Genomic DNA, 107,793 nt, shown 5'->3' with positions numbered 1-107,793 from the left:
CATTGCAATCACCAACTACGAGCGAGGAAACGAACCGGGCTGTGAGATGCTATGAGTTGGATTCTATGACACGCTCTCGTGATGGTGCTCTCCATGGTCGGAGGGTCCGTCGCGTTTGCGGGGAGTGCCGCAGCAAATGCAAGTGGAATTACTATCGCAAATCAACCAGATAACGTTGAAATCGGCCAAACGTCCGCTAGTCAAACAACGACGGTAGACGTGACGGTCAGTTCTAATGGTGGTACAGCGGATGTTGAAATCACAGGCGACACCGGTACAGTCACTGACGCATCCGTCGCTGTCAGTGGTACTGATGTCAGCAAAAGCACGGAAGCCTCCGTAAGTGATGGTGTGATTTCCTTCGCCATTAGCGACGATGGCGATGACACCCAGGCAAACACCGCGACGGTTGACGTGACCCTGACTCACGACACCTCGGACGAAACATCCGAGTCTACTGGTCTGAATTATACAATTGGCGATACCGACAGTGGTACGTCCGCTACGACCGACAATTTCGCTCTCGTCGATACGACAGCGCCATCTGTCTCAAACGTTCAGATTAGCGATAAGACGGACACCAACGGAATTGTGACTGATGGCGATTCGGTGACGATTACGGCGGACGTCTCCGACGCCGGGACGATCGATACTGTCTCGGCTGACGCGAGTGGGTTCGGTGCAGGTACCGTCAACCTCGTTGATGATGGCTCTGGCGACGACGCTCAGAGTGGCGACGGTATCTACACGAAGACAATTACCGTTGATGGTGCAAGCACTACCGACGATGCACAATCTGTTTCGGTCAGTGCGACTGACGTAGCCAATAATGGTGGCTCTCAGGATGTCCAGTCTACTGGAACGATAACTGTCGACACGAACTCGCTGTCCGTTTCGATCGACAGCCCGAGCAACAACGCTGAAGTTCAATCCCAGAACACGATCTCGGGGGAGGCTTCGGACGATAACTCGGTCTCATCGGTCGATCTGACGATCACTGACGGGAATAGTAACACGTGGAACGGTAGTTCGTTCACGAGCGTTGCCACGCAGGTCGCAGCCTCGTACGATTCTGGAACGTGGTCGTACACCAGCAGTATCTCGAGCCAGGGAACCTACACGGTGACCGCAACGGCTACTGATGACGCGGGCAATACTGACAGCTCAAGCGCTACTTACACGATCGATACGACGGCGCCGACAGTTGACACGGTGACCATCTCGGAGAATGATGGCATCGTGACGAACGATGATACCGTTACCGTCACTGCGGATGTCACCGATGACAACACGGTCGACACTGTGACGGCTGACGCGAGTAGCTTCGGTGCAGGTACTGTCGATCTCAGCCACGATTCCGGCACGACATACACGGGTACGTTCACGGTCGGATCCAGCGGCACGGCAACGGATGGTGACCAATCCGTTACTGTTAGTGCAACTGACGCAGCCAGTAATGGTGGCACTCAGGGAATCCCGTCCGATGGATCGCTGATTGTCGACACAGTCGAGCCCGTTGTCTCGAACGTCGACGTGACGGAACTCAACGCCGACGATATCGTGACTAACGGAGACACGGTCAACGTGTCTGCGACGGTCACAGACGGGAATGGCGTCGATTCTGTCGCTGTTGATGCGTCTGCCCTCGGTGGCGGTCAGAACCTCGAACTCACGCAGCAGGGTTCGACCGACGTCTACAGCGCGACTTTCGACGTCTCCAATACAGACAGCGGTCAGGATACATCCGTCTCGCTGACGGTGACTGCTGCTGACACTGCCGGAAACGAGAACACAGGCTCCGATACCGTCCAGCTCGACACAGCTGCTCCGAACATCGATACGTTCAGCGCAAACTTCGATGGCGACAAGACGGTCACGGTAACCCTTTCGGCCAACGAGGCACTTGACGCCAACTCGATTGCGGTCAACCTCAATAACTCGTCTGACCAGACGGTTGCGACGCTGAACTCGGGCGACTTCAGCGCGACGGAGAACGCCGACGAGTACAGCGCGAGCTACACCTTCAACCAGAAGTTCGAAGAGTCGTTCAGCGCCAATCTCTCGGCTGCGAATGATGTGGCCGGCAACGCGGTTGCCGAGCCCGGACTCAACAACGACACGGTCGACGTCGACACGTCGGCGCTTGACCTGACGATCGACTCGCCAACCTCGCAGCTCAATCTGATGAGTGACAGCGAGTTCGATCTCCAGTACAGCTACAGCGACACGAACCCCGACAACGTCACGGTCGGTCTCTCGACCAACGAGGACGGTTCGAACCCGACCTACACGTACGACATTGACGACAGTCAGTACGCGAACGACAACGCCAACAAGACGCTGACCATCGACCTGAGCGAGAACGAGGAAAGCGATACGTCCGACCTCGCTGAGGGTAAGTACTACGTGACCGTTGAGGCTGAGGACTCAAATACGGGCACGGCGAGCACGGCGAGCGCGGAGACGCTGATCGTCGTCGACGACACCGAGCCGACCATCGAGAACTTCGAGGTCGACGATGACTCGTCCACTGAGACGAACTTCTCGGCGGACATCTCTGACACCACGTCCGGTGTCAACGAGTCGTCGATCGTTGTCGACGTGACGCAGGACGACGCGACCCAGACGCTCTCCGGCGGCGACGCCGGCGTCGAATTCGCGGACGGTACGCTCACCGTCGACACGCAGAACAGCAGCCTGAACCTGTCCGAAGATCCAGTCACGGTGAACTACACCGCGGAGGACTACTCGGGTAACGTCGCGGAGAACGACGACAACACCTTCACCATCAACACCGCGCCGCCGGCGATCGACATCGTCGACGCCGAGGCCGGTGAGGACGAGGTGACCGTCAAGTTCACCGAGAACGTGACGGCGAACGACGAAAACATCTCGAAGGACGACTTCGCGTACACGGACGTCAGCGACGGCGATGCGACGGAGATCGACTCCGTCTCCGCGACGACTGACGATGACGGGTACACCGACGAGGTCACGCTGACGCTCGACGAGAAGGTCGGCGTCGCCGATCTCGGTGCCGACGAAGTGAACGTCCGCGAGGGTTCACTCTCGGACAACAACGACAACAACGTGAAATCCACCGCGGCGACGACTGTCGCCCTTGAAGACCCCGACGCTCCGGGAGTCCCGAATCTTGAAGTCGGCAATGTGACTGCTCAGAACGAGGGCGAATACAATGTCACCGTCATGGCCGATACGGCCGCGACGGCGAACATCACCGTCAAGAACAGCTCGGGCGACGTCTTCGTGGAGAAGACGAACGTCGATCTGGACGCGAGTTCTTCCGTGACGGAAGCGTTCAATCTGACCGACATCGAGAACGGTGACGTCACCATCGAGGCGACCGTCAACGACCTCGGTATCGACCGGACCAGCGAGGAAGATGTCGAAACGGTCCAGAAGGACAACGTGTCCGCGACGATCGAGTCCGTCCAGACCGACGCCGGAACGGACGAGCTCGTAGTCACGTTCAGCGAGGACGTGAAGAACGTGGACGGCAACCTTGATGCGGAGAACCTGTCGGATTACAGTGTCTCCGGAAACGACGCGACCTACACGCTCACCGTCGATGAGCCGATCGCACCGAGCGACATCGACAGCGAGAGCGTCACCGTCTCCGCGAACACGGAAATCACGGACATCGTCGGCACGCAGGCCGATACGTCCGCGGTCTCGCTCGAAGACGGCGAGACTCCGTCCGTGGTCGCCGCCGACTCCTCGAACGGCTCCGACACGGTGGAGCTCGACTTCAGCGAGAGCGTTTACAACGGAAACGACGAGGGACTGTCCGCTGACAACGTCTCCTACATGAACAACAGCGGCGTGAGTCACTCCATCGAGAGCGTCGAGCACACTGCAGGTGCCGTCACGGCGACGGTCACGCTCGACTCGGCACTGACGCCGGACGACATGAACAGTGACGAGATCGAAGTCACCGCCAACGACTCGGTCGATAAGCAGACGACCACGTCGGAAGTGATCGAAGAGACAGTCGATATCGACGACTTCGAGGTCTCGAACGCGACCGACGCGTCCGAGAGGAAGATCCAAGTCAGCTTCACGGCCGACGAGGAGCTCGGGACTTTCGACGTGTCGCTCAGCAGCACCGACGATCTGCGTGAGTCCGACGAGGACGACGCCATCGCAGATGGTATCGACCTGGACGACTTCGAGGTCGAAGAACAGGACGGCGTGTACACCTACACGTACGAACACACTGTCCCGCGCGACGGGGAGTTCAGTGCTGATCTCACGTCCGCAACGGCTATTGGTGGGACATCCGCAGACGAGACTCCGGACGACACAACGGTCGTTGACACGCAGGACCCGAACGTCGTTGACGCGGAAATCGTCGATGCCGGACTAGTCGAAGACGAAACAAGTGGTACCGCAATTGCAGTCCAGTTCGACGAACCGGTCTCCGCCAGTGATGGCTTCGAGGATCCCGGCGTTACCCTCGATGGAGATCAGCTGACTGTGCGCGATGTCTATACTGATGGCTCCGACCAGGGTGATGTGTACTTCATCGTCGAAGGCCACACGCCGACTGGTGACGCACCGTCGCTCTCGGTGACTGGTGACTCCATTGAAGAGCGTCACGGCCTAGACGTGAACGATTACGTCGACGCGTCTTCGTCCACGACGCTTGACACGCACGAGTTCTACCTCGCAAACGGGTCGAACTTCGTGTCTGTCCCGGCCGAATTCGGTTCGCTCGACATCGCGGACTCCGAATTCTCGGACATGAGCGTGATGACCTACGAGGACGGCGAGTGGGTCAGCTACGCGCCCGACAAGACCGACAACCAGGACATCGAGTCCATGGAGGGCGGTCAGGGGTACGTCGTGAACGCCGACTCCGACGCGACCGTCGACGTGACGGTTCGCAACGAGGAGTCCGGTGACAGTGCCCAGAACGCCACACCTGGTCAACAGCAGCTCCAGGAAGGCTGGAACCTCGTCGGTCACTGGCAGGAAGGCACTCAGCCCGCCGCTGACGATCCGGGTGGTGCCCTCGACTCTGTCGGTGGCGACAGCACTGCGACGAACGTCTACGGACAGGAAGAGGACGCTGCCGGCGAGTTCGACTACACCACTGTGACCGAGTTCGAACCGGGTGAGGCCTACTGGGTCTTCCTCGAGGACGACGAAGTCTACACGGCGTCGAACTACGCAGCATAGCGACCGCAGCCACACACCTCTCCGAATTTATTTGGGGGTAAACACACCAAAATGACAACATCAACGACACAGATATCACGTGGCCTGCGGCTGCTCACAGTCGCGATGGTAGCCGTGCTTCTCGTGAGCTCGGGTGCCGGTATCGCCGCTGCACAGGTTCCGAGTCCTCCGCACGAGATCTACGGGGACGTCACCGATCAGAATGGAGATCCAGCGGATGGATTAACGGTGACCGTCACCGACGAGGACGGAAACGCCTACACCGCGACGACTGACGCCGACGGGTACTACGAGATACAGTTCCCGGCCGAAGACGGCGACGCGGGCGAAACGCTCACCGTCGAGGTGCAAGACTCGTCAGAGACGACGACGTTTGAATCCGCCCAAACCGAACGGATCGACTTTTCGGTAACGGTCGATACCGGCGATGACGGCGGTGACGGTTCCGACGGTTCCGACGGTTCCGACGAAGATGACGGTTCAGACGGCTCTGACGACGACGGTTCCGACGGTTCAGACGGCTCCGATGGCGGTGACGGCGGTGACGGCGGAGACGGCGGCACCGGCGGAGGCGGCGGCGCAGACGGCACCGACGGCGACGACGATGATGGTACCGACGGCACCGACGGCGACGACGGCGATGACGGTACCGACGGTGACGACGGAACTGACGGCACCGACGGCGACGACGGCACCGATGGTGACGACGGTGGCGACGGTGACGACGGAACTGACGGCACCGACGGCGGCGACGGCTCAGACGACGGGATTCCCGGCTTCGGAACGCTCGTCGCGCTCGTTGCCATCGTCGCGGCCGCGCTGCTCGCGACTCGCGCCGACGACTGAATAGCGACGTTCGACCACGACTTCCCCGTTTTTTCGACCGCGCCCACTTCCGAGCGACAGCGACGGATCGGAAGCGATCGCGACGCGTCACGGCGCCGTCGCTCGAGGTATTGCTCGCGACAACACGGGCCGGGAGGGTTCCACGCGAGCGACGCGAGCGCGGGTCAGTCGCGCCCGTGACCGAACGAAGTGCGGGAACGGACGCGACGTGATTCGAACCAGAGCCAGAGGTTCCTGCTCGCTTCGCTGCGCGGGCTGCCTCTGGCAGGGTTCGAATCCCTCCCGACCGGTTCCCTCACCGCGTCGCTGTCGCTCGGCGGTTCAGTGCACGGGCCGGGAGGGATTCGAACCCCCGACCGTCCGGTTAAAAGCCGGACGCTCTCCCTAACTGAGCTACCGGCCCAGGCACGAATCCGTACGGCGAGACCACGGATAAACGTTTAGAAACCGCGTGCGGCGGGGGGATCGCCCGCCGATCCGAAACGGTTTTTGAGCCCCCGCCGTCCCCGCGAGCATGGACTTCGACATGCGCGCGTTCGCCGCCGACCTCTGTCGGTTCCCCTCGACGGCCGGCGCGGAGGCGGCCGCCGCCGACTTCGTCGAGGGCGAGCTCGACGCGCTCGGCTTCGAGACGTACGCGTGGGACGCCGACCCGGCCCTCCTCGCCGACCACCCCTCCTTCCCGGACGATCTCGACGAGGCGGACGTGGCGGGCCGCCGGAGCGTCGCGGGCGTGCTCGCGCTCGGCGGGGCCAGCGACGACGAGGGTGACGCGACCGACGCCGCCGACGACACGAGCGACGCCGGCGACGCCCCCACGGTGGTCCTGAACGGCCACATCGACGTGGTACCGGCCGAGCCCGCCGAGTGGTCGAGCGACCCGTTCGAGCCGGTGTGGGGCGAGGCGGGTGACGAGAGCGAGGGTGACGCCGGCGAGACCCTCACCGCCCGCGGCGCCGCGGACATGAAGTCGGGGGTCGCGGCGTGCGTCGGCGCGGCGCTCGACGTGCGGGAGGCGGTCGCCGCCGGCGCGGTCGACCTCCCGGACGCGGGGCTCCGGGTCGTCGTCGAGGCGGTCGCCGGCGAGGAGGACGGCGGGTACGGGGCCGCGACCGCGGCGCTCGCGAACCCCTACCCCTTCGAGCGCGACGCCGCGATCGTCGCGGAGCCGACCGAGCTGCGCCCCGTGGTCGCCTGCGAGGGATCGCTGATGGCGCGGCTGGAGCTGACCGGGCGGAGCGCCCACGCTGCCACGCGCTGGCGCGGCGAGGACGTGCTCCCGCGGTTCGAGGCGATCCGGGAGGCGTTCACGGAGCTGGAGACGGAGCGCGGCGAGGCGGTCGTCCATCCCCTGTACGGCGAGTTCCCGGTCCCGTGGCCCGTCGTCTGCGGAACGGTCGACGCCGGCTCGTGGGCGTCGACGGTGCCGGCGACGCTCTCCGCCGAGTTCCGGATCGGGGTCGCTCCGGGCGAGACGGTCGACGAGGTAGAGGAGGCGTTCCGCGCGCGGCTCGACGAGGTGGTCGACGACGACCCGTGGCTCCGCGACCACCCGCCGCGGTTCGAGCGGTTCTCGGTGCAGTTCGAACCCGCCGAGGTCGCCGTCGACGAGCCGATCGTCGAGGCGGCTCGCGCGGGGCTCGTCGAGGCCGGCCTGCCGGACGCGGAGCCGACCGGCGCGACCTACGGCGCCGACTCACGGCACTACGTCGCGGCGGGGATCCCGACGGTTCTGCTCGGTCCCGGGACAATCACCGAGGCGCATTACCCGGACGAGACGATCGCGTGGAAGGAGGTCGAGCGCGGGCGGGAGGCGATCGCGGCCGCGGTCGGACGGTTCGCGGCGGACTACGCCGCGGCCGGCTCGGAGGACTACTCGGGGTCCGACTCGGAGAAGTAGTCGCCGAGCGCCTCCGCGACGAGATCGCCGGGTTCGATGTTCCGGTTCGAGGCGCGGCGCCTGAGCTCCACGTAGGCGTCGAGCGGGAGCCGGACCCCGACGTGGCCGAGCTCGACGCCCGCCTCGCGGACCGCCGTCTCGACGTCGCTCCCGTCGTTGACGGCGGAGGCGATGGAGCGCACCTCCCGGACCGTGAGGCCGCCGTCGATGGTCGCCCACGCCAGCAGATAGCGGTCGGTGCCGCCGAGACGCGCGACGTGTTTCGCCGCGCTCGGCGCGATCCGCCCGCTCGCGACCTGCCTGCGGATCGCCTGCGGGAGGTCGTGGACGCGCGCCCACTTGCGGATGAACGCCACCGAGACGTCGTCGCCGGCGCGCTCGGCGGCCGCCTTGTACGAGCCGACGCCGCGGACGAGCGCGGCGCAGGCGGCCGCCCCCCGGAGCATCAGCACGTGGTCGTCGTCGCCGACGTCGCCGGCCGCGAAGCGGGCGACGGTCGCTGCCGCCTCGGCGACGCTGTCGGGGTCGTCGGGGTCGAACCCCACCGCCTCGGCGGCGCGCTCGCCAGTCACCGCCGGGTCGGACCGGACGACGGGCTCGCCGACGGGAGAGCGTCTGTCCGCGGGTGACTCCTCGTTCATACCTACCTCTTCGGGTGCGCGCACATAAGCGGCCGGCACCGGGGCAGGTTTCGCTGACGACGGCGACGGCCGAGACGCCCGGAGCGTCGGCGAGGCGAGGCGCCGAACCGGTGCGTTCGGCCGACGAGGAGGGGTTTTTATCGGGCGAGCGAGACCTCACGGCATGGACGAACGCGTACGCGAGCACGCGGAAGTGCTCGTCGACTGGAGCGCGCGGGTCGAGGCCGGCGACGACGTCGTCGTGAGCGTCGCCGAGGACGCCCACGACCTGGGCGTCGCGGTCGCCGAGGCGCTCGGCGAGCGGGGCGCGAACGTCACGACGCTGTACGGGTCGGCCGAGGTCTCGCGGGCGTATTTAAAAGGGAGCGAACGGGGCGACCGCGAGTTCGACGACCCGGCCGTCGAGCGCGCGCTGTTCGAGGCCGCGGACGCCTACCTCCGGATCGGCGGCGGGCGGAACACCACCGCGACCGCGGACGTGTCGAGCGAGACGCGACAGGCGTACGCGACGGCCCGACAGGGCGTGCGCGAGGCGCGGATGGACACCGACTGGGTGTCGACGGTTCACCCCACGCGCTCGCTCGCCCAGCAGGCCGGGATGGCCTACGAGGAGTACCGGGAGTTCGTCTACGACGCCGTCCTCCGCGACTGGGAGGCGCTCGCCGACGAGATGGCGGCGATGAAAGAGGCCCTCGACGCCGGCGACGAGGTCCGGATCGTCACCGAGCGCGACGACGCCCCCGACACCGACGTCTCGATGTCGATCGCGGGGCGGACCGCGGTCAACTCCGCCGCCTCCGTGGCGTACGACTCCCACAACCTCCCGAGCGGCGAGGTGTTCACCGCCCCCTACGACACGGAGGGCGAGGCCTTTTTCGACGTGCCGATGACGATCGACGCGACCCGCGTCCGGGACGTGCACCTCGTCTTCGAGGGCGGCGAAGTCGTCGGCTTCTCGGCGGGCGCCGGCGAGGACGCGCTCGCGAGCGTGCTCGACACGGACGCTGGCGCCCGGAAGCTCGGCGAACTCGGCATCGGGATGAACCGCGGCATCGATCGCTTCACCGACTCGATCCTCTTCGACGAGAAGATGGGCGACACGGTCCACCTCGCGGTGGGCCGCGCCTACGACGCCTGCCCCCCCGAGGGCGAGTCCGGCAACGACAGCGCGGTCCACGTCGACATGATCAGCGACGTGAGCGAGGACTCGCGGCTGGAGATCGACGGCGAGGTCGTCCAGCGCAACGGGACGTTCCGGTGGGAAGACGGGTTCGAGGGCTGATCGAGAGGGTTCGGCTACGGCGGGACGATATTTGGCTTTGTTGAAGCCCAGTAGTTGATAGTTTTACACCCTCAATTGGACAGTACAGGGGACTTACAGACTAGAGTTGTCTCATTCATATTTTATTTCTGTCAGGAACTTCCTACGAGATCCAGAAGATGAGTTCAGCGAGCAGATGTCGCTCCATTCATGCTCTCAGTAGTGAAACAGCGGGGAGGTAGCTGTGCGACGATACTTCAGTATCGGCCCCGATCAGATATCGCCGGTGACGATATCCGAGAGACGCTGGCGGTCAAAAAGTTGTTCACCGGTTGGAATTTCACCGAATCCCGGATACGACCCAAACTCTTCCGGATAAAGCTGCTTGGCCGCCATCTCTGTCTGGAACATGTTGATGATCGGTCCTTGATATGGTGTGCCGCCGACGTACAGATTGTCGTTCTGGACGGCTGAGAGTTGGCTTCCGATGGGATCGTCGTTCAGCAACTCGCGCTGTTGCTGGATGAGGTTCTCCCCCTTGAATTCTTGGAAAGTAATTCCGAAATGAAAAATGATCGCGTCGGGGTCGTACTCTAAGAGTCCTTCGTAATCGACGAAGATGCCTGAATTCCCGCCATAGGCGCCTTCGAATGCATCAACGACCTTCAGGTCACGATACTGTTTCTTCCCCCACGCATTGTCAAGTTCCGATGTTGGGTCATAAATGAACCAGCCAGCCTCATTACTTGGGTTGTGTCGCCCGTTGATCAGGGCGAAAGATTGTCGATCATCCTTTTCAGGGACGCGTGACCGAATATCGCTCATAAAGGATTCATATATATCAAGCAACATTTCTTTGCGCCGATGTTCCGCAAAAAGATTCCCATAGCTACGTATGTACTCTTCAACTGAGATGTACGGGTATGACTCCCCTGCCGGCCAAGTTGTCCAGCCATCAGCTCGTTTCCGGCGGCTCTCGTTACCGAACCAAGGGGCAACGTTTTCGTGAATTCTCTCGGCTTCATTTCTCTCCAACCCGTATGTGGACATGAACAGGTTCGGATCAACGGCCATCAAATCCGGATCGAGGTCGTATACTGTTTCTACGTTTGTCCCCAAGTCCTCTGTCGTCACCCGAGTCAAAGACTCCTTGTCCGGCACCGTCACACCGTCTAGGAAGTCGTAGAAGCCTGTATACCAGAAATTCGGATCGACCATCCCTGTAGCTCCATCGGCCTGTCCAAGCGCAGTTAAGACATCGGCTGTGAAGCCAAGGCCACCGATCCAGGAGGAGGGCTTCTCGTTGAGGGAGATCTCACCAACGGGTGGCATCGACGCCGTATAATCTTGGTCAGGAGCTGTACTGCCGTTAGTGGTTGTCGATTGCGACGACTGATTTGATTCGGAGCCGCCGAGACACCCGGCGAGAAGCCCAGCACCGGCGATGGCCCCGCAATGTTTCAAACACTTACGACGTGTTGGCTTGCTATCAGAACTGGGTTGATTCCCCATATTTTTAGGCTCACCTAAGAACAGAAAAGGATTATTATTTAGGTAGGCCTAAAAATAGACGGTGTTAACCGCTATACGGCTTCTAAAGCTACGAAAAACATCATTTGGTTCTAGCCGCAGAGGGATTTTGAAGAGTGCCGATCGGCTGCCACGAGTGTGCAGCTGACGATTAACTGACTCAAGTAAGTGTGTGCTAAGCAGATCGTATTGGCCGATTCACTGCCCGCTTTCCAGCGTAGGGTCACTAACCGATTCGCGCCATGTATCTCGCACGACTGTTGGAGTACCTCTCTGAGTTGGTAAATCCCTTGGCGCTTAATACGCAGTTCTCATTGACCGGCTGTTTTGCGCAAGAATATATCTGAAGAATAGAATTTCAACAGAGCCCGATATTTAAATGAACGCGGTTATACGGTGGCGCGCGCCTGCGAGCGGCCGCCGGGGGCGGCCGCGAGGAGCGCCGCGCGAGGGAGTCGCTGGCGGCGAAAGCCGCCAGCGACAGGGCGAGAGCGGAGCTCTCGCTTGCAACCGGACGCAGTCCGGTGGCGAGGCTGGGGAGGCGTGAGGCTGTGCGGTGCTGTGCGGGGTGGGACTCAAAGGGGCAGCCGCGAGGCGGGCGCAGGTGACGTAAGCACTGGAAGGAGCGAGCGTAGCGAGCGACTGAAGCGCGCAACGAACGTGCGCCCGCCTCGCGGCTGGGGCTTTGGAGGAGTTCACCGTCGATCCGGTATCAGCGACTTATAAACGCCCGACGGCACCCCCAAGATCGACTCCCTATTTCCGTAGCGCGTCGAGGTGGAACTCGAAGGCGGCGACGGGCACCTCCAAGTCGTGTTCGACGAGCACGGCGGGGTGAACCTCGCCGACCACGCCGACCGTCTCGCCGTCGATCACGACCGCGGCGGTCCGGCCGTCGATGAAGGAGGGGTGCTCGGTACGCGGGGTCTCCAGGTCCGCGCCGAAGTCGTCGCAGACCGCCTGCAGCCGGCCCTTCGCGGCCTCGTAGGAGGCGTCGCGCCGGGCGACCGCGCCGGCGACGTGGCGGCGCTCGGCGACGTTCGTGTTCTCCGAGTCGTCGCGCTCGGCCGCGAAGCCGACCTCGGCGACGTCCTGCGGGTACGCGTTGTGGGTGTTCCGTTCGAGCAGCATGAGCAGCGACGGGACCGACCACGTGCGGAGCTGGGTGTACTCCTCGCTGTACGGCTCCGTGATCTCGACGGGGTCGCCGCCGCCGAAGGCGTCGCTTCCGGCCTCCAGGTTCATCCGGTCGTAGTTCTCGGTCCCGCTCGTCATGTGAAAGTTGAGCAGGTCCTCGAACCCGAGCCCGACGAGGCTCGTCCGGACCGCGTCCTCAAGCCGGGAGCGCTCGTGGCGGCCGCCGACCGTCCCCACGTCGGGGTAGCGCGGCTCCAAGTTGTCGAAGCCGTAAGCCCGCCCCACGTCGTCGACCAGGTCGAGGGGATGGAGCACGTCGACGCGGTACGGCGGAATCGAAACCTCGTAGGTCACGTCCTCGTCGAGCGTGTAGGAGGCGTCGAGGCCGGCGCGCTCGAAGCAGTCGACGACCTCCTCGGGCTCGAAGTCGACGCCGAGCAGCGTCTCGATCCGGTCGTGGCCGACCGCCTTCTCGTCGGTGTCGAAGTTCGGGCGGACCAGCTCCGCGCCGTACTCGCCCGGGTGCGTAGCGCCGTCGGCGTAGTTCACCTCGACCGCCTCGATCGTCGCACCGCGGGCCGACAGGGCGTAACAGATGATGTTGCACATCCGGTCGATCGTCCACTGGTCGGTGCCGGTGAGCTCGACGAACAGCTCGCGGGAGCCCGTCGTCACCTCCGTCCGCTTCCCGTTGATGACGGGGGGGAACGAGAACAGGCCGAGCTCGTCGTAGATCGCGGGGTACCGGTCGAGGTCGTCGACGAGATCGGCGTACGTCTGTCCGGTGGCGTGTTCGGCGAGCACCTCGTTCGGCGTCAGCTCGTCGTTCGCGTCCAGCGGGACGAACGCGTCGCCGTCGGGGTCGACGCCGCGGTAGGTGATCGACGGCTCCGCGCCCTCCTGGAGCGGCGCGCCCTTGACCATCGCCAGGTCGTGGATGCCGATCGCGCCCTTCGCGCGGCCCCGTCCCATCGTGGCATGCAGCTTCTCCTGCAGCTGGATCAGCGAGTCGAGCGCGCCCTCGTCGAGGTCGACGCCGCGGACCACGGCGCCCGTCACGTACGGGCGCTCGTCGGGGACCGACTCGTCGACCTCGATCGTCCACTCGGGGTCGTTCGTCTCGGGGACGTAGACGCCGCGGTCGTCGCCGTAGTGGTAGCGCAGCGAGCGCGCGACCCCCTCGACGGAGAGCCGGTCGAGCCGGTCGGGAGCGAACTCGAACTGGAGGAGGCCGTCGTCGGTCTCCCCCTCGAACTCCAGGCCGAGCCCGAACAGGTCCTGCTTGAACTCGTCGTCGCTCGTGTCGGTGCGGCCGGTGAGCCCGCGCAGCTCGTCGGTGTCGATGTCGACGACGGGCATCAGTAGCTCACCTCCGCGTCCCGCAGGAACTCGATGTCGGCCAAGGTCCCGTGGAGGTCGCGGATGTCCTCCGCGCCGGTGGTCAGCATGGCGAGCCGTTCGAGGGCGAGCCCCCACGCCATCACGTCGCAGTCGACGCCGAGCGGGCCGGTGACCTCCTCGCGGAAGACCCCCGAGTTACCGATCTCGATCTCCTCGCCCGTCTCTGGGTGTTCCCCGAACAGCTCGAAGGACGGCTCCGTGTACGGGTTGTAGTGGGGCTTAAACCGAATATCCGTAATGCCGAACTGCCGGTAGAACTCCTCGAAGGTGCCCATCAGGTCCCGCACCGAGAGGTCCTCGGCCATCACCCACCCCTCGATCTGGAAGAACTCGAGGAGGTGGGTCGGGTCCAGCGTGTCGTTGCGGTACACCTTCTCGACCGAGAAGTAGCGCTGGGGCGGCTCCAGCTCGGCGCCCGCGACCCCGGAGAGGTACCTCATCGAGAGCGAGGTGGTGTGGCCTCGCAGGGCGACCTCGCGGGCGAAGTCCTGCGACCACGGCGAGTGGTAGCCGTCGCCGTCCTCGCCCCACCCGTCGCGGTGGGCCGACTCGACGCGGCGGATCAGCTCGTCGGGGATCTCCTCCATCGGGTCCACGTCGAGCGCGAACCGGTCCCAGTGGGTCCGCGCCGGGTGGTCCTGCGGCATGAACAAGCAGTCGTTGATCCAGAAGTCGCTGTCGGCGTGGGGTCCCTCCATCTCCTGAAAGCCCATGCCGACCAGCACGTCCTTCACGCGGTCGGCGGTCCGGCGAAGCACGTGTTTCCGACCGCCCTGCGCCGCGGGCGCGTCGGCCTCGACGTTGTACTCGGAGAACTCCACGTCGCGCCACTCGCCGCTGGCGAGCAGCTCCGGCGTGAGCTCCGAGACGGTCTCGGTCGCCTCCACGCCCGTCATGAGCGCGTCGACGCCGTCGTCGGTGAGCGTCACCGACCGAGTCACCGACTCGCCGCGGTCGACGAGCCCGCGGGAGTCGAGCTGGCCGATGACCGCGTCGGCGGCGTCCGGAGTCTCGCCGTCGGCGAGCGCCGCGAGCGCGGCCGCCTCGGAGTCGGTGTCGGGGTCGGCGTCGGAGTCGACGGTCAGCTCGCCCGAGTCGATCGACCCGAACCCCTTGCGCGCGAAGTTCGACAGGGCAATGTCGACCTCGGGGCCGTCCAGGTCGGCCTCGCCGATGACCCGCCCCATCGATACCGCGGACTCGTCGGCGCCGAGCGCGAGCCCGGCGCGGTAGAGGCGCGTCTCGGGGAGCCCGTCGTCGACGTACCGCCGCCCCTCGTCGGTGAGACCGAGGGTTTCGGCGGCGGTCTCGACGACGGACAGGAGTCCCTCGTCGCGGAGATCGAAGGCGGCGCCGGTGACCGTCTCGGGCTTCAGACCGGTCTCCGCCGCGATCTCGTCTATCGTCCGTTCGTCCGTCGCGCTCGCGGCCTCGAGGACCGCGAGCTGTCGTTCCGGGAGTCGCATTCGAGTTGTGTGTATAGGCGTCTGGCTGGTTGGTAACGGTTCCGGCACGTCGCCGCCGATCCGCCCGGTTTCACCGTCCCGCCGCGGGACGGATCCGCCGCGCGCGACTCACGCGAAGAAGAACCCGAACGCGTCGCCGTCGACCCCACTGGCGATACCCGATCCGGCGCGTTCGAGTGCCATGGTGTCAGATGTCTATCGATCGGACATAGGCGTTTCGCTCGCCGCTGAAAATTTCAATATCGATAGGCGTGAGTTGGGATTTATATATGTGTCCGGCGCCAGAGCGAGTATGAGCAGCGAAACGCCGAACCCTCCGGGCGACGGATCGGTCTCGGAGACGGTCCGGATCGAACACGGCGACGGCAGTCCGTCACCGAGCCACGCCGTCGTCGAGGCCGTCGCCGGCGTCGCCGGCGTCGACCCAATCGACCTCGGCGACGAGGCGGGGATCGTCCTCTACGATCACGTCGACTTAGAGGCGCTGGACACGCTCGTGGCCAGCCAGTCCGGAGCCGACGTAGCTCTCACGTTCTCAGTCGTCGACTACGAAGTCAGCGTCGACGCGACGGCGGTCGTCGCCGAGCCCGTACGGTAAGCGTTCGACCCGGCTCTCACCGAGAGTGGACTACGACGCCGCCTCCGACCCCGCTCGCTCCCGCAGCGCCGCGATCCGATCGCCGAGCGGCGGCTGCACCTCGAACCACGTCGACCAGTCGCCGGTCTCCGGCTCGACGCCCCGGATCGCCGCCGCGCGCTCGAACGCGTCGGCGACGCGGCCCGCGCCGACCGCGTCCGCGGCGCGGTCGTCGGCCGCGTACTGCACCCGCCGCCCGACCCAGAACGCCGCGAGGCCGACGGCGACGAGCGACGCGAACCCCGCGTCGAACGGGACGGTCGCGGTGACGATCGCCGCCAACACGCCGACCACCGCCGCGATCGCGACGGCCCGGAACTCGCCGTAGTACGTCTCGACGCGGCCGGCCTCGGCCGCGAGCAGGCCGAGCGCGACGTCGTCGTCCACGTCGTCGAGCACGGCTTCCGAGAGGAACAACAGCCGCCGACGGGGCGGGCCGCGGACCGCGACCTCGATGCGGCCGACACCCTCGCCCGCTTCGCCCTCGCCCGCTTCGCCCCCGCCGGCTTCGCCCTCACCGCGCCGCTCGATCGCGATCCGGTCCACGTCGAGTCCGGCCGTCTCGCGGAGGTAGTCGAGGCGGCCGCGCTCGCTGTCGGTCGGCTCCCGCAGATCGCGAAACCGGTCAGCCGCGTACAGGGGACCGATCTCGACGGCGAGAAACGCTAGGACGGCGACGCCGACGAGCAGGGCGACCGTGATCATCGTCCGCGGGTCCGTCCCGGAGCGGTAAAAAGGCGCGACTTCGCGGCCCTCAGAAATTTCGGTCCTGGCAACGGGGCACCCGCCGAGCCAGTTCGCGGACCGCTTCCGCCGCGGCGCTGTCGGGCGCGGCGTCGACGACCGGTCGCTCCTCGGCGACCGAGCGGCCGACTCGCGGATCGGCGGGAACGACCGACGCGGGCGCGCCGAGCGCGTCGGCGATCGCGTCGGTCGGCGGCTCCTCGGTCACCCGGTTGACCGCGCAGCCGACGAGCCCGGCGTCGAGCTCGCGGGCGAGCGCCCGGGTCCGGATCGCGTCGGCCAGCGCGAACGCCCGCGGCGACACGACGAGCAGGCAGGCGTCCGCGACCGCGAGCGGCACGCCGGCGTCCGCGCGCCGCCCCGCCGGACAGTCGAGCACGACGGTGCCGCGCTCGCGCTCGATCGCCGCCACCGCGGCTTCGAGTCGCCGGAGGTCGGCCGCTCGCGCGCCGGCGAGTGTCCGGCCGCAGGGGACGATGTCGACCGGACCGGCGCGCAGCGCCTCGATCGGGCCGGCCTCACCGGCGAGCACGTCGTGGAGGTCCGGTCCGCGGCCGCCGGGGAGGTCCGCCATCCCGAGGTCGGCGTCGACGACGACCGCGTCGAGCGCGGCGGCGACGTTGTACGCGAGCGTCGTCTTCCCGACGCCGCCCTTGCCGCCGGCGACCGCGAGGATCACGCCAACCGCTCCAGCGCCTCGACCGGCGCGTCGGTCGCCTCCGCACGCGTCGCGAGCGCCGACGCGCGCTCGCTCAGGTCCCGGAGCCGCGCCGCGTCCGCGGCGACTCGCTCGTCGAGCCCGGAGAGCCCCTCGACGCCGTCGGCCTCCGCGACGGCCTCAGTCGCGGTCGCCAGGTCGGCGTCGGTCAGCCGCTCCGCCTTATCGATCCGTTCCTCGACCGCATCCAGTTGCTCGTCGACCGGGTCGAACCATCTCGTCGTTTCCCCCGACGGCGACAGGGGGGCGTCGGAATCGGCGGCCGGTTCGTCGATGTCGGCCGCGTCAGTACCGGTGCCGGCCGCGCGGTCCGAGTCGCTCGAATCGCCTTTCGGATCCGCCTCGCCGAGTTCGGTCTCTCCGCCCGCGACCACGTCCCTCGGCGGCCGGTGGTCGCCGAGCCGCCGGAGGGCGGCAGCCGTCGCCGAGGCGGCCCTTCCGCCGCCCTCACTGGGCACCACACCGCCCGACTCTGCCGTCGAGTCGACCGCCGCTACCTCGGCGACCTCGACCGGCGGATCGGCCGGCGGAGCGCGGGCCGCGAAGCCGAGCGCCCGCCGTTCGCCGGGGTCGAGACGCAGTGTCACGCCAGTCTCGTCCCATCCCTCCTCCGGGACGCCGCCCCGCCGGGGCGGGAGCACGGGGGCGTCGAGCCGGCTCTCGATCCGGACGCGACGTGGGACGGCGTCATCGTTGCGCACGCGACACCGCACCAGCGACACGTCCCCTTCCCGGTCGAGGTCCCACGCGAGGTCCATAGGCGGGATGCCGCGGTATCCCACTTAAACAGGGGGCGAGGTGGGATGGGGTGAGGTGGGATGGGATGGGGTGGGGTGGAATGGGGTGGTGTGAGGTGGGAAATTGAGGTGGGGTGGATGAGGTGAGGCGGGGTAGGTGAAGGAGCGAGCGCGCCGGGAGAACCGCTTATTGTCCGCGAGGGTCTGCCCCCCGTATGAACGAGCCGGCGGTGTTCGATCGCGTGGTGACCGCGCTCGACGAGCGCAACTACGAGCCGCTGGTCCACGTTCCCGAGGCGCACAGCGACGCGTACGCGGACGTGCTCGACCGCTGTCGCCGCCACGAGATCGCGATCCGCGGGCGGTACCCCGACGTGCTCGGCTTCACCGACGCGAACCGCGTGTTCGCGATCGAGGTGAAGGGGTCGACGAACCTCCTGCGGGGCATCGGACAGGCGCTGACCTACCAGCAGGGCGCGCACGTGTCGTACCTCGCCGGCCACGGCGACGCCGTGCGGCCGCACGCCGACCTGCTCCGCTCGAAGGGGGTCGGCGTCATCGGCGTCGAGGAGGACGGCACGGCCGCGTGGCGCTCGCCGCCGAGCGCGGAGTCGACCGCGGAGGTCGCGGACATCGAGGGACAGCTCTCCCTGCGGCTCCGCGGGAACGAGTTCGGCGGCGACATCACGACGCTGAGCCTCGCACAGCCCGTGAACTACTTCGCGCCGGTCGTCGCCCTCGACCGGTACGGCCCCCTCGCGCGCGACGAGGTCGTCGACGCGATCGCCGACGAGTACGGGTTCGGCGCCGGCGACGAGACCGTCGCGAGCGCGCGCACCCTCGGACTGGTCTCGACCGGATCGCCCCACGGGCTGACCGAACAGGGGAAGCTGGCCGCGACGGTGCTCCGCGGCTACGGGATCGAGGACCTCGACGACCTGCGGCTGACGAAGGAGGACGTGGGGCGAGACACCGTCGCCGAGGTCCACCCGCCGCTCGCGGTCCTCCTCCGGAACTCGTTCGTCAGGCACCCCGAGTTCGGGCTGCTGCTCGACGCGCTCCGGAAGGAGGGGCCGCGCGTGCACTTCCTCGCTCTCGTCGAGCGGCTGGTCCGCGAGTACCCGAACGTCTTCCTGAGCGCGTTCTGCACGACCCGCGGCGCGGCCCGCACCCGGGAGCTGATCGAGCGCGGCGAGACCGCCCGACTCTACCGAGACCGAGGCGTCTGGACCGACGTGATCCGCACCAACGTCCTGTTCAACTTCGTCCAGCAGCTGAAACACGTCGGGGTCCTCGCGCCCGAGACGCGCAGCCACAGCGGGGCGATCGCCGAGTACGATCCCGACGCGAAGCCGTGGATCGTCGCGGACGTGGAGTGAGCGGGTCCCGATCAGCGCCCAACGGTTTCGGGAGAAAACACGGCTAAAAAATGGAATTTGCGACAGAATCGGACCTACGTAGTCGCGAACGAGTCGACGCCCGACCACACACCGTGGTACCGCTCCCACAACAGCACTGCCGGGGGCAGTGCCACAATCGTAAATATGAACGAATACAGCACACTCAGCGCCATCAACAGCCCGAAGTCTCCGAGAACGGGAGTGATCGCGAGTGCAAGCGCACCGGTGCCGAGCGACGTGGTAAGCATGCTTCCGAGCAGGGCACCGCCCGTCCCAGAGAACGTGATTATGATCGACTCGTACGCATCCGCATTGTCATTAAATTCGTCGACGAACCGGTGCGTGGCATGGACGGAGTAGGCGATTCCAAGCCCGATCGAGATCGAGAGAATCGTTGCAGTCAACGCGTTCAGTGACAGCCCGAGCGCTCGCATCGTCCCGAGCAAGAACGCGATGGCAATGAGGATGGGGAAGAGATTCACAATCCCCAGCAGTGGCTTCCCTTCCAAGATCCCGTATGAGATGACGAGGAACAGCCCCGTCAGCCCCATTGCTAGAATCAACCCTTGAATAGCCGAGTTGAAGATGATATCTGTCACGGCGTCGAACACCACGAGCTGCCCGGTTGCTGTGGCTTCAAGCCGAAAGTCCTCCGTGAATTCTCGTGCGTCAGCAGCCGCGTCGCCTTGTGAGGCGCTCGCGTCAATCGCGTACTCGACTTTTGCGTTTCGTCGATCAGGCGTGAGGTACTGTTCAGCGCGATCGCCAGCCGGCGAGGCAAACAGCACGTCATATATCCGTTCGAGGTTGCGATCCGGGACTCCGTCACCGTTCACGTCGCTGCGGGCAACAAGCCGGGCGAACTCGGGATCGCGGTCAGCCTGTGATCGGATCACGGTCACAATACTCGTCGGTCGAGCACTTCCACCGTCACCGACAGCAAGCGCTCCCGGTGGGTTGTCGTTCGGCGCCGCAAGCGCCGCTAACGCGTGATCCTCGTGGAAATTCCCTTCGACATATATCGTCACTGATTGGTCTTGGTTCGTTGAGAAGCGATCTTCCAAGAGGGTGATCGTTTCCGTAACGGTGTACTCGCTGGGAGCGAACGGCTCCGGCAACCCAGTCACGTACTCGGGTAGCTCTTCGGGCGGCAGGAAGTCTTCCGTCTCGAAGGAAGTATCAACACCGCTACCATAGGCTGTCGCCATCCCGCCACTGACGAGCAGAACAACGATGAACGCGATCGGCGCGTATTGGCTGACCTGTGCTGGGAACGTCAGGAGCCGCCCGAGCGTGGAGTCACTCGAGGAGATCGGCGACGAATTGAACTCGGGAACGCCGTACGCGTCGCGGAGTTTGTCGACTTCGAGTTTCGCCGCTGGCAGGAACAACCCGAAGATCAAAAATGTGAAAATGATCCCGATTGCCGAAGCGATACCCAGGTCCCGAATCGGCCCGAGATCTGAGATCACGTTGGCGCCGAATCCGAACACCGTCGTCACGGTGACGATGACGAAGGCGATCATCAGCTGGTTGTTCGCCTCTCGCATCGCCTCAACGGCCTCGTAGCCTTTGACGGTCTCCTCTCGGTAGCGGTTGATGATGTGGATCCCGAAATCCACGCCGACTGCGAGCAACAATACGGGGACAGAGATCATCTGCTGGCTGAATGGGATCCCAGAGAAGCCAAGGAACCCGAACGTCCAGATAACGGTCATCAACAGCGAGAGCAGCCCCAATGAGAGATCGATCGGGTCCCGATACGCGACCACCAAGAACAGCAACAACAGTATCACAACGACCGGCATCACGATGGTCAGCGAGTCGCCGATCACGTTCGCTGTTTCAGCGTTTGTGATGCCGGTTCCAAACGCCCGAATATCTCCAGGATAGTCGTTCGTAATCGTTTGAATTGACGTTTGAATCTCTTGGAGGTTCGAGTCGGAGAATCCCGGGGGAACGTCGTGTGACACGACCGTGATCGACGCCGATGCGCTGGCGCTCGTCGGGTTGAAATCGGTCGACAGCGACCGGCTAAATCGTGGGTCTTCGTCGAGCGTGCGGACGGTTTGTCGAATCTGCGTCGAACTGGCGCCTTCTATCGCACGTCGTTGCTCAGGTATCGTCGTCGCCGATGGGTCGATCGTCCTTGCAACGACCGTGGCCGGGCCGTTTGCTGACGCTACCCGAAGGTCATCACGACGTGAGATGTCTTCTAACAATCGAAGCTCGCGGACGAGCGCCTCTTTCGTCAGCACGTTTCCGCCGGTGTGGATCAGTTGCGTCGACTCGCTGCCGGGTTCAAACGGATCGTCGAACTCCTGATTCACCGCGTCGAGCGCTTCCTGCTCGTCAAGGCCTTCTGTGAACGCGTCGGTGGCTCCGGTGTCGGTGCTAACGAGTCCCATCCCGCCGGCGAACACCACGGTAAGCACGAGGAACGCGACGATGACCTGCCGTGGCCTGTCGACAATGACGTTATTCAGCCGGCGTATCCCGGCCTCAATGCGCTCACCGACCGACATCAGCTACTGCCGCCTCCGATAGATGACGAGCGCGCCGGTTCCAACCACGAGCAGCGCGACAACGATGACGGGGATGGGAAGCCCACCACCCTCGCTTTCCGTCACATCGATCGGAACACGGTAGGTGTCTGACAGCTGGCTGTCACCGTCGGCGTCGTCGTACCGGAAGTCAAGCGAGACAGGATACGTACTCCCGGGTGTTGCAGAGCCGGTGGTGGTCAGCTCAAACGTCATCGAGGTCGTCTCACCCGGTCCGAGCGACTGCACGTACCCGGTGTCGGTGTCTCCCGTTTCGAGGGGATCATCAGCGAATAGTCGTGCTTCGACGTCGCTTGCAGGATCCTCAAGGTTGTTCGTGACTTCGACTTCCACCGTTCGCGTGCCGCCCGCGTCGATCGTCCGATTTTCGACGGCGACGCTAAAGCGGTCGCGTTCCGGGGCGACGTCAGTGTCGACAGCCAGATCCTCGTATCCGCGCGTTTCACCGTCATCGTTGCGGTACTGGACCGCTAGATCGATCGACCGAAGCCCCGCTTCGGCTTCGCCTCCGATAGAGATTGGCAGCGTGAAATCGGTTGACTCGCCCGCCGCAAGCGCGCCGACCGCTGTCGATCGCTCGATCGGGATGACGTTCGCGGAGTCACCCGCATACTGGACGACAACATTGTCTGCTGCAACCGGACCATCATTTGTGACCGTCCCTGAAAGTTCACCATCCTCCCCGACGCGTAACGTCGACTCAACGTCTCGTACGGCGAACGTCTGCTCACCGAGTGGCGCCACACCGGCTGAGAGCCCTCCGTCAACGTGTGAGATGCCGTCCGAGTTCTCAAACGTGACCTGCCCAGAGATGGCGTACTGTCGGTCGGGCGCAGTCGGTGTGAATGAGGCGGCGTACGGGACCGTTACCGTCTCGCCGGCCGCGATCGAGTCGACTCTGGCCGCGTCCGAGGCCCCCTGCCCGAGCGCCAGCCCAGCGCTTGACGACTCTAATGCGACCGTCGCATCGTATGCCCCCGTCGCACCGACGTTTTTGATCGTGGTCTCGAGTGTGCCCTGATCGCCGATCTGCGAATCGGTCGTCACGTTGACAATCCGGAAGCGAGCGTCTTCGGTAACCTCCACTTCGACGTCGGCGGTAACGGTGTCGTCGTCGTCGTAGGTGACGTCTCCGGCCTGTTGACGCGTGTACGAGTACTCCAGTTCGACGTCTATCTCGTAATTCCCCGGCTCGGTGCCGTTGGGTACGCTCACGGGAATCGTCACTTCTCGGGGGGCAGTGTCAGCCACAGAACCAATCGCAAGGGTTCCTGTTTCAACCGTGAGTGGGTTGTCATCGGATTCCGCCGTTAGGCGGACGTTCCGTGCAGTCGTCACGACCTCTCGCGTCTGTGGGGTGCCGAGAGACATCTCACCGTCATTGATGACTTGCAGCGACACTTCGTTTGTTCGTCCGGGCGTGACTTCCGGCCGTGGGATTGTCACGGACAGGTCTGGTGAGCCACGGGTGACGCCCGCAGTCTGGGCCTGGGAGACCGTCTCCCCGGCAAGGTTTGCTGCCGACGCGTCGTCAGCCGTTGAGCTCGCGGACGCCATGCCGGCGACGACGCCAACGGTTCCGCTCGTGAGCATCAACACCGCGACGAACACAGCAAGAAGCGGAGACCGCCTCACACCGATCCCCTCCCGAAGCGACTTTCACGTGTGGTGACGCGCTCGCGTCTCATTGCTCTACCGTCGGCGTCCGTGTGGCGCGTCGATCCCGTTTGGTGAAACACAGCACATCTCTTCGTACCGATGTCTGCTCCATACTAATTCACACGGTCACGAATCAATAAACACTTTGTTTTTGAATTTTTAATACGTGATCGATGGATCACTCCCGATTTACAGTCAGCAGCCAGATTCCGTCCATATGAGTCGATTCACCGACCGGGACCGCGAGCGAATCCGGTCTCAATTGGTCGCCGCCGGCCGAGAGTTATTCACGCAGTATGGGTTCGAGCGCACACGGATCAGCGATCTCACCGCGGAGGTCGGGATCGGCACGAGCACGTTCTACCAGTTTTTCGATTCCAAAGAGGCGCTGTACGTCGAGGTGCTTCTCGCAGAACGTGAGTCGTTAGAAGAGCAGATCGCCGCCGCAGTCACCGACGTCGAGACACCGCGTGAGGAGGTGCGAGTCCTGTTAAAAACCACCCTCAGGGAGGTGCGGGCAAACCCACTCATCTCATCGCTGATCGTTAATGGGGAATTACGTGCGCTACAGGATCGAATCGCCGACGCCGAGGCTAATGACGAGCCGATTGCGACCGACGCCCGCGACTCAGAGCTGCCGTTCGCTGCGCGCTGGGCGGAACTCGAGGCGTTCCGGTATGATGATCCCGAGTTAATTGATCAGTTATTCATCTCGCTCGTCTTTACTGCCCGTTCGCGAAACGCCCCGATTGGCGCCGACACCGACGCCGCCTACGAGCGGGTCGAAAACGCGCTGATCGAGACGGTCGTCGACGGGCTCTTCGAAGGCGAGTAATCGCCGATAGACTATATCCAAGCCGTCCGCTGGTTCACCGTGAATCGACAGACGGCGGCGACCGCCGTCACGGAGCGTGACGAAATCACCCCTCGAAATGAACCCGAAATACTGCCGACCTCGACGCTGTCGGGTGGTTTGCTCTGTATCCACGGGCAGAAGGATTGTGACGGGCGCGACGGGATTTGAACCCGCGGCATCTTGGTCCGGAACCAAGTGCTCTGTCCGCTGAGCTACGCGCCCTCACGACCGGATATCCGCGGCGAGCGTTTAACGCTTCTGACTGCGGACGTCCGGATCGGTGGATGGCGAGGGATCGACGGAGCCCGGATCGTCTCCTTCTCCCTGACGACCCGCCACCTCTAGGATCGGACTCCACTCGAAACGGTCCCCCCTCCCGATCTGGACGACCCCGCCATCGGTACGCGCCTATTCGGCACACTCGACCTGCGCGACCGGGGGTTCGCGATGCGCGTGAGCGACGGGTTCGCCGACGCGTGGGAGCCGGCCGACGCGGTCGAGGAGCTCTGACCGACACCGCGAAAATTCGATGACGGGGAAATCGCCTGCAGTCGCCGGATATCTTCCATAATTATCCCTCGTGATATTTTTAGGGCGCAGCTTTATCCGATCGCGTCCGAAGGGGAGACCGAATCAGCGTGACCCTTCGCCCGACCGACCGCCCGTCGACCGCCCGCCACGACGCCCGCGCCGACGACGACCGCCGGGAGTCGATCGACGGAGCCGGCGATGGCTCCGGTCGCGGGCCGACGGGCGAGGGCGGCGGGTCTCGGACTGGCCGGCCGGTCGGCGCGGTCGAATCGGCCGACTCCGCCGCGTCGACCGCCCCGTCCGTCCCGGGCGCAGACCGGTTCGTCGCGGCCGTCGCAGTCGACGGCGAGGTGCTGTTCGCCGGCCCCTCGGTGCCCGCGGTGCTCGGGGTCGAGCGGGCGGCCCTCGTCGGCGAGGACCTGTTGGAGCGCGTCCACCCGAACGACCGCGATCCCGTCTCCGACGCGCTCTCCGCGATCGCGACCGACCGCGTCGTCACCCACCGGCTCCGCCACGCAAACGGCGGGTTCGTCTGGGTCGAGTCCGTCGTCGACGAGGAGCTGGCCCCCGAGTTCGGCGGCCGCGTCGTCACCGCGCGCCGCGTCGACTCGGGGGCGGCCTTCCCGGAGCGGTTCCGAGAGTTCCTAGAGTACGGGACGGACCTGGTCACCGTCGTCGACGACGACGGTCGGGTCCGGTACGAGAGCCCGTCCGTCGAGGAGGTGCTCGGCTACGAACAGGGGTCGACCGTGGGGCGATCGCCGCTCGGCTACGTCCATCCCGACGACCGCGAGCGCGTGACCGAGCGGTTCTACCGCGCTCTCAACGAGCCCGACGCGACGCCCACATTGGAGTACCGCTACCGTACCGCCGACGGCGACTGGGTCTGGCTGGAGTCCCGGACCCGGTCGCTTCCGGCCGACGCCTCGGTCGGGCACCTGCTCATCAACTCGCGGGACGTGAGCGAGCGGAAGGCGCGCGAGCGCCGCCTCACCGACCGCAACGAGCGGCTCGACCGCTTCGCCAGCATCGTCTCTCACGACCTCCGGAACCCGCTGTCCGTGATCCGCGGGTCGATGGAGATGGCCCGATTGAAAGGCGACACCGAGCCCCTCGAGCGCGGGGAGCGCGCTGTCGACCGGATCGACCAGCTGGTCTCGGAGCTGCTGACGCTCGCCCGGCAGGGCTCCGGGATCGACGAGCCGACCGAGTTCCCGCTCGGCGGCGTCGCCCGCGAGGCGTGGGACACCGCCGGGAGCGCGGAGGCGAGGCTCGTCGTGGGCTCGGACGCCCGAGTGCGCGGTGACCGCGGCCGCCTGCGACAGGTGTTCGAGAATCTGTTCCGGAACGCGACGGAACACGCCACGCCCGACGGCTCGGACGGTTCTCGGTCGACCGACGGCGGCGAGAACGCTCCCCTCACCGTCGTCGTGACCGCGACCGGCAGGGGGTTCCTCGTCGCCGACGACGGGCCGGGGATCGACCCGGCGCACCGCGAGGCGGTGTTCGACCCCGGCTTCACGACCCGCGAGGACGGAACCGGATACGGGCTCGACATCGTCCGCGAGGTCGTCGAGTCGCACGGGTGGGCGATCGACCTCCGGGGGGTGGGTTCGAACCCGCCATCCCCGGACGACGTGTCGGTCCCCGACGGGGCGTGCTTCGTGATCCGGGGTCCCGGACCCGACGCGGTCGAGGCGGGTGAGCCGTGGATCGACGGGTGACCGGGGTTGGCGCGGCGACGTAACGTCAGGGGCGCCGCGCCGTCCCGTCGCGTTTATTTCTCCCGCCTGCTAATCCGGCCCGTGACCCCCGTCGACGCGACCGTCCGGCCGGTCGAGCGCGCCGACCTGCTCGCAGTGGTGCGGATCGAGCGCGCCTGCTTCTCGGACCCGTGGCCGTACGACGCCTTCGAGCGGCTGCTCGACGAGCCCGCGTTCCTCGTCGCGGAGCGGGAGGGGGCGGTCGTCGGCTACGTCGTCGCGGACGCCACCCCGAACCACGGGCGCGACATCGGCCACGTGAAGGACCTCGCGGTCCACCCCGAAGCGCGCGAGGAGGGAATCGGTCGGACTCTGCTCCGATCCGCGCTCGCGCGGCTCCGCACCGTCGGCGTCGCCGTCGTCCGGCTCGAGGTCCGCGAGAGCAACGCGGCCGCGCGCTCGCTGTACGCGGACGAAGGGTTCGATCCGATCCGTCGCGTCTCGAACTACTACCGAGACGGCGAGGACGCGCTCGTGCTCGTCGTCGACCTCGCGGAGTGGGCCGGGAGGGAGTGAGGGCTCCGCGCCTCACGCGGACTTCCGCGTTTGACAAGCCTTAGTGCCCCGGAGGCCAACTCCGTGGTATGAGTTCGGTTCCCGAGCGAGCGGAGATCGACGAGGCGTACAAGTGGGACCTCCAGAGCATCTACGCCGACGACGAGGAGTGGGAGGACGCCTACGAGGCGGTCGCGGACCGGATCGAAGAGCTGGCGGCGTACGAGGGGCGCGTCGCCGACGACGCCGCGACCCTCCTCGAACTGCTGGAGCTGCGCGAGGAGATCTTCCGTGACCTCCAGCAGGTGACGACGTACGCCCGGCTCCGGAGCGCCGAGGACACCCGGAACCAGGAGTATCAGGCGATGTCCGCGAAGGCGTCCTCGCTCGGCTCCGAGGCGTCGAGCGCGGTCTCCTACCTCGAACCGGAGCTCCAGTCGCTCACCGAGGCGGAGGTGGAGTCCTTTATCGACGCCGAGCCCGGCCTCGCCGAGTACGAGCACTACCTCGACGACGTGTTGCGGATGAAGGAACACACGCGCTCCGCCGAGGTCGAGGAGGTGCTCGCCGACCTCTCCGAGGTCACCGACGCGCCGAGCGAGATCTACTCGATGCTGACGAACGCCGACATGACCTACGGCGTCGTCGAGGACCCCGACGGCGAGGAGGTGGAGATCACGCAGGCGAACTTCACGAAGCTCCAGAAGAACCCGGACCGCGAGTTCCGCGAGCGCGTCCACGAGACGTTCTACGACGAGTGGGCGAGCGTCCGCAACACGGTCGGCACGTCTCTCGAAAAGGCCGTCCGAGAGCACGCGACGAGCGCCGAGATCCGCGGCTACGACTCGGCGCGGCAGGCCGCGCTGGACGGCTCGAACGTCCCGGTCGAGGTGTACGACACCCTCGTCGACAGCGTCGACGACAACCTCGACGTGCTCCACCGACACGCGGATCTGAAGGCGGAGGCGCTCGGCGTCGACCGGCTGGAGAGCCACGACCTGTACATGTCGCTGACGGGCGATCAGGGGCCAGACGTTGAGTACGAGCAGGCCCGCGAGTGGGTGATCGAGGCGGTCGCGCCGCTCGGCGAGGCGTATCAGGAGCGGATGGCCGAGGGGCTCGACTCGCGGTGGGTCGACGTGTACGAGAACCGCGGGAAGCGCTCGGGCGCGTTCTCCTCGGGCACGTACGACACCCAGCCGTTCATCCTGATGAACTACCAGGACGACATCGCCTCGATGTTCACGCTGGCGCACGAGCTCGGTCACTCGATGCACTCCGAGCTCGCGGGCGACGCCCAGCCGTGGCACGACGCGAGCTACGAGATCTTCGTCGCCGAGATCGCCTCCACCGTCAACGAGACGCTGCTCACCCACCACCTGCTCGACACGGTCGAGGACGCCGAGCTTCGCACTCACGTGCTCGACGAGTACCTCGAACGCTTCCGCTCGACCCTGTTCCGCCAGACGATGTTCGCGGCGTTCGAACAGCGGATCCACGAGCGCGTCGAGGCGGACGACGCGCTCACGCCCGACGCGTTCGACGAGATATACGCCGACCTCAAGGGCGACTACTACGCGCCCGCCGAGCTGACCGGCGGCATCGAGCGCGAGTGGGAGCGGATTCCGCACTTCTACTACAACTTCTACGTCTACCAGTACGCGACCGGCATCTCCGCGGCGGCCGCGATCGTCGAGCGCGTCTTGGAGGAGGGCGACGAGGCCGCCGCCGACTACCGCGAGATGCTGAAGGCCGGCGGCGCCGACTACCCCCTCGACGTCGTCGAACTCGCGGGGATAGACATGGCCTCGCCCGACCCGATCGAGTCCGCCGTCGGGATCTACGACGAGTACCTCGACGAGGTCGCGGCGCTGCTGGATCTGGAGTAACCGGGGAGAGGGGCGGGGTGACACCGGCCCGGAACTGCGAGTTGATGACACCGGCCCGGGGCTGCGAGTTGACTGCGTTGTCGAGGCCGTGAAGAGGTCCCGTCTGAGTCGGATGGGGCCGGACGATCCGACCGGCGTACGCGCCCTCGCCGCGACGCTCCGACGCAACCCTTACGCGTCGTGACCCGCTAAACCGGGTATATGACCGACGAACGCGACGACGACCGCCACGAGTTCTCCGCCGGGCAGGGCGTCGACGCCGACTACGAGGAGTTCACCCTCGACCCCGAGGAGATCGACGCCGACCCGAACACGGTCGACCCCGTCGACTCCCGCGTGCTCACCGATATCCTCGACCGCCGAAACGTCGAGAGCGACGCCATCGACGTCGAGCGGCTGATCGACGTGGGGCTGTCGTACATGGGGATCAACCGCCACGAGGAGGCGACGGAGACGTTCGAGCGCGCCGCGCACTTCGCCGAGGAGGACTCGCTCGAGGCCCAGGAGGCGTGGGTGAACAAGGGCGCGGCCCACGCCGAACTCGAGGAGTTCGATCAGGCGATCGGGGCCTACGAGGAGGCGCTGCGGATCGACGACGACTCCGAGCACGCCGCGACCGCCGAGACCAACCTCGCGTACGCGCTCTGGGAGTCGGGTCGCAGCGAGCAGGCGCTCGAACACGCCGAGCGCGCCGTCGAGACCGACCCGCGCTTCGCGGAAGCGTGGTACAACCGCGGGTTCCTGCTGGTCGAGCGCGGGCTCGCCGAGGACGCCGTCAGCTGCTTCGACAACGCGATCCGGCTCGGCTACCGGAGCGCGGGCGTGTTAGAGGAGAAGGCCCGCGCGTTAGAGGAGGCCGGCGAACACGAGCAGGCCGAGGAGGTCGCCGACCGCGCCGAGGAGATCCGCCGCGAGGCCGAAGAGAAGATGGTCGAAGAGCAGACCGGACAGGCGCCCGGTCCCGGCGGCCAGGGCCGTCAGGGCGGTCAACCCGGAGCCGGCGGCCAGCCCGGTGCCGGCGGTCGCGGCGGCCGCGGCGGCCGAGGCGGGCAGGGCGGCGCGCGCGAGGAGCCGGAGCGAGAGCTCCAGGGCGAGGGGCCAGAGGGCTTTTAAATGCTCCTCCGCGAGCGCGAGACCGCCGAGGGGCGGCTCGTCTCCGTCTGCGACGCCGACTGCCTCGGTGAGACGTACGACAACGAGCGCGCGACGATCACCGTCAGCGAGGAGTTCTACGGCGGCGACGACGCGGTCGAGGCGACCGCCGAGGAGGTCGTCGCGGGGCTCCGGCGCGCGCAGGTCGCGAACATCGTCGGCACCGAGGCCGTCGGCGTCGCCGTCGAGGCCGGACTCGTCGACGAGAGCGCCGTCTTGGAGTTCGAGGAGACCCGACACGCGCAACTGCTCTGGCTGTGACCGACCGGCGATGACACGATGAAGCGACTCACGCGAGCCGAGTTGGCCGAGCGCGTGGGGCCGCGGCCGCCCTCGGACGCGTTCTGGAGCCGCGTGATCGCGGCCGAACGCGGCACGATCAGCGCCGGACCCGAGGTCGTCGGCGACACGGACCGCCGCGAGCGGGAGAATCGGCGGCGACGCGGCGAGTCCGGTGACGACGGCCTCCTGTCGACGGGCGACATGATCGACGTGGGAGAGGAGTCGTTCGTCGTCGTCGCGGTCGAGGAAACGCCGGCGGGCGGGCGGCGGTATCAGATCGAACTGGTCGAGCCGCGGCAGGGCGAATAAAGATAGACTGGACGCCCGCGCTACAGGTCGGCGACGTCTTCGATCGCGTCGGTCAGTTCCTTGACGCTCTCGACGGTGTGCTCGCCCATGTGGCCGATCCGGAACGTCTCCTCGCCGAGCCGCGAGCCGTAGCCGTTCGAGAACGCCATGTCGTACTCCTCGCTCACGTCCTCGATGGTCGCGGCGACGTCGATCCCCCGCGTGTTCTCGATGCAGGCGACCGTCTGCGACTCGTACCCCTCCTCGGGGAACATCGCGAAGTGCTCGTCGGCCCAGTCGTGGACGTACTCCATCATCTCGCGGTGGCGCCGGTCGCGGGCGCGGTGGCCCTCGTCGAGCATGTGTTTCATCTGCTTGCGGTACGCCAACATGATCGGAATGGCGGGCGTCGAGTGGGTCTGGCCCTTCCGGTCGTAGTAGTCGATGGTGCGCCGGAAGCCGCCGTACCACGAGGAGTCCCCCTTCTCGACCTCGCGGTCGTAGGCGTCGTCGCTGACGACGCAGACGGCGAGCCCCGGGGGCATCGCGAACGCCTTCTGGGTTGACGCGAAGATCACGTCGATGTCGTGTTCGTCGATGTCGACGCGGTCGCCGCCGAGCGCGGAGACGGCGTCGACGACGAAGTAGGTGTCCGGGTACTCACTGATTACGTCGCCGATCTCCTCGACGGGGTTGCGGACGCCGGTCGACGACTCGTTCATCACGGTCGCGACCACGTCGTAGTGCTTGTCGGTCGATTCGAGGTGGGCGCGGATGTCCTCGGGCTTGACGGCCTCGCCCCACTCGTACTCCAGTCGGTCGACGTCCTTCCCGAGCCGCTCGGCGACGTTGGCGTGGCGCTCGCTGAAGCTCCCGCAGGTCGGCACGAGGATGTTCTCGTCGACGAGGTTGAGCGTCGACGCCTCCCAGAACTCGGTGCCGGAGGCGGTGAGGATGACCACGTCGTTGTCGGTGCCGAGGAACTCCTTCGTGTCCTCGACGATGGTCGTGTACAGGTCGGTCATCCGGTCCATCCGATGGCCGAACGTCGACTCGGTCATCGCCTCGATAACGTCGTCGCGGACCTCGGTCGGGCCGGGGATGTACAGCGTCTTGTCGTCGTAGTCGTCGCGGTATTCGCGTTTTTTCGTCACGGGATCCACCTGATGGTTGCTACGGGGACGTGCGAGGGTATGTTCCTTATGATACGTTCAAAAGACGGAGACGGTCAGAACAGCCAGCGTTCGACCGCCCGCCGGAGCCGCCCCGGCCGGCTCGCGCCGTAGACGACTAGCGTCCCGTGTTCCGTTCCGGCGGTCACCGGGTCAGAGCCGCGGTCGAACAGCCGATCGGTGAGATCGCGCTGGACCCCGCTGACCACGAGCACGTCTGAGTCGCGGGCCGCGAGGTCGATCGCGTCGTCCGTGTCCGACTCGACGACGCGGGCATCGACCGGCGCCGCACACAGCCCCGCCAGTTCGGAGAGGTAGTCGTCGGTGGTGTTTCGGCGGCTCTCGGCCGGGTCCGCTCCGACGGGGAGGTAGAACGTGACGGTCGCGCCGACCGCCGTGGAGAGCGCGTCCGCGATCGCGACCTTCGCGGGGTCGAACGGCCCCTCGTCGGTGATTACGCCGACGCGCTCGACGGCGTCGCGGTCCAGGTTCGAGACCTCGATCACGTCGCAGGGGGCGTGGTCCTCGATCCAGCCGACGTCGCTGCCCAGCAGCGTGTCGGACCCGGTCGAGCGCTCGATGAGCAGGGTGTCGACGCCGACCTCCGCCGCGTAGTTGACGACGGCGTGTCGGGTGTCGTGGCTGACGACCTCGCCGTACCGGATCGGGATCTCCGAGTCGGTCGCGCGATCGGCCATCCGGGCCTCGAACGCCTCGTCGGCCTCGGTGAGCGTCGACGCCGACTGCGGGAGCGGCGTCTGGTCGGGGGTCTCGTCGAACTGCGCGACGCGGACGCCGCCCTCTCGGGTGCGCGCGAGGTCGGTGGCGAGATCGATCAGCGAGCGCTCGACGGCGGGCGAGGTCCGGTCGGTGACCGCAACGAGGACCTCGTCGCCGCCGGCGTCCACCTCCGCCTCGGTCTGTTCGACCACGTCTCGGCCGACGCTCCGGCGGAGGGCGTCGGTCATCGCGCCCTCTCGAGGGACGCCGCCGCGGCGGTAGACGAACAGGTAGTACCACGCCATCGACCCGAGGGTGATGACGACGGCGCCGACCAGCGGGACGAACCCGATGTACCGGAGGAGCACGAACCCGCCGACGATCCCGACGAGCTGTGGAACGGGGTACAGCGGGGACCTGAAGCTCGGGTCGTACGCCTCGATCGACCCCTGTCGGAAGGCGATCAGCGCGACGTTGATCAGGATGAAGACGAGGATCTTGAACGCGCTGGCGAGCTTGGCGATGTCGTCGATGGGGACGAACGCGATCAGGACGAGCAGCACCCCACCCGTGATCGTGATCGCGTTGACCGGCGTCTCGAACCGGTCGCTGACGGTCTCGAAGACGTCGGGCGCGAGCCCGTCGCGACTCATCGCGAACGGGTACCGCGACGACGAGAGGATGCCCGCGTTGGCGGTGCTGATCAGCGCGAGCAGCGCCGCGACGACGACGGCGGCGACGCCGAGCGTGGGCAGCGCGTTGGCGGCGGCGACCTGCATCGGCGTCTCGGTGTTCGTGAGCGCCGCCCGGTCCGCGACGCCGACCATCACGGTCACGATGGCGACGTAGATCCCGGCGGTGATGACGAGCGACCCGAGGATCCCCAGCGGGAGATTCCGGTCGGGGTTCTCGACCTCCTCGGCGACGCTGGCGATCTTCGTGACGCCGGCGTACGAGACGAACACGAACCCGGTCGCCCCGAGGATCCCCTCGATCCCGCCGTCGAAGAAGCCCTCGAACCGAGCGCCCTCGACGCTCGGCGCGCCGACGACGATGAACCACACCATCACCGCCAGCATGACCGCGACGATGGCGATCTGCATCCGTCCGGTCTGTTTCGCGCCGACGACGTTCAACACGATCAGCAGGGTCGCAACCGTCAACGCGACCGGGGTCACCGGCAGATCGAACAGCAACACGAGGTACGGCGCGCCGCCGACCAGCGCCAGCGCCCCCTTGAACGTCAACGAGAACCACGTCCCGACGCCGGCGATGGTCCCGAACAGCGGCCCCATCGCGCGCTCGATGTAGAGGTACGTCCCGCCGGCCTCGGGCATCGCCGTCGCCATCTCCGACTTGCTCAGCGCCGCCGGCAACACCAACACGCCCGCGAGGAAGTACGCGAACACGACCGCCGGCCCGGCCATCTCCATCGCCAGCCCCGGGAGGATGAAGATCCCGCTACCGACCATCGCGCCGATGCTGATGGCCGTCACCGCGGGCAGCCCGAGGTCGCGCTCCAGTTGCTTGCCCATTAGCGAACGGGGGATCCGGCGGGCCGATTCCGTCCGAGCGGTACCACGGCGGAGAGGGGATCGACGGGATCTTGTGAGTCGATCACGTGTCGGACACCTGTCGGTACTGGGCGATAAACGACGCGATCGAATCGCACCCCACGGCGAGGTTGCTTACTTCCAGTGCCAGAAGTGGTTCCCGTCCTCCTCGACGGGGTCGGTGCGCTCGCGGAGGGCGCCGACGTCGTCCGCGGTGGGCTCGTGGTCGTCCGGGAGCGCCTCCATGCACTCGAAACAGAGGAAGAACTCGGCGCCGTCCGTCAGTTCGAGCGTCATCCCCTGCGTCGACTCGAACGCGAAGTTCCACAGATCGCCGATCCCGCCGGCGATCCTGACGGACCGCTCGCAGACGAAACAGGACTCCGAAGCCATACGCGAGGTAGCGGCTCGGGGCGGTAATGCGTGTCGCCCTCGATCGATGTCGTGACCGTGTATCGGTGGTGCTCGTCTTCAAAGCCTCAGCCGCTCGCTTATAAATCGTTCCCATAACTCTGCGGTGAACTCCTCCAATGTCCCAGCCGGGAGGGCGGCCCTTTGAGTCCCACCCGCACAGCACTGCAACCGCAGCCTCACGCCTCGTTCATTTATAAAGCGTCGCGCTCACTCCTCGTCGATCCCGATCACGTGCGCGTCCTCCGGGTCGAAGCCGACGACGACCTCGCCGGAGAGCGGATCGCGCGTCCGGACCACGAGGTCGCGCCCGCCCCAGTCGAGGGTCACCCGGGTCGTCTCGCCGAGGAACTCCGCGCTCTCGACGGTCGCCGCGAGTCGGCTCTCCCCCTCGCCGATCCGCAGGTACTCGGGCCGGACACAGAAGGTGAGGCGGTCGTCGGGCGCGACGCCGGTGTCGTTCGCTTCGCCGACCGCGACCCGAAGCGTCTCGCCGCCGACGTCGACGCCGGCTGTTCGGGGGGCGTCGTCGCTCTCGCCGTCGCCCTCCACGTCGACCAATCGCCCCGCGAAGACGTTGTTGTCGCCGACGAACTCCGCGACGAACCGGCTCGACGGCTCCCGGTACACCGTCCGCGGGGGCGCGATCTGCTCGGGCGTCCCGTCGCGCATCACCGCGACGCGGTCGGAGATCGCGAGCGCCTCCTCCTGATCGTGGGTGACGTAAACGGTGGTGATCCCGAGTTCCGACTGGATGCGCCGGACCTGCATCCGAAGGCGCTCGCGGAGCCGCGCGTCGAGCGCGCTCATCGGCTCGTCCAGCAAGAGGAGGTCGGGTCCGGGCGCGAGCGCGCGAGCCATCGCGACGCGCTGCTGTTGCCCGCCCGAGAGGCTCTCGGGGTCGCGGTCGGCGGCGTCGGGGAGGTCGACCAGTTCGAGCAGTTCCGCGACGCGCTCGTCGCGCGAAAGGCCCTCCGGCGGGTCGGCGAAGTTGAGGCCGTAGCCGACGTTCTCCCCGACGGTCATGTGCGGGAACAGCGCGTAGTTCTGGAAGACGACGCCCACGTCGCGGTCCTCCGGAGGAACTCCCGCGACCGACTCGCCGCCGAAGCGGACCGTCCCGGCGGTCGGCTCCTCGAAGCCCGCGATCAGTCGGAGCGTCGTCGTCTTTCCGCAGCCGGAGGGGCCGACGAGCGTGAAGAACTCGCCCTCGCGCACTCGGAGGCTCACGTCGTCGACGGCGGCGGTGTCGCCGTAGCGCTTCGTCACGCCGTCGAGTTCGACGGCCGGGGGGTCGTCGGTCGCGTCGGCGGCGACGCCCTCGGGCTCCGGCTCAGAGCCCACGCGTCTCACCTCCGAGCCGCTCGATGACGACGAAGCTGAGCCCGGTGACGACGAGGAGGACGACGCCCATTGCGGTCGCCGGTCCGAGCCGGCGCCCGATGAACCGTTCGATGGCGACCGGCATCGTGTACGCGTCGGCGCCCGTCGCGAGCACCACCGTCGCCGTGAACTCGCCGATCGAGATGGCGAACGCGAACGCCGCGCCGGCGACGACGCCGGGCCACACGAGGGGGAGCTCCACGTCCCGGATCACTCGTACCCGCGACGCGCCGAGCGCCCGCGCCGACTCGATCAGCGAGCGGTCGAGCCCCTCCAGCCCGGGCGCGACCGTCCGGACGACGAAGGGGTAGCCCGCGACCGCGTGCGCGACGACGATGGCGACCGCGCCGGTCGCCGCGAACCGCCACCCCGCGATCTCCACGCCGAAGACGAGCCCGCGGAGGAGCCCGAGGCCGACGATGATCCCGGAGACGGCGAGGGGAGCCATCGCGGCCGCGTCGACCAGCTTCCGCCCGCGGTACCGGCGGGTCGTCAGCACCGCGACGACGACCCCCATCGGGAGCGCGAGCAGGGTCGCGGCGCTCGCGAACGCCAGCGAGTTGCGGATCGCGGGCCACGGGCGCACCTGGAACGCCGCCCCCGTCTGCTGGCGGTCGATCAGGAACCGGTAGTGGTCGAGCGTGAGCGCGCCGTCTCCGCCGGTGACGCTCGCGAGGACCATGGAGGCGATGGGCGCGACAAAGACGACTCCCGCGACGACAACGTAGGCGGCGAGGCCGAGCCGGGGGAGCACCTCGCGGAGGGACGGGATGTCCGGGACGAGTGACTTGCGCGGGAGGGGCCTCACGCCTCGCGAACTGACCGCGTTCCGCGCCTCGTACCGCAGGTACGCGAGCAGGACGCCGAGCGAGATGACCAGCTCGACGATCGCCAGCGCGGCCGCCTCGGCGTAGCTCAGGTCGCGGACGAGCCGGTAGACGAACACCTCGACGGTCGCCAGCTCGAACCCGCCGAGCGCGAGCACGATGGGGAAGGTGCCGAACGTGAACACGAAGGTGAGCGCCGCGCCGGTCAGCACGGCGGGGTACACCTGCGGCGCGACCACGTCGAAGAAGGCCCTGACCGGCCCCGCGCCGAGGCTCCGGGCGGTCTCGACCGCGCTCGCGTCGACCGACTCCCACGCCGCGGTCGTCACCCGGGCGACGAGCGGCGCGTTGTAGAAGGCGTGGGCGATCACGATCGCCTCCAGCGTGAACATGAGGTCGACGGGCGGGAGGCCGAGCCCGGCGAGGACCCCGTTGAGGGTCCCGTTGGTGCCGAACGTGGCGACGAAGCCGACGGCGACCATGATCGACGGGAGCACGAACGGGACAATCGTCAGCGACCGCAGGGTGCGCCGCCCCGGGAACTCGAAGCGCGCGAGGAGGTAGGCGGCCGGGAGCCCCAAGGCGACGCTGGCGACCGTCGACAGCGCGGCCTGGTACGCGGTGAACCCGACGATCCCGAGCCGGCGGTCGGGGGCGAGGAGCGCGCGGGCGACCGCGAGCGGCGACTCGCCCGCGAACAGCCGAGCGAACTCACCGAAGTAGAACGGGTCTCGGAGCACCTCCGCGAACACGGCGAGGGTGGGAACGCCGTCGACGACGACCGCCTCGATCAGGACCGTCCCGACCGGGTAGTAGAACGCGGCGACGAGCACGGCGCTCGTGACGACCGCGAGCGCGGTCAGCAGGCGGCCGCGGAGGCGCCGAGCGACCTGCTCACGGAGAGTGCGACGACTCCCGGCGCCGCGGCTGGCGTCGGACACGCCGCCGTCAGTTCCCGGCGTACTGCCGCTCCCAGTCCTCGACCCAGTCACCGACCGAGCCTTGGAGCTCGTCGTACGTGAACGTCACCGGTTCGGAGGGCTCCTGGGCCAGTTCGGCGTAGTCCGCTGGGAGCTCGGCCGTGTCGGTCGCGGGGAAGGCGACGTTGCGCTCGGCGATCACGCCCTGCACGTCCGGCTCCAGCATGAACGACATGAACTCGCGGGCGAGCTCGGGCTCGTCGGCGTCGGCGAAGACGGCCATCCCCTCCGGGTTGGCGTACGCCTGATCGTTCAGGAACCGGATCTGGTGTTTCTCCAGGTCCTGTCCCTCCATGTCCGCGAACACCTGGTCGGTCGAGTAGGAGACGACCATCGGCGCCTCGCCCTCGCTCCAGGCGCTGTAGGCGTCGTCCCACGAGCCGAGCACGCGCACGTCGTTGTCCTGTAGCTCCGCCCAGTAGTCGAGGTAGTCGTAGTCGGGGTCGCCGTCCCCGCCCTCCACCGCGCCGTCCGGCCCGTCGCCGAACCGGTGGACCGTGTGGAGCAGGAACGACCGCCCCGTCGACGAGGCGCCGGGGTTCTGCGCGATGAGAGCGCCCGCGTGCTCGTCGTCGAGCAGCCCCTCGAACGTCTCCGGCGCCTCGATCGCGGTGCCGTCGTACACGAGGCTCACGTAGCCGGTGTCGAAGGGGACCGCGCGGTCGAACGGGTCGAACAGGAGCCCGTCGCGCACGTCGTCGAACCCCGCCACGTCGCCGCGCTCGGCGAACAGGTCGTCGTCGAGCGTCTCGTCGACGCGCACGAGGTCCTCGGTGGTGAGCCCGACGTAGAGGTCGGCGTCGATCGACACCCCCGAACTGGCGCGCTCGACGTAGTAGTTCACCTCGTTGTCCGGGGTCGCCCACTCCAGCTCGGCGTCGACGCGCGACTCGAACTCCTCTTTGAGCCACTCGCCCGGACTCACCGACGGCGCGTCGATGAAGCTGCTGTAGGTCGCGACCGTCAGGGTGGGCGTCTCCCCGTCGTCGCCGTCTTCGCTATCGTCGCCGTCGTCGCCGTCTTCGCCGTTCTCTCCGTCCGTTCCGTCCCCATCGCTCTCGTTCGAGCCGTCGCTCCCGTCCCCGCCGTCCGTCGGCTCGGCGCTACATCCCGCGAGCGCGACGGCCCCCGCCGCGCCGCCGAGCGCGAGGAACCGCCGCCGGGTGGAACGCCCGGCCGCGCCGCCCGCGCGGCCGCGAGCGTACCCCTGCCGGTCGTCGGGGGCGTCGCGCCGGTCCGTCTCGGTCGCGTCGTCGTCAGTCATTACTTGGTTGTTGTACCCAGTGGTTACATAAGCGATCCGTGTCACCGACGGGGAGAGCGGCGGGTGTGGGAGCGGCGGGGAAACAGCGAGAACCGAAACGACCGATCGGAGGGCGTATCAGCCGCGATAGCGCCGGCGACACCGATTTACCGCGCCACAACATTCACAGCATCATGAACGACAAGCCGAGCGGAGGGGAAACAGCGGGGTCGATGGGGGACGGGACCGGCGTCACGCGGCGGCGCCTGCTCGCCGGCGGCGCGGCCGTCGCCGTCGCGGGACTGGCGGGCTGTCTGGGCACCCGCGACGGGCCGGTGCCGGAGCCGACGGTGACGAGCGACCGGATCGACGACGGGTGGCGGCTCCTCGACGAGTCGGAGAGCACGGTGTTCGAGCAGTCGTACGGCCCGGTGACGGTGACCGCGCTCGAACACACGCTGATCTACGAGTACGTCTCGGTCGCCGAGGCGCTGTCGGAGACGTTCGGCGCGAGCGGGTCGCCGGTCGTCTTCTTCGCCACCCGGATCGACGTCCGGCCGGCGATCGACAGCCTCCCGGCGGACGTCGGGCGGGACCGGCTGATGTCCGAGGTCGAGACGGCCGCTGTCGACGCGTTCCGGTCGCAGCTGAACGCGAGCGGGATCGAGAACGTCGAGATCGTCGATCAGGGGACGAGCACGGTGGAGACCGGTCACACCGCGACGACGTGGAAGCTGGCGGGCGAGTTCGCCTTCGAGGGCGAGGCCCCGCTTCCGGACGGGTCGACGACGAGCCTCAGCGAGACCGTCGAGATCGAATCGCGGCTGGGCGTCTGGCACGACGGCACCGACGTGCTCGTCGCCGGCGGAGCGTACCCGGCGGAGCCGCTCACGCGGGTGATCGACGACTCTCTCCCGAGCGTGATAGACGCCGAGACCTTCCTCGAAGAGACGGCCGACGAGGAGACGAGAGCGGCGCTCGCGACCGAACCCGCCGCCTTCGACGAGGAGATCTCGGCGCTGCTCGTCTCGGTGGAGTGAGCGGTCGTAGCGGCTGCGGCCCGGGCAGCGCCGCGGTTCGCGGTTCCCGGCGTTGTCCGAACCGACCGGTTTAATCGGCGCCCGCGGCTCTGCTTCGGTATGAGTCAGTTTCCTTCCTTCGAGGTGATCCCCGCCGTCGACGTGCAGGACGGCGAGGTCGTCCAGCTGGTCGGCGGCGAGCGCGGCACGGGCAAGCGCTACGGCGACCCCGTCGAGGCCGCCGAGCGCTGGATCGAGGCGGGCGCCGAGACGCTCCACCTCGTCGACCTCGACGGGGCGTTCGAGGGCGAGCGCGTCAACGCCGACGCGATCGAGGCGGTCATCGAGAGCGTACCGGACGAGGTCGGGCTCCAGCTCGGCGGCGGCATCCGGGCCGCCGAGGGCGCGCGCGACCTCCTCGATCTGGGGCTCGACCGCGTGATCTTGGGCACCGCGGCGGTCGAGACGCCCGAGATCGTCACCGAGATCGACGAGACGCATCCCGGCAGCGTCGTGGTCAGCCTCGACGCGAAGGACGGCGAGGTCGTCGTGAGCGGGTGGACCGAGGGGACCGGTCTCGACCCCGCCGAGGCGGCCGCGCGCTACGAGGAGCTGGGTGCGGGCGCGATCCTCTTCACCAACGTCGACGTGGAGGGGCAGTTAGAGGGGATCGACCGCGGGGCGGTCGAGAGCGTGGTCGACGCGGTCGACATCCCCGTGATCGCCTCCGGCGGCGTGGCGGCGATCGACGACGTGGTGGACCTGAAGGAGGCAGGCGCGACCGCGGTCGTCGTGGGGACCGCGCTGTACGAAGGGCGGTTCACGCTGCGGGAGGCGCAGGCGGCCGCAGACGGGGCCTGACCGTCGAACTCCGGAGAGGCGACGCTCCTCCCGGCGTCGACTACTCCTCCGGGCGCTCGCGCTGAACGACTAACACCGGGCCGAGGAAGCGCTCGGCCACCAGTTCCGACGGCATCCCGAAGACGAACGTGGTGACCGACGGATCGGTTTCGCCCATCACGACCGCGTCGTGCGACTCGGCTCGACCCGCGATGGCGTCGATCGAGGCGTCAGCGTCCTCCACGAGCGTCTCGATCCTGTCGAGATCGATCCCGCGCTCGACGAGGTCGGTTTTGACCCCGTTCAGGAACGACTCCCCGTCGTCGAGGGACTCGCCCTCGTCGAGGACGTGATACAGTGTCACATCGACGCCCGCGTCGGCGAACAGCCCGGCGACGAGCCGGACGTTTCGCCCGACGCCGATCGTGCCGCGGAGCGCGACGAGCACCGAGTCGACGCGCTCAGTGCTGTTCGGGACAAGGACCGCGAGACAGTCGTACTCGTAGATGAGCCGGTCGATCGTGGTCTCTTTGTCGTGAGTGAACACGAGCCGCGTCTCGACGTCGGAACCGGCCTCGGCGAGACGGTCGGCGAACTCACCGAGTTTCGACATCGCCGTCTCGCCGAACTGCTCGCGCGCCTGTTCGGCCGCGGTCTGCTCGGGTATCACGTGATATCCGAGCAGCACGACGCGGGCGTTCGCGAGGAGCTCCGGAGTGCCGGGCGGGGGCGACTCCCCTTCCAACACCTCCAGCGGGACCAACACCGAGGGTCGGTCGGTCTCGGCCCCTTCTCCGGTCGCGGCACCTTCTCCGACTTCGGGCTGTTCCCCTCCGTCTTCCGCGGGTGTCTCGGTCATCAGAAGTCACCTTTGAGTTCGACGTCGGTCGCGTAGTACCGGTACCAGCCGTAGGCCGCGATCATGACGGCGGCGCCGACACCGATCGACGCCGACTGCATGAACGCGATGAGCGCGAAGCTCGCGAGCCCGCCGACGCCGGCGACCGCGAACCCGGCCGGACAGCGGAACGACGGGTCGTACCAGGCCGGGTCCTCTCGGCGGAGCTTGATCAGTGCGACGCAGATCAGCCCGTACATCACGAGGTGGAGGAACGAGGCGACCTCCGCGAGTAGCGCCACCTGTCCGGTCGCGGCCAACACGACGATCGGACCGCCGGCGAGCCCGAGGGCGACGTGCGGGGTGCCGTACGCGAGGTTGAGTCGGCTCGCGGTCTCGGGGATGACCCCGTCGCGGCTCACCGCGTACACCGCGCGGGAGGCGCTGAGGATCGACGCGTTCGCGCTGGAGAACGTCGCCAACAGCCCGGCGACGACGATCGCCAGCGCCCCCGGGAGCCCGACGAACGACCGGGCGACCTCGACCATCGCGGTCTCTCCGAACTCGCCGAGGCGAGCGCTCCCGAACGCGCTCGTCGCGACGAAGATCGTGACGACGTAGAAGACGCCGACGAGGAGCACGGAGCCGACCATCGCCAGCGGCAGGTTCCGGCTCGGCTCCGTGATGTCCCCCGCGACGGTCGCGACCTGCGCGAATCCGAGGTAGGAGGTGAAGACGAGCGCCGCCGTCTGGAGCACCGGCAGCGCCCCGCCGGGCGGGAAGAAGCGCTCCGGCACGCGCTCGGCGCCGAACACGCCGAGCGCGTCGAGCGAGCCGTAGCTTAAAAAGAGCGTGAGGATGACTAAGAGGAGGATCACGATCCCGTTCTGGAGCGCCGCGGTGTTCTCGGTCCCGAACAGGCTGAGGGCCGTGAGCCCGACGCCGAACGCGACGCCGAGGGGAACCGCCGGGTCGATCGGGAGCGCGATCCCCGCTTCGAGGAACACCTGTCCGGCGTAGCTGCCGAGTCCGACGAGGTAGAACGCGGCGGCGAACACGAGCCCGAGCCAGAGCCCGAGCCCGACGACCGCGCCGGCGGCGCTGCCGAGCCCGCGCGAGATGAAGAAGTACCCGCCGCCGCTGCGCGGCATCGCCGTGGCGAGCTCCGACGCCGGCAGCGCGACGAGCAGGGCGATCACCGCCCCGATCGCGAACGAGAGCGACGCCGCCGGGCCGGCGTTCTCGGCCGCAAGCCCCGGGAACACGAAGATCCCCGCGCCGATCATCGTTCCCACGCCGATCGCGAGGCCGCCGACGAGGCCGATCGTCCGTTCGAGCTCCCCTTCCCCGGTGTCGGCGTCGACGACGGCGGCGAGCGCGTCGGGGACATCGCCGCCGGCCGGTGAGACGGCGGCGCCGGACTCCGTCGCTGTCGGCGGGCCGGGCGAGTCGGGGGATTCGGAGTCGGTCATTCCGTGTGCGAACGACTCCCGGACGCGGCAAATATCCACCGCCGGCCGGGGGCGTCGCCCGACACACCCACAACCGCCTTAAGAATCCGCCGCGACGGGCCGGTATGAGCGACCACGAGCGCGCGGCCGCCGTCTCGCGGGAGACCGGCGAGACGACGATCGACCTCACCCTCGCCGTCGACGGCGACGGCGACAGCGAGGTCGACACCGGGATCGGCTTCTTCGACCACATGCTGACGTCGTTCGCCAAGCACGGCCTCTTCGACCTGACGGTCGACTGCGACGGCGACCTCGAGATCGACGACCACCACACGGTCGAGGACGTGGCGATCTGTCTCGGGCAGGCGTTCGACGAGGCGCTCGGCGACAAGCGCGGCATCCGGCGATACGCCGACCGGCGCGTCCCCCTCGACGAGGCGGTCGCCGGCGTCGTCGTCGACGTGGCGGGCCGGCCGTACTACGAGTTCGAGGGCGAGTTCTCCCAGGAGTCGGTCGGGGAGTTCACGAGCGTCATGGCCGACCACTTCGCGCTCTCGCTCGCACACAACGCCGGCCTGACGCTCCACGCCGCGGTCGAAACGGGCGACAACGCTCACCACGAGGTGGAGGCCCTGTTCAAGGCGCTCGCGCGGGCGCTCGACGACGCGACGCGGCTCGACGGGCGCCGCAGCGACACGCCGAGTACGAAGGGCGAGCTGTAGGCGGGGAGGCGGCCGCCGAGCCGCCCGCAACGGCGTTCCGACGGTTTAAATCGGGTCGGGACCCACCCTCCACCAATGCAACCGAGTTCGCTCTCCGGGCTCCCCGCGGGCGTCGGCGAGGCGCTCGAAGCGGAGGGCGTCGCGGAGCTGTATCCCCCCCAAGAGGCCGCCGTCGAGGCCGGCGTCGCCGACGGCGAGAGCCTCGTGGCCGCGGTCCCGACCGCCTCCGGAAAGACCCTGATCGCCGAGCTCGCCATGCTCTCCGCGGTCGAGCGCGGCGGGAAGGCCCTCTACATCGTCCCGCTGCGCGCGCTCGCCAGCGAGAAGAAGACCGAGTTCGAGCGCTGGGAGGAGTTCGGCGTCACGGTCGGCGTCTCCACCGGCAACTACGAGTCGGACGGCGAGTGGCTGGCGACCCGCGACATCATCGTCGCCACCTCGGAGAAGGTCGACTCGCTCATCCGCAACGGCGCGCCGTGGATCGACGACCTCACCTGCGTCGTGAGCGACGAGGTCCACCTCGTCGACGACCCGAACCGCGGCCCGACCCTCGAGGTGACCCTCGCGAAGCTCCGGCGGGTGAACCCCGGGCTCCAGACGGTCGCGCTCTCGGCGACCGTCGGCAACGCCGACGTGATCGCCGACTGGCTCGACGCCGAGCTGGTCGAGTCCGACTGGCGCCCCATCGACCTCCGGATGGGCGTCCACTTCGGCAACGCGATCGACTTCGCGGACGGGAGCAAGCGGGAGGTCCCCGTCGAGCGCGGCGAGGACCAGACCGCCCGGCTCGTCGCCGACGCGCTCGACACCGAGGAGGACGGGCAGGGCGGCTCCTCGCTCGTCTTCGTCAACTCCCGACGCAACGCCGAGTCGTCGGCGCGGAAGCTCACCGACGTGACCGGCCCCCGGCTCACCGACGAGGAGTGCGATAAACTCCGCGAGCTCGCCGAGGAGATCCGGTCCGGCTCCGACACCGACACCGCCTCTGACCTCGCGGACGCGGTCGAGCGGGGGTCGGCCTTCCACCACGCGGGGCTCCGGAGCGAGGACCGAGCCCGCGTCGAGGACGCGTTCCGCGACCGGCTGATCAAGTGCATCTCCGCGACGCCCACGCTGGCCGCCGGCGTCAACACCCCCGCCCGCCGGGTGATCGTCCGCGACTGGCGCCGGTACGACGGGGAGTTCGGCGGGATGAAGCCCCTCGACGTGCTGGAGGTCCACCAGATGTGCGGGCGCGCGGGGCGCCCCGGACTCGACCCGTACGGCGAGGCGGTGTTGCTCGCGAACGACGCGGACACGAAAGAGGAGCTGTTCGAGCGGTACCTCTGGGCCGACCCCGAGCCGGTCCGCTCGAAGCTCGCGGCGGAACCCGCGCTCCGAACCCACGTGCTCGCCACCGTCGCCTCCGGCTTCGCCTCCACGCGCGACGGGCTGCTCTCCTTCCTCGACAACACCCTCTACGCGACCCAGACCGACGACGAGGGGCGGCTCGCGGCCGTCACCGACACCGTCCTCGACTACCTCGCCGTCAACGGCTTCATCGAGCGCGACCGCGACGGCGGGAGCGAGGGCCTGACCGCGACCGGCATCGGTCACACCGTCTCGCGGCTCTACCTCGACCCGATGAGCGCGGCCGAGATGATCGACGGGCTCCGGTCGGTCGCTCGGGACGCCGACGGCGCGGCCGCGCGCGCCGAGGGAGAAGACGGCGAGTTCGTCAGGACCGGTGACGACGGCAACGAGCCCGGGTTCGGGACGTACACGCGGCCCGGCGATGACGAGTCGACGGCAGGCGACGACGGGGAGAGAACGGAGGCGTCCGACGACGCCGAGGCCTCGGCCCCCGAAGTCACCCCCCTCGGCCTCTACCACCTCGTCAGCCGCACCCCCGACATGTACGAGCTCTACCTGAAGTCGGGAGACCGCGAGGAGTACACCGAGCTCTGCTACGAGCGCGAGGCGGAGTTCCTCGGCGACGTGCCCTCCGAGTACGAGGACGTGCGCTTCGAGGACTGGCTCGCCTCGCTGAAGACGGCCCGCCTGCTGGAGGACTGGGCCAACGAGGTCGACGAGGACCGCATCACGGAGCGGTACGGCGTCGGCCCCGGCGACATCCGCGGGAAGGTCGACACCGCCGAGTGGCTGCTGCGCGCGGCCGAGACCCTCGCGCGCGACGTGGAGGGCGTCGACGGCGACGTCGTCGTCGCGGTCCGCGAGGCTCGGAAGCGCATCGAGTACGGCGTCCGCGAGGAGCTGCTCGATCTGGCCGGCGTCCGCAACGTCGGCCGAAAGCGCGCCCGGCGGTTGTTCGAGGCCGGGATCGAGACCCGCGCCGACCTCCGGGAGGCCGACAAGGCGGTCGTCCTCGGCGCGCTCCGCGGCCGCGAGCGCACCGCCGAGCGGATCCTCGAACATGCCGGCCGCGAGGACCCCTCGATGGACGACGTGCGACCGGACAAGTCGGCCTCCGCGGCCGCGACCGCCGGCTCCGCGAGCGACGAGGACGGCGAGGGACAGGCGAGCCTGGGTGATTTCCGATGAGCGACGGCGACGCCGGAGCCGACGGCGGGCTCCTCTCCCCGCCGACTCCGCCTCACCGTCTGGTCGCGGGCACCGCCGCCATCGACGACCTCGACGCGTTCCTCGCGTCGCTCGACGAGATCGCGGCGGAGACGGGCGCGGTCGTACAGGCGTTCGACGCGGAGCTGGTCGTCTCGGCCGCGCACCTCCGGGAGGCGACCCGCCTCGCCGCCCGCGCGATCGCCCGCGGCGAGGCCGTCGCCCGCGATCCGGGCGTCGAGGTCATGCTGTACGCGGCCGGCAGACGTCAGATCGACCGCGCGTTCACGCTCGGCGTCGAGGAGGGAGAACAGCGCGCGGTCGTCCTCGTCGCGGACTTCGGAGCGGTTCCGAGCGCGGATCGGCCCGACGCGGACCTCGACGCGGCCGTCGCGTCGGTGAGGGATCTGCTCGTGTCGCCGGCGGGACCCGTCGATGACGGCGAGTTCGATCCCGCGTTCGACGCGGAACGAGTCCGGGAGTTCTACGACATCGGCGAGCGCGAAATCGCGGCGACCGCCGGTGACCTCCCCGACATCGTCCGCGAACGCGTCGCGCTTCTCGACGTCGAGAAGTAGGAGCCGAACCCCTTTACTTCGATTGGAAAACGCAGTACGTGGCGGCGGTTTCGTTCCAGTAGAAATTTCGACTCCAACCGAAACGGAGGGCGAGAGTGGGACGCGGCTCCGACGGCGGGCGGATCGGCGAATCGGACGAAAATCGACCGGAGCGAACCGCGAGAATAGTCCATCCTGGATTCGAACCAGGGTCGTTGCCCCCAGAAGGCAACAGGATTGGCCACTACCCCAATGGACTGTGCGCACTCACCGATAGCCAGTGGGTCTTTGTAAGCGTTGCGCGTCGCCGGCCCTCTGGTACGCGTTCACAGTCGATCGGAAGCGAATCGGGGGGAGTGTGAGGAGGCGGGGGAGCGGCCCCGTGCGAATCCGATCGCCGAACGTGCGCATATCGATGCGCTTTAGCCGGTCGGATAGCCACGAACCTGTATGTACGTCGGACGATTCGTCGTCGTCGCTCCCGGTATCGGCGCCTACCGCGTCTCCTCGCGCTCGTTCCCGAACCGTCGCGTCACCGATCGGGACGGGACGCTCACGGTCGGACCCACCCCGGACGCTCCCGACACGGACAACCCGTACGTCTCGTACAACTGCGCGCGCGCGGTCCGGACGCCGACCGACGAGCCGCTGGCCGTCGTCGGCAACGGCTCGCACGTCGACCCGATCGCGGAGAAGCTCGAACTGGGGTACCCCGCCCGCGACGCGCTGGCAACGCCTCTGCTCGCGCTCGACTTCGAGAAGGACGACTACGACACGCCCCGGATCGCCGGCGTCGTCGGCGCCGAGACCGCGACGATCGGGGTCGTCCGCCGCGACGGGCTCGCGGTCGAGGCCGTCGACGAGCCCACCATCGTCGCCACCTACGAGACGGACAGCCCCGAGTCGTACGAGTTCGCGGCGGCGGACGCCGAGACGCCCGACGCCGCGGCGGCCGCGACCGAGGTCCTCGGCGCCGACTTCGAACACCCGGTGTGCGCCGCGGGCGCGACCGTCGACGCCGACGGCGCGACGCTGGCGTTCGACAACGACGCGGAGTGACGGAACCCCGGGCTTCCGACGGCGTTCCGGCTCCCGACGCGTTTCGAGCTCGTCAGTTGACACGCGGAGAGGGCAGGCGAGAGGAACGGACCGAGGAGCGACGCTTACTCCAGGTCGTCCGGGTCGAACGAGTCGATCGCGGCGTGGACGCCCTCCACCCACTCGTCTAGGGCGTCGTGGAGGCGCTCTTTCGCCTCCGGGACCGGGATCGCGGTGTACTGGTAGACGTAGCCGCCCGAGTCGAGCAAGCGGCGGCGGCGCTCGACGAGCCCCTTCTCCCGCAGCGTCGACAGCGACCGGTTCACGTTCGACCGGTCCCGATCGAGGGTCTCGGCGAGCTCGGCGACGGTGCTCCCCGGATGATCGAGCAGCGTCAGGTACGTGCGGCTCTCGTGGTCCCGGACGCCGAACACGCAGGAGAGCACGTGCTCGAAGGAGGGAGACACGTCGCCGACGAGGTCCTCGATCTCGCGATCGCTCATAGGTGCCGTTCGGCGGCGCTCGGGTTAAAAGTCGCCATCCGCCCCGCGTGATGGCGGTGTCGAGATGTCGGTCGGCGGCGATCAGTCGTCGCCCGCGGCGTATCCCATCCGACGGATACACCCGCGCATCCCCGACTCGTCGCTGTGGCGGTGGAGGTTCGTCGGCGTGTCGCAGTGGTAGGTCTCGCCGTCGTACCGGAGCACGACCTCGTGGTCGCCGCCGGCGACTTCGACGTCGACGAGGATCCGCTGTCCGTCGTTGAGGGCGTCGATTATCTCGTCGACCGACAGCTCGCCGGCCGCCACCCGGAGTACCTCGGTCATTGGCGTTCGTTCGCGGCTCCGCGAGTTAAGTTCGGGGTGTTCGAGCCGACGGTTCGGGGTGTTCGAGCCGACGGTTCGGGGTGTTCGAGCCGACGGTTCGGGGTGTTCGAGCCGACGGAACGGGATCAGGGTCAGGTCATCGTCGAGTCCGGACCGCCCTCCTCCTCCGGTGGCTCGACTCCCTCGGCGGCGGCCACGTCCTCGGTCCGCTTCTCGGCCTCGACGTGCCAGCGGTCGATCTCGGACTCGTACTCCGCGAGGATGTCGCTCACCTCGTCTTTCAGCTCGTCGTCGTTGACGTTCACCTCGAAGACGAACGTCTCGCCGCCCTCGCCGCGGCCGACCTCCTGGATGTTGGCGCTGACGAGCTCGTTGTCGAAGTAGTACGGCGCCATCTGGGTCATCACCTTCCGGTACACCGTGTCCTCGACCTTCCGGAGCGCCTTGCGGCTCGCCGAGTCGGCCGCGCGGGCGACGTGACCGATCGACTCGCCCCAGCTCTCCATCGCGCTCTCGGTGTCGTTCTCCTCGACCTTCTCGTAGGACTCTGTGAGCTTCTCTCCGGCCGTCTGAAGGTCCTCACCGGGCGATTTCCCGGCCTGTTCGCCCTCGCCCTCGCCGACGGACGCCTGTTCGGCAGTCTTCTCTGACACGTCCTCGTCGATACGCTCGTGGGACTTCGGACGCCAGTCGTCGAACTCGTAGAACGCGTCGCCGTCGGCGCCCGTCTCCCGGAGCGCCAAGGCGATCCGCTCGCCGTGTTCGACGACATCGCCCCAGTCCCCGCGCACCTTGAAGCCGGAGATGCTCTCTTCCATCGCTTGCCCCCGCTATGACACGAACGCGTATAAGTCTCCCCGACGCGGCGTGAACCGCTACTTCCCGTACGAGAGCCGGCGGCCGAACGCGTCGATCCGGTCTTTCAGATCGCTGAGGAACCCCGCCGGCGACACCCGTCGAATCGACGACTCGTCGACCTCGATGCGCTCGCCGGCGAACGGATCGCGCTCGGCGCGCTCCTCCGGGTCCCGGTCCCCGCTCACCGCGCCCACGACGGTCGACATCGAACACCGACCGCACGCCTCCGCTTTGATCTCCTGGTCGTGGGCGTCCTGCGCCCGCGCCGTTTGAGTTCGGGCCTCCGGGTCAGTCATGTGTGTTCGTGCCGCGTGTAGGCGTTCCACGGTGTTAAAACCGCCTCTCACCTCCGGTACCGCCTCGCGTCCGGTCTCGGTCCCCTCGGACGGACCCCGACGACCTTTTACTCGCTCCGTGGAACGAGTTCACATGGGATATCGCGTCGTCGACACGGAGTCGGTCGAGCCGGAGCCCGACCGCCCCTGCGAGTGCCGGAAGCTCGCTGGCCCCGGGGGGCTCGAAGCGGCGGCGATCAACCGCTTCCGCGCGGAGCCGGGCGAGCAGCTCCCGCTGGCGTACCACTACCACGAGACCCAACAGGAGGCGTTCTACGTGCTCGACGGGACCCTCGCGGTGGAGACGCCGGACGGGACCTACGAGGTGCCCGCGGACGACCTGTTCGTCGTCGATCCGGAGAGCCCCCAGCGGGCGTACAACCCCGCGGACGCCGACCGACCGGTGACCGTGCTCGCGATCGGGGCGCCGCCGGCCGACGACGACGCGGTCGCGTACGATCCGACCGATGAGTGACGCTGCCGGCAGCGACGACCGCCGCGACCCCGAGGAGCTCCCGGCCGAGATCCGCGAGGCGGTCCCCGACTACGACGACGAGTACCTCGACCGCGTCTCCGACCGGCTGATGTACAGCTACGACCTCGACCGCGACGTCGTCGCCGACGGCGAACGCTTCGATCTCACCGCCGAGATGCGGGTGCGGAACCAGAAGCAGTTCCTCCATCCGGCGTTGAGCTACGCGGACCACGACCTGATGGAGTACGTCTTCGCTCGTCGCGTGTCGACGCCGAGCGTCGGCGAACTGGAGCGACTGGTCGAGTTCGCCCACGACGTCGCCGAGAAGCGGATCGACGGCCACGAAGAACACTACGGCACCGACATCACCGTCGCGCTCGTCGCCGACCGAATCCCGGACGACGTCGCCGCGTTCGTCGACGGGTTCCGCGACCGGACCCTCCTGAAGTTCGGGTACTACGGCCACTACGAGGTGAACCTCGTCGCGGTCGCGCCCGACCGCGAGGAGATCGTCGCCAGCGAGAACGCCGACACCGCCGCGGCCTTCCGCCTGTGGGAGCGGGTCGACCCGCCGAACGAGGGGTTCTTCTCGCGGTTCGCCAAGCGGTTCTGGCGCTGATCGCCGCGTTTTGACCGCGCTCGCGCGAAAAATCTCGTGGAGACCGCCCGGACGAGAGCGACGCTCAGTCGTCGCTCGGTTCGGCCGCCGGTTCGCTCCCGCCCCGCACGGTCGTGATGTTGTCGTAGCCGATCCGCACCAGCGACAGCGCGAGATAGATGAGTACGAACGCGAGCGCCATCTGGACGACGGCGGAGATCTGTCCGGCGAGCGCGGTGACGTTCCCCAGAATGAGCTTCTGGTAGAGGTTGTCCCACAGCGCCACCCACGACAGCCCGAGCACGGTGATCGTCACCATGATCGTCATCGGGACGCCGGTCGAGACGAGCTGTTTGGACTCGTCCCAGTTGGCGAGCCAGACGGTGCCGGCCAGCAGCGCCAGCGCCGCGAGTAGCTGGTTCGCGCCGCCGAACAGCGCCCACAGCGTCACCCACTCGCCGGAGATGACCAGCAGGTACGCGACGAGCGACTGGACGACGGGGTTCGTGTACCGGCCCTTCGCGACGCTGCCGAGGTCGGTCGAGAGGCCCGTGGTCGTCCCGCTGCCGCGAGTCCCGACGATCTCTTCCATCATGTACCGACCGAGCCGCGCGGCGGTGTCGGTCGAGGTGAGCAGGAAGCTCACGAGCACGAGCGCCATGAACGGGGCGCCGTACGCCTGCGGGATCCCGAGACTGGTGAGGATGATCCCGCCGCCGGTCGCGAAGTTTGGCAGCGCGCCGCCGATGCCGCCGCCCGCGGCCGCCGTGGTCGCGCCGGCCACCGCGAGCGTCGAGATCGCGACCGCCGCGAGGAGTCCCTCACCGAGCATACCGCCGTAGCCGATGAGGCGGGCGTCGCTCTCCTTGTTCAGCTGTTTGGCCGTCGTCCCCGACGACACGAGCGAGTGGAAGCCGCTGATGGTCCCGCAGGCGATCGTCACGAACAGGATGGGGAACAGCGGCGTGATCCCCCGCGTGTCGATGGCCAGGTCGCTCCCGAAGAAGCCCATGTAGGCCCCGATGGAGGGGTCGATGGTCAACGGCTGGGCGGAGGTACCGAGGAGGGTGCCGACGATGATCGCCACCAGCGCCCCGCCGACGCCCGAGTACAGCAGGAACGACGACAGGTAGTCGCGCGGCTGGAGCAGCACCCACACCGGGAGCGCGCTCGCGAGCGTCGCGTAGATGAGGATCACCGGCACCCACGCCGCGACGTTCGGCTGGAGGATGGCGTCGGTGCTCATCACCGCGCCGGGCAGCCAGGCCCCGTTCCCGAGGAACTCGAAGAGCACGATCGTCCCCGTCGGGTACGTCCCGGCCTCGACCGCCGGGAACAGCGCGAGCGGGTACTGAATACCGAGCCAGACGCCCGCGAACACGCCGGCGACGAACACGACCGTCCCGGGAAGGAACGGCCCGTCGAGCTGGTAGAGGTAGACGCCGAACGCGAACGCGAGCGCGATGTACACCAGGCTCGCGGTCGCGGCGGACGGGAACGCGTTCAACACGATACCCACGACGAGCGCGAACACCGCGACCACGAGGATGATCGTGAGGAACGCGAACCACAGCAGCATGTTTTTGCCGCGCTCGCCGACGTACTCACCGATGATGTACCCGATCGACTTCCCCTCGTGTCGCATCGAACCCGACAGGGAGATGAAGTCGTGAACCGCCCCCATCAGCGGATTGCCGATAGCGACCCACAGCAACGCCGGGACCCACCCCCAGATTGCCCCCGCCGTGATCGGGCCGACGATCGGCGCGCCGCCCGCGATACTCGAGAAGTGATGCCCCAGTAGCACCGGCTTCTTCGCCGGTACGTACTCCTGTCCGTCCTCGTACTTGTGTGCCGGCGTCTCCCGCTCGTCGTCGAGGTCGACGAACTGCGAGAGGTACCGGGAGTACCCCATATACCCCACGGTGAACGTGCCGAGCACAGCAACGACGATCCAAATTACGTTTGTCATAGGTTCCCTCCCTCGTGATATCGATTCACTATCGATCACTTAAACATTATCTTCAACCATGATATATCGGCGAAGACTCCCGCAGAGAAGCGGTTTCACTCGGTCGGTGTCGGTTTATTGCTTATATCAATTAATAAAATACACTGTGGAAGTGAGCGGGCGCTACTGCGCGCGGTCGCGGGTCGGGCCTGCCTTCACCTCGCGGAGTGGGCCTGCCCTCACCGATCGGCGCGCACGGGGTCGTCGACGTGGGACCCGTCCCCATCGTCATCGACGTCCGTCTCGATGTCGAGCGCGGCCGCCACCTCCGCGAGCACGTCGCCGCGCACCTCCCGCGTCCGCGATTCGATCTCGGCGACCAGCGGCGGTTCGAACTCCTCGCGGACCTGATCGAGGCGCTCGCGCTCGGTCGCGACCCTGTTACGGAGGTAGGTTGCCCCCCGCCCCTCCTCGTCGTCGTCCGGCGACGGGGTGAGCTTGTTCGCGACGAGCCCGCGGACGCGCAGGTCGCGCTCGGTGAACCCCTCGATCGCCCGGCCCGTCTCGTTGACCGACAGCTGGTCGGGGTTCAACACGAGGTAAAAGGCGGCGTCGTTCCGCATCGTGTCGCCGGCGAACTCGAAGAACTCCTTTCGGCGCTGTAAGCGTTCCAAGACGGGGTCTCCCTCCATCAGGCGCCGCGGCTCCATGTCGCCGATCGCGGCCTTCTCGAACAGGTCGATCGACTGCTTGCGCTTGTACAGCAGCCGGTCGATCCAGTCGCCGAGGAACTCCGGGAGCCCGAGCAGCCGCAGCGTCGACCCGGTCGGAGCGGTGTCGAAGACGACGCGGTCGTACGGGTCGCTCTCCTCGCGCATCACGCCCACGAACGCGTCGAAGAGGGCGGCCTCGTACGCGCCCGGGGTCCCGTGCGACATCTCCAGCTGGCGGTTGATCTCCGAGACCATCGCCGCCGACACCTGCTCTGAGAGCGACTCGCGGATCTCCTGGAGGTGCCGCTGCATCTCGTCTTCGGGGTCGATCTCCATCGCGTCGAGCCCCTCGATTCCGTCGACCGGCTCCGGGTCGTCGCCGAACCGCTGGTCGAACACGTCGGACACCGAATGCGCGGGGTCGGTGGAGACGACGAGCGTGCGTATCCCCGCGTCCGCACAGCGGTGTGCGTAGGCGCACGAGACGGTGGTTTTCCCGACGCCGCCCTTCCCGCCGAAGAAGACGAACCGCTCCATCAGAAGTGGTACTGCTGGCCCTTTCGTTCGATGAGGCTCTCGCGGTCCCAGAGCCGCCGTTCCCACGCCTCGAACTCGTCTTCGAGGTAGGGGAGCAGCTCCGCGGTGTAGTACGAGACCGGCGAGGGGATCCCGAACGCGTCGGGGAAACACGCGAGCATGAACTCGTCTTCCGTGTCCTCCGCCTCCTTCTCGATCTTCTCGTAGGCCGGATGGGTTATCATCCCGTGGTACAGCCCGCGGAGCCACTCCTCAAGGGCGGCCCGAAAGGCGGCGATCCGATCGGCGACTGTCATGATTCATCGTGATACGCCGGCGGGGTAAAAGCTGTCGCGGACCCGCGGACCGATCAGGCCGAGTTGCCGTCGGCGGCGAGTTCCGCCTGCGCCTCGTCCGCGTCGTCGCCCTCGCCGAGCTCCGGCTGATCGCCGTCGTCGGGGGTCGGCGTGTGGGCGCTCTCACCGACCGCACCCCAGACGAGATACAGCATCGCGACGACCATGAGGAGAGTCATGACGGTCGCGACGATCCCCACCGCGGACACGGACTGGAACATGGTGCGCGGTCCGCGGGCCCGACGTATCAACGTATCGGCTTTCGACGGCCGGACGGGGTCGAACGTCTCTGCGAACCCGTCGCCGCCGAGTTGAAGGGCGCCGCCGACCGAGGGGTTCCATGGACGACCGGATCCCGGTGACCGTGCTCTCGGGAAGCCTCGGCGCCGGCAAGACGACACTGCTGAACCACCTTCTGCGGAACGCCGGCGACCGCGACGTCGCGGTGCTCGTCAACGACATGGGCGACGTGAACGTCGACGCCGAGCTGATCGCCGAGGAGTCCGAGGTCGACGTCGAGGGCGTCACGGAGCTGTCGAACGGCTGTATCTGCTGTGAGCTGCAGGACGACCTCGAAAGCGCCGTGGTCCGGCTCGCGAACGAGCGCTCCTTCGACGCCTTGGTCGTCGAGTCGTCGGGCATCTCCGAACCCGCGCCTGTCGCGCGGCTGTTCACGACCGAGTCCCGCGCGGCGGCCCGCTATCGCGTCGACGCGCTGGTGACCGTGATCGACACGCGACAGTTCCTCGACGCCTTCGCCGGGGCCGAGGCCCCCGAGCGTCGCGTCGCCGCGGACGGCGACGAGGAGGACCGCCCGCTCTCGGACCTCCTCGTCGAGCAGGTCGAGGTCTCCAACCTCGTGGTGTGTAACAAGGCCGACCTCTGTACCGACGCGGAGATCGACGAAGCGGTCGAGCTCGTGGGCGCGCTCCAGCCCGACGCGGAGACGGTCGTCTCGGAGTTCTCCGCGGTCGACCCCGACCGCATCCTCGACGTCGATCTGTTCGAGGCGAACGCGCTCGGCGACCTGCCGGGGTGGAAGCGGGCGCTGGCCGGGGGACGCGAGGGCGACGACCACGCTCACGGCGATAGCGGCCACCACGACCACGCTCACCGCCACCCCGACGAGGTGTACGGCGTCACCTCCTTCACCTACCGCCGCCGGCGACCGTTCCACCCGGACCGGCTCGCCGCCCTCCTCCGCGACTTCCCGGACGACGTGGTCCGATCGAAGGGGACGCTGTGGGTCGCGGGGACGGACCAGCGCCAGCGGGTCGGGCAGGCCGGGCGGTCGGTCCGCGTCGAGGCGCTCGGCCCCTGGATCGCGAGCCTCCCGGCGGTCGAGCGAGACATGCTACGCTCGAACCGGCCGGCCCTCGACTGGGACGACGAACACGGCGACCGCCTGACGGAGTACGTCGTCATCGGGACCGACATCGACGAGGCGGCGATCCGCGAGCGCCTCGACGACGCGCTCGTCACCGACGCGGAGTGGGCGACCTTCGAGGAGGACGGCGACGAGATCGACGGGGAACTTCCCTTCCCGTCGGAACAGGGCGCGGAGCTGGCGCTCCGCGAGCCCTGAGCCGGGGGCCGAACGGCGGGACGACAGGCGGCGCCCTCAACAGGCGCAGCCCGGCCCGCTCGCGCGCTCGAACCGCATCGACTCGCCGCAGTCGGGACAGGTCGGGGTGCCGTCGCCGTCGCGGTCGAACCCCTCCGCGTCGACCTCGACGTCGCGGACTCGCACGCCGCAGTCGTCACACCAGTACGACCCCTCGGAGCCGTCGTCGCCGGCGGTCCCGGGCGCTCGCTGGGTCGATCCCTCCAGCACGTCGGTCACCGTGTCGAAGAGACCCATGACCGATCGTTCGGAGTGCGGCACCTTACTCTCCCGGTGGTGTGTGAGTGCGACGCACAGCCGCGGAGTCGATCGGTGGCCGGGCGAACGCGGGTCAGAGCAGCGGGAGCGTGAGCGCGACGATCAGGACGCCGAGCCCTATCCCGGCGTACAGCAGCCGCTCGACCCGCGGGCCCGGCGGGAGCGGACCGGCGTCACGCGGCGGGGCACAGCGGACGAGCTGTTGGTAGGCGATCGCGGTCGCGACCGCGAACGCGAGCGTCGACAGCGCCAGCGACGTCGCGAGCGTGAGCCCGTACGAGAGGCCGTAGATCGGGCCGAACGAGAGCGCAAACGCGAACGCGATTCCGCCGGTGACGAGGAACGGAACGGGGTCTACCCGGTCACCGCGGCGGTTGTGAACACGCATCTCGACACCCAGCGGAACCGTACGAGCCGCACGGACAAAGAGCTAAGTGCCGGTCTCCCACGACGTTCCCTATGAGCGAGGAGTCGAAGGGGATGCGCGAGGGCGTCGAGGAGTCGAAAGGGGACCCCCGGCTGATCCTCCTCTTGAACGCAGTCCTGTCCGGATGGTTCGCGTGGACCGTCGTCTGGGGGCTCGACCGGCTCGGCGCGGTCGCGTTCACCGCGGTGAACGTGGGGACGCTCGCGCTGATCGTCTTCGGGGTGACGTACCTCGCGGTGTTGCGGTGAGTCGGTCGCGCCGCCGACCGAGCGAGCCGACGAACCGGCGGGTTTCGTCATCTTTTAAGCCGAACGCGGCGCTTTTTCCGACAATGACGATCGAAGACCGCGACGACGCACACCTCATCACGCACGCGCTGGCGAAGGACACCCTCTCGCGGCTCCGCGACGTCGAGACCGAGCAGGTCGCGTTCCGGAAGGGGCTCGTGAAGCTCGGCCGGATCTGCGGGTACGAGATCATCGACGGCGCGATGGAGACGGAGTACGTCCCGGTGGAGACCCCCTTAGAGGAGACCACCGGCGAGCGCGTGAAGGGGCTCGACGACGTGGTCATCATCAACGTCCTCCGGGCCGCGACCCCGTTCGTCGAGGGGCTCCTCAAGGCGTTCCCGCGCGCGAAGCAGGGCGTCATCTCCGCCGGCCGCGACGAGGAGGCCGGGATGACCGCCGACGGCGAGTTCCCGATCACCATCGACTACGTGAAGCTCCCCGAGATCCGGCCCGAGGACACCGTGATCGTCGCGGACCCGATGCTCGCGACCGGCTCGACGATGTGCGCCGTCCTCGACCACGTCCTCGACGAGGCCGGCGACTTCGAGGACCTGTTCGTCCTCTCGGCGGTCTCCGCGCCCGAGGGGCTCGTGCGCGTGAGCGAGTCAGTCCCCGAGGCCGACCTGCTGACGGTCGCCATCGACGACCGCCTCGACGACGACGGGTTCATCCTCCCCGGCCTCGGCGACGCCGGCGACCGCGCGTTCCGGACGGTCTGAGACGACCGCGGTGACGGAGACGCTCCTCCGCCGCCGACGTACTTTTAAGAACCGCCCGCGCGACCGATCCGTATGAGCGACGCGCCGACGACCGAGCCCTGCGACGGCTGCGGCGACCCCACCACGGACGCGCTCGCGCGCGTCGTCCGGCTGAGCGTCGACCGGGCGAACATCGACACCCAGCGGCTCTGTCCCGACTGTTTCGCTGACTGGATCCAGCGCTACCAGGACCGACTCGGATCCGGCCCCGACGACGGCGACAGCTCCGAGATCATCGTCGACTGAGCGGCCGGAAGCCGGCCGCACTTCTCATCCGCACGGCAACGTCCGTCCCGACCGCCCGTCTTAAGCCGCGGCGGCACGGACGGCGACGTAATGGATCTCGCCATCGACGCCCCGGCCCCGGCGGCGCCCGACTGCGCCGACGACGGGACGTGGCTCGCTTGCATCGAGTGCGACGAGACGTTCGCTCCCTTCGAGGACGTCCGGTACACCTGCGACGAGTGCGACGGCCTGCTCGAAGTCCGCTACGCCGACCCGCCGACCTTCGAGGAGTTCGGCGCGGGCGCTCCCTCCGAGGGCCCCGAACGCGGCGTCTGGCGCTACCGCGAGGCGCTCCCCTTCGACCTCGGCGTGACGCTCCCCGAGGGCGACACCCCGCTCCACCGCGTCCCCCGGATCGAGGAGGCGGTCGGCGTCGACGCGCTCCGGATCAAACACGAGGGGATGAACCCCACCGGATCGTTCAAGGACCGCGGGATGACCGTCGGCGTTCGGGTCGCCGAGGAGCTGGGCGTCGGCGCGCTCGCCTGCGCCTCGACGGGCAACACCTCCGCCGCGCTCGCGGCCTACGGCGGCCGCGGCGGGATGGAGACGCTCGTGCTCCTCCCGGAGGGGAAGGTCGCCGCCGGGAAGATCGCGCAGGCGAGCCTCCACGGTGCCCGAATCCTCGAAGTCGACGGCAACTTCGACGCCTGCCTCGACATCGTCCAGGAGCTGGCCGCCCGCGGCGAGGCGTACCTGCTCAACTCCCTGAACCCGTTCCGCCTAGAGGGCCAGAAGACGATCGGCTTCGAGATCTTAGAGGCGTTCCGCGACGACTACGGCGAGTTCCCGGACCGGATCGTCCTCCCCGTCGGCAACGCGGGCAACACCTCGGCGCTTTATAAAGCGTTCCGCGAGCTGGTCCAGTCGGGCGCGCTCGAAGTCGACGAGGTCCCCAAGCTGACCGGCGTGCAGGCCGAGGGCGCCGCGCCGATGGTCGAGGCGATCGAGGAGGGGAACGACGAGGTCCGGCGCTGGGAGGAGGTCGAGACGCGCGCGACCGCGATCCGCATCGGCAACCCGGTCAACGCGCCGAAGGCCATCCCGGGTATTCGGAACACGGGCGGCACGGCGGTCGCCGTCAGCGACGACGAGATCACCGACGCGCAGCGCGACCTCGCCGAGGAGGGCGTCGGCGTCGAGCCCGCCTCCGCCGCGAGCCTCGCCGGGCTCAGGAAGCTCCGCCGCGAGGGCGTCGTCGAGGACGACGAGCAGGTCGTCTGCCTGACGACGGGGCACCTCTTAAAAGACCCCGACGCCGCCTACGAGGCCGGCGGCGACCCCGAACCCGTCCCGAACGACGTGGACGCGGTCGTCGAACACCTGCGCGACTGATCGACTCGCGCGGCTGGCTCGCGCGGCCGATCGAGTGTGGAACCGCCGCGATCAGTCGCGTGCCCCCGGGAGAATCGGAGCTGTCCGGCGTCCATCGCATTCCCAGCGCGTGGTCGATCCGAGGCGTGAATCCCGCGCCGCGACGGTCTGAAACACGCGGTAACGGAACCCACGCGGTGATCGGCCTCCGGGTGGGTAATACTCGATGGCGTGCGTTAGCTGAGACATACTAATACGACTGGTACCGGTCCGTGCCAAGTATGGGCTCCGTAACCTCACGCCTGTATCGCTGGGGACGGCACCTCGTCGAGTCGTTGAGACTTAAACCAGTGGTACTGCCGCTCTACCGCTGGTGGGGTGGCCTCCAGTACCGATTGGCTGGAGAGACGTACGGGGTCGAAGTCGGAAGCGCCAGCGCGCGATTCCACATCCCGACGCGGAACGAGTGGACGGATTTTCGGACGATCAAAGAACGACCGATCCTCGACCATCTCGTGTCGAACCTGCGTCGCGATGACGTCTTCTACGACGTCGGTGCCAATCTCGGGCTGTACTCGTGTCTCGTGGCGGACGTGGTGACCCGGCCCGTTATCGCGTTCGAGCCCCATCCCGGCAACGCCGACCGGCTCGAAGACAACGCCGATCTCAACGGAGCTGACATCTCCGTCTTCCGGCGTGCGCTCGCCGAGTCGACGGGAGAAGCGGATCTCACGATCACGTTGGACAAGGTCGGGTCGGCCGGCCACACGCTCGTCTCCGACTGGTCCCCGGACCTCGAGTCGATCACGGTTCCGAAGATCCGCGGTGACGAGCTGATCGCCCAGGAGGACCTTCCCCGTCCGACCGTTCTCAAGATCGACGTCGAAGGCGCCGAACAGGCGGTACTCGACGGGTTAGAAGCAACGCTGTCGCGCCCCGACTGCCGGTTAGTGTACTGTGAGACACACGCGGACCGACTCGAAAAACAGGGGAGTTCGGTGGGGAATATCCGTGCCACCCTCGAATCACACGGGTTCTCCGTCACGGAGAAACCCATCCGAGAGGGCAAAGGGGAGTCGATGCTCATCGGTGCGAAATCGAACAGCGCGGACTGAGCCGAACCGGGGTCCGCTGAAAGCGAACGTACCGAGCCGTTACTCCGCCCGTCGGTCGTCGTCGTCCAGCGTGATCTCGGTGACCTCGACGATCCGGTCGTCGGCGAGCAGCGCCTCGACGGCCTCGTCGGGCACGTCCTGATCGAGGTTGTAGACGGTGAGCGCCTCGCCGCCCTGCGTCTCGCGGGCGTTGTACATCCCGGCGATGTTCACGTCGTGGTCGCCGAGCACGGTGCCGATGAGCCCGATGACGCCGGGCTCGTCGGTGTTGCGCGCGACCAGCATGTGACCGTACGGGACCGCGTCGACGCGGAAGCCGTCGATCCGGACGATCCGCGGGTCCTCACCCGCGAACAGGGTTCCCTCGACCGCGATCGAGTCTTCGCCGTTGTGGACGGTGACGCGCACGAGGCTCTGGAAGTCCTCGGTCTGGCGGGTCTTCGACTCGGTGACCTCGATGCCGCGCTCCTCGGCGAGCCGGGGCGCGTTCACCGAGTTCACCTGCCACTCCAGCGGCTCGAAGACGCCCTTCAGCGCGCTCGCGGTGACGAGCTCCACGTCCTCCTCGGCGATGTCGCCCTCGTAGGTCGCCTCCACTTCCGTGATCCGGCCGTCGAGCAGCTGCGCGGCGACCTTGCCGGCGGTCTCCGCCACGGCGATGTACGGCTTGATCCGGGGGAAGGCGGTCTCGTCGACGGAGGGGGCGTTGAGCGCCGTCAGGACGGGCTCGTCGTCGAACGCCGAGAGCACCGCCTCCGCGGTGTCGACCGCGACGTTCTCCTGTGCGGCCTCCGTCGAGGCGCCGAGGTGAGGCGTCAAGACGATCTCCTCGACGTCGAGCAGCGGCGAGTCCTGCGGGAGCGGCTCCTCGGCGAAGGAGTCGAGCGCGGCGCCCGCGAGGACGCCGTCGTCGACCGCCGCCGCGAGCGCGTCCTCGTCGACGATGCCGCCGCGGGCGCAGTTGATCAGGTAGCCGCCCTCGAGCTGGGCCAGCTCGTCCTCGCCGATCATCCCCTCGGTCTCGGGGAGGAGCGGGGTGTGGACCGTCGCGAAGTCGCCGCGCGCGAGCGCCTCGTGGAGGTCCTCGACGAGCTCGGCGCCGAGCCGGTCGGCGCGCTCCTCGGAGATGTACGGGTCGTAGACGACGAGATCCATCCCGAGCGAGTCGAGGCGCTTGGCGACCTCCTGCCCGACGCGGCCGAGGCCGACGATGGTGAGCGTCTTGTTGTTCACCTCGGTGCCGAGGAACTCGCCTTTCGCCCACTCGCCGCCGACGAGGCGGCCGTGGGCCTGCGGGATCGAGCGCGCGACGGCGAACGTCATCGCGACCGTGTGCTCGGCGGCGGCCCGGACGTTCCCCTCGGGCGCGTTGGCGACGATGACGCCGTGGTCGGTGGCGGCCTCGATGTCGATGTTGTCGACGCCGATGCCGGCGCGCCCGACGATGACGAGCTCGGAGGCGGCCTCGAAGACCGACTCATTCACGTCGGTCCCGGAGCGAACGATCAGCGCGTTGGCGTCGCTCACGGCGTCGAGCAGCGCGTCGCCCTCGACTTCGTAGTCCGTTACGACCTCGTGGCCGGCGTCTCGGAGTCGGTCCAACCCCGCGTCGGCGATGGGGTCGGTCACGAGTACCTTCATGGGCGTTTTCACCGGCGGCGCGAGGTTAACCCTTTCCTCATCGCTCCGTTTTGCCGGCCGTGACGATCCGCGATCGCGGATCTCAAACCCCTTCGTTTCGGATGGAACCCACTCGTTCGTGGGTACCGATCCTCCGGGCAGGATTTCGTCTCACCACCGGACCAAGATCGGTTCGGAGCCTATCGCCCGGCGGTACTGCCTTTTATATCCGGCCGCTTGGACGGGTATGGACATCACGATCGCGTTTGCCGGCGTGGCCGCCATCCTCGTGTTGACGGGGATCAGCGCCTTCTTCTCCAGCTCCGAGCTCGCCGTCTTCTCGGTCCCTGTCCACCGGGTCGACTCGCTGCTCGCCGCCGACGTGCCCGGCGCGCGGGCGCTCGCGGTGCTTCGGGGGGATTCGCACCGGTTCCTCGTCACCGCCCTAGTGAGCAACAACGTCGCCAACATCGCGGCCGCGTCGGTCGCCACCGCGGTGTTCGTCCGGTTCGGCTTCTCCGGGGGCGAGGCGGCCACGGGTTCGACGCTGGTCACCTCCGTCTTCGTCATCGTCTTCGGCGAGATCGCGCCGAAGTCGTACGCGGTGGCGAACGCCGAGAAGCACGCGCTTCGCGTCTCCCGGCCGGTGGTCGCGATCCAGCGCGTCATCCGTCCCGTGCTGTACGTGTTCGAGGCGCTCTCCGGCGTCGTCAACCGGTTCACGGGCGGCGAGTCCGACATCGAGTCGTACCTCACGCGCGAGGAGATCGAGACGCTCGTCCTCTCGGGCGAGGCGGCGGGCGCGCTCGACCCGGACGAGGGCGCGATGATCCGCGGCGTCCTCGATCTGGAGTCGGTCCGCGTGTCGGCGGTGATGGTCCCCCGGACCGACATGGTCGCGCTGGCCGACACCGCCACGCCGGCCGAGGCGGTCTCGACCGCCGCCGCGGAGGGCGTCACGCGCATGCCGGTGTACGGCGAGAACCGCGACGACGTGGTCGGGATCGTCGACCTGCGCGACGCGGTCGCCGCCGACGAGCGCGGGGAGCCCCTCGCGAGCGCGCTCCGCGAGCCGACCTTCGTCCCGGAGACGCAGCCGGTCGACGAGCTGTTCGCGGCGATGCGGGAGAGCGATCTCCGGATGGCGATCGTCGTCGACGAGTTCGGTTCGGTGGCCGGGATCGTGACCCTGGAGGACGTGGTCGAGGAGGTCGTCGGCGAGCTGGTCGGCCGGTGGGAGACCGACCACGTCGACGTGGTCGCGCCCGACGCCGCGGTCGTGCGCGGGTGGACCACCGTCGCGCACCTCAACGAGACGCTCGGGCTGGACCTCCCGATCGAGGGGGGCACCGAGACCGTCGCGGGGCTGGTGACCCGGCAGCTCGGCCGAGTCCCCGCCGAGGGCGACCGCGTCGAGATCGGCGACGTGACGCTCGCGGTCACGGGCGCGACCGCGACGCGAGTGACCCGAGTGCGGGTCGAGCATCCGGGGATCGAGAGCGACGACGGCGGCCCGGACGCGTCCGCGAACGCCGGTTTATCCGACGGCGACACCGAGTGACCGCGGTCGCTCCCGCTACAGACCGAACGACGCGACGGGCTCGTACACCGGCCCGTCGCTCGTCAGCGTCGATTTCACCAGCCGAACGGTCTCGGCTTCGAACCGGCCGATATCGGGGTCACGCTCGCGGACGGCCTCCTGCACTAACTCCTTCCCGCGGGCGTCGTTCATCCGGGCGAGCGTGACGTGCGGGGTGAAGTCGTGGTCCTCGGGGTCGACGCCGAGCGCGGTCGTCTCCGCTTCGAGGGCCTCGTGGAGCGCGGTCAGTTCCTCGCTCCCCGCGTCGACGCCCGCCCAGACGACCGAGACGTAGTCGAGGCTCGGAAAGACGCCGAATCCCTCGACCGCACACTCGAAGGGGCCGACGTCGGTGGTTTCGACCGCGCGCTCGCCGGCCGCGATCACGTCGTCGAGGGCGGGTGTGGAGTCGTCGTCGCCGCTCTCGCCGCCGTCGCCGCCACCGTCCACCCCGCTACCCTCACCGATTTCGCCCAAGAACTTCAGGGTCACGTGCGTCTGCTCGGGGTCGACGAGGGTCAACCCCGCCGCGTCCGCGAACGCGGCCTGCGCGTCCGCGACGGGAGCCGCGAGGTCGTCCGGGAGGTCGACGGCGAAGAACGCGCGCATAGACGGCCGGGGGTTGGGCGAGATCGTTCATAAGTGTGGGGTGAGGAGGGGGCGGTGAGAACGAGGGGCGCGGCTCGACGGCGGCGGTGCGACGACGGTGCGGTGTCCGGGGAGCCCTCGCCGGAACCGGTTCTCAGAGGGCCCCGTTGAACACCCAGAAGGCGACGCCCGGCGACAGCGCGATCGGGACGCCGAGAGCGAGCGTTCCGAGAACCGTGCGCGGGGCGAGTTCGGTCGGGGGCGTCTCGTACCGCCACAGCTGCAGGGAGACGAAGGCCCCGGCGACGAGCACGCCGCCGAGATGCAGGAAGGACGGCCGGAAGGCCGCCGGCATCGCCGAGAGGTCGCTCGACAGCCCGATCTGGGCGCCCATCCCGACGGCGCCGACCGCGGCCGACCCCGAGACGTACGCGAGACCGGCGACGGCGTGTCGGAGGGCCGCGACGGCCGAGAAGGGATGCGGCTCGTCGGCCGCCGGACGCGGTGCCGCGAAGCTCGCGACGCCGGCGTAGCAGAGCGGAAGCGTCCCCAGCGCGACGAGCACCGCGTACGGAAACGCGGAGCTGAGAGCGAGGATGAGTATCGCCGCGGTCAGGGCGTACGTCCGCGTCGTCGCTTCGGCGAGTACGAGCGGGGGCATGACGAGGACGGCGACCGCCACCATGGCGAACACGGCCAGCGGGACCGAGTAGCGCCTGAGGGGCCGGACGGGGGAGGGCGAAGCCATGCCGTGGAATGTTCAGCTCACCGGTAAGTAGTTTCGGTGAGAACGGGAACGTCCCGCACGCGTCGCGCGGATCGCCTGCGGGGAGTGAACGGGTCCGGGATCGACTCGTCGCGCTACAGGCGCTCTCGGAGCGTCTCGGCGGTCGCGTCGCCGACGCCGTCGACGTCGGTGAGGTCATCGAGGGAGGCCTCGCGTACGCTCTCGACCGATCCGAACCGACGCAGGAGCCGGCGGCGGGTCTGGGGGCCGACCCCGGGCACGTCGTCGAGGACCGTCGCGACCTCGTCGCGGACGGTCTGGTGATAGGAGACGGCGAAGCGGTGCGCCTCGTCGCGAACGCGCTGGAGCAGATGGAGTTCGGGGGCGTCGTCGGGCCATTTTCGGGTTCCGGTCGGCGTCACCACCAGCTCCTCGGCCTTCGCGAGCGCGACGGCGGGGGCGTCCCAGCCGGTCTCCGCGAGCGCGTCGCGGGCGGCCCCGAGCTGGCCCTCGCCCCCGTCGATCAGGAGGAGGTCGGGGTCGGGGCGGTCGTCCTCGCCGGCGACCGCGCGCTCGGAGCGCCACCGGACCAGCTCGCGCATGTTCGCGTAGTCGTCGTTGCGGTCGGTGAGCTTCTTCCGGCGGTAGTCGCTCGTCTCCGCGCTCCCGTCGACGAAGCACACGTCGGAGCCGACCACCGCGGTCCCCTGCGCGTGGCTCACGTCGAAGCCCTCGATCCGAGCGGGGCGGTCGATCCCGAGCCGCTCGCCGAGCGCGCCGACGGGGTCCTCGCGGCCGCCGCGCTTGCGGGCGTTCTTCAGCGCGAGTTCGACGAGCTTCGCCTCGCGGCCCGCGCCCGGGACGCGGACCGAGACCCCCTCCGCCTCCAGCCAGTCGACCACGTCCGGGTCGGCTGGGCGCTCCGCGAGGAGGACCGCGTCCGGGAACTCCCGCTCGGCGTAGTACTGCGTGAGGAACGCGGAGAGCACCGCGGCGGGGGTGTTGGCGTCCTCCCCGGCGTCCTCCTCCCCGACATCGTCTCCGTCGCCCTCGTCCCCAACCGCCGCGGCATCGAGTCGGTGCCGGCTCCGGTCGACCAACTGGCCGCGCTCGCTGTGAAGCCGGGCGACGCGGGCGGTGTCGCCCTCGGCGGCGGCCGCGAGCACGTCGACGGTGCGGTCGTCGGTGCGGTCGCTGACGGCCTCGCCGCCCTCGCCGTGGAACGCCTCGACCGCTTCGAGCCGGTCCCGGAGGTTGGCGGCGCGCTCGAACTCCGCGCTCCCGGCGGCGGCCTCCATCCGCCGGCGCAGGGGGTCGGCGAGGACGCCGGTCTCGCCCTCGAAGAACCGGCGGGCGGCCGCCACGTCCTCCGCGTAGCTCTCGGAGTCGATCTCGCCGGTACAGGGGGCCGAGCAGATCCCCATCTCGTAGTCGAGGCAGGGGCGGTCGCGGTTCGCGTACTTGTGGTCGGAGCAGCCGCGGAGGCGGTACTCGTCGCGGATCGCCTTCACGACCGCGTCCACTCGTCGCTTGTTCGTGAACGGGCCGTACGCGACGGCGCCCTCCTCGGGGTCGCGGGTCACCTCGATCCGCGGGATCGGGTGGTCCGTGATCGCGACAAGCGGGTACGACTTGTCGTCTTTCAGCCGGACGTTGTACCGCGGTCGGAGCCGCTTGATGAGGTTCGCCTCCAGCAGCAGCGCCTGCGTCTCCGTGTCCGTCACCGCGAACTCGATCCGGTCGGCGCGCCCGACCATCCCCCGAATGCGCCCCGAGCGCGGGTCGGCGTAGGACCTGACGCGGTCGCTGAGGTCGACCGCCTTGCCGACGTACAGCGTCGTCTCTCCGGCCCGGAACTGGTAGACGCCGGGCTCGGTCGGGAGGTCCGCGGCCCGCTCGCGCACGGCGTCGGCGTCCATCGGATCTCCGTAGCCGCCGAACGCGTTTGAACGCTACGGGCGGATCTCGGGAGCGGCTCGTCATCCGATGACGCGGTGGTTATCAATCGTGAATAACGGGGGGAACGGTTTATGCGGGTGCTTGGGAGAGCCCCACGTAGAAATGACGGGAATTCGAGGGCTGTTCCGACGCGCGTTCGGTCGGGATCGGGATTCGCGGTCGGTCCCGGACGGCGGGGTCGTCGTGGACGATTCCGACGACGGCGCGACCGGAGCGGGCGCGAGCGAGGGGAACGGGCTCAACATGTCGGAGGAAGGAGGAGCCGACCACGACGGGACGCTCGCTGCCGCCGGTCTCGAGCAGGTGTTCAACTCGACCGGCGTCCCGACGTTCATCCTCGACGCCGACGGCAACGTCGCCGAGTGGAACGAGTCCATCGCGTCGCTCACCGGGAACGAGCGCGAGGACGCGATCGGTCACGAGCACGTCTCGGAGCTGTTCTACCCCGACGGCCGGCGGGCGGACACCCTCGCCGACAAGGTGCTCGACGCGCCGGAGAGCGCCGACGAGGTGTACGGCGTCGAGCGCTCCGACTCGGCGCAGACCCGCTACCGCGACACCAGCACGATGGTCGACCGCCACGGCGACGAGAAGCACATCGAGTTCACGGCGGCCCCCCTCTACGAGGGCGACGAGGTCGTCGGCGTCACCGAGGTCGTCATCGACCGGACGGAGAACATCAACCAGCGGAACGCGACCGAAACCCTGGTCACCGAGGTCCGCGAGACGGCCGAGGCGATCGGCGAGGGGAACCTCGAGGCGCGGGCCGTCCGTCACGAGGAGTGCGAGACCCTCGACGAGGAGCTGTTGAGCGTCATCGACGTCGTCAACCGGATGGCGGAGAACCTCCAGGACCTCTCCGAGAGCGTCCACGAGCAGGCCCGACAGATCGACCAGACGGTCCAGAAGGCCAGCACCGCGGCCGCGGACATCGCCGAGAACGTCGACGAGCAGAACGAGCTGTTAGAGGAGAGCGTCTCCGAGATGCAGTCCTTCTCGGCCGGGATGGAGGAGGTCGCCGCGACGGCCGACCAGGTCGACTCCGCCGCGGTCGCGGCCAGCGAGGCCGCCGACGAGGGGCTCGACGCCAGCGAGGACGCCCGACAGGCGACCGAGGACGTGGTCGAGATCGGCGACGAGCTCGTCGAGAGCGTCGGCGCGCTCTCCGAGCGCATGGACGACATCGAGGAGGTCATCGAGGTCATCTCCGACGTGGCCGAGCAGACGAACCTGCTCGCGCTCAACGCCAACATCGAGGCCGCCCGCGCCGGCGAGGGCGGGGACGGCTTCGCGGTCGTCGCCGAGGAGGTGAAGAAGCTCGCCGACGAGACCCGCGGCTACACCGAGGAGATCACGGAGAGCCTCGCGGAGCTGCAGGCGCAGTCCGACGAGACGAGCACCGCCGTCGAGCGCTCGCACGAGCGCATCGAGGACGCCGGCACCGAAATCGAGACGGTGCTCGACTCCCTGGCGGAGATCGCCGACGCGGTCGACGAGGCCGCCGCCGGCGTCGCCGAGGTCGCCCGGACGACGGACGATCAAGCCGCGACCGTCGAGGAACTCACGTCGTCGCTGGAGGCGGTCCGCGAGCGCTCCGACCGCACCGAGGACGCGACCCAGCGCATCGTCGACGCCACCGACGACCAAGAGGTCGCCGTCGACGAGCTGATCACCCGCGTCGAGCGACTCGACGCGAAGCAGAAAGGGGGGCAGTAGCCCGCCACAGGGCCTCGTCGCGTCCGCGTTCCCGCGATCGTCTCACCGATCGACTTCGCCCATGATCGTATCGAGGCTCCCCAGCGAGGCGATCAGGTCCGGGATCCGCTCGCCGGTGGCCATCTCGGGGAGCGCCTGCAGGTTCGAGAAGGAGGGACCGCGGATCTTGAAGCGGGCGGGTTTGTCGGTGCCGTCCGCGCGGATGTAGATGCCGAGCTCTCCCTTGGCGGCCTCGACCGCGCGGTAGATCTCCGTGTCGTCGTCCGGGCGCAGCGTCCGCGGGACGTTCGCCTGGATGTTCCGCTCGTCTTCGGGCCAGTCCTCAAGCAGGTCGACGCACTGCCCGATGATCTTCGCGGACTCCTCGACCTCTTGCATCCGAACGAGCAGGCGGCTGAAGTTGTCGCAGCCGTCCTCGGTGATCACGTCCCAGTCGAGCTCGTCGTAGTAGCCGTACGGGTCGTCGCGACGCAGGTCGTAGTCGACGCCCGACCCGCGAAGGACCGGACCGGTCGTCCCGTACTCCTTCGCGACCTCGGGAGGCAAAACGCCCGTGTCGACCGTCCGCATCTGGAGGATCTCGTTCCGAGTCAGCAGATCGTGGTACTCTTCGAGGCGACGCGGGAGCCCGTCGAGGTACTCTCGAACCGTCGAAAAGAACTCCTCGCGGGGCTCGGGGAGGTCCCAGACGACGCCGCCGAGCCGGAAGTAGTTGAACATCAGCCGCTGGCCCGTCAGGTCCTCCACGATCTCCTGAACGCGCTCGCGCTCTTGGATGGCGTACATGAACGTCGCGGTGAAGTCGCCGATCACGTCGAGCGCGTACGCCCCCAGCGCCAGCATGTGCGAGAGGATCCGGCTGAACTCCGCGCTCATGGTGCGGATCACCTGGGCGTACTCGGGAATCTCGATGTCGGCGAGGTCCTCGGCCGCGCGGGCGTACGCCCACTCGTTGAGCAGGCCGCCACCGCCCCAGTCCCAGCGGTCGGGGTACGGCATGATCTGGTGGCGGTACGTGCCCGACTGAGCCATCTGCTCCTCGCAGCGGTGGATGTAGCCGATGTCCGGCTCGACGCCGACGACGTCCTCCCCGTCGAGCGTGACCTGGAGGTGGAGCACTCCGTGGGTCGCCGGGTGGTGCGGCCCGACGTTGAGGAGCATCGTGTCGCTCCCGGTCGCGGTCGACGACCCCGGCTCGATGGGCTCGTTTTCCGAGAGCGTGACGATCTGCGACCCGTCCCCGTCGTAGTCCATCGAGAGCGGGTGCCCCTGCCACGTCTCGGGCAGGAGGATCCGGCGGAGGTCCGGGTGGTCGCCGTACCGGATCCCGACCAGATCGTACGCCTCCCGTTCGTGCCAGTCCGCCGTGCGGAACACGGGCTCGGCGGACTCCGAGACCGGGTCGTCCTTGTCGGCGGGCACGACGACGCTGACCTCGCGGGTGGGGTCGTCGAACGATCGGAGGTGATAGATCGACTCGCACCGGTTCTCGTACTCCTGAGCGGTGACGCAGGCGAGGTGGTCGTACCCGGCCTCTCGCTTCAGCGTCGAGAGCGCCTCCTGGGTCGCGTCCGGCGGAATCCGGGCGGCGGGGGCGTTCAGGTGCGTCTCGCGCGCGGTGATCAGATTCGAGATCGAGGAAAAGGGGTCCGTCTCTGCGCCGGCGTCCGCCCGTTCGATCTGCGCGTCGGTCGACATACGTGGACGAACGCGGCCGGACGACCCGACGCTTCTGCCGGATCAAGACGGGTTTTTATAAGCTCCGACGACGGCAGTGGCCGACGTGAAGTACCTCCGGATCGAGCTCCGGTATCCGCCGGATCTGATACACCCGGTACATCGGCTCATCGACGAGTCGGACGACGTGGATCGGGACGTACTCCTCCACGGAACGATCCTCAACGGGCAGGACGACACGTTCCTGTTCTACGTGGAGGGCGACATCGAGGTGTACGCCGACACGCTCCGATCGGTCGACCGGATCCGGGAGTTCGAGGTCACTCGGATCGACGAGACGGGACACTACGTCTTTCTCACGCAGCGGCGCGACGCGGTCGACGAGGCGATGTTCGGTCCCCTCCAACGGGCCGGTGTGGTCGTCGTCCCGCCGATCGATTTCCGCCCGAACGGGATCGCTCATCTGACGGTCATCGGGAACGGCGAGGCGCTGCGGGGCGCGCTCGCGGAGCTCCCGGAGCGGATCGAGACCTCTGTGCTCCGGATCGGCGAGTACGACTGGCGACAGGACCTCTTCGACCCGGGGCTGACCGCCCGGCAGTTCGACGCGCTCGCGGCCGCCGTCGAAATCGGGTACTACGAGTCCCCGCGGGCGGCGACCGTCGAGGACGTCGCCGAATGGATCGACGCCTCTCCGAGCACCGCGTCGGAGCACCTCCGGAAGGCGGAGTCGGCCATGATGACCGCGTTCATGGAGCTGCGCGAGTTGTCGTGAGAGGGTTGTAGAGACCGGATCCCTCGACAGATCCCTCGAACACGAGGGCCCCTCCCCGCCGAACGTTTAACCTCGCCGAGCCCTCCGATCCCTTCATGTCCGTCACGCCGCCCGGACCCATCGGCGACCCGGTCTTCGGCAACGGTCGCCGGTACGCCGCCGACCCGTTCTCGTTTATGCGCGTCTGCGCCGACAGCTACGGCGATATCGTCCGCTTCGATCTCGGTCCGCGCGAGACGTACATGCTCGCGAACCCGGCCGACATCGAGCGGGTCCTCGTCGCCGACGCCGAGCGGTATCGAAAACCGGACTTCGGCGACGACGCCATCGACACGCTGCTCGGGAACGGCCTCCTCATGAGCGAGGGGGAGACGTGGCAGCGCCAGCGGACGCTCGCGAACCCCTCCTTCCACAGCCGCCGGATCGGGGCGCTCGCGGGGACGATGGTCGACCACACCGAGTCGCAGCTCGCGGACTGGGGCGACGGCGAGGTCGTCGACGTGCAGCTGGAGGTCGCCCGCCTCACCGTCAAGATCATCGTCTCGGCGATGTTCGGCGCCGACATCACCGACGAGGAGGTCAAGACGGTCCAAGAGAAGCTGGAGCCGCTCGGCGCCCGGTTCGAGCCCGACCCCCGGCGCTTCCTGATCCCGAACTGGGTACCGACCCGCGAGAACCGCGAGTTCGACGACGCCGTCGACACCCTCGAGTCCGTGATCGACGGGATCGTCGAGCGCCGGCAGGGGACCGAGCGCGATCCCGCCGCCGACCCGGCCGGACCGGAGGGCGTCGCGGTGCGCGGCCCCGCGGAGGACGGTTCCGACGGGCACGGTGGGGGCGACCTCCCGATGGACCTCCTCTCCGTCCTGCTCCGCGCCCGCGACCGCGGCGAGCAGACCGACGAGAACCTCCGCGACGAACTGGTGACGATGCTGTTGGCGGGCCACGACACGACCGCGCTGACGCTCACGTACACGTTCTATCTGCTCTCGAACCACCCCGAGGCGCGGGAGCGCGTGGCTGAGGAAGCCGCTGCGGCGACGACCGACGGGGCGCCGACCGCCGCCGACGCCCGCGAGATGGAGTTCACCGACCGCGTGCTCAACGAGGCGATGCGGCTGTATCCGCCCGTCTACACCCTCTTCCGCGAGCCGAGGCTCGACGTGAAACTGGGGGGGTACCGGATCCCGGAGGGCTCCGCGCTCATGCTGCCGCAGTGGGTGGTCCACCGCTCGCCGCGCTGGTACGACGACCCCGAGGCGTTCGATCCGAGCCGGTGGAAACCCGAGCGTCGGAGTCGGCGCCCCCGGTTCGCCTTCTTCCCGTTCGGCGGCGGCCCCCGTCACTGCATCGGGAAGGCGTTCTCGCTGCTGGAAGCCAAGCTGATCCTCGCGAAGGTGTGCTCGCAGTACGACTTGGAGTACGAGGGGCCCGACCTCTCGCTGCGCGGGTCGCTGACGATGCACCCAGACCACCCGGTGCCGATGCGGATTCGGGAGCGCTGAGCGAGATGGCGGGCGAGACGGAATTGTACTGCCGGCGCTGCGGCGAGCGCCTCTCGCGGGGCGCCATCGCGAGCCGGCAGCGCGCCTGCTGTCTCAACGCGACCCCGATCGCCGGGGTCTGCCCGACGCACGGGCCGGTCGGGCCGCACCACGCGGTTGACGAGCCGGACGAGAGCGACCACAGCGGAGCGGGTTTATAAACGAACTGCGGTGGCGTCGCCGGCGCTGCGCGCCGGCTGCCAGAGGCGCTTCACGCTTCGCGGCTGGGGCTTCAGAGGCGTTCACCGTCGATCTACCACGGATTGCTTATAAATAGTTAGCCGGAGAATTGGACCGTTCGCCACTCATCCACCGCGAACCACCTACAACTCGATCGTCGCGGCGACCTCGCGGTATTCGGGGTCGTACAGGTCGAGCGCGTGGACGCGCCACCGGATCGGCTCGAACTCGGCGCTCACGAGGTCGGCGACGACGCCCGACTCGGGATTGCCACCGCGAGCCACGGTAACGTGGGGCGTGTAGTCCTCCCCCTCGATCCCCTCGACCGCGCCGTAGGCGGCACAGAGCCGGCGGTGGACCCGGACGAGCGCGTCGCTCTCGACGGCGAGATAGAGCACCGGTCCCGACCCGGACGCGGGCGCGTCGAAGACGTCGATCCCGGTCACCGCGACCGGGAAGGGGTCGGTCCCCGCGAGCAGCGGATGGAGGTCGTCGCGGAGGGCGCCGAGCGCGTCGGGTCTTGGCGGTGACGGTCCGCCAGCGGGAGAGCCGGGCGAAGTATCCACATCCTCACTCGCGACGCGGTCCGGCACGTCCTCGACGCCGAACCGCTTGCAGACGAGCGTGCGTCGGTCTCGCACTCGATCGAACCCCGAGCATTTCGACTGGAGATCCGTCGCGGCTCGCTCGATCGCGGGCGGGAGCGGGACGTTCAGGCTGAACACGCCTCAGATACGGTCGGCGAGCCGTAAGGCGATTAGCACGACGATTACGATCGCAAGAAGCGTCGGAATCGCGTCCAAGAGCGCGAACGTCAGATCGAGCACCGTGTCAACGATCTCTAAGAGAAGCCACGCGATCGCGAGCACGAGGATCACCTTCAGGAGGTCGTCGACGTCGACGTCGGCGCGGTCCGTGTCTGTTCGGTCCATAGCGGGTGCGACGACCGCGACGGGCAAAAAGACCACCGAGGACGCGTCACGTTGCGCGATCAGGTGCTTAAAAACCCCGCCGCGCCGAACGGATCCCATGAGCCTCATCGCGTTCGACTTCGACGGCACGCTCTCCGACTCCGAGATGACGGTCCTGCTCGCGGAGCGCGCGGGCGTCGCCGACGAGGTGGCCGAGATCACGGAGCGGGCGATGAACGACGAACTCAGCTACGCCGAGAGCCTCTACCGGCGCGCCGAACTGCTCGACGGGCTCGGCGAGGCGGAGGTCGCGGCCGCGTTCGACGAGGTGGTTCTCCGGCCGGGCGCCGGCGAGTTGATCGAGCGCTTGCAGGCCGAGGGGCACCACGTCGCCGTGCTCACGGGCGGGTTCGAGCGCGGGGTGGAGCGCGCGCTCGCGAAGCAGGGCGTCGAGGCCGACACGGTCGTCGCGAACCGCCTCCCGATGGACGGCGGGAAGCTCACGGGCGAGGCCGAGGGGCCGCTCATCGAGGGAACGAAAGACGACGCGCTGGCGGCGCTCGCCGACGACCTCGGAATCCCGATGGCCGAGACCGTCGGGGTCGGCGACGGCGCGAACGACCTCCCGATGCTGGAGGTCGCGGGGATCTCGATCGGGTTCGTCCCCAAGGACGCGGTCCGGCCGGTGTGCGACGCCGTCGTCGCCTCGATGTTCCGGCTCGGAAAGGTGTTAGAGGGGTACGACGTGCTCCCCGCGGAGTAGCCGGCGGGTACAGCGGCACTGGACCGACCTCCGACAGATCCGGTCGCGATAATTTGGACGGTCCCTTCATGCCGACCGAGTCGCCTCGTCCGGGTATGGCAGCCTCCGACCGGGTGGGCCGATGATCCCCACGCCGACGTACCTGCAGTTCCACCTCGTCTTCAGCCTCCCGGTGCTGGCGGCACTGTGGTACCTCGCGCCGCGGTACGGCGGGCGACGACGCCGACGCGCGGCGGCGGGGGTCGCGGTCCTCGTCGCGATCGCGTACGCGTACACCGTCCCGTGGATCGCGCACATGATCCGGCGGGGCGCGTGGTCGTACGCTGACGGCGCGGTGTTGGTTCGCGCCCTGTCGGTCCCGCTCGGCGAGTACCTCTACGTCGCGATCCAGACGCTCGCCGTCGCGTTCGCGCTCCACCGGCTCGGGTTCGACCCGACGTTCCGCGAGGGCGACTTCGACCGCGTCCCGCGCGTCGCCGGCGTGGTGGTCGGGACGGCGATGCTCGGCGGCGGGCTCTGGCTCGTCTCGCTCGACGCCTCCCTGCTGTACCTCGGCGGGCTGATCGCGTGGGTCGGCCCCGTGCTCGCGCTCCAGTGGGCCGTCGGCGGCGGCTACCTCGCTCGCACGCCGCGAGTGTGGCTCACCGCGACGCTCCTGCCGGCGGCGTACTTTTGGATCGTCGACCGGATCGCGATCGGTATGGGAACGTGGCGCATCGCCGAGGAGCTCACCACCGGAATCGCCGTCCTCGGCCTCCCGATCGAGGAGCTGCTCTTCTTCGTCTCGGCCGGCGTGATGACCGTCGACGGGCTCGTGCTGTTCGAGTGGGTCCTCGACTGGAACGACCGTCGGAGCGCGGCCGGTTCGGCAGCAGAGAAAGGCGGTGAGACCGGCGTCGACGCGGACACCGCTCCCGTCCTCGAACCCGGCGATGACTGAGGCGACGGCGCAGGCGGATCGCCTCTTCGCGCTGTACCCGGCGCTGGCGCTCGCCGCGCTGCTGCCGATCGGCGCCGCGACCCCTCTGTTTCCAGTCGAACTCGGGATCGCGACGTTCGCGCTCGGCACGCTCGCGGTCGGAATGGCCCACGGCGCGGTCGACCACCTCGTCCCGCTGCGGGCGGCGCCGGGGGTGTCGCTCCGGCGGTCGATCGCGGTCGTCTCGGTCGCGTACGCGGTCCTCGGCGGGACGGTCGTCGCCTCGTTCTTCGCCGCGCCGGTCGCCGCGTTCGCCGGGTTCGTCGCGCTCACGTGGCTCCACTGGGGGCAGGGCGACGTGGCCGCGCTCGCGCTCGCGGGCGTCGAGCACCTCCCGACCTCGACGGAGCGCCGGCTGAGCCTCGTCGTCCGCGGCGGGCTCCCGATGGGGGTTCCCCTCCTCTCCCACCCGGGGGAGTACCGGCTCGTCGCGGAATGGATCGTGGGGCTGTTCGTCGTCGATCCGGGCGCGGCGGCCGCCGCGGTCGACCCTCTCTTCGTCCCGGAAACCCGGCTGGCGGTCGGCGCGGTCGTGATCGCGGCGACGCTCTCGTCGGTCGGGCTGGGGTACGCGCGGGTCCGGCGAGGCGCCTCGCGACGCGGGTGGCTCCGCGACACCGGCGAGGTCGCGGTGTTGTGGGCGTGGTTCCTGCTCGCGGCGCCGGTGTTCGCGATCGGGGCGTACTTCGCGCTCTGGCATTCGCTCAGACACGTGGGGCGACTGATCCTCGTCGATCCGGACGCGACGGCCGCGCTCGGTGAGGGCGACGTTCGGCGGGCGCTCGCGCGGTTCGCCCGCGACGCGGCCCCGCTCACGCTCGGGGGGTTCGTCGCGCTCGCCGGGGTCGGGCTCGCAGCCCCCGCCGGCGTCGCCGCGCCGGGCGACCTGCTCGCGGCGTCGCTCGTCGGGATCGCGGCGCTGACGCTCCCGCACGTCGTCGTCACCGCGTGGCTCGACCGGCGGCAGGGAGTCTGGCGGCCGGATTCGAGGTGAGTTCGATCCCGTGGTTACTCCCGCCCCGCGTCACTCCCACCCCGGGGTCCCGGGCGCGCCGGCGTCGTCCTCCAGCTCGCGGACCAGCCGTTCGCGGTCGTCCGGATCGAGCGCGACCGGGTCGCCGTCGCCCGCGGCCCGCTCGCTCCACGTCCGGATCGCGCGTCCGGCCCAAGAGTCGGCCTCGCGGGCGCGGTCCCGCGCCTCGGCCATCCGGTCGCGGTCGACGGAGAGCGAACCGGGGCTGGAGCCGACCGCGGCCCCGACGAACCGGGCGCGGTCGTCGGGGGTGAGCCGCTCTCCGCGGAGCCGGTCGACGACCCCGTCGAGGTCGTCCGGGTCGGGGTACGCGAAGACGGTCGCGCCGGCGGCTCGGGGACCGAACGGGAGCGGCGGGGTGTCGTCGGGGACCGCGTCGTCGAGGAGGCGGTCGCCGCCGCCGGCGGCCGCGACGCGCTCGCACTCGGTCTCGGCGTCCAGTTCGAGGTTGTGGGCGGGGTACGTCGAGCAGGTCCGGGGGTAGCGCTCGTCGCCGTGGATCCGGCACTGGAGCGTGGTCGGGTCGAGGAAGACGCAGGCGTCGAGCCACCGGTGTTCGTCGGTGCCGATCGGCGCGACCGGCTTGGGGGGCTTCCGCAGGCCGACCGCGAAGACGGGGCGGTCGCCGGCGGCGGCGACCGCGACGCCGTCGATCCGGACCGCGTCGTCGCCCTCGGCGGGCTCGAACAGCCGAGGGACCAGCACGTCGCCGAGGCCGTCGTCGAGGAAGCCGGCGATCTCGTCGCGCGTGAGCGGCACGAGGTCGTAGGCGTCGTCGAGCGGCGGGCGGCGGCCGGTGCGGTCGGAGCCGGCCGCTTCGGGCGCGAGCGGTCGCCAGTCGACGCAGCAGCCGGCGCAGCCCTCGCAGCGGAGTTCCATCGTGATCACCTGTGCCAACGGTTTGCACACTTAAAAGAAGTCGCCGAATACGAGAGAATATACATAAATCGATCCGCGGTGGCGCGCGCTTGTGAGCGCCCTGATAAGGGCGCGAACGACGCCGCGCGAGGGAGTCGCTGGCGCCGGCGGCGCCAGCGACGAGGCTGGGGAGGCGTGAGGCTGCGGTGCGGGGCGGGACTCAAAGGGGCAGCCGTGAGGGCGGCGCACGCTCGTTGTCGTTCGAGACGCCTTCGGCGTCTCGTGATGACGAAACGGCTTCGCCGTTTCGAACCACGCTCCTCGTCACTCGCTTCGCTCGTTCCTGCGGTGCTTACGTCGCCTGCGCCGCCCTCACGGCTGGGGCTTTGGAGGTGTTCACCGTCGATCCGCCGTCAGCAATCACTTATAAGCGAACGACGAGGACATCAGAACGGTCACCATCGAATCCGCCGACACCAACGACCACTTATAAATAACCGATCGAGTCAGGGCGAGACGCCGACGGTCAGAAGCGTCCCCCACGTCCGGTACCGGTCGACCATCGCCTCGCGGGAGTCCCAGTCGTCGGTCGGGAACGCGGCGGCGTCCGGAATCTCGATCTCGCGGTCCGGGATCGCGTCCTGTGCGGCGACGTACAGCCCCGCCTCGCGGAACGCCTCGCGGTACTCCTCGCGGCTCCACAGCGTCATGTCGACGGAGATGTTCTCCTGCCACGCGTGGGTCTGCTCGCTCTCCGCGAAGTAGTTGACCGCGCAGTAGAAGGTGCCGCCGGGCTTCAACACCCGCCGGATCTCCCGGAGGGTGTTGTGCGGGTCGGCCGCGTAGTAGAATGCCTCCATCGAGAAGACGTGATCGAGCGAGTCGTCGGCGAAGGGGAGCGCGTCGAAGTCGCCGACGAGGAACCCGACCGCGTCGTCGTCGGTGTAGCTCCGGGCGTTGCGCGCCATCTCGGGCGCGCCGTCGAGACCGTACGCCCGACCGATCCCCCGTTCGCGGAGCGCGCGAAGCGCGTAGCCGGAGCCGGTGCCGAGATCGAGGACGGCGTCGCCCGCCTCGACCGGCATCCGCGCGAGGACGTGCTTGGCGGTGTGCCAGTGTCGGTCCTCCATGCCGCGGTCCTTCCCCGCCGCCGCCCACTCGTCGAACTCCTCGCGAACGCTCATACGCGGGCGAACGAGCGGGCGGGTGAAAACGGGTTCGGAGAGTCGGCGACGGGAGGAGAGCCGATCGGAGGCGACGAGAAGCGTCGCCGCGAAAAGCGTCGCCGTTTTATCGGCTGACGTTCCTTCAGGAAGTATGAAACGACCGCGGGGCCCCCGTCGACCGAAGTTCCGGATCGCGGACTCCGCGCAGCAGGCGGTCGGGGGATTCCTCCTCGCGGGCCCGTTCGTCGTCACCGAGGAGGTGTGGGTGCTGGCGGCCAGCATGAGCTGGCTGCAGGGGGTTCTGACCGCCGGTATCGTCGGGCTGATCGGCTACGCGGCGCTCTACCGGGCCGACACCGACCGCGACCCGGACGACGAGCGGGAGGTCGCCGGGATCCCCGTTCGGTTCGTCTCGCTGATGATCGTCGCCTTCGGGTCCGTGCTGCTGCTCGCGCTGCTTTTCGACGCGCCCGGTACGTTCCTCATCGAGGCGGGCGTGGTCGGCGCCGAGCTGTGGGCGACGACGTTCAAGGCGGTCACGGTCGGCGCGGTGTTCAGCGTGGTCGGCGCCGCGACCGCCGACAGCGTGTTCTGAGGGCGGGCGCGGTTCGACCGTCGATCGAGCCTTCGTCGATCAGGCGACTACGGAAACGACCATCAAACGATCACCGAGACGACCGCGAAGAGGATGAGTACGCCGGCGACGTCACAGAGGTTGGTGACGACGGGGATGGTGGTGTCGTCGGGGTTGAGCCCGACGCGGTACGACACCTCGACCGCGGCGACGCTCGCGACGACGACGAGGACGGCGAGCAGCATCCCCGAGACGAGCGAGACGAGCAGCACGCGCCCGAGGCCGAGGGTCCCGCCGAGCGCGACGCCGATCCCCCACGCGGCGACGCCGACCGCGCCGAAGACGGTTCCCGCGAGCGCGAACACGGCGCCGACGTTGGCGCGGAGGTCCGGATTCGACGGGTGCAGCTCGTACGTCCCGAGGTAGAGCTGGGTGGTGAGCCGAGAGCAGGTGATCGACGCGAGGTTCCCCGCCGTCCCGATCTGGACCGGCACCAACACGAGGAGCGCGGGGTTCGACACGAGCGTCTCCTGGTACGTTTCGAGGACTGCCCCGGAAACCAGTTGGAGAACCGACAGCGCGGCCAACAGCGGGATCATCGTCCTGACGATCCGGCGGACCGACCACTCGTCGACGTACTCGCGGTCGGGGTTTCGGCCGCGGTCGCCGCCGGATCCGCTCGAACTCACTCCGCTCGAACTCACAGTACCGCCCCCGCGACGTTCATACGATCGCCCCCGCGACGTTCATACGATCGCCCCCACGACGTAGATCCCGACGAGGAGGAAGGAGATCCCGAACACGTCGCCGAGCGTCGTCACGACGGGACCGATCACGTTGTCGGGGTCGAGCCCGCGCCGGTAGCCGACGAAGATAACGGCGATGAGCACCGAGATCATGAGCACCGCCGAGAGGAAGCCGGCGACGACCATGATCCCGACCAGTTCGAGGAGGTTCCCGGCGTTCCCGAAGAGCCGCAGCCAGAGGAACGTGATCACGGCGATGAACACGGAGACGGTCATCCCGTTGATGAAGGAAGCGAGGATCGCGTTGGTGAGCCGGCTGTCCAACTGGAAGCGCGGCTCGATGAGCCCCTGGTGGAGCCCGGTCGAGAGCCGAGCGCCGAGCGACCCGTAGACGCCCCCGCGAGTGGCGAGGAACGCCGGGAGCAGGAGGAGGAGGCCGGGCACCTCGGAGATGCCGGCCCGCATCGTCTCCGATCCGAGGATCGTTCCGGAGAACAGCCCCGCGACGAGGCTGACGAGGATCACCGGGAGCGCCTGCCGGTAGACGTCGCGGGCGGTGTCGTGGCCGGGCATCGACCGTGCCAACGACGCCGACGGTGAAAAAACCGGACGGGAACGGGTCGGTGAGAGAGCGCGAACCGGGGCAGAGCGCCGTGGCCCGCATCGTTAAGTCGGTCGGGCGGTTTTCGATCCCATGGACTACTCGCTCGCCATCGAGAACGGGCCGGAAACGATCCCGGGCGGAACCGGGCTCCTCCTCGTTCATCCGAGCATCGGCGAGACCGACCGGATCGACACGGACTTCCTGAAGACCGACACCGACGCCTTCCTCGTCGTCTCCACGCGGACCACCGCGCGCGAGGTCGAGCAGAAGCTGGAGTACTACGACGTCGACGAGACGAAGGCGACCATCCTCGACACCCTCTCCGTCGAGCGCGGGTACTCGCGACGCACCTCCGACGACGTGTACTACGTCTCCGCGCCGGACGACCTCGACGGGGTCGTCGATCGGGTAGAGCGGTTCCTCACCGAACACGAGGGGAAGCGACGCGTCTCCGTGGACTCGCTCACCGAGATGGCGTACTACGCCGACGACGACGCCGTGTACGAGGCGGCCGCCGACCTCCTCGCGCTCCTCGACGAACACGACGCGGTCGGCATCTTCCACCTCTCCGAGGAGGTCCACGAGGTCGCGACGCTCGACCGGTTCCGGGACCTGTTCGAGGGCGCCATCGAGCTCGACGGCGACGGGAACGTGACCGTCGGCATGAAGTAGGGTTTTCCGACTACCCGACTACTCCGCGGCCTCGACCATCGACGCCACCGTCTTCTCCGCCCACGTCACCGCGTAGGGAGCGCCGCGGTCGCGGTACGCCGCGGTGTCGAGCGCCGCGAACGGCGCGGGCAGATCGAGGCCGTGACGGACCGCCGAGCAGGCGTACTCGGTCGCGCTCGCGAAGTCGGTCTCGCCGCGAGCGACCTCGCCCGCGAGCTCGCCGAGCCGCCCTTCGAGGCTGTCGCCGGCGTCGACCCACGCGTCGTACAGCCGGGGGTGAGTGCCGTCCCACGACGCGAAGGCGTCGCGGGTGTACAGACCGACCCACGCGTCGTACAGCGCGGCCGCGATCTGGAAGACGTCGCTGGGGCCCAGCCCGGTGGTGGACGCGCCCGTGTCCGGGTCCGGGCGCCGGATCGCGGCGTCGAGGTCGCGGTAGCGCTCGCCGAAGAACGGGAGGAAGCTCTCGGGGAGGCGAGAACCGGAGGTCCCTTCGGGCAACGACCCCGACACCGGCTCGATACCGACTTGGACCAGCCGGTCCGCGATCAGGAACGCGAGGAAGTCGTCCGGCGTCCCCTCGGCCCGGTGTTTGACGAGCACGGTCTGCGGATCGGTCTGGGTCGTTCGCACGACCGTGCCGTCCCCCGGAAGCCCCACCGTGAAGGTCGGGCCGGCGTACTTGCGGAGCAGGTCGGGGACCTCGTCGGGAAGCCACTCGACCGGAAACGACGCGGGCGAGAGCCCGTCGACGAACAGCCCGAGGTCCTCCGCCGAGGCCGGGGGGAGCGTCTCGAAGTCCGCGTCGACGTCGAGCACCGGAGAGCCCGGCGCGTGGGCCTCGCGAACCGCGTCGAGGTCGTCGTCGAGCGGACGCGTCGAGAACATCAGGCGAAGACGTACGAGAGGATAATGAGGAGCGACAGGACGGCCGAAACGCCGATCGTGCCGACGACGATCTGGGTGGATTTGCTCATGAACGTGCCTGCGTCCGCCGGTCGTTTAAAACTATATTCTTCGGCGAGGCGGCGAACCGATGCCGCTGCGTATATTCGACGAGGCGGCGAGCCGATGCCGGTACGCCGACACCGCATTTATACCTGAACACCGGATACGCGTAGTATGCGAATTCGTGACGCGCTCGAGTCGGACGCCGAAGCGCTGGCGGCGGCGACCGATCGGCCGCGAGGGGTCGTGAAAGACATGGTCCACGACCGATCGGTCCGCGTCGCGGTGGCGGGGGACGGAGAGGACAGTGGCGACGGTGACAGCTCGGCCGTCACGGGGTTCGTCGCGTTCGACGTACGGGGCGAGACCGTGCACGTGACCGACTTCGACGGCGGCGATAACGCGATCCGCCGGCTGTTCGAGGAGCCGCGTCGGTTCGCTCGACGGGAAGGAATGGGGGTCGAGGTCGTCGTTCCGAACGACGAGCGAACCGGGAATATCCTCGAAGACGCCGGGTTCGAGTCGGCCGGGTCGGGACCGCGGTTCGAGGGACGGCGGACGACGCGGTACGTGATCGACTCGACCGAACTGGACGAGGAGGACTAGCGAAAGCTCCGCGGCGTGACTCTCTCAGTCGAACCGGCCCTGCACGATTTCGAGCGCGTCCTCGCGGTCGTTCCAGTCGACGAACACCGCGACGGAGGTCGCGCTCGTGATCAGGTCGATGATGTTGATCCCGTCCTCGGCGAGAGGCGCGATGATCTCCTGGATGACGCCGGACTGGTTCGGGAGCTCGCCGCCGGTCACCCGGATGACCGCGATCGGGTCGGCGACGGTCACCGAGGAGAGCGTCTCGTCGTCGATGACGGCCTCGTGGAGCAGCGCCTCGGCCGTCTCGGCCACGTCGACGTCGACGTAGAAGGTGACCGAGTCCATTCCGGAGGCGACCGCGTCGATGTTGATCTCCTCCTCGCGGAGCGCGTTCGCGAGCTGCGAGAGGATGCCCGAGCGGTTCCGGATCGCGCGGCCGGCGATGGTGAGACACGCCAGCGGCTCCTCGCGCATGTCGATCAGGCTCTCGAACTCGCCCTCGATCCGGGTGCCGCCCCTGAGTAAGTCGCCGTGCTGGTAGTGGACGACCCTGACGGCGAGGTCCTCGTCCTTGTAGGAGAGCGCGGACGGCGCGACGACCTCCGCGCCGCGGAACGAGAGGTTTCGCAGCTCGTCGACGGTTATCCGTCCGACGTTGCGCGCCCCCTCGACCACCCGCGGGTCGCCGGTCATCACGCCCTCCACGTCGGTGACGATCACGACTTCATCGGCGTCCATGTAGTTGCCGAGCATGACGGCGGTGGTGTCAGATCCTCCGCGCCCGAGCGTCGTGACGTTCCCGTCGTGGTCCTCCGCGAGGAAGCCGGTGATGATGGGGACGACGCCGTCCATCTCGGCGGCGATTTTCCGCGCGCGCTTCTTCGTCTCCTCGACGTCGACCTCGCCGAGCTCGTTCGTGACGACGGGCCAGTCCGGGTGGCCGGGTTCGAGGAAGACGGCCTCGACGTCGCGGACCGAGAGCGCGGCCTTCAGCATCCGAACGCTAGTGCGCTCGCCCATCGAGACGATCTCGGCGCGGTCGGCGTCGTCCGTCTCGAAGGTGATGTCGTCGAGGAGGTCGTCGGTCGTCGACCCCATCGCGCTCGCGACGACCGCGATCTCGTGGCCCGCCGAGACCGCGTTCGCGACCGAGTCCGCCGCGCGTTCGATCCGGTCGCCGCTTCCGAGGCTCGTGCCGCCGAACTTGGCGACTACGCGCATACGGCCACCTCGCTATCGGCCGGTCGAGCCGGGAGAGAGAGCGAACGAGACGCTACACTGAGAGTGTGATCGGTAGACATGGGCGCCCGTAACGGAGGAAGCCGCATAACTGTGTCTTCTTCGACAAGGGTCGCCAGACGATTTAGATCGATCGCGAAGCGGGGCGATGCCCGGTGAATTTCGATCGACTGATCGCTGAGCGGGGCGAAGCAAGAAAGGGGAGAGGGTCTGACTACTCGTCGGAGATGCCCCACGCGTCGGGCATCTCGATGACGTACCGGCCGTCCTCCTGGAGCGAGATGATGTACTCCTGTCGGTCGTACAGCTCCATCAGGTTGAGCTCGTACTTCCCGGGGCTCACGATTCGGATGCTCTCGAACTGCTCGTTGAGCTCGTCTCGGAGATCGTCGATATCGGGGCGTGGACCCTCTGGATCGCCCGACGAATCGGGATCGGAACCGGTCGGTGAATCGCTCTCGACATCTCGGCTCGCCTGATCGAGTTCGTCGGGCGAGACGACATCCGAACGCGCGCTCGCTTGCGCGATATCTTCTTGGGTCCGGTCACGGATGTGTTCTGAGTCCGTCTTCTGGGCGTCCGGTGTCTTGGATTCTTGGGCCTGGGCGTTCGGCGTCTGAGCCTCGGGCGGTTGGGAGTCGGGTCGTGGGGACTCGGAATCGGGAGTATCGGTAACGGAGCCGGCACTCTCGTCGGTCGTCTCACCGGCGTCAGTCGTCTCACCGGCGTCAGTCGTCTCACCGGCGTCAGTCGTCTCATCGGCGTCGATCGTCTCACCTGCGGGCTTGAACTGGAACTTGTTCCCGCCGCAGTCCGGACACCCGGAGAGCATCTCCTTGGAGCCGTCGGGAAACGTCCGACCGCAGGTGGTACACTGGTGTGGCATTTACTTGCGAGAGACGAGCGTACTGATGAGGTTCTCGTCTTTGTGCAGGGTCTCGATCTGGTTGGCCGGACCGATGACGGTGAGCTTCTGGGTCGACTTGCGGCCCATCAGCTTGTCGAGGAAGCTCTGATCGCCCGCCTCCGCCTTCGGGTACGTCTCGATCTCGATGCCGGTGAAGTCGTCGGGGCTGATCTCGGTCATCGTCACCTCGATGAGCTTCGACTCCTCGTCCGGAGAGAGCCCCTCTTCGAGGATGACGATGTTGCCGTCGCGAACCCCGTCAAGGATGAGACGGATCTTCTCCATCCCGGTGAGACCGTCCATCCGAGCTCCGCTTATCATGTCGATCCGGACCCCGTCGTCGGAGTCGTCTGAGGGGGCGTCGTCGCCGTCGACGTTAGGGGTTGGGCCCGGCATTAGCCGAAGTACTCCGCGATCTTCGTGTACACTTCGTCCATGTTTTCGCCCTCCAGCGCGGACAGCGGAATCGTCTCGTGTTGCGGGAAGGCGTTCGCGATCTGCTGGACGTCCGACCCGGGGAGGTCCGTCTTGTTCGCGAGGATGAGCGCGGGGAGATCCTGCGACTCGATGATCCCGATGAGCATGGTGTTCACCTGCGTGAACGGGTCAGTCGTGGAGTCGAGTACGTAGATGACGCCGTCGACGTCCTCGCGGAGCCAATGCATCGCCTCCGCGACGCCCTCGGTCGCCTCGCGCGACCGGCGGATCGCGTCGTCTTTCTCCATGTCGTGGTCGAGGAACTCCTTGTAGTCGACCTTCGTCGTCACGCCCGGCGTGTCGACGATGTCAATAGTGACCTTGCGTCCGTTGCGCTCGATCTCCACGTTCTCCTTCCGGCGTGCCCGGCGGGTTTCGTGTGGAATGTGGCTCTCCGGCCCGACGGCGTCACCCGTCCAGTCGCGTGCGATCCGATTCGCGAGGGTCGTCTTTCCGGCGTTCGGCGGTCCGTAGATCCCGATCCGCTTGGGTTCGTCGGCCGCGAACAGCCCGTCGGTGACCCGTGATATGCTGTCTTTAAGATTCGTGAGCAGTCCCATCCTGACCTCCAGTCCTGTGTTCTCTCCCAGACACGTTGTGCGGTGTGGTAACGCTCGATACCGCAGATCCAGCGTGTGTTCGGGGAATTAAGGTAGAATCCACGCCCCTCTCACTTAAGAACTGCGTCAGACACACCCGATCTGGTGATATTCGGGTCGTGCGGTTGTTGACGCCTGCGATATCAGCCGTTTGTTTATTTGATCTTATTTATATATTCTTAGCGATCGGGATGTGGTACCGAAGGTCGAAGTTGAGAGCTGGGGTCTCGAACAGTTCGATACGCGCTCACGCATTTGATACTCTTACTCATTCTCTAGTCCTCTCTAGTCCTCTCTACTCGTTCTCTGAACTCTCCTTGTGCTCCGCTCTCTCCGTGGCCGCTCTCCTTTCGCCACATCTACTCACCCCCCCACCCCTTCGTTTCGACTGGAGACTGGTGTCGGTGTGGGGGTGGAGGTGGGAAATAGCAACTCGGGGGGTTAAACTCTACACTACTCCCTTTACTATATCTAATAACATTAATAAAATAAACAGAGATGGATTGTCGAGGGCACTGTTTAACAGACATTATAATAAAACCAACGATATAAAATACCCGCCCTCCCACCCCCTCCCCCACCAAATTCGAGTTCCACCCGAAACGAAGGGGTGGGGGGGTCAAGGGTGAGAGTCAAAGGTGGGGTCGAAAGGAACCGAGAGGTCAAGAGATGACGGATCGACAGTATCACCAAACAACCAACGTTAGTGGCTGACACCGACACCGAATCGGCGTGTGTCCGAAGCCGGCTCTGTGCGACTCCGGGGCCGTTCTGGACCACCTTCAAGACAAGATGTCGATCACGGGGGATAGACCGGGTCCCTCTCACACGTTCGACTCGGGAGACGGCACCTCCGTTTCCGTCCAACCGTTCTCATCAGCTATCGTCCCGGTACTTATCGTTTCGATCGGGTCTCACTTGCCGTCCTCTCGATCAGCCGCTGTGATTTCGCCGCCGATTTCGCCGCCGATTTCGCCGTCGATCACGAACGGACCGGTCCGTTTCGGGTCCGGAGAGTAACGCTTTTGTTCCCCCTCTTCATCTGCTTCGACTGCATCAACTGGACGTATTCGACTTCGACCTCAGTCGAATATCGATGTTTCAGGCCGGAATACGACACCTGTCGTTGTTGTGCGGGAGACTTCCACCTGAAACAGGGGGGTTCCAATGGACGAAGGAGAGAACACACCGCAGACCGGTGAATCGGAAGACGACAGCGGGATCGCCGGGGATCTGTCCGGAGCTGACGACGCTGACGAAACTGACGAAACCGACGCTGATCTCGACGATCCGCCATCGACCGACTCATCGTCGCCATCCGATCGCTCGGCATCTCGATCGGACTCGGCGGAGTCAGACCCGGTAGAGTCGGACTCGGGCACGAACTCGCAGTCGAAACCCGCTACTGACGTTTCGACAGACATCGACGATGTTTCGACGGACCTCGATGTCGGAAGCGGGGGACGAGACCGATCCTCTCCCGATGTCGACTTCGATGGTGTCGTCCTCGACGACGACGACGACGACAATCAGGGCCTGTTCGACGACCTGCTCTCCGGTGAGCCGATATTCGAGAACAAGGAGGTCCTCCGTCCGTCCTACACCCCTCACGAGCTTCCTCACCGCAACGACCAGATCAACCGAATGGCAACGATCCTCGTCTCCGCGCTGCGCGGGGAAACTCCCTCTAACATCCTCATCTACGGCAAGACGGGGACGGGAAAGACGGCCTCCGCGAAGTTCGTCTCGCAGGAACTCGAGTCCACCTCACAGAAGTACGACGTGCCCTGCGAGGTCGAGTACATCAACTGCGAGGTGACGGACACGCAGTACCGTGTCCTCGCACAGCTCGCGAACACCTTCATCGAACAGAATCAAGCGGTCATCGCGGACCAGCTTGACCGATGTCGTGAGCTCCGCTCCGCCGCGGTCGACGATCCGGCAGCCCTCACCGACACCGAGTTCGCGACCGTCGACGAGCTCGACGGTCGGATCGACGAGCTCGAGGCCGACGCCGACGAGATGGAGGAGGTCCCTATGACCGGTTGGCCCACCGACCGGGTTTACTCGACCTTCTTCGAGGCGGTCGACTACCACGAGCGCGTGGTCGTGATCATGCTCGACGAGATCGACAAGCTCGTCGAGAAGAGCGGGGACGACACCCTCTATAACCTCTCGCGGATGAATTCGGAGCTCAACAGGTCTCGGATCTCGATCATGGGGATCTCGAACGACCTGAAGTTCACCGACTTCCTCGACCCTCGCGTCAAGTCTAGCCTCGGCGAGGAGGAGATCGTCTTCCCACCCTACGACGCGAATCAGCTCCGCGACATCCTCCAGCACCGCGCTGACATTGCGTTCAAACAAGACGCGCTCACCGACGACGTGATCCCCCTCTGTGCGGCGTTCGCCGCACAGGAACACGGGGACGCCCGTCGCGCGCTCGATCTCCTCCGCACTGCGGGCGAACTCGCCGAGCGCTCGCAGGCCGAGATCGTCGCCGAGAAACACGTCCGGCAGGCGCAGGACAAGATCGAGCTCGACCGCGTCGTCGAGGTCGTCCGGACCCTTCCGACCCAGAGCAAGATCGTCCTGTTCGCGGTCATCCTCTTGGAGAAGAACGGCGTCCACAACATCAACACCGGCGAGGTGTTCAACATCTACAAGCGCCTCTGCGAGGAGATCGACGCCGACGTGCTCACCCAGCGCCGCGTCACCGACCTCATCAGCGAGCTCGATATGCTCGGGATCGTCAACGCGGTCGTCGTTTCGAAGGGACGCTACGGTCGCACCAAGGAGATGGGCCTGTCGGTCCCCGTCGAGGAGACCGAAGCCGTCCTGCTGTCCGACTCCCGGCTCGGCGACATCGAGAACGCGCAGCCGTTCGTTCAGGCTCGGTTCGACAACTGACGACTCCATCGGCTGATTCTTCGACTGTCCGAATCTCTCGGTTGGATCTCCGATTTTTCAAGCGATCGCGTCTGCGAATGTGTCTCCACCTGAAACGGTGGGATTCGGGCCAGAACCGTCCCTCCGGTTGATCTCCCCGACTCCGATCCATCCCGTCCGAACCGCGACGTTCGTCGCTAACACGTCGCCCGGCTCTGCCTGTCCGGTCGCGATCAACCGCACGTAGCCGAGGTACGGGACGCGGACCCGCGCGACCCCGGTCACCCAGTCGGCCTTGACCGGCGCGGCGAGACCGTTCGCCTGATCGTATGCGCCGTTGTTGTCGCCGAGCGTGATGAACCCGTCGTGAGGTGCGGGACAGTGGTTGAGTTCGCCGCAGTCGGCGGCGCTGTGGTACCGATCGTCGGCGCGATCGTACCAGTTCTCGCCCTCTTCCACGTGAAACATCGCGCGGTGGATGATCGGCGAAGCCGTCCGTCCGGGCGGCCGGTAGATCACCACCGATCCGTAGGACCCGAACGTCCGGTAGTCGGCGGTCTCGCCGGCTTCGTGAGTCACAACGCCGATGTCGTTGTCGGCGGCATCAGGCGCGATCCGTCCCGGTTCCGTGACGAAGACGAGGTCGCCGACCTCCATGTTCGGTTCCATGCTCCCGGACTCGACCGCGACCATCGGCGGCCACACGCCGCTGACGCCGAACAGGATCAACCCGATCACGAGCACGATGCCGACGCTGGAGAGCATCTCTCGGATCCACATCAACGGCCCTTCCCTGTCGTGGCGGAACCGGTACAGAACCCCCTCGTCGGAAGCGCGCGGATCTCGGCTCGTTTCAGCTTCTCGTCGGCTCGTTTCAGCTTCTCGCCGGCCCGTTTCGGCTCTTGGTCGGTCCGCCTCGGTCCCGTCCCGTCCCGTTTCGGCTCCAAACCGGCCAGCTTCGCTCCGATCTCCGGCGACTCGCTCCCTCTCGTCACTCGACTCGCCATCTCTCTCGGACACCATCCCGTCGCCGTCGTTTTCGTCGTCGCCGGGAGTGACCCTACTGCCGACGGGATCTCCGCTCCCGGTATCGCTGTCCGCCGACCCGGTCTCCCGGTCGGGTTCGTCGCCGTCGCCCGACCGATCCCCTTCGTCCATTACGTTCGCGTTGACGGGTTTCGGTCATAAGCTTCCGGGTCCCGGTCTCCGCGGTCGCGGTCGATCCCGGGAACCGACGGGGTCCGGAACCGTTTTGAGCCGCGCTCCCATCTCGGATGTCGTGCCGCTGGAGTCGAACGCCAGGATCGCAAAGGAGCTCGCCAGACACGGATACAACGCCGAACGCGAAGCGATCACCCTCCTAGCGAGCGCGTCCGACTCCGCCGTTGCCGTCGAATCGGTCGTCGATCACGCTCCGGACGATACCCTCCGTATCACCTCCGACCACGTCCGCGCCGTCACGAACGACCACCCCGTTTCCGACACCGATACGAACGCCTCCGGTGGCGACGCCACCGATTCCGGCTCCCGTTCGACCCACGAATCGCCTCCAACCCGAAATAGCGACGAATCGGCTTCTGCGGCCTCGACGACCCAATCTCCAGTCGAAATGGAGGGGTCTTCTTCAGACCGCGGATCCGACTCCGACAACACCGCCGACAGCGCCCCCCATCACGACCCCGATCTGCGGGAGTTAGCGGTCGGCAACGACATGACCGGCCGGAGCACCGGGACCGGAGAGTATGCCGATTTCGTTCGGACGTTTCGCGACCGTTACGAGCGGCTTTCGAAGGTGCTCCGCGGCCGCGTCAACCACCGCCCCGCCGAGGCGATCGCGGAGATGCCCGGCGGGAGCGACGCCGCGATGATCGGGCTCGTCAACGACGTCCGGTCCACCAAGTCCGGCCACTGGCTCGTCGAACTGGAGGACACGACCGGGACGTTCCCGGCGCTGATCATGAAGGACAAGGGGCTCGCCGACCTCGTCGACGAGATCCTGATGGACGAGTGTCTCGCTGTCGAGGGGACGCTCGCCGACGACTCCGGTATCCTCTTCGCCGACTCCCTCCACTTCCCCGACGTTCCTCGGACCCACCGGACCGGGGCGGCCGACCGCCACGTGCAGGCCGCGCTGATCTCCGACGTTCACGTCGGCAGCGACGAGTTCATGGCCGACGCGTGGAGCCGGTTCACCGACTGGCTCCACACGCCCGAGGCCGAGCCGATCGAGTACCTGCTGCTCGCCGGCGACATGGTCGAGGGCGTCGGCGTCTACCCCGACCAGGACGAGGAGCTGGAGATCGTCGACATCTACGAACAGTACGAGGTGTTCGCGGAGCACCTCAAGGAGGTGCCGGCGGACACGGAGATCGTGATGATCCCGGGCAACCACGACGCGGTCCGGCTCGCGGAACCGCAGCCCGGGTTCAACGACGAGATCCGCTCGATCATGGACGTCCACGACGCGCAGATCGTCTCTAACCCGGCGACCGTCACCGTCGAGGGCGTCGACGTGTTGATGTACCACGGCGTCTCGCTCGACGAGGTGATCGCGGAGCTCCCCGAGGAGAAGGCGAGCTACGACGAGCCACACAAGGCGATGTACCAGCTGTTGAAGAAGCGCCACGTCGCGCCGCAGTTCGGCGGCCACACCCGCGTCGCGCCGGAGGAGCGCGACTACCTCGTCATCGAGGACGTGCCCGACGTGTTCCACACCGGACACGTCCACAAGCTCGGCTGGGGGAAGTACCACAACGTCCTCGCCGTCAACTCCGGCTGCTGGCAGGCTCAGACCGACTTCCAGAAGTCCGTCAACATCGACCCCGACGCCGGCTACGCGCCGATTCTCGATCTGGACACCCTCGAGATGACCGTCAGGAAGTTCGCGTAGCGCCCCGACTTTCACCGACCTCCCGCGATACGCCCGACGGTTGAAGTACGATTCCGCCGCCAGTCCCGCCGTGACCTGACCGTCGCCCGCGGCGCACTGGGCGGGAGCGCGACGCACCGCCGCGGGCAACCGGACCCAACCCGAAGCCGCGCGTCGCCTGTTCGCCATCGACGCCCTCGCCATCGACCGCCAATACAGATCGACTACCGGTCGATTTCGACCCGACCGCTTGTGGCGCTGTTGAGTCGCTCCACGAGTGCCTCCGCTTCGGCCACGGGAACCCGAAGCGCGAACCGCACGCGCTCGTCGTAGTCGGCGTCGAACTCGACGCCCGACGATTCGATCACGCCCCGAACGGTCCCCGAGTCGTCGTACGCTGTCTCCACGACCAGCCGCCGGTGGGGCTGCTCCTCGATCACGCCCGCCTCGTCTACTCCCTCTTTCACCGCCCGCGAGTAGGCGCGCGCGAGCCCGCCGACGCCGAGGTTCGTCCCCCCGTAGTACCGGGTCACCACCGCGACGACGTTCCGGATCTCGCGCTGTTGGAGCACGTTGAGGGCCGGCTTCCCCGCTGAGCCGGTCGGCTCCCCGTCGTCGGAGGAGTACTCTCGGAGCATGACTTCGCTACCAGGCGTCCGGGCAGAGGCTTCGCCCGCGGGTACCCGGTACGCCGGCACGTTGTGGGTCGCGTCGTCGTACTCGGCCCGGACGCGATCGACGAACTCCTCGGCCGCCTCTACGGTGTCCGCCGGCGAGACGTGCCCGAGGAACTCCGAGCCCTGCACCTCGAACGTCGCCGTCGCGGACTCCTCGACCGTCAGGTAGGTCTCGGTCATGCGCGCGCGTCTCGGTCTTCGGTCGTTTCGCCGTCGCTCTCGGTCTCCTTCCGTCGATCGACCACGACGCTCGTCGGCGGCGCGAGCCGGTACAGCGCGAGGAACGCGACGACGCCGACGACCTCTGCGCCTTTCCCGACGATCGCCAGCGGATCGATCGCGAGCGCGGCCGCCGTCTCGCTCCCGTGCCACCCCGCGTAGCCGACGAGGAACGCGGCGAGGGTCCCGGCGCCCAGCGCGTACAGCCGTCGGAACTCCTCCGCGCGCAGCGTCGCGACTGCGATCGCGACGGTGAACACGCCACCGAGCAGGAACACGTAGGGACGCGCGTCCGCGGGTTCGACGAGCCGCGGCCACGCCCACAGGAAGTGGACGGTCGCGCTCAGCGCCGCGGTCTGTGCGGCCACTGCCCGGAGGAGGCGCTTTCGCGTCGTATCGCGCCCGGCGTACGAGCGGTCCGCATCGCTCTCGGTCGCCCTCATCGATTCACTCCCACGGGCGGTTCCCCGGCGCGTCGGGCCACAGCGGGTACCAGTAGGATTCGTCGTCCTCGAGCCCGAGCTCCCCGTCGAGGACGGACTGGAGCTTGAACTCGACCTGCTGGTTCCGGTCGCTCGTCCCCTTCGGGGAGAACGGGTAGTACGCGCCGCGCCGGAACGAGTAGATCCAGTAGGCGTCGGTGCCGTCCCGCTCGAAGCCGAAGACGGCCGCAAGCAGGCGGGAGCCGAACCCCTCTTCGATGAACTGGTCGGCCGCGAAGTGGACGCTCGTCACCAGGTCTTCCGGATCGTCGTCCTCCAGCACGAACCACTGGTAGCCGTGGTCGTCCTCGTGTCGATGGAACCCGGTTCCGGTGTCGATCTCGCCGGCCTCCAAGATGGCCTCGACGGTCTCGACCGCGTCGTCGAACCGGGTGCTGTCGACGCCGGAGAAGCACAGCGCGGCCTCCCCGCAGTGGTCGTAGCCGAGGTCGGCCTCCATCGTCATGTACGCGGTCGACATCCCGAAGAGGTCCTCGGGGTCGGCCTCGCGGGTCGCGTCCGTCTCGGCGCTCGTTCCGAGCACGGCGCGGATCGTGTCGAAGATGCCCATTTATAGGCACGGCTAGGCGGCGCGGGGTTTTGGGGTTTCCGTCGTGACTGCAGCAGCCCCCGCGTTGTCGGCGCTACTCCTCAGACCCCTCCTCGACCCGATCGAGATACGTCAACACGCCACGGGAGTTCAGGCTCGCGTCGGCCCTCGCGCGCTCCGGGTTCCAGAACTCCACCTCCCGGCTCGTCTCCTCGAAGTGCTCGACGACGGCCTCGTCGTCGCCGAGCGCCTCGCGTTTCTCTCGGACGGCTTCGACCCACTCGACGTACGCCCGTTTCGCCTCGCCGATCAGCGACGGCTCGTACTCGCGCGGGCCGAAGTGGCCGAAACAGAGGTACTCCGGGTCGATCTCCTCGATGGTCGAGAGGTCTCTGAGACACTGGTCGAGATCGAACTGCGGCGGCGGCGACGTGGGACGGACCCTGTCGACCTCCGGGACGTAGATCCCGGCGGCGTCGGCGGTGAAGACGACGTCGGCGTCGGGCTCGTGATAGAACGCGTGATGCGGGGCGTGTCCGGGCGCCTCGTGGACGACAAGTTCGCGGTCACCCAGATCGATCCGGTCGCCCTCGGCGAGTCCAGCGATGCGGTCCTCGGGGACGGGCACGGGCTCGTCGTAGTACTGCCACTGATCCTGCACGGCGGACTTCGTGCCGGCGACGAGCGCCCCCGGATCGACGAGGTGCCGGACTCCCTTCTCGGGGAGACGGACCTCGGCGTTCGGATAGCGTTCCGCGAGGTGGCCCGCGCCGCCCGCGTGGTCGAGATGGGCGTGCGTCGGGAGGATCCACGCCAGCTCCTCGCGGCCGATCCCGATATCGTCTATCGTCTCGAACAGCGACTCGCGCTTCGCCCCCGTCCCGGTGTCGATCACGATCGGTCGCTCGGCGTCGTACACGTACACGGCCCCGTACTCGTCGGTGTCGTACATCCCGGTGTCGTGAACGTACAGGTCCGGCACCCCGCGAACCGCCTCGAACTCGCCTGCGTGCATGTGGTCACGACTCACGCGCGACGCCTTTTAACGATCGGTCGGGACGAAGTGGTTCGAGGGATCCGCCGCGACCGCAGCCACTCGCCGCGACCGACCGTATCGGCGTGGCGGACCCTTATGGTCGCCCCGTCCGTGGGATCCGTATGCGCGTGCTCGTTACCGGCGCCACGGGATTCGTCGGCAGTCGGCTCATCCCGGCGCTCCTCGACCGGGGCCACGAGGCGGTCGCGCTCGTCCGCGACGCCGACGGCTACGTCCCGCCCGCGGGGGTTCGCGTCGTCGAGGGCGACCTCCTCGAACCCGACACCCTACCGCCCGCGTTCGAGGTCGACGGCGACCCCGTCGACGCCGCCTACTACCTCGTCCACTCGATGGACGGCGGTCCGGGTTACGAGGAGCGGGACCGCAACTGCGCCCGGAACTTCGTCGAGGCGGCGTCGGCCGCGGCCACCGACCGGATCATCTATCTCGGCGGACTCGGCGAGGACCGCGAGGACCTCTCCGAACACCTCAGGTCCCGCCGCGAGGTCGAACGGATCCTCGGCACCGGCGACCCCGCGCTCACGACGCTGCGGGCGGCGATCATCGTCGGCGCCGGCAGCGCGAGCTTCGAGGTGATTCACGGGCTCGCGAGCCGACTTCCGGTGATGACCACGCCGAAGTGGGTCGACACCCTCTGTCAGCCGATCGCGATCGACGACGTGGTCGGGTATCTCGTCGGGACGGTCGAAGCGCCGGCGACCGCCGGCGACACCTTCGAGATCGGCGGCCCGAACGTGTTGACGTACGCGGAGATCCTCCGGAGAACCCGCAGCCAACTCGGTCACAAACTGTGGATAATCCGGGTTCCGGTCCTGAGCCCGGAGCTGTCGGCGAAGTGGCTTCGGCTCGTGACCGACGTGAACCCCTACCTCGCCCGGTCGCTCGTCGAGGGGCTCCGCAACACCGTGATCGTCGAGGACGACCGGATCCGCGACCTCGTGCCGATCGACCAGACGCCGTTCGAGGTCGCGGTCGCGCGGGCGATCGACGAGATGGATCGGTTGGAGGGGCCGCGGTCGTGAGCCGCAACTACGGCGAGACGTGGGTGTACGAGAGCCTCGTCGGCGGCATTCCCGGACTCGGGATCTCTCGGACGCTCGCGGTCGCGATCCAGTTCGTCCTGTTCGAGGTCGGCGTGGTGGCGCTCGGCTGGTACTACGGACTGTGGGACGCGGTCCTCGCCGGAACCGTCGCCGTCGCGGTGGCGGCCGTCGGCAGCGTCGAGATGCACCGCCTCGGTGCGATCAACCGCCGGCTCCCGACGCCGGCGGCGCACAAGCGCCTGCTGTTCGGATCGAGCATCGAAATCGTCCTCGGCGTGCTGGCGTTCATCGCTCTGGTCACGTACATGATCGCGTGGGACGGCTCGCTGATCTATCGGCTGTTCGGTTCGAACCCGCCGATCCCGGTCGTCTACCTCACGCTGTTGATCCTCTGGGACCTCACCTACCGGATCGGCACCTCGTGGTGGAGCGCGGTCATCGCGCTGTGGCGCGCGGTCCACGTGGACCTCCCTCCGGCGGCGACATCCCGCGTCAGGCGGCTCGACGCGGAGAACATCGCGTTCTCGGCGGTCCAACTGGCGCTCGTCCCGTTCCTGCTTGAGGAACCGGCCCTGCTCGGGGCGGTCGTCGGACACGTTCTCGCGGTCGCGATCGTCTGTTCCGCGGCGATCGCCCTGTCTTGAGAGCGGTATCGTCGCGGCTCAACGACGACTGTCGATCTGGTTCACGAGACCAATCGGATCGGAGAAGAAGGGGACGAGCAGCCGGTTCACTTATCCTGCAGCTCTTGGAACTTGTCGAGGAGTGCCTCCGTGGAGTCGCCCGAATCGTACGTGAGCGATCCGGAGTACTCCGGCCGCTCGGCGTCGAAGTCGGCGTCGACTTCGCTGGTCTTCTTCTCGCGACGCTCGTGTTCGGCCTCGTCATAGGCACCCATTGACATGGTACACTCTAGCTTGGAATCTATCAGTATTATATGTGTCGGTGAAACATCCGATATTCGAGACGGTTGGCGGATGATAACGGCGGGGATCTGCCCGGCGACACGGTCGTGGCGATGTCTGATCCACCGGAACCAATTAACCCCGCCGTGCGGTAGCACCGCCGTGGCACAACCCCTCCGATTCAGGCGCGCGCCCGGCGACTGGAGCGCCGATCGCGTCCGCTCGCAGCTCGAACGCCCCCTCGACGACAACCTCGGGGCGACCGCGAGCGACCCGTGGTTCGCCTCGCCCCCCGGCTACGAGGCCCGACGGTTCGACATGGACGACGGCTCGTTCGCGCTGTTCTGCTGGACGGACGGCGACGACGACCCGCCGGACGGCGCCGACGGCGGCCCGGTCGGGTACTGGGTCGGCAACACTGAGACACCGAGCCAGCTCTGGCGGACGGACAAGTACGGGTTCGACGAGGTCCCCTACCCGGTCGCCCGGTGGGTCCAGCGGGAACTGCTCGCGGGGCTTCACGACGACGAGCCGTGGCTCGCGGCGTATCCGCACGTCTCGTGGTTCTTCCTCCCGGTGTTCTGCTCGAAGGACGGCGCCGAGACGACGCGGGCGTTCTTCCGCGACCACGCGGCCGGGTTCCCGAACGCGACCCGCGAGGAAGGGACCGGGTTCGTCGAGGAGACGCTCCGCCCGGGAACGCTCGACGACCACCGCGAGGTGATGGCGGGGAAGCTCGGGACTTCGGCGTCGCTCGATCTGGTCCGGATGAGCGCCGCGATCGCGGAGTTCACGGCGGCCCGGATCCTGACCGAGGCCGGCTACGAGGTGACTCCCGAGATCGAGGTGACGACGGGTCACTCGCTCGATTACCGCGCGACGGACCCGGACACCGGGGCGGCCTCGCTGGTCGAGGTGACGCGCCCGCAACCCGTCTCCGGGCGCTCCGCGAGCGACCCCGTCGCAGCGGTTCGCGACACGGCCGAGACGAAGACGAGCGGACAGCTAGAGGCTCACGGCGGCGGCGTCACCCTCTTCGTGGACTGCACCTCCTTTCCCGCGGACGACTGGGAGGCCGTCCGCGAGGCGCGACCGGAGGTCCGACACAGGCCGGCGGTCGTCCTCCGTGCGCGCCCGAACGGGCACGTCGAAGGGTACCGGAAAGGGTCGGTGCCGCTCGATCTGTCCGCCGCGATCGACTGGGTCTAACCGACCGGTAACGGGCCGCCACGAAGATCTCTCGGCGTTTTCATCGCACGACACTCCGACAGGCGCGCCGCTGTCGGGCTGAGCCGCTCGTAAAACGAGGTGTCGTCTCCGCCGCTCGTTCAGAACGAGACCGGCGACGGTCCGTCGTCGGCGTCGGTCGTCGGGTCGCGGTCCGAGTAGAACCGCCGACCGACTCCGCGATGGCAGACGCCCGCGCGGAGCGTGGTGAACACGTCCTCCACGTTGTCGAACGTCTGGTCACCGAACCGCTCCAGCACGTCTCCGAGACGCTCGGAGCCGTCGGCGAGCTCTACGGTCGCGTTCCCGTGGGCCGCGATCAGTTCTTCCGAGGTCGTCGGATATTGGTGCCGTTCGAGTCGGTCGTCGACGCCGTTCAAGCGCATCAACTACTGCGAGCCGCCGATGATCCTTAATGATTGTCCATGTATAACCTTAATCCGGAGAATCACATTTTATTTCCTTATATTGTCGGTTGTTATCATGATCGACGACGACCAACCGCCGGTCGGCCAACCGCCTTTCGACCAACCGCCGCTCGACCGCCGACGCTTAGTGCGCCGTCGCCGAACGACCGACATGGACACGGACCGGATCGTCGCCGACCTCCACGCGCACACGACGGTCTCCGACGGCACTATGACGGCCGACGAGCTCGTCGACGTCGCCCGCGAGGCCGGCCTCGATTGGGTCGCGATCACCGACCACGATCGCGTGCACCCGGACGTGGGCGCGCCGGTCGTCGAGCGCGACGGGGTCCGGGTCGTTCGCGGGATCGAACTCCGCGTCGACGCCGGCTTCGAGCGGCTCGACCTCCTCGGCTACGGGGTCGAACACACCGACGCGCTCGACGACGAGATAGAGCGGCTCCAGACCGACCGCGAGCAACGCGGGGCCGCGATCCTCGACGCGGTCGAGGACCGACTCGGGGTCGATCTCGACGTCGAGCCCCGTCCCGGACTCGGGCGCCCGCACATCGCCCGCGCGATCGACGAGTCGCCGGCGCCGTACGACTACGCGGGCGCCTTCGACGAGCTGATCGGGAACGACGGTCCCTGCTACGTCGCGCGCGAGGTGACGGAACTGGAGCGCGGCGCCGAACTGCTTCGGGACGCCTGCGCGGTCGTCGGGCTCGCGCATCCCTTCCGGTACGACGACGTGGACGCCGCCCTCGACGTGGCCCGCGATCTGGACGCGGTGGAGCGGTTCTATCCCTACGAGCGGGCGGTCGACGACGCGCGAGTCGAACGGGTGGCCGCCGAGAGCGATCTCCTGCTGACGGGCGGCACCGACGCGCACGAGCGCACTCTCGCCGAGGCGGGGCTGACGGCGGCGGCGTTCGAGCCGATCCGAGAGCGACTGCCGGAGCCCGATCCCGACCTCCGCCCCGACGCGCCCTAACGGGTCGAGGTTCCCGACCTTCCCGATCGACGAACAAGGTTAAGCCCGATGGCCACTGAGTGTGACGTATGCGGTGTCACTACTGCGAACGGGAGGCCACCTACGAGGCCGAGCAGAGCGGCGTGGTCGTCGGGCTCTGCGAGGAGCACTTCAAGGCGCGCGTCGAGGAGCTCGCCGAGTCCGACGAGCTCGCCTCGCTCCGCGACAAGATCGACATCGAATCGTCCGAGTAGCCGTCGACCGGAACGGACTGTCGATCCCCTCGTCCCCCCTTATTCGCCGATTTGCCCGTTCGCCGCGGACGGATCATAGAAGGCGCCCCGGAGCCAACGCTCGGGCATGCACCCAACGGACCGGCCGCGGCGGCTCCGCACCGACGGCGTCCGCCCGCTCGTCAGCGAGACGTCGCTGTCGGCGTCGGACCTCGTCGCGCCCGTCTTCGTCGACGCGACGACCGACGAGCGCGTGCCGATCGAGACGATGCCGGGCCACCAGCGAGTCCCCGTGAGCGAGGCGGTCGCCCGCGTCGAGGAGGTCCGCGAGACCGGCGTCGAGGCGGTCATCGTCTTCGGGATCCCGGAGTCGAAGGACTCTGAAGGCACCCGCGCGTACGCCGAGGACGGCGTCGTCCAGCGCGCGATCAGCCGGATCACCGCCGAGACCGACGCCTACGTGATCGGCGACGTCTGCCTCTGTGAGTACACCGACCACGGCCACTGCGGCGTGATCGAGGAGTCGGCGGAGACGGACCCGACGCTCACGGTGAAAAACGACGAGACGCTGGAGCTGCTCGCCGAGACCGCCGTCTCGCAGGCGGACGCGGGCGCGGACATGGTGGCCCCCTCCGCGATGACGGACGGACAGGTGCGGGCGATCCGCGAGGCGCTCGACGACGCGGGCCACGAGGAGGTGGCGCTGATGAGCTACGCCGTCAAGTACGAGTCCGCCTTCTACGGGCCCTTCCGCGACGCGGCCGACGGCGCGCCCGCGTTCGGCGACCGCCGGCACTACCAGATGGACCCCGCGAACCGCCGCGAGGCGCTCCGCGAGGCCCGGATCGACGCCGAGGAGGGCGCGGACGTGCTGATGGTGAAGCCCGGCCTCCCCTACCTCGACATCGTCGGCGACCTCCGACGGGAGTTCGACCACCCGATCGCCGCGTACAACGTCTCCGGCGAGTACGCGATGTTGCACGCGGCCGCGGAGAAGGGCTGGCTCGACTTGGAGGAGACCGCTCACGAGTCGCTGCTGTCGCTCAAGCGCGCGGGCGCGGACCTGATCGTCACGTACTTCGCCGAGGACCTGGCCGAGCGCTTATAAGTCGGCGCGGGTGGTGATCGGCGCTCTTGCTAATTAGTCACTTCGGCGCGCCCCGGTGAGCGGCTCGGAGGGCCGCGAACAGCGAGGGGCCTTCGGTCCCTCTGTCAGCCGGCGCGTCGCGCCGGCGACGCCGGTGCGAGGGACGCGGCGAACGCGAGCGGCGAAGCCGTGAGCCGCGAGGCTGGGGAGGCGTGAGGCTGCGGTTGCGGTTGCGGTGCGGGGCGGGACTCAAAGGGGCAGCCGCGAGGGCGACGCTTGACGACGCAAGCACCGCAGGAACGAGCGGAGCGAGTGACGAGGAGCGCAGCGAGTCACACGAGCCGTCGCGGCTGGGGCTTTGGAGGCCTTCACCGCGGAGCAGTCGATCACGTACTGCCGAGCGGCTGGGGCTTTGGCGGTATTCGCCGTCGATCCGGTGTCAACGATTTATAAGCAAGCGGCTGGGTCTTTGGAGGCAATTACCGTCAAGTCCTATCAGACCATCTGCTCGCCGTCGTCGTCGTACACCTCGATGGCGTCGACCGGGCAGACCCGCGCCGCGAACTTCGCGTCGAACTCCTCGCCGTCGGGCACGTCGACTACGAACACGTCCTCCTCCTCTTCTTCGCTTCCCCGCAGGTCGGCCTTCCCGTCGTTCAGGTTCTTCTCGAAGGCGTCCCACTCGGCGACGCACTGGTACATCCCGACGCAGGTGTCGCGGTCGAACTTCACGTGCATGCCTTCGGGTTTGACGACGCGGTACAAAGCGCTGGCGACGGCTTACTGTGGATCGACTGAACCGGGTGACTGATCGGTTGCGGGTCGATACGATCGCTGACGAGATGTCGTCTAGTAAATGACTCTCTCCGAGGTCCCGGCCGCTCGCTTATAAATAGTTGCCGACGGATCGACGGTGACGACTTGCAAAGCCCCAGCCGGGAGGACGGCGCACGCTCGCTGCGCGCCTCACTCGGTCGCTCACGTTGTTCGCTCCCTCGTTGCGGTGCTTACATCGCCTGTGCCGTCCTCTCGGCTGCCCCTTTGAGTCCCACCGACCGCACCGCAACCGCACCTCACACCTCCCCAACCTCGCGGCTCACGGCTCGCGTTCGCCGCGTCCCTCGCGCGGCGCTCCTCGCGGCCTGTCGGCCACTCGGAGGCGCGCGCCAACCGCGATCGCCGAGATCGAACGCCGTCGCTTGGCGCTCCGTCCGCCGTCGCCTCGTGTCGACCGTCCTTTTTAAGCGTCGCAGGCACCCATCGCCGCGTATGACCACGGTCTGGCTCGTCGACCGACAGTTCGACTCGAAGGGGCTCGTGCGGCTCACCTACGCCACGGAGGACGGCGAGCGCATGCACACGAAGGAACTGGCCGAACAGCGGCTCGTCACTGGCGACGGGATCACCGCCGGCCGCGACGTCGACGAGAGCGCGCTCGGTGAGAGCCCGGCCGACGAGGTCGAGCGGTTCGCCGCGGAAGCGTCGAAGATGGCCGCCGAGCACGACCTCGACGACGTGGTGTGAGTTCCGAGGCGGACGACGCGGCGTAGCGCGCGCCCCACACAACCGAGGCCGTTAAGGGGGAACCGGGGGAACGTGAGCGTGAAATGCCCAGTGGTGAGTACGACCCCGACACCGTCGAGCCGCGGTGGCAGCGGCGATGGGTCGACGAGGAGACGTACGCCTACCCCGACGACGACCCGGTCGACCCGAACACCGTCTTCTCCATCGACACGCCCCCGCCGACGGTATCGGGGAGCCTCCACATGGGCCACCTGTACGGCTTCACCCTTCAGGACTTCGTCGCGCGCTTCGAGCGCATGAACGGCGGGGAGACGTTCTTCCCGTTCGGCTACGACGACAACGGGATCGCCTCCGAGCGGCTCACCGAGGACGAGCTCGACATCCGCCATCAGGACTTCGAGCGCCGCGAGTTCCAGGCGAAATGCCGCGAGGTCTGCGCGCAGTACGAGGAGCAGTTCACCGAGAACGTCCAGTCGCTCGGCGTCTCCGTCGACTGGGACCACACGTACCAGACCATCGAGCCGCGCGTCCAGCGCGTCTCCCAGCTGTCGTTCGTCGACCTGTACGAGCAGGGCCGCGAGTACCGCGAGAAGGCGCCCGCGATCTGGTGTCCCGAGTGCGAGACCGCCATCTCGCAGGTCGAGACCGAGGACGACGAGCAGGCCAGCCACTTCAACGACATCGCGTTCCCGGTCGCTTCCGACGACGACGAGGAGTTCGTCATCTCGACGACCCGCCCGGAGCTCCTCCCGGCCTGCGTCGCCGTCTTCGTCCACCCAGACGACGACGAGAACCAACACTTGGTCGGCGAGTCCGCCGAGGTCCCGCTGTTCGGCCACGAGGTCCCGATCATCGCCGACGAGCGCGTCGACATGGAGACCGGCTCCGGCATCGTGATGTGCTGTACGTTCGGCGACCAGAACGACATCGAGTGGTACCAGGTCCACGACCTGGACCTCCGGGTCGCCATCGACGAGTCCGGTCACATGACCGACGTCGCCGAGGAGTACGAGGGACTGCACTCCTCGGCGGCCGGCGAGGCCATCGTCGAGGACCTCGACGACGCGGGCGCGCTGCTCGACCGGCGCGACATCACCCATACCGTCAACGTCCACGAGCGCTGCGGGACGAGCGTCGAGTTCCTCGTCACCGAGCAGTGGTACATCGAGATGCTCGACAAGACCGACGAGTATCTCGAGATCGGTCGGGAGATGGAGTGGTCCCCGGACAAGATGTTCAGCCGGTACGAACACTGGGTCGAGGGGCTGCAGTGGGACTGGCTCATCTCCCGGCAACGCTCTTCCGGCATCCCGTTCCCCGTGTGGTACTGCGAGGGCTGCGGCGAGGTCGTCGTCGCCGAGAAGGCCGACCTCCCCGTCGACCCGCTTTCGGACGATCCGCCGGTCGACGCGTGCCCCGAGTGCGGCCACGACGAGTTCGAACCGGAAAACGACGTGCTCGACACGTGGGCCACCTCTAGCCTGACGCCGCTCATCAACGCCGGTTGGGACTGGGACGGGGAGGCCGAGGAGTTCACCATGGAGCACCCGGAGCTGTACCGGTTCGACCTCCGCCCGCAGGGCCACGACATCATCAGCTTCTGGCTGTTCCACACGCTCGTCAAGTGCTACGAGCACACCGGCGAGGTCCCGTTCGAGGAGACGATGATCAACGGGCACGTCCTCGACGAGAACCGCGAGAAGATGTCGAAGTCCGTCGGCAACGTCGTCGAGCCCGAGACCGTGCTCGAGGAGTTCCCGGTCGACGCCACGCGCTACTGGGCCGCCGGCACCGCCGTCGGCGACGACTTCCCGTTCAAGGAGAAGGACCTCCGCGCGGGCGAGAAGCTGATCCGCAAGCTGTGGAACGCCTCCAAGCTCGTCGAGTCGCTCGCGCCGGAGCCGTACCCGGACGAGCCCGACGACGAAGACCTCCGGGAGCTCGACCGCTGGCTGCTCGCCGAGCTCGACGGCGAGATCGAGCGGCTCACCGGGCTGTTCGAGGACCGCGCGTTCTCGAAGGCCCGCGACGAGCTCCGGAGCTTCTTCTGGAACACGTTCTGTGACGACTACCTCGAGATCGCCAAACAGCGCGAGGACGAGGCCGCGGCGTACACGCTCCGGACCGCCCACCGGCGGTTCCTGAAGCTGTTCGCCCCGCTTCTCGCCCACGTCACCGAGGAGCTGTGGCACGACATGTACGCCGACGGGGCGAGCGACCCCGACGCGGTCGACGCCGCCGTCGCCGACGGCGCGCGTGACTCGATCCACCTCGCCGACTGGCCCGAGCCGCTCGGGATCGACGCCGACCGGGACGCGGGCACGGCCGCCACCGCCGTCGTCGGCGTCCTCCGGAAGTACAAAAGCGAGAGCCAACTCCCGCTCAACGCCGAGCTGGACGCGGTCGAGGTGTACGCCGACGTCCGCGGGTTCGAGGACGACATCACGGGCGTGATGCACGTCGCCGACCTCACCGTCAACCCCGACGAGGACGCTCCGGTCGAAACGGTCGTCACCGGGATCGACCTCGACTACGCGACGGTCGGCCCGAAGTACGGCGACCGGGTCGGGGATATCGAGGCGGCGATTGCGCAGGGCGAGTACGAGATCGACGGCGACGAGCTTCACCTCGCGGGCATCACGCTCGTCGACGAGGAGTTCGCGGTTGAGGAAGAGCGACAGTACCAGGGCGACGGCGAGCTGTTGGAGGCGGACGACGTGGTCGTCATCGTCCGCAACGAAGCGTAGAACGTCGTTTCGGCGCAGTCCGGCTACAGATCCGCGCCGACGGCGGCCTCGACCGAGTCGAAGCCGTCGCGATCGAGCAGATCGAGGATTCCTTCGTTGATGTCATGCGCGATGCCGGGTCCCTCATAGACGAGCCCCGTGTACAACTGCACGACGGACGCGCCCGCCCGGATCTTCTCGTAGGCGCCTTTCGCGTCCGAGATCCCCCCGACGCCGATCACCGGAACGTCGGTGCGTTCGGCGACGAACCGGATCCGCTCCGTGGCGATCGACTCTATCGGCTTTCCCGAGAGCCCGCCGCGCTCGGCTTGCTGGGGACTTTTCAGGGAGTTCGGCCGAGAGGTCGTGGTGTTGGTCGCGATGACACCGTCGAGGCCGAGATCGTCGACGACTCCGAGCGCGTCCTCGACGGCCGGCTCCGGGAGATCCGGGGACAGCTTCACCAGGAGGGGTTCGGCACCAGCATCCGCGAGGGCGCCGAGAATCTCCTCTAACGCCGCGCGGTTCTGGAGCTCACGGAGCCCGGGCGTGTTCGGACTCGAAACGTTGACGACGAAGTAGTCGCCCGCGTCCGCGACGCGTTCGTAGGTGTACTGGTAATCGTCGGGAGCCTCCTCGAGGGGCGTCGACTTCGATTTCCCGATGTTGATCCCGACCGGAACCGCCGGTAGCGGCTCTCTGTCGAGCCGTTCGCCGACGACGTCGGCTCCCTCGTTGTTGAATCCCATTCGGTTTATCAGAGCTTCGTCCTCGCGCAGTCGAAACAGTCGCGGTCGCGGGTTCCCCGGCTGTCGCTCGGCGGTGACGCCGCCGACCTCGACGTGACCGAACCCCAGCGCGGCGAGGCCGCGCGGAACCTCCGCATTCTTGTCGAACCCGGCCGCGACGCCCACAGGGTTCGGAAACTCATTCCCGAACGCCTCGACGCGCAGCCGGGGGTCGTCCACGACGAACCGGTCGCGGAGGAGATCTGCCACCGGTGTCGTCTGTGTCGCCCGTAACAGCCGGTGTGTCAGCCTGTGTGCAGTCTCTGGCGGAACTCCGAACAGCGCCGGCTTTAACAGATCGTAGGCGCCCATCGTTTCGGTCTCGTCACGGACAGGCATCAATCCGCCGACCGCCGCCGCTAGGGATCCTCGCGCGCAGCACGATTATCTCTACGTCTCTGCTCGGTCTTCGGAAAGAAAGTGCGACAGACATACGCCCGTCTCAGAAGTCGTGTTCGAGGTCTTCGGGACTGGAGTCGGCCTTCTGGATGATTATCTTCCCGTCTCGGACCCGAACGAACACTTCGTCGCCGATCTCCATCCCGGCGACGGCGAGCTCGTCTTCGTGGAGGTTCACGTGGACGTTGTGGTACTCCCCCTCGTCGTCCTTGGCGCCACTGGGGCTAAGCTTCTTTTTACGAACCATCGCGGTTGTACTGGTCGGACTTCGCCATAGCAGACACATAAGTGTTGTTTACCCGAATAGGCCCCGCGGTGCCGTTTCTGTGGTATCGCTCGCGGCGTATCGAGACCGATCGAGTCCCCGTTTTGAACCTCTCACCGTCGTTTCGATCGCTGACCGCGTTCGGATTCTCTCGATGAGTGACCGAAATCGCTAGCCCGTGTAGAGTTAATATAAAAATGTTTTGCAGCTCAGCTTTCATTTCCCCGATATATTTATTACAGACTGTGTGTTGGGTTCGCACGGAGGATAAACCATGGTACGTGAAGACGGTAAGCGAAACTTTGCCCTTCGAGAGGAAGACGGATCGGAACCGAGCGAGTTCTCCGGCAACATGCCTCGTCAGGCCGCGCTCAAGGCCGCCCGCACGCTTGAGCCCGCGCCTTCCGAAGAGGAGGCGGAGCGAGTTACGCTCCGGCTCCGCGAGAAGGGGACGCAGAAGGTTCACGAGTACGAGGGATGGGCTTGGAAGGACAGTGCCCCCGAGGTCGACGAGGCCGACGACGAGTTCTGGCTCAACGATCTCGACGACATCACAAAGGCGAACGTCTCGAAACAGGGGATCGAGTACATCGACGACGAATAGCCTTCGAGGCCAGACCAGTTTTTCGCCGTGTCCGCCCGCGTAGCTATCCGCTCGTTCACACTTCCCCGGCATGAAACCGCATGACGTGGCGCCGTTAGTTCGACGGGGTTAAATATAACCCGGCCATCGTGACTAATGCGAAGAACGCACCTGCGAACTCGGGCCGTTCAACTCGGCCCGGTTTCGCTGGACTTGGAACGCTTCGATGGGTTTATGACCCCTCGAAGAAAACAATCAAGTCCGCGAAGATGAGGATTTCGCCCCCTGCGCTCCGGCGTAAGAGGAAATCTGATGTGAGCCGTGGTAGTTCGGTGTCATCCAGGTC

At 67.8% G+C, this 107,793-nt stretch carries 103 protein-coding genes, 2 tRNA genes and 1 pseudogene; 50 read left to right on the top strand and 56 right to left on the bottom strand.

From position 1 onward, the window contains the following. Positions 1–81 precede the first annotated feature (81 nt). From FGL94_RS19005 to FGL94_RS16005, 3 genes and pseudogenes are all read left to right on the top strand, one after another. Positions 82–1,071: pseudogene (locus FGL94_RS19005) on the top strand (Ig-like domain-containing protein); the annotation flags it as partial. A 489-nt stretch (positions 1,072–1,560) separates the two neighbouring features. Next, complete coding sequence (locus FGL94_RS19065) at positions 1,561–5,202, top strand: midas domain-containing protein (RefSeq protein WP_241659216.1); 3,642 nt, start codon at positions 1,561–1,563, stop codon at positions 5,200–5,202. A 105-nt stretch (positions 5,203–5,307) separates the two neighbouring features. Then, positions 5,308–6,048 carry a carboxypeptidase-like regulatory domain-containing protein gene (locus tag FGL94_RS16005; protein WP_241659215.1) on the top strand — a complete coding sequence of 247 codons (741 nt, stop codon included), beginning with the start codon at positions 5,308–5,310 and terminating at the stop codon, positions 6,046–6,048. A 329-nt stretch (positions 6,049–6,377) separates the two neighbouring features. On the opposite strand, the gene FGL94_RS16000 is transcribed toward FGL94_RS16005, so the two are convergent. Further along, a tRNA-Lys gene (locus FGL94_RS16000) sits at positions 6,378–6,451 on the bottom strand. A gap of 111 nt (positions 6,452–6,562) precedes the next feature. Between FGL94_RS16000 and FGL94_RS15995 the strand changes: the two genes are divergently transcribed. Then, positions 6,563–7,948 (top strand): M20 family metallopeptidase, encoded by a 1,386-nt coding sequence (locus FGL94_RS15995; protein ID WP_144927620.1) that lies wholly within the window; start codon positions 6,563–6,565, stop codon positions 7,946–7,948. Here the strand turns inward: FGL94_RS15995 and FGL94_RS15990 are convergent. Then, positions 7,921–8,589, bottom strand: a complete 669-nt coding sequence (locus tag FGL94_RS15990; RefSeq protein WP_144927617.1) for a DUF7119 family protein — start codon at positions 8,587–8,589, stop codon at positions 7,921–7,923. The genes FGL94_RS15995 and FGL94_RS15990 overlap by 28 nt on opposite strands. A 163-nt stretch (positions 8,590–8,752) precedes the next feature. On the opposite strand from FGL94_RS15990, the gene FGL94_RS15985 reads away from it, so the two are divergent. Continuing rightward, positions 8,753–9,871 (top strand): aminopeptidase, encoded by a 1,119-nt coding sequence (locus tag FGL94_RS15985; protein WP_144927614.1) that lies wholly within the window; start codon positions 8,753–8,755, stop codon positions 9,869–9,871. Positions 9,872–10,123: 252 nt separating this feature from the next. Here FGL94_RS15985 and FGL94_RS15980 read toward each other — a convergent pair whose 3' ends face one another. The 3 genes from FGL94_RS15980 to pheS form a co-directional block, all read right to left on the bottom strand. Continuing rightward, on the bottom strand, positions 10,124–11,362 hold the full coding sequence (locus tag FGL94_RS15980) for an ABC transporter substrate-binding protein (RefSeq protein WP_144927611.1): 1,239 nt from the start codon (positions 11,360–11,362) through the stop codon (positions 10,124–10,126). A 774-nt stretch (positions 11,363–12,136) separates the two neighbouring features. After that, on the bottom strand, positions 12,137–13,876 hold the full coding sequence (gene pheT, locus FGL94_RS15975; protein ID WP_144927609.1) for a phenylalanine--tRNA ligase subunit beta: 1,740 nt from the start codon (positions 13,874–13,876) through the stop codon (positions 12,137–12,139). Further along, the gene (pheS, locus tag FGL94_RS15970; RefSeq protein ID WP_144927606.1) at positions 13,876–15,384 is read right to left on the bottom strand and encodes a phenylalanine--tRNA ligase subunit alpha; all 1,509 of its coding nucleotides are present in this window, start codon (positions 15,382–15,384) and stop codon (positions 13,876–13,878) included. Before pheS ends, pheT begins: the two co-directional genes overlap by 1 nt. Before the next feature lie 292 nt (positions 15,385–15,676). Between pheS and FGL94_RS15965 the strand changes: the two genes are divergently transcribed. Continuing rightward, complete coding sequence (locus FGL94_RS15965) at positions 15,677–15,982, top strand: HalOD1 output domain-containing protein (RefSeq protein ID WP_144927603.1); 306 nt, start codon at positions 15,677–15,679, stop codon at positions 15,980–15,982. Between the two features lie 30 nt (positions 15,983–16,012). Here FGL94_RS15965 and FGL94_RS15960 read toward each other — a convergent pair whose 3' ends face one another. From FGL94_RS15960 to FGL94_RS15950, 3 genes are read right to left on the bottom strand one after another with little or no spacing between them, the layout of a single operon-like run. Further along, positions 16,013–16,726: a peptidase gene (locus FGL94_RS15960; RefSeq protein ID WP_144927600.1), complete on the bottom strand. Its 714-nt coding sequence runs from the start codon at positions 16,724–16,726 to the stop codon at positions 16,013–16,015. A 49-nt stretch (positions 16,727–16,775) separates the two neighbouring features. Beyond that, positions 16,776–17,444 carry a MinD/ParA family ATP-binding protein gene (locus FGL94_RS15955; RefSeq protein WP_144927597.1) on the bottom strand — a complete coding sequence of 223 codons (669 nt, stop codon included), beginning with the start codon at positions 17,442–17,444 and terminating at the stop codon, positions 16,776–16,778. After that, positions 17,441–18,241 (bottom strand): DUF7857 domain-containing protein, encoded by an 801-nt coding sequence (locus tag FGL94_RS15950; RefSeq protein ID WP_144927594.1) that lies wholly within the window; start codon positions 18,239–18,241, stop codon positions 17,441–17,443. The genes FGL94_RS15955 and FGL94_RS15950 overlap by 4 nt, the downstream gene beginning before the upstream one ends. Positions 18,242–18,435: 194 nt before the next feature. On the opposite strand from FGL94_RS15950, the gene FGL94_RS15945 reads away from it, so the two are divergent. Further along, positions 18,436–19,599, top strand: a complete 1,164-nt coding sequence (locus FGL94_RS15945; RefSeq protein ID WP_144927591.1) for a hypothetical protein — start codon at positions 18,436–18,438, stop codon at positions 19,597–19,599. Between the two features lie 74 nt (positions 19,600–19,673). Here FGL94_RS15945 and FGL94_RS15940 read toward each other — a convergent pair whose 3' ends face one another. Both FGL94_RS15940 and FGL94_RS15935 read right to left on the bottom strand, forming a co-directional pair. Beyond that, positions 19,674–22,145, bottom strand: coding sequence for an efflux RND transporter permease subunit (locus tag FGL94_RS15940; protein ID WP_144927588.1), 2,472 nt, complete (start codon positions 22,143–22,145; stop codon positions 19,674–19,676). Positions 22,146–22,148: 3 nt separating this feature from the next. Next, positions 22,149–23,555 (bottom strand): COG1361 S-layer family protein, encoded by a 1,407-nt coding sequence (locus tag FGL94_RS15935; RefSeq protein ID WP_186313435.1) that lies wholly within the window; start codon positions 23,553–23,555, stop codon positions 22,149–22,151. A gap of 505 nt (positions 23,556–24,060) precedes the next feature. On the opposite strand from FGL94_RS15935, the gene FGL94_RS15930 reads away from it, so the two are divergent. After that, entirely contained in the window at positions 24,061–24,678 is a 618-nt protein-coding gene (locus tag FGL94_RS15930; RefSeq protein WP_144927585.1) for a TetR/AcrR family transcriptional regulator, read from the top strand. Between the two features lie 170 nt (positions 24,679–24,848). Here FGL94_RS15930 and FGL94_RS15925 read toward each other — a convergent pair. Then, positions 24,849–24,921, bottom strand: a tRNA-Arg gene (locus tag FGL94_RS15925). A gap of 416 nt (positions 24,922–25,337) precedes the next feature. Here FGL94_RS15925 and FGL94_RS15915 point away from each other — a divergent pair. The 6 genes from FGL94_RS15915 to FGL94_RS15890 all read left to right on the top strand — a co-directional run bounded on the left by FGL94_RS15915 (position 25,338) and on the right by FGL94_RS15890 (position 31,120). After that, entirely contained in the window at positions 25,338–26,954 is a 1,617-nt protein-coding gene (locus tag FGL94_RS15915) for a PAS domain-containing protein (RefSeq protein WP_144927582.1), read from the top strand. 81 nt (positions 26,955–27,035) lie between these two features. Continuing rightward, the gene (gene rimI, locus FGL94_RS15910) at positions 27,036–27,509 is read left to right on the top strand and encodes a ribosomal protein S18-alanine N-acetyltransferase (protein WP_144927579.1); all 474 of its coding nucleotides are present in this window, start codon (positions 27,036–27,038) and stop codon (positions 27,507–27,509) included. A 68-nt stretch (positions 27,510–27,577) separates the two neighbouring features. Beyond that, positions 27,578–29,377 carry an oligoendopeptidase F gene (pepF, locus tag FGL94_RS15905; protein WP_144927576.1) on the top strand — a complete coding sequence of 600 codons (1,800 nt, stop codon included), beginning with the start codon at positions 27,578–27,580 and terminating at the stop codon, positions 29,375–29,377. A 201-nt stretch (positions 29,378–29,578) separates the two neighbouring features. Then, entirely contained in the window at positions 29,579–30,490 is a 912-nt protein-coding gene (locus FGL94_RS15900) for a tetratricopeptide repeat protein (protein ID WP_144927573.1), read from the top strand. Then, positions 30,491–30,790 carry a DUF424 domain-containing protein gene (locus FGL94_RS15895; protein ID WP_144927570.1) on the top strand — a complete coding sequence of 100 codons (300 nt, stop codon included), beginning with the start codon at positions 30,491–30,493 and terminating at the stop codon, positions 30,788–30,790. An 18-nt stretch (positions 30,791–30,808) separates the two neighbouring features. After that, positions 30,809–31,120 (top strand): hypothetical protein, encoded by a 312-nt coding sequence (locus tag FGL94_RS15890; RefSeq protein WP_144927567.1) that lies wholly within the window; start codon positions 30,809–30,811, stop codon positions 31,118–31,120. Between the two features lie 20 nt (positions 31,121–31,140). On the opposite strand, the gene FGL94_RS15885 is transcribed toward FGL94_RS15890, so the two are convergent. The 6 genes from FGL94_RS15885 to FGL94_RS15860 form a co-directional block, all read right to left on the bottom strand. Beyond that, entirely contained in the window at positions 31,141–32,253 is a 1,113-nt protein-coding gene (locus FGL94_RS15885; protein WP_144927564.1) for a pyridoxal-phosphate-dependent aminotransferase family protein, read from the bottom strand. 74 nt (positions 32,254–32,327) lie between these two features. After that, positions 32,328–34,526, bottom strand: a complete 2,199-nt coding sequence (locus FGL94_RS15880) for an amino acid permease (RefSeq protein ID WP_144927561.1) — start codon at positions 34,524–34,526, stop codon at positions 32,328–32,330. A 153-nt stretch (positions 34,527–34,679) separates the two neighbouring features. Further along, on the bottom strand, positions 34,680–34,937 hold the full coding sequence (locus FGL94_RS15875) for a DUF7561 family protein (RefSeq protein ID WP_144927558.1): 258 nt from the start codon (positions 34,935–34,937) through the stop codon (positions 34,680–34,682). A gap of 228 nt (positions 34,938–35,165) precedes the next feature. Continuing rightward, entirely contained in the window at positions 35,166–36,299 is a 1,134-nt protein-coding gene (locus tag FGL94_RS15870; protein ID WP_144927555.1) for an ABC transporter ATP-binding protein, read from the bottom strand. Then, a complete protein-coding gene (locus FGL94_RS15865; RefSeq protein WP_144927552.1) occupies positions 36,289–38,106 on the bottom strand; it encodes an ABC transporter permease in 1,818 nt (605 codons plus the stop codon). Before FGL94_RS15865 ends, FGL94_RS15870 begins: the two co-directional genes overlap by 11 nt. Before the next feature lie 7 nt (positions 38,107–38,113). Then, positions 38,114–39,409, bottom strand: a complete 1,296-nt coding sequence (locus FGL94_RS15860; protein WP_144927549.1) for a thiamine ABC transporter substrate-binding protein — start codon at positions 39,407–39,409, stop codon at positions 38,114–38,116. A gap of 173 nt (positions 39,410–39,582) precedes the next feature. Here FGL94_RS15860 and FGL94_RS15855 point away from each other — a divergent pair, with 173 nt between their 5' ends. Both FGL94_RS15855 and hisA read left to right on the top strand, forming a co-directional pair. Next, the gene (locus FGL94_RS15855; RefSeq protein ID WP_186313434.1) at positions 39,583–40,428 is read left to right on the top strand and encodes a hypothetical protein; all 846 of its coding nucleotides are present in this window, start codon (positions 39,583–39,585) and stop codon (positions 40,426–40,428) included. 99 nt (positions 40,429–40,527) lie between these two features. Further along, the gene (gene hisA / locus FGL94_RS15850) at positions 40,528–41,268 is read left to right on the top strand and encodes a 1-(5-phosphoribosyl)-5-[(5-phosphoribosylamino)methylideneamino]imidazole-4-carboxamide isomerase (RefSeq protein WP_144927539.1); all 741 of its coding nucleotides are present in this window, start codon (positions 40,528–40,530) and stop codon (positions 41,266–41,268) included. 40 nt (positions 41,269–41,308) lie between these two features. Here hisA and FGL94_RS15845 read toward each other — a convergent pair whose 3' ends face one another. Together FGL94_RS15845 and FGL94_RS15840 are read right to left on the bottom strand one after the other, a co-directional pair. Then, on the bottom strand, positions 41,309–42,106 hold the full coding sequence (locus tag FGL94_RS15845) for a universal stress protein (RefSeq protein WP_144927536.1): 798 nt from the start codon (positions 42,104–42,106) through the stop codon (positions 41,309–41,311). Continuing rightward, entirely contained in the window at positions 42,106–43,557 is a 1,452-nt protein-coding gene (locus FGL94_RS15840) for an APC family permease (RefSeq protein WP_144927534.1), read from the bottom strand. The genes FGL94_RS15845 and FGL94_RS15840 overlap by 1 nt, the downstream gene beginning before the upstream one ends. Before the next feature lie 104 nt (positions 43,558–43,661). Here FGL94_RS15840 and hisB point away from each other — a divergent pair, with 104 nt between their 5' ends. From hisB to FGL94_RS15815, 4 genes are all read left to right on the top strand, one after another. Beyond that, complete coding sequence (hisB, locus tag FGL94_RS15835) at positions 43,662–44,258, top strand: imidazoleglycerol-phosphate dehydratase HisB (protein WP_144927530.1); 597 nt, start codon at positions 43,662–43,664, stop codon at positions 44,256–44,258. A gap of 75 nt (positions 44,259–44,333) precedes the next feature. Beyond that, positions 44,334–46,799: an ATP-dependent DNA helicase gene (locus tag FGL94_RS15830; protein WP_144927527.1), complete on the top strand. Its 2,466-nt coding sequence runs from the start codon at positions 44,334–44,336 to the stop codon at positions 46,797–46,799. Next, the gene (gene cgi121, locus FGL94_RS15825) at positions 46,796–47,395 is read left to right on the top strand and encodes a KEOPS complex subunit Cgi121 (protein ID WP_144927524.1); all 600 of its coding nucleotides are present in this window, start codon (positions 46,796–46,798) and stop codon (positions 47,393–47,395) included. Before FGL94_RS15830 ends, cgi121 begins: the two co-directional genes overlap by 4 nt. Positions 47,396–47,824: 429 nt before the next feature. Further along, positions 47,825–48,433: an IMP cyclohydrolase gene (locus tag FGL94_RS15815; protein WP_144927521.1), complete on the top strand. Its 609-nt coding sequence runs from the start codon at positions 47,825–47,827 to the stop codon at positions 48,431–48,433. A 104-nt stretch (positions 48,434–48,537) separates the two neighbouring features. Here FGL94_RS15815 and FGL94_RS15810 read toward each other — a convergent pair whose 3' ends face one another. From FGL94_RS15810 to FGL94_RS15795, 4 genes are all read right to left on the bottom strand, one after another. Then, entirely contained in the window at positions 48,538–48,915 is a 378-nt protein-coding gene (locus FGL94_RS15810) for a helix-turn-helix domain-containing protein (RefSeq protein ID WP_144927518.1), read from the bottom strand. An 81-nt stretch (positions 48,916–48,996) separates the two neighbouring features. Beyond that, positions 48,997–49,239, bottom strand: coding sequence for a hypothetical protein (locus FGL94_RS15805; protein WP_144927515.1), 243 nt, complete (start codon positions 49,237–49,239; stop codon positions 48,997–48,999). Positions 49,240–49,370: 131 nt separating this feature from the next. Further along, positions 49,371–50,057: a DUF5828 family protein gene (locus FGL94_RS15800; protein WP_144927511.1), complete on the bottom strand. Its 687-nt coding sequence runs from the start codon at positions 50,055–50,057 to the stop codon at positions 49,371–49,373. Between the two features lie 57 nt (positions 50,058–50,114). Then, positions 50,115–50,393, bottom strand: a complete 279-nt coding sequence (locus FGL94_RS15795) for a hypothetical protein (protein WP_144927508.1) — start codon at positions 50,391–50,393, stop codon at positions 50,115–50,117. Positions 50,394–50,526: 133 nt separating this feature from the next. Here FGL94_RS15795 and FGL94_RS15790 point away from each other — a divergent pair, with 133 nt between their 5' ends. Both FGL94_RS15790 and FGL94_RS15785 read left to right on the top strand, forming a co-directional pair. Then, positions 50,527–50,907, top strand: a complete 381-nt coding sequence (locus FGL94_RS15790) for a cupin domain-containing protein (RefSeq protein ID WP_144927505.1) — start codon at positions 50,527–50,529, stop codon at positions 50,905–50,907. Further along, positions 50,900–51,526, top strand: a complete 627-nt coding sequence (locus FGL94_RS15785; protein ID WP_144927502.1) for a hypothetical protein — start codon at positions 50,900–50,902, stop codon at positions 51,524–51,526. Before FGL94_RS15790 ends, FGL94_RS15785 begins: the two co-directional genes overlap by 8 nt. A gap of 64 nt (positions 51,527–51,590) precedes the next feature. Here the strand turns inward: FGL94_RS15785 and FGL94_RS15780 are convergent, their stop codons facing one another. From FGL94_RS15780 to FGL94_RS15765, 4 genes are all read right to left on the bottom strand, one after another. After that, positions 51,591–53,477, bottom strand: a complete 1,887-nt coding sequence (locus tag FGL94_RS15780) for a carbon starvation CstA family protein (RefSeq protein WP_144927499.1) — start codon at positions 53,475–53,477, stop codon at positions 51,591–51,593. Positions 53,478–53,695: 218 nt separating this feature from the next. After that, positions 53,696–54,706 carry an ArsA family ATPase gene (locus tag FGL94_RS15775; RefSeq protein WP_144927497.1) on the bottom strand — a complete coding sequence of 337 codons (1,011 nt, stop codon included), beginning with the start codon at positions 54,704–54,706 and terminating at the stop codon, positions 53,696–53,698. Further along, positions 54,706–55,002, bottom strand: a complete 297-nt coding sequence (locus FGL94_RS15770; RefSeq protein ID WP_144927494.1) for a hypothetical protein — start codon at positions 55,000–55,002, stop codon at positions 54,706–54,708. Before FGL94_RS15770 ends, FGL94_RS15775 begins: the two co-directional genes overlap by 1 nt. A 53-nt stretch (positions 55,003–55,055) precedes the next feature. Continuing rightward, positions 55,056–55,262, bottom strand: a complete 207-nt coding sequence (locus tag FGL94_RS15765) for a hypothetical protein (RefSeq protein ID WP_144927491.1) — start codon at positions 55,260–55,262, stop codon at positions 55,056–55,058. 119 nt (positions 55,263–55,381) lie between these two features. On the opposite strand from FGL94_RS15765, the gene FGL94_RS15760 reads away from it, so the two are divergent. Continuing rightward, on the top strand, positions 55,382–56,626 hold the full coding sequence (locus FGL94_RS15760) for a CobW family GTP-binding protein (RefSeq protein WP_144927488.1): 1,245 nt from the start codon (positions 55,382–55,384) through the stop codon (positions 56,624–56,626). 36 nt (positions 56,627–56,662) lie between these two features. On the opposite strand, the gene FGL94_RS15755 is transcribed toward FGL94_RS15760, so the two are convergent. Beyond that, positions 56,663–56,902 carry a transcription initiation factor IIE subunit alpha family protein gene (locus FGL94_RS15755; protein WP_144927485.1) on the bottom strand — a complete coding sequence of 80 codons (240 nt, stop codon included), beginning with the start codon at positions 56,900–56,902 and terminating at the stop codon, positions 56,663–56,665. A 94-nt stretch (positions 56,903–56,996) separates the two neighbouring features. Then, the gene (locus FGL94_RS15750) at positions 56,997–57,311 is read right to left on the bottom strand and encodes a hypothetical protein (protein WP_144927482.1); all 315 of its coding nucleotides are present in this window, start codon (positions 57,309–57,311) and stop codon (positions 56,997–56,999) included. Positions 57,312–57,382: 71 nt separating this feature from the next. Here FGL94_RS15750 and FGL94_RS15745 point away from each other — a divergent pair, with 71 nt between their 5' ends. From FGL94_RS15745 to FGL94_RS15725, 5 genes are all read left to right on the top strand, one after another. Further along, positions 57,383–57,598, top strand: a complete 216-nt coding sequence (locus tag FGL94_RS15745) for a hypothetical protein (protein WP_144927479.1) — start codon at positions 57,383–57,385, stop codon at positions 57,596–57,598. Between the two features lie 83 nt (positions 57,599–57,681). Then, a complete protein-coding gene (gene upp / locus FGL94_RS15740; protein WP_144927478.1) occupies positions 57,682–58,359 on the top strand; it encodes a uracil phosphoribosyltransferase in 678 nt (225 codons plus the stop codon). A gap of 72 nt (positions 58,360–58,431) precedes the next feature. Further along, the gene (locus FGL94_RS15735; RefSeq protein ID WP_144927475.1) at positions 58,432–58,644 is read left to right on the top strand and encodes a DUF7569 family protein; all 213 of its coding nucleotides are present in this window, start codon (positions 58,432–58,434) and stop codon (positions 58,642–58,644) included. A 90-nt stretch (positions 58,645–58,734) separates the two neighbouring features. Further along, a complete protein-coding gene (gene thrC, locus FGL94_RS15730) occupies positions 58,735–60,018 on the top strand; it encodes a threonine synthase (protein WP_144927473.1) in 1,284 nt (427 codons plus the stop codon). A gap of 329 nt (positions 60,019–60,347) precedes the next feature. After that, on the top strand, positions 60,348–61,112 hold the full coding sequence (locus FGL94_RS15725) for an FkbM family methyltransferase (RefSeq protein WP_206664946.1): 765 nt from the start codon (positions 60,348–60,350) through the stop codon (positions 61,110–61,112). 39 nt (positions 61,113–61,151) lie between these two features. Here the strand turns inward: FGL94_RS15725 and serA are convergent, their stop codons facing one another. Then, positions 61,152–62,753, bottom strand: coding sequence for a phosphoglycerate dehydrogenase (gene serA / locus FGL94_RS15720; protein ID WP_144927467.1), 1,602 nt, complete (start codon positions 62,751–62,753; stop codon positions 61,152–61,154). 226 nt (positions 62,754–62,979) lie between these two features. On the opposite strand from serA, the gene FGL94_RS15715 reads away from it, so the two are divergent. Then, positions 62,980–64,293, top strand: a complete 1,314-nt coding sequence (locus FGL94_RS15715) for a hemolysin family protein (RefSeq protein ID WP_144927464.1) — start codon at positions 62,980–62,982, stop codon at positions 64,291–64,293. A 15-nt stretch (positions 64,294–64,308) separates the two neighbouring features. Here the strand turns inward: FGL94_RS15715 and thpR are convergent, their stop codons facing one another. The 3 genes from thpR to FGL94_RS15700 all read right to left on the bottom strand — a co-directional run bounded on the left by thpR (position 64,309) and on the right by FGL94_RS15700 (position 67,545). Then, entirely contained in the window at positions 64,309–64,920 is a 612-nt protein-coding gene (gene thpR / locus FGL94_RS15710; RefSeq protein WP_144927461.1) for an RNA 2',3'-cyclic phosphodiesterase, read from the bottom strand. A 133-nt stretch (positions 64,921–65,053) separates the two neighbouring features. After that, positions 65,054–65,647, bottom strand: coding sequence for a hypothetical protein (locus FGL94_RS15705; protein WP_206664945.1), 594 nt, complete (start codon positions 65,645–65,647; stop codon positions 65,054–65,056). Between the two features lie 113 nt (positions 65,648–65,760). Next, positions 65,761–67,545, bottom strand: a complete 1,785-nt coding sequence (locus tag FGL94_RS15700; RefSeq protein ID WP_144927458.1) for an excinuclease ABC subunit C — start codon at positions 67,543–67,545, stop codon at positions 65,761–65,763. Positions 67,546–67,687: 142 nt separating this feature from the next. On the opposite strand from FGL94_RS15700, the gene FGL94_RS15695 reads away from it, so the two are divergent. After that, positions 67,688–69,301 carry a methyl-accepting chemotaxis protein gene (locus FGL94_RS15695; RefSeq protein ID WP_144927455.1) on the top strand — a complete coding sequence of 538 codons (1,614 nt, stop codon included), beginning with the start codon at positions 67,688–67,690 and terminating at the stop codon, positions 69,299–69,301. Between the two features lie 42 nt (positions 69,302–69,343). Here the strand turns inward: FGL94_RS15695 and FGL94_RS15690 are convergent, their stop codons facing one another. Next, positions 69,344–70,999 (bottom strand): NADH-quinone oxidoreductase subunit D, encoded by a 1,656-nt coding sequence (locus FGL94_RS15690; protein WP_144927452.1) that lies wholly within the window; start codon positions 70,997–70,999, stop codon positions 69,344–69,346. A 76-nt stretch (positions 71,000–71,075) separates the two neighbouring features. On the opposite strand from FGL94_RS15690, the gene FGL94_RS15685 reads away from it, so the two are divergent. The 3 genes from FGL94_RS15685 to FGL94_RS15675 all read left to right on the top strand — a co-directional run bounded on the left by FGL94_RS15685 (position 71,076) and on the right by FGL94_RS15675 (position 73,458). Then, positions 71,076–71,753 carry a helix-turn-helix domain-containing protein gene (locus tag FGL94_RS15685; RefSeq protein ID WP_241659213.1) on the top strand — a complete coding sequence of 226 codons (678 nt, stop codon included), beginning with the start codon at positions 71,076–71,078 and terminating at the stop codon, positions 71,751–71,753. Between the two features lie 95 nt (positions 71,754–71,848). Then, positions 71,849–73,258 carry a cytochrome P450 gene (locus tag FGL94_RS15680; RefSeq protein ID WP_144927449.1) on the top strand — a complete coding sequence of 470 codons (1,410 nt, stop codon included), beginning with the start codon at positions 71,849–71,851 and terminating at the stop codon, positions 73,256–73,258. A 5-nt stretch (positions 73,259–73,263) separates the two neighbouring features. Continuing rightward, the gene (locus tag FGL94_RS15675) at positions 73,264–73,458 is read left to right on the top strand and encodes a hypothetical protein (protein ID WP_144927446.1); all 195 of its coding nucleotides are present in this window, start codon (positions 73,264–73,266) and stop codon (positions 73,456–73,458) included. Between the two features lie 162 nt (positions 73,459–73,620). Here FGL94_RS15675 and FGL94_RS15670 read toward each other — a convergent pair whose 3' ends face one another. Both FGL94_RS15670 and FGL94_RS15665 read right to left on the bottom strand, forming a co-directional pair. Further along, on the bottom strand, positions 73,621–74,202 hold the full coding sequence (locus tag FGL94_RS15670) for a 2'-5' RNA ligase family protein (RefSeq protein ID WP_144927443.1): 582 nt from the start codon (positions 74,200–74,202) through the stop codon (positions 73,621–73,623). Between the two features lie 3 nt (positions 74,203–74,205). Continuing rightward, entirely contained in the window at positions 74,206–74,409 is a 204-nt protein-coding gene (locus tag FGL94_RS15665) for a DUF7554 family protein (RefSeq protein WP_144927440.1), read from the bottom strand. A gap of 97 nt (positions 74,410–74,506) precedes the next feature. Between FGL94_RS15665 and serB the strand changes: the two genes are divergently transcribed. The 3 genes from serB to FGL94_RS15650 all read left to right on the top strand — a co-directional run bounded on the left by serB (position 74,507) and on the right by FGL94_RS15650 (position 77,124). Then, a complete protein-coding gene (gene serB, locus FGL94_RS15660) occupies positions 74,507–75,151 on the top strand; it encodes a phosphoserine phosphatase SerB (RefSeq protein ID WP_144927437.1) in 645 nt (214 codons plus the stop codon). A 121-nt stretch (positions 75,152–75,272) separates the two neighbouring features. Beyond that, complete coding sequence (locus FGL94_RS15655; RefSeq protein WP_144927434.1) at positions 75,273–76,091, top strand: lycopene cyclase domain-containing protein; 819 nt, start codon at positions 75,273–75,275, stop codon at positions 76,089–76,091. Beyond that, complete coding sequence (locus tag FGL94_RS15650; protein WP_144927431.1) at positions 76,084–77,124, top strand: Brp/Blh family beta-carotene 15,15'-dioxygenase; 1,041 nt, start codon at positions 76,084–76,086, stop codon at positions 77,122–77,124. Before FGL94_RS15655 ends, FGL94_RS15650 begins: the two co-directional genes overlap by 8 nt. Before the next feature lie 30 nt (positions 77,125–77,154). Here FGL94_RS15650 and FGL94_RS15645 read toward each other — a convergent pair whose 3' ends face one another. Both FGL94_RS15645 and FGL94_RS15640 read right to left on the bottom strand, forming a co-directional pair. Next, positions 77,155–78,042, bottom strand: coding sequence for a YkgJ family cysteine cluster protein (locus tag FGL94_RS15645; protein ID WP_144927429.1), 888 nt, complete (start codon positions 78,040–78,042; stop codon positions 77,155–77,157). Positions 78,043–78,527: 485 nt separating this feature from the next. Then, positions 78,528–79,205 carry a class I SAM-dependent methyltransferase gene (locus FGL94_RS15640; RefSeq protein ID WP_144927425.1) on the bottom strand — a complete coding sequence of 226 codons (678 nt, stop codon included), beginning with the start codon at positions 79,203–79,205 and terminating at the stop codon, positions 78,528–78,530. A 133-nt stretch (positions 79,206–79,338) separates the two neighbouring features. Between FGL94_RS15640 and FGL94_RS15635 the strand changes: the two genes are divergently transcribed. Continuing rightward, positions 79,339–79,782 carry a DUF2391 family protein gene (locus FGL94_RS15635; RefSeq protein WP_144927422.1) on the top strand — a complete coding sequence of 148 codons (444 nt, stop codon included), beginning with the start codon at positions 79,339–79,341 and terminating at the stop codon, positions 79,780–79,782. A gap of 62 nt (positions 79,783–79,844) precedes the next feature. Here FGL94_RS15635 and FGL94_RS15630 read toward each other — a convergent pair whose 3' ends face one another. Both FGL94_RS15630 and FGL94_RS15625 read right to left on the bottom strand, forming a co-directional pair. Continuing rightward, positions 79,845–80,360 carry a magnesium transporter gene (locus tag FGL94_RS15630; RefSeq protein WP_144927629.1) on the bottom strand — a complete coding sequence of 172 codons (516 nt, stop codon included), beginning with the start codon at positions 80,358–80,360 and terminating at the stop codon, positions 79,845–79,847. Positions 80,361–80,507: 147 nt separating this feature from the next. After that, positions 80,508–81,080: a magnesium transporter gene (locus FGL94_RS15625; RefSeq protein ID WP_144927419.1), complete on the bottom strand. Its 573-nt coding sequence runs from the start codon at positions 81,078–81,080 to the stop codon at positions 80,508–80,510. A 121-nt stretch (positions 81,081–81,201) separates the two neighbouring features. Between FGL94_RS15625 and FGL94_RS15620 the strand changes: the two genes are divergently transcribed. Continuing rightward, entirely contained in the window at positions 81,202–81,783 is a 582-nt protein-coding gene (locus FGL94_RS15620; protein ID WP_144927416.1) for a DUF7090 family protein, read from the top strand. An 18-nt stretch (positions 81,784–81,801) separates the two neighbouring features. On the opposite strand, the gene FGL94_RS15615 is transcribed toward FGL94_RS15620, so the two are convergent. Next, entirely contained in the window at positions 81,802–82,671 is an 870-nt protein-coding gene (locus FGL94_RS15615; protein WP_144927413.1) for a DUF7089 family protein, read from the bottom strand. Continuing rightward, positions 82,671–82,760 (bottom strand): hypothetical protein, encoded by a 90-nt coding sequence (locus FGL94_RS19060; protein ID WP_449405032.1) that lies wholly within the window; start codon positions 82,758–82,760, stop codon positions 82,671–82,673. The genes FGL94_RS15615 and FGL94_RS19060 overlap by 1 nt, the downstream gene beginning before the upstream one ends. Before the next feature lie 145 nt (positions 82,761–82,905). Here FGL94_RS19060 and FGL94_RS15610 point away from each other — a divergent pair, with 145 nt between their 5' ends. Continuing rightward, the gene (locus FGL94_RS15610; protein ID WP_144927410.1) at positions 82,906–83,337 is read left to right on the top strand and encodes a hypothetical protein; all 432 of its coding nucleotides are present in this window, start codon (positions 82,906–82,908) and stop codon (positions 83,335–83,337) included. Between the two features lie 24 nt (positions 83,338–83,361). Here FGL94_RS15610 and FGL94_RS15605 read toward each other — a convergent pair whose 3' ends face one another. From FGL94_RS15605 to FGL94_RS15590, 4 genes are all read right to left on the bottom strand, one after another. Continuing rightward, positions 83,362–84,543, bottom strand: a complete 1,182-nt coding sequence (locus FGL94_RS15605) for an aspartate kinase (protein ID WP_144927407.1) — start codon at positions 84,541–84,543, stop codon at positions 83,362–83,364. Between the two features lie 232 nt (positions 84,544–84,775). Further along, on the bottom strand, positions 84,776–85,447 hold the full coding sequence (locus FGL94_RS15600; protein WP_144927404.1) for an OapC/ArvC family zinc-ribbon domain-containing protein: 672 nt from the start codon (positions 85,445–85,447) through the stop codon (positions 84,776–84,778). After that, positions 85,448–85,864 (bottom strand): DUF2073 domain-containing protein, encoded by a 417-nt coding sequence (locus FGL94_RS15595; protein ID WP_144927401.1) that lies wholly within the window; start codon positions 85,862–85,864, stop codon positions 85,448–85,450. It lies immediately after the preceding gene. Continuing rightward, entirely contained in the window at positions 85,864–86,505 is a 642-nt protein-coding gene (locus FGL94_RS15590) for an Era-like GTP-binding protein (protein ID WP_144927398.1), read from the bottom strand. The genes FGL94_RS15595 and FGL94_RS15590 overlap by 1 nt, the downstream gene beginning before the upstream one ends. Positions 86,506–87,711: 1,206 nt before the next feature. Between FGL94_RS15590 and FGL94_RS15585 the strand changes: the two genes are divergently transcribed. Then, positions 87,712–89,454 carry a Cdc6/Cdc18 family protein gene (locus tag FGL94_RS15585; RefSeq protein WP_144927395.1) on the top strand — a complete coding sequence of 581 codons (1,743 nt, stop codon included), beginning with the start codon at positions 87,712–87,714 and terminating at the stop codon, positions 89,452–89,454. A 57-nt stretch (positions 89,455–89,511) separates the two neighbouring features. Here FGL94_RS15585 and FGL94_RS15580 read toward each other — a convergent pair whose 3' ends face one another. Beyond that, on the bottom strand, positions 89,512–90,591 hold the full coding sequence (locus tag FGL94_RS15580; RefSeq protein WP_144927392.1) for a S24/S26 family peptidase: 1,080 nt from the start codon (positions 90,589–90,591) through the stop codon (positions 89,512–89,514). Positions 90,592–90,712: 121 nt separating this feature from the next. Between FGL94_RS15580 and FGL94_RS15575 the strand changes: the two genes are divergently transcribed. Continuing rightward, the gene (locus tag FGL94_RS15575) at positions 90,713–92,323 is read left to right on the top strand and encodes a DNA-directed DNA polymerase II small subunit (RefSeq protein WP_144927389.1); all 1,611 of its coding nucleotides are present in this window, start codon (positions 90,713–90,715) and stop codon (positions 92,321–92,323) included. Positions 92,324–92,526: 203 nt separating this feature from the next. On the opposite strand, the gene FGL94_RS15570 is transcribed toward FGL94_RS15575, so the two are convergent. The 4 genes from FGL94_RS15570 to FGL94_RS15555 form a co-directional block, all read right to left on the bottom strand. After that, a complete protein-coding gene (locus tag FGL94_RS15570) occupies positions 92,527–93,159 on the bottom strand; it encodes an IMPACT family protein (protein ID WP_144927386.1) in 633 nt (210 codons plus the stop codon). Then, positions 93,156–93,641 (bottom strand): hypothetical protein, encoded by a 486-nt coding sequence (locus FGL94_RS15565; RefSeq protein ID WP_144927383.1) that lies wholly within the window; start codon positions 93,639–93,641, stop codon positions 93,156–93,158. The genes FGL94_RS15570 and FGL94_RS15565 overlap by 4 nt, the downstream gene beginning before the upstream one ends. Before the next feature lie 4 nt (positions 93,642–93,645). After that, a complete protein-coding gene (pspAB, locus tag FGL94_RS15560) occupies positions 93,646–94,251 on the bottom strand; it encodes a PspA-associated protein PspAB (protein ID WP_144927380.1) in 606 nt (201 codons plus the stop codon). A 73-nt stretch (positions 94,252–94,324) separates the two neighbouring features. Beyond that, positions 94,325–95,245, bottom strand: coding sequence for an MBL fold metallo-hydrolase (locus tag FGL94_RS15555; RefSeq protein WP_144927377.1), 921 nt, complete (start codon positions 95,243–95,245; stop codon positions 94,325–94,327). A gap of 143 nt (positions 95,246–95,388) precedes the next feature. On the opposite strand from FGL94_RS15555, the gene FGL94_RS15550 reads away from it, so the two are divergent. Both FGL94_RS15550 and FGL94_RS15545 read left to right on the top strand, forming a co-directional pair. Further along, entirely contained in the window at positions 95,389–96,309 is a 921-nt protein-coding gene (locus FGL94_RS15550) for an NAD(P)H-binding protein (protein ID WP_144927375.1), read from the top strand. After that, positions 96,306–96,974, top strand: a complete 669-nt coding sequence (locus FGL94_RS15545; protein ID WP_144927372.1) for a DUF7530 family protein — start codon at positions 96,306–96,308, stop codon at positions 96,972–96,974. The genes FGL94_RS15550 and FGL94_RS15545 overlap by 4 nt, the downstream gene beginning before the upstream one ends. A gap of 86 nt (positions 96,975–97,060) precedes the next feature. Here the strand turns inward: FGL94_RS15545 and FGL94_RS18440 are convergent, their stop codons facing one another. Then, complete coding sequence (locus tag FGL94_RS18440) at positions 97,061–97,228, bottom strand: DUF5786 family protein (RefSeq protein ID WP_186313433.1); 168 nt, start codon at positions 97,226–97,228, stop codon at positions 97,061–97,063. A 169-nt stretch (positions 97,229–97,397) separates the two neighbouring features. Between FGL94_RS18440 and FGL94_RS15540 the strand changes: the two genes are divergently transcribed. Beyond that, positions 97,398–98,444, top strand: coding sequence for a DUF5784 family protein (locus tag FGL94_RS15540; RefSeq protein ID WP_144927369.1), 1,047 nt, complete (start codon positions 97,398–97,400; stop codon positions 98,442–98,444). 119 nt (positions 98,445–98,563) lie between these two features. On the opposite strand, the gene FGL94_RS15535 is transcribed toward FGL94_RS15540, so the two are convergent. Continuing rightward, positions 98,564–98,848, bottom strand: a complete 285-nt coding sequence (locus FGL94_RS15535; protein ID WP_144927366.1) for a DUF5789 family protein — start codon at positions 98,846–98,848, stop codon at positions 98,564–98,566. A gap of 193 nt (positions 98,849–99,041) precedes the next feature. On the opposite strand from FGL94_RS15535, the gene FGL94_RS15530 reads away from it, so the two are divergent. The 3 genes from FGL94_RS15530 to hemB all read left to right on the top strand — a co-directional run bounded on the left by FGL94_RS15530 (position 99,042) and on the right by hemB (position 101,183). After that, a complete protein-coding gene (locus tag FGL94_RS15530; RefSeq protein WP_144927625.1) occupies positions 99,042–99,863 on the top strand; it encodes a PHP domain-containing protein in 822 nt (273 codons plus the stop codon). Between the two features lie 68 nt (positions 99,864–99,931). Then, positions 99,932–100,096, top strand: coding sequence for a DUF6757 family protein (locus FGL94_RS18435; RefSeq protein ID WP_008005682.1), 165 nt, complete (start codon positions 99,932–99,934; stop codon positions 100,094–100,096). A 106-nt stretch (positions 100,097–100,202) separates the two neighbouring features. Continuing rightward, the gene (gene hemB / locus FGL94_RS15525) at positions 100,203–101,183 is read left to right on the top strand and encodes a porphobilinogen synthase (RefSeq protein ID WP_144927362.1); all 981 of its coding nucleotides are present in this window, start codon (positions 100,203–100,205) and stop codon (positions 101,181–101,183) included. Positions 101,184–101,657: 474 nt separating this feature from the next. Here hemB and FGL94_RS15520 read toward each other — a convergent pair whose 3' ends face one another. After that, the gene (locus tag FGL94_RS15520) at positions 101,658–101,900 is read right to left on the bottom strand and encodes a ferredoxin (RefSeq protein WP_144927359.1); all 243 of its coding nucleotides are present in this window, start codon (positions 101,898–101,900) and stop codon (positions 101,658–101,660) included. Positions 101,901–102,431: 531 nt separating this feature from the next. Here FGL94_RS15520 and FGL94_RS15515 point away from each other — a divergent pair. Continuing rightward, positions 102,432–102,686 carry a hypothetical protein gene (locus tag FGL94_RS15515; protein WP_144927356.1) on the top strand — a complete coding sequence of 85 codons (255 nt, stop codon included), beginning with the start codon at positions 102,432–102,434 and terminating at the stop codon, positions 102,684–102,686. 83 nt (positions 102,687–102,769) lie between these two features. Then, a complete protein-coding gene (locus tag FGL94_RS15510; protein ID WP_144927353.1) occupies positions 102,770–105,433 on the top strand; it encodes a valine--tRNA ligase in 2,664 nt (887 codons plus the stop codon). 23 nt (positions 105,434–105,456) lie between these two features. On the opposite strand, the gene FGL94_RS15505 is transcribed toward FGL94_RS15510, so the two are convergent. Beyond that, positions 105,457–106,512: a quinone-dependent dihydroorotate dehydrogenase gene (locus FGL94_RS15505; protein ID WP_144927622.1), complete on the bottom strand. Its 1,056-nt coding sequence runs from the start codon at positions 106,510–106,512 to the stop codon at positions 105,457–105,459. Between the two features lie 130 nt (positions 106,513–106,642). Next, entirely contained in the window at positions 106,643–106,846 is a 204-nt protein-coding gene (locus FGL94_RS15500; RefSeq protein ID WP_004048031.1) for an AbrB/MazE/SpoVT family DNA-binding domain-containing protein, read from the bottom strand. A 292-nt stretch (positions 106,847–107,138) separates the two neighbouring features. Here FGL94_RS15500 and FGL94_RS15495 point away from each other — a divergent pair, with 292 nt between their 5' ends. Then, on the top strand, positions 107,139–107,468 hold the full coding sequence (locus FGL94_RS15495; RefSeq protein WP_144927350.1) for a non-histone chromosomal MC1 family protein: 330 nt from the start codon (positions 107,139–107,141) through the stop codon (positions 107,466–107,468). The last annotated feature ends 325 nt before the right edge of the window (positions 107,469–107,793 follow it).

This window comes from Halorubrum salsamenti (assembly GCF_007671685.1).
Taxonomy (GTDB): domain Archaea; phylum Halobacteriota; class Halobacteria; order Halobacteriales; family Haloferacaceae; genus Halorubrum; species Halorubrum salsamenti.
The sequence above is the reverse complement of the archived record's forward strand: the minus strand, read 5'-3'. Positions and strand labels throughout refer to the sequence as shown.

Bases quoted from the DNA above. Each gene is read 5' to 3' on its own strand.
- FGL94_RS15625 (WP_144927419.1), bottom strand. From the start codon at position 81,080: ATGCCCGGCCACGACACCGCCCGCGACGTCTACCGGCAGGCGCTCCCG.
- FGL94_RS15765 (WP_144927491.1), bottom strand. From the start codon at position 55,262: ATGTTCCAGTCCGTGTCCGCGGTGGGGATCGTCGCGACCGTCATGACT.
- pepF (WP_144927576.1), top strand. From the start codon at position 27,578: ATGAGTTCGGTTCCCGAGCGAGCGGAGATCGACGAGGCGTACAAGTGG.
- FGL94_RS15830 (WP_144927527.1), top strand. From the start codon at position 44,334: ATGCAACCGAGTTCGCTCTCCGGGCTCCCCGCGGGCGTCGGCGAGGCG.
- FGL94_RS18440 (WP_186313433.1), bottom strand. From the start codon at position 97,228: ATGGGTGCCTATGACGAGGCCGAACACGAGCGTCGCGAGAAGAAGACC.
- FGL94_RS15580 (WP_144927392.1), bottom strand. From the start codon at position 90,591: ATGGACGAAGGGGATCGGTCGGGCGACGGCGACGAACCCGACCGGGAG.
- FGL94_RS15855 (WP_186313434.1), top strand. From the start codon at position 39,583: ATGAACGACAAGCCGAGCGGAGGGGAAACAGCGGGGTCGATGGGGGAC.
- FGL94_RS15605 (WP_144927407.1), bottom strand. From the start codon at position 84,543: ATGCGCGTAGTCGCCAAGTTCGGCGGCACGAGCCTCGGAAGCGGCGAC.
- hisB (WP_144927530.1), top strand. From the start codon at position 43,662: ATGAGCGACCACGAGCGCGCGGCCGCCGTCTCGCGGGAGACCGGCGAG.
- FGL94_RS15680 (WP_144927449.1), top strand. From the start codon at position 71,849: ATGTCCGTCACGCCGCCCGGACCCATCGGCGACCCGGTCTTCGGCAAC.
- FGL94_RS15510 (WP_144927353.1), top strand. From the start codon at position 102,770: ATGCCCAGTGGTGAGTACGACCCCGACACCGTCGAGCCGCGGTGGCAG.
- FGL94_RS15840 (WP_144927534.1), bottom strand. From the start codon at position 43,557: ATGACCGACTCCGAATCCCCCGACTCGCCCGGCCCGCCGACAGCGACG.
- FGL94_RS15900 (WP_144927573.1), top strand. From the start codon at position 29,579: ATGACCGACGAACGCGACGACGACCGCCACGAGTTCTCCGCCGGGCAG.
- FGL94_RS15795 (WP_144927508.1), bottom strand. From the start codon at position 50,393: ATGACTGACCCGGAGGCCCGAACTCAAACGGCGCGGGCGCAGGACGCC.
- FGL94_RS15780 (WP_144927499.1), bottom strand. From the start codon at position 53,477: ATGACAAACGTAATTTGGATCGTCGTTGCTGTGCTCGGCACGTTCACC.
- FGL94_RS15760 (WP_144927488.1), top strand. From the start codon at position 55,382: ATGGACGACCGGATCCCGGTGACCGTGCTCTCGGGAAGCCTCGGCGCC.
- upp (WP_144927478.1), top strand. From the start codon at position 57,682: ATGACGATCGAAGACCGCGACGACGCACACCTCATCACGCACGCGCTG.
- FGL94_RS15645 (WP_144927429.1), bottom strand. From the start codon at position 78,042: ATGGAACTCCGCTGCGAGGGCTGCGCCGGCTGCTGCGTCGACTGGCGA.
- FGL94_RS15995 (WP_144927620.1), top strand. From the start codon at position 6,563: ATGGACTTCGACATGCGCGCGTTCGCCGCCGACCTCTGTCGGTTCCCC.
- FGL94_RS15505 (WP_144927622.1), bottom strand. From the start codon at position 106,512: ATGGGCGCCTACGATCTGTTAAAGCCGGCGCTGTTCGGAGTTCCGCCA.
- FGL94_RS15875 (WP_144927558.1), bottom strand. From the start codon at position 34,937: ATGGCTTCGGAGTCCTGTTTCGTCTGCGAGCGGTCCGTCAGGATCGCC.
- FGL94_RS15655 (WP_144927434.1), top strand. From the start codon at position 75,273: ATGATCCCCACGCCGACGTACCTGCAGTTCCACCTCGTCTTCAGCCTC.
- FGL94_RS15535 (WP_144927366.1), bottom strand. From the start codon at position 98,848: ATGCGCTTGAACGGCGTCGACGACCGACTCGAACGGCACCAATATCCG.
- FGL94_RS15630 (WP_144927629.1), bottom strand. From the start codon at position 80,360: ATGATCCCGCTGTTGGCCGCGCTGTCGGTTCTCCAACTGGTTTCCGGG.
- pheS (WP_144927606.1), bottom strand. From the start codon at position 15,384: ATGCGACTCCCGGAACGACAGCTCGCGGTCCTCGAGGCCGCGAGCGCG.
- FGL94_RS15775 (WP_144927497.1), bottom strand. From the start codon at position 54,706: ATGGAGCGGTTCGTCTTCTTCGGCGGGAAGGGCGGCGTCGGGAAAACC.
- FGL94_RS15650 (WP_144927431.1), top strand. From the start codon at position 76,084: ATGACTGAGGCGACGGCGCAGGCGGATCGCCTCTTCGCGCTGTACCCG.
- thpR (WP_144927461.1), bottom strand. From the start codon at position 64,920: ATGCGCGCGTTCTTCGCCGTCGACCTCCCGGACGACCTCGCGGCTCCC.
- FGL94_RS15705 (WP_206664945.1), bottom strand. From the start codon at position 65,647: ATGGCTTCGCCCTCCCCCGTCCGGCCCCTCAGGCGCTACTCGGTCCCG.
- FGL94_RS15770 (WP_144927494.1), bottom strand. From the start codon at position 55,002: ATGACAGTCGCCGATCGGATCGCCGCCTTTCGGGCCGCCCTTGAGGAG.
- FGL94_RS15960 (WP_144927600.1), bottom strand. From the start codon at position 16,726: ATGATCACGGTCGCCCTGCTCGTCGGCGTCGCCGTCCTAGCGTTTCTC.
- pheT (WP_144927609.1), bottom strand. From the start codon at position 13,876: ATGCCCGTCGTCGACATCGACACCGACGAGCTGCGCGGGCTCACCGGC.
- cgi121 (WP_144927524.1), top strand. From the start codon at position 46,796: ATGAGCGACGGCGACGCCGGAGCCGACGGCGGGCTCCTCTCCCCGCCG.
- FGL94_RS15895 (WP_144927570.1), top strand. From the start codon at position 30,491: ATGCTCCTCCGCGAGCGCGAGACCGCCGAGGGGCGGCTCGTCTCCGTC.
- FGL94_RS15860 (WP_144927549.1), bottom strand. From the start codon at position 39,409: ATGACTGACGACGACGCGACCGAGACGGACCGGCGCGACGCCCCCGAC.
- FGL94_RS15595 (WP_144927401.1), bottom strand. From the start codon at position 85,864: ATGCCGGGCCCAACCCCTAACGTCGACGGCGACGACGCCCCCTCAGAC.
- FGL94_RS15930 (WP_144927585.1), top strand. From the start codon at position 24,061: ATGAGTCGATTCACCGACCGGGACCGCGAGCGAATCCGGTCTCAATTG.
- FGL94_RS15880 (WP_144927561.1), bottom strand. From the start codon at position 34,526: ATGGGCAAGCAACTGGAGCGCGACCTCGGGCTGCCCGCGGTGACGGCC.
- FGL94_RS15635 (WP_144927422.1), top strand. From the start codon at position 79,339: ATGAAACGACCGCGGGGCCCCCGTCGACCGAAGTTCCGGATCGCGGAC.
- FGL94_RS15520 (WP_144927359.1), bottom strand. From the start codon at position 101,900: ATGCACGTGAAGTTCGACCGCGACACCTGCGTCGGGATGTACCAGTGC.
- FGL94_RS15990 (WP_144927617.1), bottom strand. From the start codon at position 8,589: ATGAACGAGGAGTCACCCGCGGACAGACGCTCTCCCGTCGGCGAGCCC.
- FGL94_RS15810 (WP_144927518.1), bottom strand. From the start codon at position 48,915: ATGAGCGATCGCGAGATCGAGGACCTCGTCGGCGACGTGTCTCCCTCC.
- serA (WP_144927467.1), bottom strand. From the start codon at position 62,753: ATGAAGGTACTCGTGACCGACCCCATCGCCGACGCGGGGTTGGACCGA.
- FGL94_RS15985 (WP_144927614.1), top strand. From the start codon at position 8,753: ATGGACGAACGCGTACGCGAGCACGCGGAAGTGCTCGTCGACTGGAGC.
- FGL94_RS15945 (WP_144927591.1), top strand. From the start codon at position 18,436: ATGAACGAGCCGGCGGTGTTCGATCGCGTGGTGACCGCGCTCGACGAG.
- FGL94_RS15755 (WP_144927485.1), bottom strand. From the start codon at position 56,902: ATGGGTCTCTTCGACACGGTGACCGACGTGCTGGAGGGATCGACCCAG.
- FGL94_RS18435 (WP_008005682.1), top strand. From the start codon at position 99,932: ATGCGGTGTCACTACTGCGAACGGGAGGCCACCTACGAGGCCGAGCAG.
- hemB (WP_144927362.1), top strand. From the start codon at position 100,203: ATGCACCCAACGGACCGGCCGCGGCGGCTCCGCACCGACGGCGTCCGC.
- FGL94_RS15500 (WP_004048031.1), bottom strand. From the start codon at position 106,846: ATGGTTCGTAAAAAGAAGCTTAGCCCCAGTGGCGCCAAGGACGACGAG.
- FGL94_RS15980 (WP_144927611.1), bottom strand. From the start codon at position 11,362: ATGGGGAATCAACCCAGTTCTGATAGCAAGCCAACACGTCGTAAGTGT.
- FGL94_RS15845 (WP_144927536.1), bottom strand. From the start codon at position 42,106: ATGACCGAGACACCCGCGGAAGACGGAGGGGAACAGCCCGAAGTCGGA.
- FGL94_RS15555 (WP_144927377.1), bottom strand. From the start codon at position 95,245: ATGCACGCAGGCGAGTTCGAGGCGGTTCGCGGGGTGCCGGACCTGTAC.
- FGL94_RS15610 (WP_144927410.1), top strand. From the start codon at position 82,906: ATGCGAATTCGTGACGCGCTCGAGTCGGACGCCGAAGCGCTGGCGGCG.
- FGL94_RS15800 (WP_144927511.1), bottom strand. From the start codon at position 50,057: ATGGAAGAGAGCATCTCCGGCTTCAAGGTGCGCGGGGACTGGGGCGAT.
- FGL94_RS15700 (WP_144927458.1), bottom strand. From the start codon at position 67,545: ATGGACGCCGACGCCGTGCGCGAGCGGGCCGCGGACCTCCCGACCGAG.
- FGL94_RS15715 (WP_144927464.1), top strand. From the start codon at position 62,980: ATGGACATCACGATCGCGTTTGCCGGCGTGGCCGCCATCCTCGTGTTG.
- FGL94_RS15950 (WP_144927594.1), bottom strand. From the start codon at position 18,241: ATGGACCTCGCGTGGGACCTCGACCGGGAAGGGGACGTGTCGCTGGTG.
- pspAB (WP_144927380.1), bottom strand. From the start codon at position 94,251: ATGGGCATCTTCGACACGATCCGCGCCGTGCTCGGAACGAGCGCCGAG.
- FGL94_RS15790 (WP_144927505.1), top strand. From the start codon at position 50,527: ATGGGATATCGCGTCGTCGACACGGAGTCGGTCGAGCCGGAGCCCGAC.
- FGL94_RS15615 (WP_144927413.1), bottom strand. From the start codon at position 82,671: ATGTTCTCGACGCGTCCGCTCGACGACGACCTCGACGCGGTTCGCGAG.
- FGL94_RS15695 (WP_144927455.1), top strand. From the start codon at position 67,688: ATGACGGGAATTCGAGGGCTGTTCCGACGCGCGTTCGGTCGGGATCGG.
- FGL94_RS15940 (WP_144927588.1), bottom strand. From the start codon at position 22,145: ATGTCGGTCGGTGAGCGCATTGAGGCCGGGATACGCCGGCTGAATAAC.
- FGL94_RS15550 (WP_144927375.1), top strand. From the start codon at position 95,389: ATGCGCGTGCTCGTTACCGGCGCCACGGGATTCGTCGGCAGTCGGCTC.
- FGL94_RS15805 (WP_144927515.1), bottom strand. From the start codon at position 49,239: ATGACCGAGGTACTCCGGGTGGCGGCCGGCGAGCTGTCGGTCGACGAG.
- FGL94_RS15585 (WP_144927395.1), top strand. From the start codon at position 87,712: ATGGACGAAGGAGAGAACACACCGCAGACCGGTGAATCGGAAGACGAC.
- FGL94_RS15530 (WP_144927625.1), top strand. From the start codon at position 99,042: ATGGACACGGACCGGATCGTCGCCGACCTCCACGCGCACACGACGGTC.
- FGL94_RS15600 (WP_144927404.1), bottom strand. From the start codon at position 85,447: ATGCCACACCAGTGTACCACCTGCGGTCGGACGTTTCCCGACGGCTCC.
- FGL94_RS15745 (WP_144927479.1), top strand. From the start codon at position 57,383: ATGAGCGAGGAGTCGAAGGGGATGCGCGAGGGCGTCGAGGAGTCGAAA.
- FGL94_RS15690 (WP_144927452.1), bottom strand. From the start codon at position 70,999: ATGTCGACCGACGCGCAGATCGAACGGGCGGACGCCGGCGCAGAGACG.
- FGL94_RS15965 (WP_144927603.1), top strand. From the start codon at position 15,677: ATGAGCAGCGAAACGCCGAACCCTCCGGGCGACGGATCGGTCTCGGAG.
- serB (WP_144927437.1), top strand. From the start codon at position 74,507: ATGAGCCTCATCGCGTTCGACTTCGACGGCACGCTCTCCGACTCCGAG.
- FGL94_RS15785 (WP_144927502.1), top strand. From the start codon at position 50,900: ATGAGTGACGCTGCCGGCAGCGACGACCGCCGCGACCCCGAGGAGCTC.
- FGL94_RS15570 (WP_144927386.1), bottom strand. From the start codon at position 93,159: ATGACCGAGACCTACCTGACGGTCGAGGAGTCCGCGACGGCGACGTTC.
- FGL94_RS15735 (WP_144927475.1), top strand. From the start codon at position 58,432: ATGAGCGACGCGCCGACGACCGAGCCCTGCGACGGCTGCGGCGACCCC.
- hisA (WP_144927539.1), top strand. From the start codon at position 40,528: ATGAGTCAGTTTCCTTCCTTCGAGGTGATCCCCGCCGTCGACGTGCAG.
- FGL94_RS19060 (WP_449405032.1), bottom strand. From the start codon at position 82,760: ATGAGCAAATCCACCCAGATCGTCGTCGGCACGATCGGCGTTTCGGCC.
- FGL94_RS15665 (WP_144927440.1), bottom strand. From the start codon at position 74,409: ATGGACCGAACAGACACGGACCGCGCCGACGTCGACGTCGACGACCTC.
- FGL94_RS15620 (WP_144927416.1), top strand. From the start codon at position 81,202: ATGGACTACTCGCTCGCCATCGAGAACGGGCCGGAAACGATCCCGGGC.
- FGL94_RS15565 (WP_144927383.1), bottom strand. From the start codon at position 93,641: ATGAGGGCGACCGAGAGCGATGCGGACCGCTCGTACGCCGGGCGCGAT.
- FGL94_RS15590 (WP_144927398.1), bottom strand. From the start codon at position 86,505: ATGGGACTGCTCACGAATCTTAAAGACAGCATATCACGGGTCACCGAC.
- FGL94_RS15675 (WP_144927446.1), top strand. From the start codon at position 73,264: ATGGCGGGCGAGACGGAATTGTACTGCCGGCGCTGCGGCGAGCGCCTC.
- FGL94_RS15495 (WP_144927350.1), top strand. From the start codon at position 107,139: ATGGTACGTGAAGACGGTAAGCGAAACTTTGCCCTTCGAGAGGAAGAC.
- FGL94_RS15640 (WP_144927425.1), bottom strand. From the start codon at position 79,205: ATGAGCGTTCGCGAGGAGTTCGACGAGTGGGCGGCGGCGGGGAAGGAC.
- FGL94_RS15515 (WP_144927356.1), top strand. From the start codon at position 102,432: ATGACCACGGTCTGGCTCGTCGACCGACAGTTCGACTCGAAGGGGCTC.
- FGL94_RS15935 (WP_186313435.1), bottom strand. From the start codon at position 23,555: ATGTCTCTCGGCACCCCACAGACGCGAGAGGTCGTGACGACTGCACGG.
- FGL94_RS15890 (WP_144927567.1), top strand. From the start codon at position 30,809: ATGAAGCGACTCACGCGAGCCGAGTTGGCCGAGCGCGTGGGGCCGCGG.
- FGL94_RS15815 (WP_144927521.1), top strand. From the start codon at position 47,825: ATGTACGTCGGACGATTCGTCGTCGTCGCTCCCGGTATCGGCGCCTAC.
- FGL94_RS16005 (WP_241659215.1), top strand. From the start codon at position 5,308: ATGGTAGCCGTGCTTCTCGTGAGCTCGGGTGCCGGTATCGCCGCTGCA.
- FGL94_RS15750 (WP_144927482.1), bottom strand. From the start codon at position 57,311: ATGCGTGTTCACAACCGCCGCGGTGACCGGGTAGACCCCGTTCCGTTC.
- thrC (WP_144927473.1), top strand. From the start codon at position 58,735: ATGGATCTCGCCATCGACGCCCCGGCCCCGGCGGCGCCCGACTGCGCC.